A 115343-nucleotide genomic window follows, 5' to 3' on the forward strand; every position below is an offset into this window, starting at 1 on the left:
ATAATTCAATCTAACTATAATAAAGCTAGTATGACAAATCAAACTGCTATAGAGAATATTGTGCAAGTACAAAAAATGCAGTTTGAAGTATTGAAAAGTAAATTAGTGAAAAATGCAAAGGATTCTACAACAAAATTAAATAATAGTATGCTTGTTATTGAAAATAAATTGGATGGAATAAAGAGTGATGTGATTTCAGATTTTAAACGTAATGTACGAAATAAAATTTATAATAAAATAGATAAAAATATTGACAATGATGATGTAAAATCTTATCTCAAAAAAATTATTGAAAACGAGCAGGTAAACTTACAAAATATTCTGACCGTACGACTTGAAAAAGAGATAACTTTATTTCAAAATGATATAAAAGCTATTCTAGAAACAAATAAAGAGAATATAGAGGCTATTATGGAGCTTCAATTAGCTATTCGTTCTACAGACTCATTAAATTTAAATATGGATATTGATAACGGGGTGAAATGGGGTATGTTTTTATCATCATTAGGAGGACTAGCTGTTGCAATATTAACAGGAAATCCAATCGTAGCTATTACGAGTTTTGTGGGCTTTTTAGTTAATACATGGAGTTCTGTTCGGTCATGGTTCAGCTCAAGTTACAAACAAAGCCAGCAACGGAAAGCAGCTGATCAGAATATAAGAGAGGTTGCAGATGATATCGATAAGGTAATTGAAAAAGAGATAAAGAAAATGAAACGAGACTTAAGAAAGAATCTTGATGAGGTAACTTCCATTATAGAGGATCCAGTAAAAACTGTGGGAAATATAAATAAAAACCTCGAATGGGCAATTAAAGAGCTTACTAAGTTAAATAAAGAAATTAAAGGAGTCATATAAAATGGGTAATCAGAACACGTTGAAGAATTTTAATGAACAACAAAAGAAAGCAACAAGTCTTTTAAATAAATTAAACAGTATTGTAAAGGAAGGTTTGGATTTAGGCGTTGAATTTAGTCTAGGGGTTCAAAATAAGTTAGAGAGTGTAGTTGGTATGATTCAGAATGGAAACCGTCTGAAAGTTGCTTTAATAGGTGGTTTTTCTGAGGGTAAGACTACTATTGCAGCAGCTTGGATGGAAAAATATGATACATCATCTATGAAAATTAGTCAGCAAGAATCTTCAGATGAAGTATGTGTGTATGTTGTAGATGATGAAATAGAGCTAATAGATACACCTGGGCTATTTGGTTTAAAAGAGAAATATAATATAGATCTTGGTTCAGTAGAAAAATATAAAGATATTACTAAGAAGTATGTTAGTGAAGCTCATTTAGTACTGTACGTAATGGATTCAGCAAATCCAATTAAGGAAAGCCATCAAGAGGATTTACTATGGCTTTTTAGAACATTAGGATTATTGCCAAGAACTATTTTTGTATTAAGCAGATTTGATGAGGTTGCGGATATTGGCGATGATGAGGATTATCGTGAAAACCTAATCATAAAAAAAGCTAATGTACTAGGTAGATTAACAAATATATTATCTTTATCTGAAGAGGAAGTAGCAGATATTCAGATTGTAGGAGTGGCGGCGAACCCATTTGGTATGGGGCTAGACTATTGGTTAGAGAATAGGGATGAGTTTAAACGCATATCTAGAATTGAGACTTTGCAAATGGCTACGGCTGAAGCAATAAATCATAATGGAGGTTATTTCCCTATTGTGTATGAAATGCAAAAAAGTGTGATTCGAGACATTTTAGAAACACATATGGAAAATGTAATGGAACAGTGTGATACTTTAAGTGAAGTATTAGAAAAATATCGAGAGAATTGTGAATCTTTTGAGAAGGATCTTAGTGAAATAGGAAAGAAAATTCAAAATGCACAATCAAGTTTAACTGATTTTATAATTGCTTATTTTGGTGATTTAATGCTGCAAGTTCGCGGAAGTAGTCTTGAAACAATTCAAGAGTTTATCGACGTTGAAATTGGTAAAGATGGCTGTGTTATGTATGCCAAAATAGAGAATAAATTTAGAAGAGAAATTCAAATAGTCAATGGTGAGATTGAACGTGCACAGGTCAATTTTTCTGCGGACATGAATCAGTTTGATTCGACTATTCTATCCATGGGGAAAACAGGTTTTAATATGTTTCTGAAAGGATCTGTTTTTACAAATAATGATATCCTTAACATGCGAAATGGTGTTGTGTCGGTGGCAAATAAATATTTGAGGGTGGATTTAGGGAAATATCTTAAATTCCAACCTTGGGGGGCAGTTAAATTAGCAAATACATTAACTACTGTTACATCGCTGTTAGGAACAGCACTTGACTTATGGAAATTATATAAGCAACATGAAGCAGAAGAAACATTTAGAAATGCGAAGGAAGATCTTGGTGAAACTTTAGATAGTATAAGACAAGGTTTGCTTGAAATGGTAAAGAGTTCAACATTTATAAAAGATTTTTTTTCGGATTATATCAAGATAAAAGATCTCTATATACATGAAATGGAAAAAATTAAGGAGTGTGACGAAAAAATGTTAAAATTCAAAAATGGTGTGAAAAAGTAGAGTGCTTTGCTGTGGAATCAAATAAACTAATATAAAAGAAGTATAAAAATGGGAGGGATTTGATTCCCCCTATCATAGGGATTGAGATTGCAGCGATATCCTTTTCTTTGGAAAAGTAAATAATTGAATAGAAAAAGTAAAAAAACATAAGTTTTGATTATATGTGCTATTGATTGTAATAGTATAAGTAATCTTGCTTATGTTTTTTTTATGAGGAGACTACAAAATTGCGTCGTATGACAAAATTTTAAAATTTATATATAATAGGGATATATCTATGAGAAGAGATATTAAATTGTTTGTTAGTATAGTGTGTCAAGGAGGGCTTATGTATTTAAAGCATGAACAATACGGCGAGAGTCTTTGCTATGAGGGGGAACATGTAGAAAAAGTATGCTACGAGGAAAAGCATATACAAGCTGTTGTAAAAGAGATTAATAAGAATTTTGAACTATACTTTGACCAGTTTTTAAATGAGAACCCTAGTTTGAAAGAAAAAGTGAAGACTGCTATTGATGAATTTGAATGTGATAGAGATGATTATATAAATATTTTTGATCTTGAATTGCTAGAAGAGTATGAAGATGATTTAGCGACATTTAAACAAAAAGTGCTTAAAAATGAATGTCCAATTATACGTAAAACCCTAAATAGTCGGGAATCAAAGGCTCTAGATAAATATAGAAGTGATTTTTCTAAAGCTGATGCAAAATATCTTAATGATATAGTCTATAATCTATGCCTGTTTGGGGAAACTTATGCCGAACAATATGATCCAAATACATATGATAGTATTACGGACTATAAGGCGTTAGGCATGGAAGACTTGGATACAGGTGAGTATACAGCGTATAAAGTCATCGGTGGTGGTATTAAAACGCATATGCTATTTAAGGTGCATCCAGGGTTATTTTCTAATAAAAGTCGATCAGCTGTATGGGCGTTATGGTACTTAAGTGGTAAAAAAACATTTGGATGTGTCACAGATTCTGAATTTTTAATGATAGATGCAGAGAATGTAACTACGCAACAAAACTATTATTATCCATACAAGCTTTTTCACTATTATGCATTTGAAATTTATAAATTGTTAAAAGAAAAAGCAGAAACATTAGATGCCTATATTGATCCAAACTACAGATATGTAATTGTAGATGCTTTCTTACAGTTTGTAGCAGATACTCATAAAGATGATATAGCAGTCTTACAAAGTGCAAGCGAACAAGGAGGATACTACTATGTATAATGTAGAGGAAGACTTTCAACAACGCTTTCCCAACATGCAATTTCAGTTAAAAGACTTTCAAAAGAAGGTTATTTCTAATGTTGTAGAAAAAGGAAGTACCCTTTGTATTATGCCAACTGGAGGTGGAAAATCTGTCATCTACTGGATGGCAGGCCTCGCTTGTGGAGGAACAACGATTGTTGTATCACCTTTGATTGCCTTAATGGAAGAACAGTCACAAAAAATAAAGGAACATGGGTACAAGGTATTGACATTGCATGGAGGGGTTCAGTCGAATCAACAAGTACAATTGTTAACCGACTATGCTAATGGCCAATTCACACCAGATTTTATCTTTGTAAGTCCAGAAAAGATTGGCACAGATGGATACTTTGAATATTGCTTGCGAAAGAGACGTGATTCTATTACATTAATGGTAGTTGATGAGGTTCACTGCGTTAGTCAATGGGGATTAAGCTTTAGACCTTTCTACCAACGGATTCCTGAGTTTATGAATGAATTGTTTGGAGCTGGTTCGTGGTGTAAAGTGTTATCTCTGACAGCAACGATTAATCCTAAGGAATTACAAGATGTATGTGAAAGTTTCAAAATTGATAAAGAACATATCTTAAAAGATGATATCTTGATGCGAACCGAAGTGCAACTACATGTGAAGAAGTTCAGCGATGAAAATCAAAAGGAAGAAGCATTTTGGGAATTACTGGAGCGTCATAAATCTGAGAAAGTATTAGTGTATTTATATCGCAAAAGAAATACTAGAGGTGTAACGGATTTAGCTCAAAAAGCGGAAGAACGGGGATATCGGGCAGGTTCTTTTCATGGTGATATGAATGCAAAAGAACGTATGGAAATCATTGAAAAGTTTAAGTCCAATAAAATTAATGTTGTGATAGCTACGAATGCATTTGGCATGGGTATTGATATCCCAGATATACGAGTAGTCATTCACTTTATGATTCCAGAATCCGTGGAACAGTATTACCAAGAAATTGGTAGAGCGTCTCGGGATAGCAAGGGAGCTAATGCGTATTTACTGTACTCGGACAAAAATATTTCTTTCAAAAAAGAGTATTTTATCGATGGGTCATTTCCTCAGGAAAAGCAGCTTAGAGACGTATATCAAAAGATAGTAAGTAATCAACAGACAGGCTATAAGACATTTGATTATTTTGAAGATGAGGAAAAGCAACTTTGCTTGCCCTATTATATACGGGCTGGATTAATTGAAATTGTGGCAAAAGGCTTTTCAGGCTTAAAAGAAATGTATGATATTAACTGTGATACATTACAACAGGTATACGATAGCACTAATACGAAAGGATTTAACAGAATCTGCAAGAAAAATGATATGCATCCTAAGGAATTATCGGATATGGTGTATGAAGGATTATTGTCTGGCAAGTTTCGGTTAAAAAAACAGTTAGAACGATGGCTTGTTCTAAAAGTGAATGAGGTAGAAATTTCTGAAGAAATAATGACAGAGATCCTTGAAGATATTGAACGCAAAAAACAATATAAAGAAACTATGCTAGATTATTTTGCAAATATGATTGAGGGAACACAAGATTCGAGACATTTACATCAGGAGATTGCTAAGTATCTTGGGATGGATACATTTCAGTTAGGTCGAATTTATACCACTGCAGACGGTAATCGTGTACGTAGTAAATCAGAAGTGATTATTTGTAATTTATTGGCATCAGCTGGTATTACTTATAAGTATGAAGAACCTTTGTTATATGGAGACGGTGAACGGATAAGTCCTGACTTTACCATATACTTGCCAGATGGAAGCATCAGATATTGGGAACATCTTGGTATGCTTGGTAATGAAGAATATGATGCGAGATGGGCAGATAAATTACAGATTTACGAACGATATTTTCCAGGGCAGCTGATAAAAACTTATGAAAGTGGTACACTTTCAAAAGATGTAGAAAAACTCATCCAAGAACTACAGTCTGGGGAGAGGTGAAAATATCCCGTCTAAACTTTCACGGCAATCCGTAAATAATTTAGCGCATAATCCATTAATGCCTTCGACTACCCCATAAACAGAGCTAGAATCAAAGTCTGTTGAATCTGTTTAAATTGAAATGAGTGAAAATTGTGTTTCTACTAAATTAGGTAAATGGATAGTGATGAAATAGAATAAATAATACACAGAAAAAAGGTGATTAGAATAAAATCTAACCACCTTTTTATTTTGCTTAATTGTATAATAAAATTGAATAATTGAATATAAAAAATCCATAGAAGAAAGAATTGAGTTGGCAAAGAAAGGTAAATCTCTATTTTTGTTCTGCACTAAGTGTGTCTAATAATGTAACTTGTAATTGTGCGTTCTTTAGTCTAAAATAAAGCACAAAAGAAAGTGATGTAAGAGAGTAAAAGAATTAAAGTTGAATACTAGAAGGAGATACGACTATGTCGAACTTGGTTGCATGTGGTACTGAAGTACAACGAATTAGACCATCAAAAACAGTTAAGACAGGAAAAATATTTAGAAATGTGCGTAAATGGGCCATGCTGGATACATTACTAACAGTCGATACGATTTCTGAGGCAGCTAAGATTTCAGAACGAAGAATGAAGGAAGAATAAGAAGTTTGATTTGCAGTTTAAGAGAAAAAGGTTAAAAAATAGCTCACAAATAAAAAAGTTTGCTTTCTCAAATGAAATCCAGTAGAATGCAATTAAGATATTAAATATCTACAGAAACTGCTAGGTTATGGGTTTCAACATAAATGCATAAATTTCATGTAAAGGAGTGATACGATGATTTGGTCATGTATTATTGGTGGATTGATTGGATTTATTGCAGGTAAAATTACTAAAAAAGCTGGATCTATGGGTATTATTGCTAGAATTATTGCGGGCTTAATAGGTTCTTCTGTGGGACAAGCAATTTTTGGCACTTGGGGACCAAGCTTAGCTGGAATGGCGTTGATTCCTTCAGTCATTGGTGCAGTGATTGTCATTGCTGTAGTATCTTTTTTCTTTGGAAAGAAAAAGTAGTAATATGTCAATTAAGTAGAGAAGAAACATAAGTTAGTATATGGATGCGTGTATATATATTTATAGATGGTCTTTTATACTACTTATGTTTCTTTTAGTTTGAGAATATATTTATTTCTCACATATAACCAAAAGTCATTTGACGAATGACGATCGTGTATTGTAAGATTAAAGATAATTACATATAGGTGAAAGAACTGATAAGATATTAGAAAGTTTTAATTCATAAAGTCTTTTAGAATATATCTAAAGTTGTTTTATGATGTTTGTAATCAATAGTGGTTACCTAATTTATATAAGAAGAGGGTATCTTTTTTATACGATAGGTGCACTATGGATTTTTTATAAAGATGATTAATTATATATCCGTTTAATCATTATGTTTTATTCGAAAGGAGGATATAGGTTTTAAGTTTAGGGTATAAATATTTTATTTTTGAAAGGGCGTACGTTATGTTAAAAAGATTATTTATGCTTGTAACCACGATTATGGCATTTTTAATGATTGCTGGTTGCGGTGGCAATACAGATCAGGCGAGAGCTGATCGTGCAGCCAAGGGAGAAATTGTTATTTCCATGGGGAAATATATGATTAATGGTGGTTATGACCCTACTAGTGGATGGGGTATGTGGGCTGCGGATCCATTCCACTCTGCGTTATATACAAGAAATGATAAAAAAGAACTGGAAATGGATTTAGCGAAAGATGTAACCATATCTCCAGATGGCTTGCATTATACATTTAAAATTCGTGATGATGTTAAGTTCTCTGATGGTCAACCACTAACAGCTAAAGATATTGTATTTACTTATGAAACAGCACAAAAGGCAGGTGGCTATGTAGATCTTACTTTCATGGAATCAGTCGTGGCAAAAGATGACTATACGGTAGAATTTACATTGAAAAAACCTTGGTCTCTATTTCTTGAAATAACTTCTACATTGGGGATTGTACCAGCCCATGCGTATAATAAAGAAACTTACGGTTCACAACCAATTGGTTCTGGTCCATGGAAAGTAGTGGCATTCCAAAAAGAGCAACAGTTAATTATGGAACCGAATGAATATTATTATGGTGAAAAACCAAAATTAAAAAAAGTGACAGTTTTAAATATTGCTGAAGATGCTGCAGTAGCAGCGGCTAAATCTGGTCAAGTGGATGTGTTATTCTTGAACTCTGACTATGCGAATGCAAAAGTAGATAATATGAAAGTATTTACGATGCAAACTATAGCTTCTTTTACATTGAATCTTCCAACACAACCAGAACGTGAAGAAAATGGTATGAAAGTAGGTAATAATATTACGTCTGACCCAGCCATTCGTAAAGCTTTAAATATTGGTATTAATCGTGCAGAAATTATCAAAAATGCATTGAATGGATTTGGTGAACCAACATACATGTATTCCAAAGAGCTAGCATGGGTTAATCCAGAATTAAATATCACAGATAATCGTGTAGAAGAAGCGAAAAAAATTCTTGAAGATGCTGGATGGAAAGACACAGATGGTGATGGAATTCGTGAAAAAAATGGCGTAAAAGCTGAATTTAAAATTTCCGGTCGTTCCAACGATTTACAACGTTATAATACAGCAGTAGCGCTAGCAGCGGATGCAAAAAAATTGGGCATCAATATGATTGCGGAATCTATGGCATGGTCTGATGCTCGTAAAATTGCTCGTAATGTACCTACAATTTGGGCTTCTAGTGACTTTAATCCATTGTCTCTTTACATGTATTTCCATAGTTCCCAAATTGGTAAAAACGTAATTAATAACCCAGCTATGTATAGCAATCCAACAGTAGATGCTCATATTGATGCGGCATTGGCAGCTAACAGCTGGGATGAAGCGATTAAAGAATTTAAGTTGGCTCAATGGGATGGAAAAACAGGTATAAAAGAAGATGTACCATATTTATGGATTGCCAATGTATCCGTTCCATATTTAGTTCGTGATGGTCTAGACCTAGGTAATGTAGGCGTTAATCAACGTGGACAAGGCATGGGTATTATAGCAAATCTTTCTCAATGGCAATGGAAATAGTATAGTAAGGATCACATATGAATCAGCAAATTTGGTCTTTTATTAGACAACAACTTATTCGTGTGGTACTTTTGATATTTGCTGTCAGCGTAGTTAGCTTTTTGCTCTTAGTTATTTCTCCGATTGATCCAATTGATGCGTACTTTTCGGGATTATCTGTGACGGAGGAGCAAAAAGCGGCTATGGCTGCTTTCTGGCAATTTGATAAGCCACCAGTAGAACGATACTGTATTTGGGCAGCAGACTTGTTACAAGGTAATTGGGGAGTTTCCTTCCTTTACAATGAACCTGTTATTAATGTCATTGCTGAGAAGTTCCAAGAAACTCTTTTGTTAATGATGCTTTCATGGGTACTAGCTGGATTGGTAGGGTTTTTCTTTGGTATCGTCAGTGGCGTATACGAGGGAACATGGATTGATAAAATCATCAATGGGTTTTCCTTGTTGTGCGTATCTATACCAACCTTTTGGTTAGGCATTGTGGTGCTATTTATTTTTGCAGTGGAATTACAATGGTTTCCCTTTGCCTTATCCACTCCCATTGGTAAAATCGGGGCAGATGTCACATGGGCAGAGCGATTATACCATGTGGTCTTACCCGCATTAACTTTAGCGGTTACGGGTGTATCTGCTATCACTCTACATACGAGACAAAAGATGATCGATTGCTTAGGCAGTAACTATATGTTATTTGCAGAAGCTAGAGGGGAAACGCTGTGGCAACGTGTGTTACGACATGGGTTGAGGAATGTGATGATTCCAGCGATTACATTACATTTTGCATCTTTTGCTGAACTATTCGGAGGTGCCATTTTAACAGAAGTTGTATTCTCCTATCCTGGTTTAGGTAGTGCAGTGACATTGGCAGGTCTGCGAGGCGATGTTCCTTTATTATTAGGTATTTCATTTTTTAGTGCCATCTTTGTATTTGTAGGCAATTTAATTGCTAATATATTGTATGCAGTGGTGAATCCAGAAATTAAGAAAGGGGGACATGAGATATGAATGACGATGTAATAGAAGTATCGACTGTTCATTCTTGGACAAGACGTAAAAAAATGTTACTGTTAGCATCTTTTGTATCTGTTGTCCTTGTATTGATTACCATTGCAGGGGCACTTATGCCAGAAGAAAGTTATGCAATCAATTATGGTAATAAATATGCAGAGCCTTCCTTGCAATATATATTTGGTACTGACCATATGGGAAGAGATATGCTATATCGTTGTATCAAAGGTCTATCGATTAGTATTCAAGTAGGCTTATTGGCTGCTTTTGTTAGTTCTTGTATAGCATTGGTGTTAGGAACTTTATCTGCCACCTTTGGGGGAAAAGTAGATGCCTTTATCTTGTGGCTCGTTGATTTATGTATGGGGGTGCCTCATATTTTGCTAATCCTCATGATTTCTGTGTCCTTAGGGGGCGGCATGAAAGGTGTTGTCATCGGCGTGGTGGCGACACATTGGACTCGCTTAACACGATTGATACGGGCAGAGGTCATGCAACTTCGTAAAGAACCATATGTGTTGGCAGCGCGTAATTATGGTCATTCCTATTTCCGTATTGCCAAAGAGCATTTTGTGCCACATGTTTTACCACAATATATCATTGGTCTTGTGTTATTGTTTCCTCATGCTATCTTGCATGAAGCCGGCATTACCTTTTTAGGCTATGGGTTACCATTAGACTTACCAGCTATTGGTATCATATTGTCTGAATCGATTCGTCATATCTCTTTAGGATTATGGTGGTTGGCCTTTTTCCCTGGCATGACATTAATGGTTGTGGTATTTTTCTTTGATCGATTGGGAGAAGCTTTAAAAGAGTTATTCGACCCTGCACATTCACAGCGATAGGAGGTTCTCATGAAAGAAGAATTATTGCGGGTAGAGAACCTTGCAGTCACGTTTGAAATGTACCAAGGGAAACTTTCAAAACGCCATGTACAGGGGATTAAGGATATTTCACTGAGTGTCTACACAGGAGAAATATTAGCCGTAGTTGGTGCCAGTGGGTCAGGAAAAACCTTGTTAGCACACGCTATTATGGGATTATTGCCTTATAACTCTACTGTGGAGGGGAAGATTTTCTATAAAGGAGAAGCGTTAACTCCGAAACAGCAAGAGCTCTATCGTGGTACAGAGCTGGCTTTAGTGCCACAGTCCATTACGTATCTAGATCCGACCATGAAAGTAGGAAAACAAGTTATTGGACTAACAGGAACTATGGCGGAACAAGAAGCCGTATTTGCTAAGTTAGCATTGCATGAAGGCGTGAGTCGTATGTATCCTTTTGAACTATCTGGTGGTATGGCACGGCGTGTGCTAGTATCGACAGCATTGATTAGTCATGCTCAGTTTATTGTAGCGGACGAACCAACTCCCGGTATGGAAATGAAAGATGCTGTGCAAGCCTTACAGATGTTCCGTGATATGGCGAATGAAGGAAAAAGCTGCATGCTCATCACCCATGACTTAGATTTGGCCATTCATGTGGCAGATCGGGTAGCTGTGTTTTATGATGGCCGATTAATTGATGTGACAGAGGCAAGAAACTTTCAAAGTACAGAGCTGTTAACACATCCGTATACACGGGCCTTATTTAATGCATTACCACAGAATGAGTTTAGGGACTATTCTAAAGCAGAAGTTGAACAATTTTTGATAACAAAGGAGGGATATGATGTTAGACATTAAAAATCTCACCTTTGGGTATCATGAGGATGAACTCGTGCTGAATGATGTGTCTTTACAAATTGAACAAGGTAAGCGTATTGCATTACTGGGACCTAGTGGATATGGTAAAAGTACATTAGCTAAAATTCTAGCTGGGTATATGCTACAACGAAGTGGTAGTGTCACCCTAGATGGGCAAGATATTCGAGAGATACAAGGATACAATCCGATTCAATTGATTTATCAACATCCTGAAAAAGCTTTAAACCCTAGATGGAAACTAAAAAAGAGTTTAGATGAAGCTTGGGATATTCCAGAGTCCTTATTGGATAGGATGGGCATTGAAAGAGAGTGGTTGACTCGTTGGCCCAATGAATTATCTGGTGGTCAATTACAACGGATTTCTATTTTACGTGCTCTTTCACCACAGACGAAAGTATTGATAGCAGACGAGATTACCGCTAGTTTAGATGCGATTACCCAAGCACAATTATGGTCTGTCATCTTAGAAGAAGTAGACAAGCACAATATGACATTGGTGCTGATTACCCATAATCGTCATTTAGCAAACCGAGTTTGTGAAGAATTAGTGGAAATGAATGTAATTAATAACTAACTTTCATGTAAAATATATCCTATAGAAGCGGTTTATCACTGTTTTTATTGCGTCACTTGCCGTATAATGTATACGGCAAGTGATTTTTTTATTAGAAAGGATTGAGTAATTTTATGATTATTTTATTCGGATTTATTCTATTGTTAGCTTGCTTAATTGTGGGTGTCAGACATGGTGGCTTAGGATTAGCCGCTGTATCTGGTATTGGTCTTGCTATTTACGTATTCGTAATTGGTCTTGTACCAGGTAAACCACCAATTGATGTAATGCTAACGATTATGGCAGTAGTAACATGTTCTGGTTTCTTACAAGCCTCCAAAGGTTTGGATGTTATGCTTGTATACGCAGAGAAATTTCTTCGTAGCAATCCAAAACAAATTACAATTTTAGCGCCAATCACAACATGGTTCTTAACTGTGTTATGCGGAACAGGTCACGTAGTATATACGATGTTCCCAATTATCTATGATATTTCTATCAAAGAAGGGATTCGTCCAGAACGACCAATGGCGGTGGCATCTGTGGCATCTCAAATGGGGATTTGTGCGTCTCCCGCATCTGTTGCGGTTGTTTCCGTAGTAGCTATGTTAGGGGCAGTCAACTTCCCAGCTAGCGTGGTAACCATTTTATCCATTACGATTCCAGCTACCTTTGTGGGTGTTATCGTAGCAGGTATTTGGAGTATGCGCCGTGGTAAGGAATTGGCTAATGACCCTGACTTCCAAGCTCGCATTCAAGATCCTGAACAACGTGCTTATATCTATGAAGAAAATAAAGAAGCTAGTGTTGTGAAAGAACTTCCTCGTACAGCATACTGGGCAACTATCATTTTCTTGCTAGGTATTTTGGTTATCGCCTTGTTCGGTAGTTTCCCGAACCAATTATTGCCATTAGTTCCTAATGCAAAAGGTCTATGGAAACCATTATCCATGACTCCTACTATTCAGATTGCAATGCTTGTGATGGCATCCTTGATTCTTCTTGTATGTAAGGTAAAAGTGAGTGATGTAACAAGTGGTTCTGTATTTAAATCTGGTATGATTGCCGTTGTATCTGTATACGGTGTAGCTTGGATGGCAGAAACCTATTTCGGTGCTTATATTCCACAATTCAAAACAACTCTATCGAGTGTGGTAGTAGAGCATCCGTGGACCTATGCACTTGTATTATTTATCATTTCTAAATTGGTTAACTCTCAAGCAGCAGCACTTGCTATCGTAGTACCAATGGGCTTGAGCGTAGGTGTAGATCCATTAATTGTATTATCTTTCATTCCTGCCTGTTATGCGTACTTTGTATTGCCAACGTACCCATCTGATTTAGCATGTATTGGTTTTGACCGCTCTGGTACAACACGAATTGGTAAATTTGTTATTAATCACAGCTTTATTATTCCTGGTATCATCGGGGTATTTACGAGCTGTGTAGTAGGTTACTTTATTGCCCATGCTATGTTCTAATGGGATATAGATTGAAGATAGAATATCTAACGGTCAATAGCTATTGGTAATGGTAATCTAGTAATGCTATACTTTTACGGGGATAACTAAGATGTATGAGCCTATATAGTTTAGTTATCCTTGCTAGTATATAGCATTTGTTTAGTATTAGTTGAGTAAGCACAAGGGTATAAGGAGAAGTACTATGTCAACTAACAAATTAGGCCTTTTGAGTATTATACTTTTAGGGGTCAATGCAATCATTGGAACCGGGATTTTCTTACTTCCTGGTAAAGCCGCTGCCTTGGTAGGGGTAAACAGTTTATGGGTTATCGTATTTGATGCTCTATTGGTTATGTCTATTGCATTATGCTTTGCAGAAATGGGCGGCATGTTCAATAAGAACGGTGGTCCTTATGTGTATGCCAAAGAAGCATTCGGTAACTTTGTAGGTTTTGAAGTTGGTTTTATGAAGTGGGCCATCGCTACGATTGCATGGTCTGCTATGGCAGTAGGCTTTGCTACCGCTCTTGGTGCCGTTTGGGAACCAGCAAGTACAGAAATGGGTAAAAATATTATCGCTACATTGATCATCGTTGTACTTGGTATCATGAATATCATGGGTGTTAAGATTTCTAAAATCATCAACAATATCGTAACTATCGGTAAATTGTTGCCGTTGATTTTCTTCATCCTTGTGGGTATTTTCTATGTGAAAGGTGTTAACTTTGCGCCAATGGAATCTGTACCAGATATGACTCAAGCAAGTTTTGGTGCGGCAGCATTGATCATTTTCTACGCTTTCACAGGATTTGAATCCATTGCGGTAGCGGCGGAAGATATGGAAAATCCTGAACGTAATGTACCAAAAGCAATTATTCTTGTGTTAACATTAGTATCTATCGTATACATCTTGATTCAAGCAATCTGTATCGGTATTATGGGGGATTCCCTTGTGACGTCTAAAACTCCAGTAGCGGATGCGGCATTCGTATTCATGGGACCATTGGCGAAAGCCATTGTTACAGCTGGTACATTGATTTCTATCGGTGGTATTAACGTAGCTTCTTCTTTCTTGGCACCACGTTCTGGCGTAGCCATGGCAGATGATGGATTGATTCCTAAAGTAGTGTCTAAACGTAATAAAAAAGATGCTCCATATGTAGCGATCATCGTAACTGTTGTGTTTGCAGTGGTATTATCTTGGACTGGAAGTTTTGAAAAATTGGCAGCTATCTCTGTAGTATCTCGTTTTGCTCAATACTTGCCTACATGCTTAGCAGTACTAGTATTCAGAAGTAAACGCCCAGATATGGCGAGAACATTCCGTGTTCCATTGGGCCCAGTTATTCCAGTATTAGCAGTTGTAGTTAGTATTTGGTTGATAACTCAATCTTCCTTGGAAAAAGTATTCTGGGGACTTGGTGGTTTAGTGGTGGGTGCTGTATTGTACTACATTATGAACCACAATGCAAAACAAACGGCTTAAGAATAGAATGGCAGATATTCTATTACGCTTACCTATTAGCAAGTAGAGGAAATATAATGGATAGTACCGCTATTTGTTAAGATAAAATGTCTATCAATTATAAATCAAATTAATATAAGAAACATAAGTGAGTATAGGTGTGTAGTCTATTTAGATAGCTCCAAATACGCTTGCTTATGTTTCTTTTTATTTCTAATAGGGGATACTTTTGTATTTTTTTCCCAATTTTTGTTCTAGTGTATAGTTTGCTCCATACAGCGTATGATAGTGAAAAAGGAGATTGTATTTTGAGTATGGGAGTGCCAATGCAGAACAGAAGAAAACGATTTTGGAAGGCTAACAAATACATGTAACAATTGCTATGTTAGATAATATTGGAAAAAAGAATAATTTTCACTGATTTTTCATGTATGGACTGGGTAAATGTGGTATAATTAGGGTACTGTCTAAAGGAAAACTATCCAGTGCAACATAGATTGGAGTGAGATATTTGCGTAAGTTATTTGCCCTATTGGGTATGTTAGTATTGGTGTTACCAGTCCTGTTTGGAGCCACGAAGGCGGCAAATGTGACAGATCTTCATTGGGTGACGAGAAATGATGCGCCAATTCCTTTTGTGAGAATGGTCTTTAGCCTGTCTAGTCCTGTTCAAGCGACGGCATCTATTAGTGCCAGTGGTACATCGACTACATTAGTGCTGAAAAATGCTACTCTAGCAGGAGCACCTACATCAATTATGATGGATGATGGTATTGCAAAGAGTGCCACACTTTCACAGTCAGGATCAGATGCGGTGGTGAAAATTGAAACACCAAAGGCCATTGATGTAGAAGATTTGAAAGTATTTACCCTAAAAAAAGATACAGTAAACAATAAACCGTACCGGATGGTGGTAGATATTCAGAAAAAAGGGGTAGCCCCACGGGAGAATTATTACGGTAAAAAGCCAGTAGCTCCAGTAGCTGAGAAAGCATCAGCTAAGGTAGTGGAGGCGAAAGCTCCCGCTAAGGAACCTCCAAAAGCAGATGTAAAACCTGCTGCAAAAGTGGCGGAAAAATCAGTAGCTAAACCGAAGTCGAATCCGCCAGCTAAACCGGAATCTAAAGCGGCACCCAATCATCCGATTGTGTTGCCTACAATGCCAGAAAAGCCGGTTCCAGAAGTGGTAAATTATCGTACCACAGGGGGCATTGGTGGTAAAACTATCGTATTGGATCCAGGCCACGGCGGAAGTGACCCAGGTGCCATTGGACCAACAGGTTTACAAGAAAAACAAGTGACTTTGCCTATTGCTGAGTATTTAAAATCCATCCTAGAGGCTAAGGGGGCGAAAGTTATCTTAACTCGTACTACTGATGTGGATGTGTATGGGCCACATGCGAGTGGTGTGGATGAATTGCAAGCACGGGTCAATGTAGCGAATGGTAATCGAGCTGATGCGTTTATCAGTATCCATATCAATTCCTTCTCGAATCCGAATGTAGGTGGGATTGCTACCTATTATTTCGATGGATCGGACCAGTCTAAAAAATTAGCATCTGCTGTACAAGGTCAGATTGCTGAACACAGTGGATTCAATGGTGACCGAGGGATTCAACCAGGAAATCTGTATGTATTACGTCATTCCTTGATGCCGTCAATTTTGGTAGAACTAGGATTTATTTCAAATCCTAAGGAAGAAGGACATTTGAAAGAAACGTCTACACGCCAAGAATTTGCTAATGAATTAGCAAAAGGTTTGGAACTATATTTTGGAGGTTAATTCATGAAACAATCATTACGCTATGGGTTAGTGGCTATGATGAGCGTATGTGTCATTGCGTTGGCGGGGTGTAATTCTCAAGATTTGAAAGTGGATCTAGGGAAACAAACAACAGGCCAATCTTCTGTGTCGCAAGATAAGAAGACGCTAGATAAAATGACAAAAATCGTGGTCTATGTACCGCGCCAAGATGGAAAAGGTGTTATGCCACAACCGCTTACGATCGACAAAGAACGTAAAACGGTAAAAGATGCCATAAATCTGATGATTGAACAAGATGGTCGGGCAGAGTATCCAGTCTTTGCAAAAGGCACAAAAGTAGTAGAAACGGCGAAACATGATGATATAGTTACCGTCGTATTAAATGATGACTTTTTGCAGGATGCAACAGGTTTAACAGCCACACTGCGCATCGCAGCTATCGTTAATACGGCTGTAGAATTTGATGGCGTACATAAGGTCTATGTGAAAGTAAAAGGTGTGACTTTGCCGACCTATGGTAATATAGATTTAACACATCCATTGAAACAAATGAAAGATAAGATTGTAAAAGATTAAGCAGTATGTTGGGGGACTCTTAGCAAAGAGCCTCCAACATTTTTATACCTTAAATTCATGGTAATTTAGTATGATAATTAATGAAGAAGTTCTAGAAAGGGAGGATTTGATGATACAAAATTTATTAGAAGAGTTAGGGAAGAACTGGCCATTTTATATGCATTTATTGCTAGAGCATATAGGCATTACTTTTACAGCAGTCATCATTGCCACGATTTTGGGTTTGGCTATAGGTGTATTTATCGCACAGAAACAGAAATTGGCTAATTCTGTTATTTCTGTGGTAAATATTGCTTATACTATACCCTCTATTGCATTGTTAGGCTTTTTGATTTCTTTCACTGGCGTAGGAAATACAACGGCTATTATTGCACTCACTATCTATGCACTGTTACCCATTGTACGTAGTACCTATGTAGGGATTACCACTATTGATCCAAAGATTATTGAGGCTAGCCGTGCCATGGGTAGTACAGATAGGCAAATTTTATGGAAAATACAGTTACCGCTAGCGTTTCCTGTTATCTTTGCAGCTATCATGAACATGGTGACTATGACCATTGCCTTAGCAGGGATTGCCTCCTTTGTAGGGGCAGGGGGTCTAGGTGTTGCCATTTACCGTGGGATAACTACTAATAATGAAATATTGATTTGGATTGGAGGCATTTTGATCGCTGTGTTAGCCTTGGTCATAGATGGCATACTAGGCTTCATTGGTAAACTAGTAGAACAGCACAAGGTGCACACCGTAGTAAATAAAAAGATAGGCTATGCACTGGGTGCGTTCTTAGTGATTATCTTGGGTATCGTGGGAATGCAACAGTATAGTAAAAATGATACCATTCACATTGCATCAAAACCTGTATCGGAAGGATACATTTTGGCGGAAATTGTAGGTACTCTCATTGAGGCTGATACTGACTTGAAGGTTAAGTACACCCATGGTGTGGGTGGTGGCACATCTAATATTCATCCTGGCATGGTACGAGGCGACTTTGATATGTATCCAGAGTATACAGGAACATCTTGGCAAATCGTACTGAAACATAAGGAAGAGTACAAAAATGACAAGTTCTCTATGTTGACTGGGGAATACAAGGATAAGTATCACTTTCTATGGAAAGGTATGTTTGGATTTAATGATACTTATAGCATTGGTATTCGTGCAGACTTAGCAAAGGAATATGGTATCCGCACATTTACTGATTTGGCGAAGTATGCAGGACAGCTAACATTTGGTGCAGAATATGATTTTTTTGAACGTGAAGATGGTTATAAAGCGTTAGCTAAAGCCTATAACTATCACTTCAAAAAAGAAGTAGATATGGACAATGGATTAAAATATCAAGCCTTGTTTGATAAGAAAATTGATGCGATGACTGTGTTTACTACAGATGGTCAACTGTCTGATCCACGGGTTGTAGTATTAGAGGACGATCGAAACTTTTACCCAAGTTACATGGCAGGCATGGTTGTACGTGAGGAAACGTTGCAGAAACATCCTGAGCTAGAAAAGGTATTACATCGTTTGGATGGTATCTTAGATGAAAGTACTATGGCACAGCTGAATAAAAGGGTAGAAATTGATAAGGAAGATCCGAAACAAGTGGCAAAGGAATTTTTGCAATCTAAAGGATTGGTGGTGAAATAAATGAATCAAATTATAGAATATAAAAATATTGGAAAATCCTATCAAGGAAAATGGGTCGTGAGAGATTACAATCTAAGAATCAATGAAGGTGACTTTCTTTGTATTGTAGGAACATCAGGGTCAGGGAAAACGACACTGTTAAAAATGATTAATGGATTAATTGTGCCAGACGAGGGAGATATTACCATTTTTGGAACTCGTGTCATTGATCAAGACATAATCTCTTTGCGCAGAAAGATTGGTTATGCCATTCAAGGGGATGGACTGTTCCCCCATATGACAGTAGCAGAGAATATTGGGTATGTGCCTAGATTAGAGGGTGCACCGAAAGAAGAGGTAGATGCTATTGTAGAACGCATGCTTTCATTAGTGGGCTTACCACTAGATAGTAAGGAAAAGTATCCTAAAGAATTATCTGGAGGTCAACAACAACGGGTTGGTATCGCCAGAGCCTATGCGAACTCGCCGAAGATATTGCTCATGGATGAACCATTTGGAGCAGTGGATTCCATTACAAGGTATCAACTACAAGAAGATTTGAAACAAATTCATAAGCAAACGGATTGTACTATTGTGTTTATCACCCATGATATGCACGAGGCGTTTAAGCTTGGCACACATATCCTTGTCATGCACGAAGGGAAGATACAACAATACGGGACTACCGAAGAAGTAAAGAATCATCCTAGCAATGACTATGTGAAACAATTGATTGAGATGACGAGGTAGTGATACTTACTTGGTGAAGTTGATGAGGTAGGGCACATACATTGTAACAACATAATAAAAGGGGACTCTTATAGGAGTCCCTTTATTATTTAGATAAATTTATCTTATCTTTACCTTCTAGTGTGGTACAATAAGAACAACATGTATAGAGTAAGTGATATGCAAATCAATAGTTCAATTGAAATAGTATATCGTTATTATCCGTAACGGCATAGATACATTAGTTTGTTATTACACAATGGAACGAGGTGGTACGATGCATAAGGATCCTTTTGAGGAATATATCCGTCAAGGTGAAGCTAGTCAATATGAAAAAGCCCAAGCCTGGAAGACAGCTATTGGTTTACAAGCTGTCGATGGGTTGACGCCGTCTGCGTATTTGGTAAACTTAGCAAAGAAGAATATTGAAGGGCAGATGTCCCTACAGGTTCTTCATACATTATTGGAAAATTATTATGAATCCTATCCGAATCAAGAAGATAGAACAGCAGAAGCGGATATAGTATCACTTCGTATATCGGAGTTGCTCTTAGAGAAAGCTTTCAGTTTTACGCCGAATGAGTACCTATCGATTCATAGACAATTGTTTACAGATATCTATGCCCATGCGGGCAGTATACGAGATTACAATATCACAAAAAAGGAATGGATCCTCGATGGAGATACGGTGACCTATGGTAGTGTGTCTGAACTAGGGGCGACCTTACTCTATGATATAGAGCAAGAAAAACAATTTCCCTATGCCAATTTGGATATGTCAGAGACGATTCGTCATTTGGCTATTTTTGTTGCCAGATTGTGGCAGATTCATGTATTTGGTGAAGGAAATACGAGAACGACCGCTGTATTTTTTATTAAATATCTCCGCACCCTAGGCTTTACAGTGACGAATGATATGTTCGCCAACCATGCGTGGTATTTTAGAAATGCCTTGGTACGAGCTAATTATCAAAATTTGAAACTAGGAGTATATAGAACAACGGAATATTTAGAACGTTTCTTGCAGAATTTGTTGTTAGACGAAAGCCATTTGTTATCGAATCGTTGTATGCATATTTATAGTACTAACGGGAACATACAGGAAGAAAGCATACAATATAATGATGATGGGTATACTATAAACATGGACACTATATCAGAGGATGCTATAGTAGGTTATGATACTACTTCGGGTAATAAAACTTCTTTAGGAAGTGAAACTGTAAAGGAAATGCACTGTCATGTAGAAAATAGTAGTAATACATACGAGGATAATATAACATCGACTGACGAGTTTGCCCTCATCGATAGGTTAACACAACACAGTATCTACAATTCTACGTACGTAAAGGTCGGTGTCGGTGATGACTGCGCTGTCTATGATACGCCTCGTGATGTGGATCAACTGGTCAGCACGGACATGATGGTGGAAGGTGTTCACTTTAGTGAAAGCACTACCGCCCCTTTTGATGTAGGATATCGATTGGGGGCAGCAAACATAAGCGACATAGCAGCGATGGGTGGCACCCCACGGCATATGGTGGTGTCTATTGCAGTGCCTAAAAAGCGACATACGTCCTATATAGAAGAAGTGTATCAAGGTTTGCATGACATATGTGCGGAGTATAGTGTAAATATCATCGGCGGCGATACGGTGTCAACCGAGGGAGCTTTTGTGATTTCTGCCACAGTCTTTGGAGATGTTCCAACAAATCAATCTGTTTTGCGCAGTGGTGCTCAAGATGGTGATGCAGTATTCATCACGAATTATCTAGGCTTATCCTATGTGGGGCTCCATAGTTTGTTAGAGGGCAGCGAGGACTATCCGGTGAGTAGGTCTGTCCATCAACGGCCCATTCCTCATGTAGAATGTGGTATAATAGCAAGAGACTTAGGTGCCACGTCTATGAACGATATCAGCGACGGCTTGTCTAGCGAGCTCAACGAGATTGCCAAAGCATCGCAGGTGACCATTTATATTGATGAATCGAAATTGCCTATCCATCCAGAGGTGCATGCTTACTGTGAAAGTCACCATATGAGCCCGTACTTTCCTATGTGGACAGGGGGCGAAGACTTTCAGCTAGTGGGAACTATTCCAGCTGATAAAGCAGAGGCGTTGCCGGCTGAGACTTTCACCATCATTGGATATGTTAAAGCAGGCAATGCACAGGTCGTGGTAGATTGCGATGGACAGTGGGTCAGAGTGGAGCCTAAGGGATATAATCATTTATCGCATGATTGAGTATTGAATAGAAAATCCTAGTCTTATCTAGTGGTCATGATGCGGTATAAGTATGCGATATAGGTAGCTTACTAATTAAAATTCAATGATAAAGGAATATTATGAACACCATACAATATACAACGTATTGCGTAGAGGAAACGTTGGCTCTAGGTCGCAGCCTAGGAAGATTTATGAAAACCTATGAAAGCCCAATTTGTATTGCTCTAGATGGCACGCTAGGGGCAGGAAAAACGCATTTTTCCCAAGGGATTGCAAAAGGTTTTGGAGTCACAGAAGAAGTGACAAGCCCTACCTTTGCCTTGATGAATACCTATGAAGTAGATGGTTCTAACCTGTACCATTTCGATTTGTATCGAATGGACTTAGTAGAAGAACTGGAAACCATCGGCTTTTACGAATATACAGAAGAAACAAAGTCTGTTGTGGAATGGGCAAGTAAATTTGAAGAGGAGTTACCAGATACAACGGTTTGGATTACTATCGACGTGAATGCAGATGGATCTCGTCAGTTTACAGTTCGTACGGACATACTTTCAGAGGAAACATTACAACGCATAGGAGAGAACCTATGATTTTAGGAATTGAAACGAGTAGTGCCATTGCCAGCGTGGCGGTGGGAAATGACAAAGAAATACGGAGTGAACTCATTGTACAGGCAGGCCTTACTCATTCTGAGCAATTGGTGCCACATATTGAAACGGTGCTGAAGACGGGAAAGGTTCAAAAATCCGAGATATCTGGTATTGCTGTTACCATCGGACCTGGTTCATTTACAGGCTTGCGCATTGGATTAGGGACGGCTAAGGCCTTGGCTTATGCTTGGAATGTACCTGTAGTAGGCGTGCTCACCACCGATGTGTTAGCTCAAAGTTTTATGTATTCTAACTATCGGGTATGCACTGTCATTGATGCACAAAAGAAACAGGTCTATGGCCGTCAGTATGAGTGGAATGGCGCGGACATGATTGCTTTAGATACAATAGAAGTACATCAAGTAACTGAATTGTTAGAAAAACTAGTACAACTATCTGAAGATAATCCAGTGGTTATCGTAGGGGATGGTCTGAAACGATTGGAAAAAGACTATGCTTTAGGCGTAGAAGAAGGCCGTATTGACCCTCTTAGACTTGTTATCGGTCATGAATCGAAACAACGCCCACGGGCATCTCATGTGATTCAAGTGGCATTGCCACAATTCGGGAGTGATAATATTCCTGATGCACAATCTATTGAGCCATTTTACATTCGTAAATCGGAAGCGGAAGTGGTCTGGGATGAGAAGCATAAAGACATCTTAGCTACTGGTAATTATGTGGAACCTACAGTAGTAGTCCGTGAAGCAGCAGGTGAACGATAATGGTCACATTACGAGAAGCCTTACGAAGTGATATTGAAGGTATCTACCAAATAGAGAGGGCCTGTTTTTCAACACCTTGGTCAAAGGAAGCCTTATTAGATGATTTAGAAGTAGAAGATAAGCTGTACCTTGTGGCAGAAGCAGAAGATGGCAAGATTATTGGTTATGCAGGATCTTGGCTAGTCTTGGATGAAGGACAGATTACGAATATTGCCATACATCCTGAACATCGTCGTGCAGGTTATGGATCTAAAATGACTCGTAAGTTAACGCAAATGCTCCGTAAACAAGGTATGAAACATATTTTTTTAGAAGTGCGTGTCTCCAATATTGCAGCTCAAGCCATGTATCGTAGATTGGGTTTTACTGCAGTAGGAGTACGCAAACAATTTTATTCAGATCCAGTAGAAGATGGGCTGATTATGAGGAAAGAAATGGAGGAACTGGCATGAGTATCTACACACTAGCTATTGAAACTAGTTGTGATGAAACATCGGCAGCAGTGTTGCAAGATGGCAGAACGGTCGTTTCTAATGTAATTTCCAGTCAAGTACCCATACATAGAAAGTTTGGTGGTGTCGTGCCAGAAGTGGCATCTCGGCATCATATAGAACAGATTATGCCAGTGATTGACCAAGCTTTGGCAGATGCGAATGTGACATTAGACGATATGGACCATATCGGTGTTACCTATGGGCCTGGTTTAGTTGGGGCTCTTTTGGTAGGGGTGTCAGCGGCGAAGGCTTTATCCTTTGCAAAAGATATTCCCTTGATTGGCGTTCATCATATGGAAGGTCACATCTTTGCAAATTTCTTGTTACACCCTGATTTAGAACCGCCTTTCTTGTGCTTAGTGGTATCTGGTGGGCACACCATGATTGTTCATGTGACAGATTATGAAAGCTTTCAGGTATTAGGACAAACACGTGATGATGCGGCAGGTGAAGCCTTTGATAAAATTGCTCGTGTACTAGGCTATCCTTACCCAGGAGGGCCACATATTGATGCATTGGCAAAAGAGGGAAATCCGGATGCCATAGAGTTTCCAAGACCCTTATTAGAAAAAGGAAATTTCGATTTTAGTTTCAGTGGCTTGAAGTCGGCTGTTCTTAATTATATCAATGGAAAACAACAAAAAGGTGAATCTATTTGTCATGAAGATGTAGCAGCCTCCTTTCAAAAGGCCATTACGGACGTATTGGTAGAAAAAATGAAAGAAGCGGCCCATACCTTGGGAGAAAATAAGGTTGCTCTAGCTGGTGGCGTGTCGGCTAACAGTGGATTGCAACGAGATTTACAAGCTATGTGTGAGGCAGAAGGTTTGATATACCTCACAGCAGGATCTATGTTGGCCACAGACAATGCCGCTATGATTGGATGCCGAGCTTACTATATGGCACAAGCTGGTAAATTCAGCAATTATACATTGAATGCAAAACCGTCCATTCCATTGGGCAGCGATTTGTGGAAAGGAAACCAACATGGCTAGTTGGAAAGATATCCTAGACAAAGAAACAGATTTATATCCTACACAACAGGCGTTACTATTACAGTTTTCTCAGCGATTAAGCTTTGGAAAAGCCATCAGTGAACAAGGGGTGTCCCTCTTAGTGCAAGCTAAGGACGGACACCTTTTACTTAGTGGCGCACTGGACAGTGGTCATACAGGAATGGTACAGAAATACGAAGTGCCTATGAACCATCCTATCCAGGAGATGTTACGTAGTGGCAAACCTTATACAGGTCTCATGGACTGGGAGGAACGGACTGATACCGATATCACAAAGGAATCGTACCATGCTTACGTGTATCCTATCGTAGATAATGGGGGCAAGTGCATTGGGGCTTGTGCTTTCACGAATCCGGTATCTGAGGTGTATTCCAGTCGCTATGACGAGTTTATGTCCATCGTGTCACAAACCGCCTTTCAAGGTATGTTGGTACCACAACTACAGCAACCAGAGTTGTATGAAGGTATTTCCATCCTAGATGGGATTCTCTTTTTTGAACAAGACGGAACCATACTCTATGCAAACCGAGCGGCGAAAAAACTAGGAGATATTTTGGGTATCGATCGACGATTACAGGGAACATCTATTTACAGTAGTACCTTGAAAGTAGGTCGTATCAAAAAAGCGTTGGAAGATAGAGTAGGTACTATTGATGAAGAGTTATATGGTGATATTGCTCTGCGACAAGTGATGATTCCCGTCGTACTTGGAGTGAAGTGGAAACGTGGCATTTTAGTGTTACAAGATAAAACAGAATTGCGCAAACGAGATCAGGAACTCCTGGTGAAAAACTCTGTTATTAAAGAAGTGCATCATCGCGTGAAAAATAACTTGCAGTCTGTGGCAGGATTACTGCGCATGCAAAGCCGTCGCAGTAGCTCCGATGATGTGAAACAAGCTTTACAAGACAGTATTCATCGTATTGAAAGTATGGCTCTCGTCCATGAAATTGTGTCGAACTTTGATGAAGATTATGTAGCGTTGCGCAGTATTATCGAAGAATTGTGGCGCTTGTTAAGACAAGGGCTAGGGGCTTCTGATCAACGCATCGATATGGAATGTATAGGGGAAGACATGATTATGTCATCTCATAAGGCAAGCTATGTGTCCTTAGTGCTGAATGAACTGTTCTCCAATCTTTTTAAACATGCTTTCAAAGATAGAACAGAAGGACAAGTACAGGTAGAGGTGCGAGAGGTGATGTCTCAAGAAAACCGAGATATGTTGCATATTATTATTCGAGATACTGGCTGTGGTTTGCCAGAAGATTTTGAAGACACTAGACAACGTCGCTTAGGGTTGCAAATTATTGACAACTTAGTGCGGAATGAATTAGATGGAACGATTGCTTGGGCATCCCAAGGAACGGGCACTGTGGTAGATATATGGATACATAAAGGAGAAGAGTATGCGCGTCTTAGTAGTAGATGATGAGTCGCTGATTCGCATGGATTTGCGAGATATATTAGAAAGCCAAGGCCACACCGTTGTAGGAGAAGGGGCCAATGGGGTGGAAGCCATCCAACTATGCCAAGAACTTGCGCCAGATATAGTGCTCATGGATGTGAAAATGCCGACATTAGATGGCATTGAGGCAGCGCGACAAATTCGTCATAAGCGACTAGCGCCGGTGGTGCTCTTAACAGCGTACAGCCAAGATGATTTAATCCAAAAGGCATCTCAATCGGGCGTATATGGTTATTTAATTAAGCCTTTGCGGGAACCGGACTTAGGTCCAGCTCTACAGATGGCGATGTGTCGCTTTCAAGAAGAACGGGATTTACTAGAACAGGTGAAAGGTTTAGAAAGTTCCTTAGAAGAACGAAAATATGTGACGAAAGCGACGGGCATATTGATGGAGTTGCACGGATTTTCTGAGGAAAAAGCGTACGAGAAAATACGAGCTTTCAGTATGGATAAACGTATTAGCCTCGTGGAAACTTGTAAGAAGATTATCGCAGCCCATGAAGCAAAATCATAAAAAAATCATGGCTGCCATGAAGCAAAGTTTTAACTATGAAAAAGTATTTGGTCAAAAAGTCAAAAAAGACTTGCAAAAATTTAAAAATGATTTATAATAATACTTGTGATTAGCACTCACCACTCTTGAGTGCTAACATCGATATTATAGTGTATAAGAGAAGAGGTATAACAATGAAACCATTAGGCGATCGTGTCATTATTCGTGTATTAGAAGTAGAAACAAAAACGGAAAGTGGTATCTTTTTAGCATCTTCCACAAAGGAACGTCCATCTGAAGGTACAGTTATCGCTGTGGGTCCTGGTAAATTATGTGACAATGGCGAACGTGTAAAACCAGAAGTAGAAGTGGGCAATACAGTTATGTTCTCCAAATATGCTGGTACTGAGTTCAAAATTGATGGTGTTGACCATTTAATTATCAGTGAAAAAGATATTTTAGCAGTATTATAATCTGACCAAAGAAGGGGACGACCCCATAGAGGAGGCTATACAATGGCAAAAGAAATTTTATTTAATGAAGAAGCACGCCGTGCATTAGGTCGTGGCGTTGATCAATTAGCAAATGCTGTAAAAGTAACATTAGGACCTAAAGGTCGCAATGTAGTGTTAGAGAAAAAATTTGGCGCTCCAACAATCACTAACGATGGCGTGACTATCGCTCGTGATATTGAACTTCCAGATCCATTTGAAAATATGGGTGCACAATTAGTGAAAGAAGTAGCTACAAAAACTAACGATGTAGCTGGAGACGGTACAACTACTGCTACAGTATTAGCGCAAGCCATGATTCAAGAAGGTATGCGCAACGTAGCGGCTGGTGCGAACCCAATGATCCTTAAAAAAGGTATCGAATTAGCAGTTAAAAAATTAGTAGCTGAAATTCAATCCAAAGCGATCGATGTAAACGGTAAACAAGACATCGCTCAAGTAGCGTCCGTATCCGCAGCTGATGAAGAAATCGGCGCATTGATTGCAGAAGCAATGGACCGTGTAGGCAATGACGGTGTTATCACTGTAGAAGAATCTAAAACATTACAAACTGAATTGAACGTAGTAGAAGGTATGCAATTCGACCGCGGTTATCTATCTCCTTACATGGTAACTGACCCAGATAAAATGGAAGCAGTTGTGAACGAACCATTGATCTTGATCACTGACCGCAAAATCTCCGTGATTGCTGATTTATTACCAGCTCTTGAAAAAGTTGTAAAACTTGGTAAAGAACTTGTGATCATCGCTGAAGACGTAGACGGCGAAGCATTGGCTACATTGGTAGTGAACCGCCTTCGTGGTACATTAAAAGCAGTAGCTGTGAAAGCTCCTGGATTCGGCGACCGTCGTAAAGCTATGTTAGAAGATATTGCTATCTTAACTGGTGGTGTTGTGATCAGTGAAGAAGTGGGCTTGAAATTAGAAAACGTAGACTTAGAGCACTTGGGTACAGCTCGTCAAGTTCGCATCACAAAAGACGAAACTATTATCGTTGATGGCAATGGCAACAAAGACGTAATTGCTCGTCGTGTTGCACAAGTTCGTGCACAAGCTGAAGAAGCGACTTCTGAATTCGATAAAGAAAAATTACAAGAACGTTTGGCTAAACTGTCTGGCGGTGTAGCTGTTATCGAAGTAGGTGCAGCAACAGAAGTAGAATTGAAAGATAAAAAACTTCGCATCGAAGACGCATTGAACGCAACTCGTGCAGCAGTAGAAGAAGGTATCGTTGCAGGTGGTGGTACGACATTGATCGACATCATCCCGGCATTAGATGGTATCGAAGCTACTGGTGACGTATTGACAGGTGTGAACCTTGTGCGCCGTGCTGTGGAAGAACCACTTCGCCAAATCGCTTATAATGCAGGTTTAGAAGGTTCCGTTGTAGTAGAACGCGTAAAATCTACTGAAAGCGGCATCGGCTTCAACGCATTAACAGAAGAATATGTAGACATGGTAAAAGCTGGTATCGTGGACCCTGCAAAAGTAACACGCTCTGCCTTGCAAAATGCAGCATCCATCGCAGCATTAGTATTAACTACTGAATCCATCGTAGCTGATAAAGTAGAAGAAAATGCACCAATGATGCCTCCAATGCCTCCAATGGGTGGTATGGGCGGTATGATGTAATCTAAGATTGCATCCGTGGATCGCAGTATTGACTAAATAAATACTATGGGGACTATGAAAGAATAGATGACTATTCTTTCATAGTCCCTTTTTGTTATAAGGGACATATAGAAACGCCCTTGAATGCCTTGGGTATCCTTCTGGGGTATAGTTTCATACATATATGGATGATATATAATTAATAACTTGATAATGTTATAGTTTATAATATGAAGAATAATAAAAATTAATGGAAAATCATTATTGACAATGTATAGAAAAAGTTCTATAATGAATTCATAAGTTAACGGATAATAATTATCCGTTATAAAAATATAGGTTTTAATTTTATTTATATATGTATAAGTTTACAAAGGAGAAAGTTATGAAAGAAGAAAAATTGACAACAGCCTTTGGTGCTCCGGTGCCAGATAACAACAACAGTGCTACAGCTGGAAAACGTGGCCCTGTATTGATGCAAGACGTGTGGTTGATGGAAAAATTAGGTCACTTTGCTCGTGAAGTAATTCCTGAACGCCGTATGCATGCGAAAGGATCTGGCGCATTTGGTACTTTCACAGTAACAAATGACATTACAAAATATACAAAAGCGAAAGTATTCTCTGAAGTAGGTAAACAAACTGATTTATTCGTTCGTTTCTCCACAGTAGCTGGCGAACGTGGTGCGGCTGATGCAGAACGAGATATTCGTGGTTTTGCGGTGAAAATGTACACAGAAGAAGGTAACTGGGATTTAGTTGGTAACAATACACCAGTATTCTTCATCCGTGATCCATTGCAATTCCCTGACTTGAACCGTGCGGTAAAACGTAATCCTGAAACTAACTTGCGTGACGCTACTGCTAACTGGGATTTCTGGACTAGCTTGCCAGAAGCAATGCACCAAATCACAATCGTCATGAGTGATCGTGGTATTCCTGATGGTTATCGTCATATGCATGGTTTCGGTTCTCACACATATAGCTTAATCAATGCGAACGATGAACGTGTATGGGTGAAATTTCACTGGGTTTGCCAACAACCGATTAAAAACTTAACAGAAGAAGAAGCATCTGCTATCATTGCGAATGACCGTGAAAGTGCACAACGTGACTTATTTGATGCTATCGCAAAAGGTGATTTCCCTCGTTGGAAATTGTACATCCAAGTGATGACCGAAGAACAAGCAGAAGCGCTTCCATACAATCCATTCGACCTTACAAAAGTATGGTACAAAAAAGACTTCCCATTGATTGAAGTAGGGGTAATGGAATTGAACCGTAACCCAGAAAACTACTTCCAAGATGTAGAACAAGCAGCATTTGCTCCATCTACAATTATTCCAGGTATCGGCTTCAGCCCTGACCGTATGTTACAAGGTCGTTTGTTCTCCTATGCAGATGCGCAACGTTACCGTTTAGGAACAAACTATCCATCCATTCCTGTGAATGCGCCTAAGTGCCCATTCAATTCTTACCATCGTGATGGACAAGGCCGTGTAGATGGCAACCATGGTGCTACTATTGGATATGCTCCAAATAGCTTTGGACAATGGGCTAACCAACCACAATACAAAGATCCAGGATATGACGTGTCTGGTAAAGCATACCAATACGACTTCCGTGAAGATGATTCCGATTACTACACACAACCTGGTAAATTGTTCCGTCTCATGACTCCAGAACAACAAGAAGTATTGTTCAAAAACACAGCGAACAACATGGCAGGAGTTCCATTGTTTATCCAAGAACGCCATGCAAAACATTGCTATGCATGTGACCCTGCATATGGTGAAGGCGTAGCGAAAGCATTGGGTATTACAGTAGATTTCTCTACACCTGCTGACATCGGGTAACACTTGTAGCGCTATTCAGTCTATGGCGTTCCCTGCATAATAGTATAAAGACAGACCGCAACATATTTCCTCGCAAACTGCATTTCATGATGTTTGCTGCGGAACATGTTGCGGTCTTTTTGTATTACCATCAGAGGGAACAACATAGACTTTTACGCGCAACTGCATTCAAAGATAGATTTAGGAATATGTCGCACTCCTTTTGCGTCGGCATTATTTTGGCAAAGGAAACGCCATAGATTTCTACGCACAACTGCATTCAAAGGGATAGGGGAACATGGGGCAATCGTATTAAGCAATTCTTGCTAGGATATAAGGTATAGGGGTATGTATAGAATTGCATTTAGGAGAGTGGTAAGGTGTTATGGTATACTTATGTATATTAGTTAATTAATTGCAAGAAAATTTGTTGAGGAAAGGATATATTTATGGTTCATTTTTTATTGCGTGGTAAACCTACGTATGTTAACTTTGGTATATTAGTGTTGAGATTAGCTCTAGGAATCTCTATGGCCTATCATGGATATTTGAAGTTTTTAGGCGGTGCATCTGGGTTATATAAGGTAGGTGCTATGTTGGCAGCCTTAGGAGTACCTGGATATTTCGAATTTTTTGGTGCGATGGCTGCAATTTGCGAGTTCTTAGGTGGTATTTTGGTTGCATTTGGATTATTTACTCGACTAGGCTCCTTATTGTTGGCTGGAGTTTTATTTACGGCTACTCTTCTTCATGTAGACGCAGGATTTTTCTCATGGGATTATCCATCGCAAATGGGATTTGCTGCATTAGCTATATTTTTTATGGGTGGTGGGCGATATAGCGTGGATTGTTCCTTATTTGGGAAGTAACTTGTTGTGCTATGTAGTATGTGGCGTTCTAAACTGTATATGGCAAAGGGAAGCCCATGGCATACTCCTTCTCAAACGGTATTTCATAATGTTTGTTCAGGAGCACGCCATGGGCTTCTTATCTTTGTGTAATATAGGTAGTAAGGAACGCCATAAGTCTACTACTCGTAACTACGTTCCTTGGGGAGTTTATACTGGTTGTTCGAGGGCACGCCGTGCTCTTTTTATGTTTGCTATTTCAGTGCAATATATCTTGCTATGAGATTATTACACGAAATAGCGTTTCTGAAGGGGCGTGGTACTAGGTATAAGATTTCATGTTTAGTGGTAATAGGAGATACAAGTGCTTGAAATAGCTAAATTGTATATGGTATATAGAATACGGTTCTTTTTACATGGAATATTCTATAGAATCTTTACAGTTCTATAGAATGTATGTTACAATACGTTACGGTATTCACAGATTACCATTGATTGATGGCATAGTGTTATAGTATGTTTTTGACGGCATGTCCTGTTAAGGGTTGGGATGAAGTAGCCATATTTTAAGAAACTACTTATAGAATGCCTATTGTTTTATAAATTGCTATGTTACAGAAAGAGGATGTTACATAGTGCATTACAAATAGATTGAGGAGTTATGATGAACGCAAAGACAACACCATTTACAAAAGAACAATTAGAAACGATTATCGCCCAACATCCAACGCCATTCCATATTTATGATGCGAAGGGCATTATGGATAATATGCGCGCATTTTTAGATGCGTTCAGCTGGGCCCCTGGCTTCAAACAATATTTTGCTGTGAAAGCAACGCCAAATCCATATATTATGAAAATGATGAAAGAAATCGGTATTGGTGCAGACTGCTCCTCTATGGCAGAACTAATTTTGAGTGAAAAAGTAGGCATTACTGGAGATAATATTATGTTCTCCTCCAATGATACGCCATATGAAGAATACAAAAAAGCGATGGATTTGGGTGCGATTATTAACCTAGATGATATTACGCATATTGCCTATTTGGAACAACATGGTGAGTTACCAAATCGTTTCTGTTTCCGTTACAACCCAGGCTCTTTAAAAGAAGGCGGTAATACAATTATCGGTCTTCCAGAAGAAGCAAAATATGGCATGACGGAAGTACAAATCATGGAAGCTATTAACTACTTAAAAGGTAAAGGTATTACTAACTTCGGTTTGCATACAATGGTAGTGTCTAATGAATTAGACATCGATGGTTTAGTAGGTACAGCTGAATTAATGTTTAACCTAGCATTACGCGTAAAAGAACAAACTGGTGTAGAAGTATCTTTCATTGACCTTGGTGGCGGCATTGGTGTTGCCTATAAACCTGAACAAACACCAGTAGATTACAAAGTGTTGAGTGCAGGCGTGAAAGAGGCTTACGATCGTTTAATCGTGGGTACTGGACATAGTCCAATTCAATTGGCTTATGAATGTGGTCGTATGGTTACTGGACCGTATGGTTACCTAGTAGCTACTGCCATCCATAAAAAAGATATTTATAAACATTACATTGGTTTAGATGCATGTATGGCTAACTTGATGCGTCCAGCTTTGTATGGCTCATATCATCATATTACTGTGATGGGCAAAGAGAATGAACCAGCGACTATGACCTATGATGTAACTGGATCTTTATGTGAAAATAACGATAAATTTGCCGTCGATCGTCAATTACCAAAAATTGACATGGGCGATCGTATTGTGATTCATGATGCTGGTGCACATGGTCATGCTATGGGTTTCAACTACAATGGTAAATTGCGCTCTGCTGAACTGTTGTTGCATGAAGATGGCAGTGTCACACAAATTCGTCGAGCAGAAACATTAGACGATTATTTTGCTACATTAGATTTTTCTAATTTATAAGTAGAAATGTATAGGGCCGTCCTTTACGATAGTTATTTAGGCTAATATAGACATATGCTTTAGTTACTTCTGAGATATTGTTATACATCTCAGAGAAATAGAGTATATGTCTATTTATATATAATTAGCATCCAATCGTGAGGGACAATCTGTTAGAGTTGGTATACAATCGTGTAGGATAAATTGCAAGTCTATATTTATAGAAATTGAGTGTAGTTATATGAAGAGAGTAAAATGCTTTATATCCCTAAAAAAATATGGGAATAGCATTTACAATATTGAGAAAATTCGGTATAATAAACATTGTTGAGTCTCTTGGTGGAGAATTTAAATTTCAATATGCTATAAATGAATAGATGATATGTTAATATATCATTAAAATCATAGTAAAATAGTAGAAATTACCTTGCGGTTCGAGTCTATACACAGTATAATATAAATAGTATATTTACTAAATTAGATTTAAGCCAAAGTGGCGTTCTCATGCTATGAATATAACAGCGGATTACACTTTGGTGGAATCCGTTTTTTTACGGTATTCAACATATGCTAAGACCTAACGAGTCTTCTTTTGTATATAGTAACTTATTTGATAAGGAGTGACATACGTGGCAGAATTACTTCGCGTAGAAAATGTGCGTGCCTCTATTGAAGAGAAAGAAATCTTAAAGGGCATCAATTTAACAATTAATAAAGGTGAAATCCATGTAGTAATGGGCACAAACGGTGCTGGTAAATCTACATTGGCCAATGTAATCATGGGCAACCCTGCTTATGAAGTAACAGAAGGCTCCATCATATTTGATGGTGAGAATATCACTGAAGAAGCTGTAAACGATCGTGCGAAAAAAGGTATTTTCATGTCTTTCCAACATCCAATTTCCGTACCAGGTATTACAGTAGAAAACTTCATCCGCACGGCTAAAAATACAATTACTGGTGAAAACGTACGTGCTTTAGCTTTCAAAAAAGAATTGAAAGCAAAAATGGAAGAATTATCTTTCGATACTTCTTACGCTAACCGTTATGTGAACGAAGGTTTCTCCGGTGGTGAAAGAAAGAAAAATGAAATTCTTCAAATGTCTATTTTGAATCCTAAATTGGCTATCCTTGATGAAACTGATTCTGGTCTTGATGTAGATGCTGTTCGTATCGTATCTGAAGGTGTAAACCGTTTCCATAATGAAGAGAATGCGGTGCTAATCATCACTCACCATAATCAAATTCTTCAAAAATTAAATCCAAACTATGTACACATCTTAATCGATGGCCGTATTGTAAAAACTGGTGGCCCTGAACTCGTTCGTGAAATCGAAGAAAAAGGCTACGACGCATATAAAAATTTAGTATAGGAGGATTTCATGGAAGCGAGAAAGAAAACTCAAATTGAGGAGATGGATCGCGGCGTCTATGACATTCGTAATGAATTTGATTTCTCCTATAAATCAGAAGCTGGTTTAACAGAAGATATCATTCGTGAAATATGGGCTAACAAAAATGAGCCACAATGGATGTTAGATTTCCGTTTAAAATCTCTTGAAATTTACAATCAATTAGATGTTCCTAATTGGGTACCTGATATTAGTGCCTTAAATATGGCAGATATCGTGACCTATGTAAAACCTAAAATTGATATGAAAGAAGACTGGAACGAAGTTCCAGACGATATTAAAGAGACATTTGACCGTCTTGGTATCCAAGAAGCTGAAAAAACATCTTTGGCTGGTGTAGGCGCTCAATATGACTCTGAAGTTGTATATCACAGTATTCAAGAAGACTTGATTCGTCAAGGCGTTGTGTATACTGATATGCAGACAGCGCTACACGAACATGAGGATATTGTAAAACAATATTTCATGACATTAGTGCCACCTACAGATCATAAATTTGCAGCTTTACATGGTGCAGTATGGTCTGGCGGTTCCTTCGTGTATGTACCAAAAGGTGTGACTGTAGATATTCCATTGCAGTCCTACTTCCGTTTAAATGCACCAGGCGCAGGTCAGTTTGAACATACTTTGATTATTGTAGAAGAAGGCGCGAAAGCACACTTTATTGAAGGTTGTTCCGCTCCAAAATACAATGTAGCTAACTTACATGCTGGTTGTGTTGAGTTATTCGTAAAAGATAATGCGACTTTGCGGTATTCTACTATCGAAAACTGGTCTAAAAATATGTATAACTTGAATACAAAACGTAGTCGAGTTGGTAAAAATGGTACAATCGAGTGGGTATCTGGATCCTTCGGATCTGCTGTATCTTGCTTATATCCAATGAGTATCTTGGCTGGTGAAGGAGCGCATTGTGAATTCACAGGCGTTACATTTGCTGGGGAAGGACAATATTTGGATACAGGAGCAAAAGTTATTCATGCAGCACCACATACAACAAGTAATGTTAACTCTAAATCTATTTCTAAGAGTGGTGGTACAGCGATTTACCGTGGTGTCTTGAATATCGGCAAAAATGCAGATCATTCCAAAGCGACAGTATCTTGTGAGTCCTTAATGTTAGACCAAGAGTCTCAATCCGATACCATTCCATCTATTACAATTGAAAATGACAATGTTGATTTAGGGCACGAAGCAAAAATCGGCCGTATTTCCGATGAAGCGATTTTCTACTTAATGACTCGTGGTATTAGTGAAGAAGAAGCAAGAGCAATGCTTGTACGTGGTTTTGTAGAACCAATTTCTAAAGAATTACCATTAGAATATGCCGTAGAAATGAATAATTTGATTACCTTAGAACTTGAAGGTTCTATCGGATAGGAGGTTAGGATGAGCAACACATTACATTTTAATGAATTGCCTAGACCGACTTTCCGTTGGTTAAAGGTAAATCATACAGAAGGCAATGTATGGGCTGGTACAGAACGTGCTACAGTGACAGTTGAAGGGTCCAAGCACATTGTAACAGACATTACAAATAAAGAACTATTAGAGTCTTCTTATGAAGGCGTCCATGCAGGTGCTTTGCGTGATGCATCGCATCATTTTACACATGGCTATCACATTCAAGTGCCAGCTGGTGCAAAGGAAGCATTGACCATAGTTCTTGATGTACAAGGTGCTGTCAGTGAAAGAACACGCTTACAAATCGAAGCTGAAAAAGACTCTACTTTAGAGTTAACGCTTTGCTTGAAAGGCGAAGCTACTGATGGTCATGTGGGATTACTTTCAGAAATCGTGTCCCACACAGGAGCATCTGTGGTGTTCAAAAAAGTGCAATTGCTAACTGGTAAGGTACAACAATTTGAACATCGTTATACACGAGTAGAAGAGTCTGGTCATGTAGAGTTCATCAATATTGAGTTGGGTGGTTCTGAAAACTTCTTGAATTATCAAGAAGATTTAGTAGGAGACTACGCAGAAGTGGAACATGATTTAGGCTACTGCGGTACAGGTACGCAAGTATTTGATATCGCCATGTTAATGAAACATATCGGTAGAAAAACAATCAGTAATATTAATAACTTAGGTGCATTGAATGGTTCTTCTAAAAAATCATTCCGTGGTACCTTAGATTTCTTGCGTGGTAGCTTGGCATCTGAAGGTGCAGAAGAAGATACATGTTTACTATTAACGCCACAAGTAAAGTCCATTTCTTTACCATTGTTATTATGTAAAGAAGATAATGTATCGGGTAATCACGCATCCAGTGCTGGTCAATTGGACCAAGCTAAATTATTCTATTTAATGAGCCGTGGTTTTAACGAAGAGGAAGCAAAACATATCATCGTAGAATCCATGTTACGACCATTGATTGATCGTATTGGCAATGAAGAAATGGAAGAAACTGCCTTAGCAGTACTACGACAAAAAATATAGTTGAGAGGGATAGTATGAAACCAATAGCAGAGGCATATAAAGATTTTCCAATTTTAACAAGAACTCATCGTGGTAAACGCATTGCTTACTTAGATAGTGGTGCCACTACACAAATTCCAGTACAAGTGATGAAAGCATTAGAAACACATATGGCAAATCACAATGGGAATCCCCATCGTGGGGCCCATGTGCTTGCTATGGAAGCATCCGAGGCTTATGAAGGAACTCGTGATGTGGTGCAGCGTTTTATCAATGCTCGTAAACGAGAAGAAATTATCTTCACTCGCAATACGACAGAAAGCTTGAATTTAATTGCTCACTCCTATGGATTGAAGCATGTGAAAGCGGGAGATAAAATCGTCATCACTGTAGCGGAGCATCATGCGAATCTTGTGACTTGGCAATATGTATGCCGAATGACAGGGGCTACTTTGGAATATATGTACTTAGATGAAACTGGACACATTAAAGATGGTGAAATGGATAAAATCGATGCATCTACAAAAATTGTATCCTTTGCCCATGTGAGTAATGTGTTAGGTATGGAATTTCCAGTTAAAGAGCTGGTGGAACGTGCTCATGCTGTTGGTGCTATTGCTATCCTAGACGGAGCACAATCGGCTCCTCATCAAGCGATTGATGTGCAAGCCTTAGATTGTGATTTCTTCGTATTCTCAGGTCATAAAATGTGTGCCTCTCAAGGTATTGGTGTGGTGTATGGTAAATATCACTTATTAGAAGACATGGATCCATTCTTATTTGGTGGGGACATGATTGAATATGTGAAAGAACAAACTACAACATTCAATGAAGTACCTTATAAATTTGAGGCTGGCACACCCAATGCACATGGTGCTGTTACATTAAAAGCTGCCATTGAGTATTTGGAACAGTTTGGTATGGATGCTATTCATGAATATGAACAAGAATTAGTGCGCTATGTATTACCTAAACTAGCGGCTATGCCACATATTCATGTATTAGGTAGTGCCAATCCAGAAGAAAAGCATGGAGTTATTGCTTTCACTGTGGATGATGTACATCCTCACGATGTAGCAACGATCATGGATAGCCATGGGGTATGCTTACGTTCTGGTCATCATTGTGCGCAACCACTAGGTGCGTATTATGGAGTACCTGCATCCAGTCGAATTAGTATGTATATCTATACTAAAAAAGAAGATTTAGATCAATTTTTGGAAGCCCTAAAAACAGTTAGACCAACCATGGGCTTGTCAGAGTAAGGAGAACAATACCATGGAAATGGATCAAGTGTATACGGAACTGATTTTGGAGCATAACCAAGATAAGCGTAATAAGCGTTTGTTAGAGGTCTTTACTGCTAGTGAACATGGTCATAATCCAAGTTGCGGTGATGATTTAACATTGCAAGTGAATGTGGTAGACGGTATTGTAAAAGATGCTGCTTATACAGGTTCCGGCTGTGCTATCAGCCAAGCATCGGCATCTATGATGATTGATGTCATTACTGGTAAATCCTTAGAAGAAGCTTTCCAACTAGTGGACCTTTTCTTAGGAATGATCAAAAAAGAAGTGACTGATGAAGACGAATTAGAAGCCTTAGAAGATGCGATTGCTTTGCAAAATATTTCTAACATGCCTGCCCGTGTTAAATGTGCAGTGCTTGCTTGGCATACATTGCGTGAAGCATTAAAGAAATAAAAAAAAGGCTGCTACAGAATGATGTACATTCTTGAGCAGCCTTTTTTGTGTATATAAAAAAGATAGGTGATGTATATCACCTATCTTATGGTTCTTATGTTGGTCACGCTTACCATTGTCCTTCTTGGTGTTCTTTTAAGAGTTTCACCACTCGTGGGCCACAGCCTTTGCCACCGCATGCACCAGTACCAGCACTAGTGCGCTCTCTAATTTTAGGAAATGTATCGCAACCATCTAAGATTGCTTCTTTGATTGCTTTTCTTGTAATACTACGGCAAGTACAAACTTTTGTTAATTTATCTAAAATGGCCGTAGGAATTTGATTATCTTCCATACTGTCCTCCTACTATATAGAAACTTTTCTATATACAGTATACTCTTTACTGTATGAGTTGTAAAGGTATTTTCTATCATCAAGAAATGTATCTTGTACCTAAGAAGATATATACTTAGTATATTTTTAAAGTGGAATTGACATAGGGAAATAATTAACTTTTATTTATTATATGTATTAGAACATATATAACAACGCATTTATTTTTGATAGGAGTCATTATGATTTGTGTTATTTTTGATTTAGATGGAACATTAACAGATTCTCATGAAGGAATTTTAAAGTCTATACGTCATGCCTTAACGAGTATGAATCATCCTATTCCTGATGAGGACACATTACAATTATTCATTGGTCCACCGTTGGCGGATTCTTTTAAAGAACATTGCCATATGACAGATGAAGAGGTGGAGCAGGCCTACAACTTTTTCAAAGAACGGTATGATTCCGTAGGAAAATATGAAAATGCAGTGTATCCCCAAATTGAAGAAGCCTTAAAAGCGCTTCGTAAGACAGGTGCTTATGTTGGGATTGCTACAGCAAAACCTGAAGAACAAGCAAAGGATATTATTAAGCATTTTAAACTAGATCCATACTTTGAAGTAATTCGTGGGGCCAATCGAGAAATTGGGTTAGTACATAAAAAAGATATCTTGCAAGAAGCATTACAAGATATGAATAAGGTGACTGAACTAAAATATAAAATCTCTCGTTGGTATATGGTGGGAGATCGTAAATACGATATGGAAGCTGCCAAAGAGTTGAACTGTGTGGCTATGGGGGTATCCTACGGTTATGGTTCAGTGGAAGAATTAGAATCTGCTGGTGCTGATTATATCTGTGAAAGCCCATCGGATGTGCTAGTGAATATTGCCGTAGATACATTGCTGTAAGGCCTATGTATTATAGTGCCATAGGTTAATATCTAAGGGGCTATAAGGTCGTCATACAATAGATGACTAGTATATAAAATACAATAAACTAGATACAATGAAAAGAGGCACCTTGCTTGATGCAAGGTGCCTCTTTTTTTATTACTATATGCTAGTTTTAGAGACTCCAATAACTTTGGAAGTTTTGACGATTTTATGAAGATGATAGGAGTATATTAGATGACCCTACACTTGTAATCGTCCTTCAATCATAATAGGAACTTCTTTGCCGTCTTTAGTGGTGCCCATGATATTCATTTTTTCATGACCAATCATAAAGTCTGTATGTGCTAAGGAAGTATTCAGTCCACGAGCATGTAGTTCTTCTTGAGATAATCCATCGCTATGGGCTAAGCAAGTTGGATATGCAGCCCCTAATGCTAAATGACAAGATGCATTTTCATCGTACAAGGTTTCAAAGAAAATCATATTGGATTGGCTAATAGGGGAGTAATGGTCTACAAGGGCTACTTCTCCAAGGTAGCAAGAGTTTTCATCCGTCTCAATGAGGTTTGTTAAATACTCACGACCTTGTTTGGCATCGTAGTCAACGACCTTACCATCTTTGAATGTCATATGGAAGTCTTCAATACGGTTTCCATCATAGATCAATGGTTTCGTAGAGTACACAATGCCATTGGCACCTGCATAATGAGGTGCAGAAAATACTTCTTCTGTTGGAATATTGGCATCAAAGATAATTCCTTTTTTAGATGATTCTTTACCACCTAACCATAAGTGCCCTTCTGGCATTTGTAAAGTTAAGTCTGTACCGTTTGGACAGGTATAATGTAAGGATACCAATTGTAAATCATTCAGTGTTTTGGTGCGCTTAGCAAGGCGATCTAAATGGTTGGCGAAGGATTCTTCTTCTGGTACGTGTTTCATACGACATAAGGTAAAGATAGTATTCCATAAGCGGTTGATTTTTTCTTCTTCTGTGCCCTCATAACCAAGCAAATCAGCCCATGTGAGAGTGGCTACTGAGGCTACACACCAAGTAAGGGTGGAATCCATAATGGCCTCGTGGTAAAATTTAGTTAACTTGCCCATGCTACGAGAGGCGAGGGCGATTTTTTCAGAAGGCACGCCTTCATAGGCAAATGGATTCGCACTGATTAAGGATAAAATACAGGCATTGGAATCAAGGATATGATGATACATATCTTGAATCCAAGGAGCAGGGTTAGATAAGACTTCATCTTTCACATTGGATAGACGAGACTTAGCTGTGATAGTGCTACGCCAATTAATGTGCACATCTTTAGCACCCAGTGCATAGGCCTCTTCCACAACGATGTATACAAAATCTTTATTTTCTACATCCCCATTGATGACCAATAGTTGGTCTTGTTGTAAATTGACACCTTCTTGTAGTAAAAGACGGGCATATTGTTGTAAATCTTCTTTCATAATACCTCCAAATATATACTGGTAGTGAATTTTAAAAGGATGCTACTCATCTATGACGAACCTTTTGTTTGAAAGGATGTGATAGAATGAATGTAACAAATCGAAAACGAATTGGCATCATCGTATGCCTATTCCTACTGTGTGTATGTGGATACTATCTTATTATAGCAGATACACCAATGAAAGGCGATGGATCACCATCTGATACCCCAAAGACTGTGAAGCAGTCAGACAAAGGAAATCGTGGTGGTCCAGTGGAGAAGGAAACGAAAGCAGATACGATTTTGGTGTATGTCACAGGAGCTGTAGAAGAACCAGGCTTGTATGAGCTACCAAGTCCTGCGACGGTGAAGTCAGCTATTGAGGCCAGTAAAGGACTATTGCCCTATGCAGATGTGAATCATCTACATTTAGAAGATACCTTAGAGGAAAGCGCACATATTCATGTAGATTTCAACTTTCACGGCAGTCCTGAGGAGTTACTACGAAAACAAAATATCTCTATTAATGATGGAACCGAAGCAGATTTACAAAAAATATCGGGGATTGGCCCTAAGATGGCAAAAAAGATTGTGGACTATCGTCAAGAGCATGGACTATTCAAGAGTTTGGAAGAATTACGACAGGTGAAGGGCATCGGACCTGCATTGTATAAAAAAATTGTGGAGAAAGTACGATTATGAAAAGGTTACCCAAGCCAATAGATCTAGGTATCACCAGTGTGCTAGGAATGCTATTGGGAATTTGTATGAGTCTATACGAAAACGAATTACACACCTATCTTATGTATTGGTTAAGTATCATTACGATATTTGGTATCCTTGGGATAATAGGATTACGTGGATACGAACAACGTAATGAACATATGTATAAAATGATGCGATATGTGATGGGCTTAGTGGGTATTATGTCTGTATTTACTGCTATAGGATATGTGCATACAGATCGAGTCATCACACACTATTTTGAAGATAGACCGTTTTATTATGGTGCCGATGGTGCCTATTATGTGCAATTCACTTCTAATCCACAACCTACTGTGACGCTAGATGGCATTATGACCATGGTAGATGCTGATGTAGAAGGTATGGATATAGAAAAGAATGGCGCTACTGAACATGTACCAGCGAAGGGCAGTATTCGTGTTTATGTGCCAGGAGAACCAACTATTCATATGGGAGACCGATACGTCATTCGTGGTACTGTGAAAGGCTTTACCTATTATGAGCAAAGTGGTGCCTTATCTATGAAAACGAGACATATCAATGATGGATTGCAAGGAAATTTGTATCAAGGTACCATAGAGGGGAACTATACAGTGGAGAGAACCCTAGGCATATGGCTAGCTGATACGGGGTATGCACTGGGTGCTTACCTAGATAGAGCCCATCATTGGGTGGCACAACAATTTGAAGAAAATCTAGATCCATCCATTGCTACCTTGGGTACCTCCTTGGTTCTAGGTGGTCAATACGCGATGCTGCCAGAAACGATGGTAAAGTTATTCAGTGAAACAGGGCTTATCCATATTTTGTCGGTGTCAGGGTCCCATATTGCTCTCTTATTTCTCATTATTTCTACCGTATTACAACGGTTGCAGTTACGTAAAGGTGTAGAATTTTTCATCACTTGTGCATTGATTGTACTGTACTGTACGATTGTGGGCTGGAGTCCGCCCGTATTACGCTCTGCCATGATGGGACTATTAAGCGGATATGTCGTTATGCATGGCGGTACGTATCGGGCGTTACATGCGCTCCTACTATCTGCCTTATGTTTACTGTTATGGAAGCCATTATTCGCGGTAGATATTAGCTTTGTCTTATCCTTTGGGTCTACCCTGGGCATCATCGGATTGTATCCCTATGTGTATCGGCTATTTCCACCGAACCCTATCTCTAAAGGCATTGCTCTATGTATATCCGCACAAGTTCTTATATTTCCTGTAGAATTGTATTATTTTCATATCCTTAGCTTTCTTAGTATTTTGTCCAACCTGATTGTAGGTCCTTTGTTAGATATAGCTATCATTGCAGGTCTGTGTCTATCTTTGCTCAATATGGTATTTACTTTTACATTAGGTTGGTCCCTCTTAGGTTTCATTCTGAAAGCCAGCATGTCTCTTTTATTTGCTATTCGTAATCTAGGGCTATTGTGGTCTCCTCCCATGCCTTTGTGGTTAGTGGCAGTATGGTATATGTGCGTAGGGTATGTGTATTGGCTATTAGCACTGAAAGAGCCTATTCGTGTAGCATGGAATAGGATGGCTAGCATTGCACTCTTGGTAGTAGGGATGTTGCCCTTAGGACTGTCTTATGTAAAACCAACGGTGCAAGTAGTGCCTATTGCTATCTCCTCAGGTCCAGCTTTCATGGTCTGTAAGACAGGCTTTTATAGGGAGGCATACCTATATATAGATGCTAAGAATGGCGATATTTCACCACGAGCGATGAAACAATGTGTAGATGCCTTGCATCATCGTGGGTTTAGTCATTGGAATGGTGTGTTTGTAGAAGGATATCAGAAGGGATACACTCATGTGGATACCTTAGAACATCTTTATAGTAAAGGGCAAGCTGGTAAAGAGCTAACACTAGATTGGTTATCTGTACAACTTCATACCAAAGCAGGCTATGAAATTATCGTAACAGGACATAGAAAGTTTCACTTTCATCCTAGAAAAGAAGGAGAAAAAGTTCAAGAAATAGTGTATAATACTAAGAGAGAAACAAATACAATATATGGCTTGACCGCTAGCAATCAATTATTGCATTATCAAGAACGAGGAGCAATGCATTTTATCGTGTGGAATACCCTGCACAGTCAATTTGATGTGGAGGAAGGAGTGTATATTGTAGGCAGTGATGAAAACAATGTAGTAACATTATAAGAGGTGACAGATGGTTACATTACTCTATGGAGATGAACCACAATTATTAGAAGAAAAAAAACAGAATCTCTTACATCAATATACAGATCGGACCTTGCTTACCTTGCGTGAGGAGCAAGGTCCCGGTTCTATTTTAGGGCAATTACAAGAAGTATCGCTCTTTGGTGAGCCACGAGTATTTTTGCTTGTCCATTTGCCTATCTTTGATAAACCGAAGAAAAAGCTGGCTCCAGAGTGGCAAGGATTGCGAGACTATTTGCAAAGCTATACTGGAGAGGATCCTATTATTGTAGTGTATCCAGAAACTATTGATGGACGGTTGCAAGGAAATAAAGCATTTTTGGGAGCTGTAGAATCCTTTAAGTTTGAAAAAGTAGAGGGAGAAGCTCTCTTTCAGTGGATACAACAACATTGCAAGGCTCATAAGCAAAAGATAGATCCCGATGGTATGGCATATCTACGTGATTTGGTAGATTTGTGGAAAGATGTGCCTTTAGCATTTTTGCGCACAGAATTTGATCGATTGTTCCTACTACTAAAAAAAGGGGAATCGATGACAGGGCTATTTTTAAAAGAGCATATGACAGACTTTGGAGAGAAAAATATTTTTCGCTTTAAAGATGCTTTATTAGCAAAAGATGCACGAACATTACTAGATTTATTCCCCTCTATGCTTAAGAATAAAAGTGTAGATATGGCGATGGCTTATGTACATAATCAAATGCATTTGCAACTTATGGTCAGTGAATGTGCCTATTATGGGATGACATTACCTGAGATTCAAAGCTTATTTAAGGAAAAAGGGATGAAAGCCAATCCCTATACAATTAAATTAGCCTTTGAAGCGCGTCGAAAAATTCAAATCCCAGCGGTGGCAACATTGATTAGCCAGCTGTATCATTTAATTTTGCAAAGCCGTCAAGGTATAGCAGATATGAGCCAATTTCAAGATATTTGTTTAGCCTATTGCGCAAATTAGGAGAAGTATGAAACGAAAGTATATTGCCACTGTGGCGGCTCTCATAGCTCTCGTTGGGGGAGCTGTAACAGGGATTGTATGGCCTACTGGAAATACGATTTATGGATTAACTATAGATGGTCATAGTATCTCTCATCAAAGTATGGATGAAGTAGACACCTATTTACAAGAGCGGAACACACAGTCACAAAGGATTCGCATAGTAGATCCTAAGGGAAAAGAAACGACCATGAATTTAGCAGATTTAGGGATTACCATAGATAGGGTGGGAACCTTAACCGATGTAATGGATTATGGCTATGAAAGTGATGTCATGACCTATGTCATGCACCGAGTAGATGCGTTACTTCATGGAAAAGAGATGAACATTCGATATAAAGTAGATGGACCAGTGGCTGAGTCCTACTTTATGAATTATGCAAAGGCCATGGGACAAGTAGGAACTAATGCAACTATTACCCTTGAGGGTGATAAAGTCGTACATCAGCCCGCTAAGGTAGGCCGTAAATTGGATGTGACGGCTACTATGAAGCGATTGCAAGAACAACTGCAAGAAGGTAAGGTAGAGACTTTAGAACTTGTTATCAATGAGTCTGCACAGCCTACGATAACGGATAAAGATTTAGTGTCTATCACTTCCATATTGGGGTCCTTTACGACTTATTTTGATGGCTCTAATACAAGCCGAGCCCATAATATTCATTTAGCATCTCAAAAAATTCATCAAACTTTTATTCCGGCAGGGGGGATTTTCTCCTTTAATCAAGTAGTAGGAGAACGGACTGCTGAAGCGGGTTATGACGATGCACCTGTATTTATGGGAGGACGCCTAGTGCCAGGCATTGGTGGTGGCATATGCCAAGTGAGTTCTACCTTGTTTAATGCGGCATTATTATCTGGTATGGATATTGTAGAACGTGATACGCATTTTGCGCCTGTTTCCTATATACCAGTAGGCTTAGATGCTACTGTGGCGTGGGGATATATTGACTTTCAGTTTAAAAACCCTTATTCCCATCCCATCTATGTGATTGCCGAAGAGGGTGCTGGTTATGTGACGATTACCATCTTAGGGGCTAAGGAGGATGTACCGCAGTCTGTGACAATTACAAAAGGTACAGAGCAGAAAATCCCTAATAAAAAGATAGAAAAAATTGATGACACTATGAAAGAAGAAGTTGTAGAAGAGACAGGTCATGAGGGGATTTCTGTAGATACGACGAGGACCATAGTATATGGAGATGGGCGACCTTCTACATATACCTTTAATTCATATTATGAACCAGTAGATACGGTTATTATAACGGGGCCTAATGTTGTGAAGCGTATCAACAAAGATGCAGTGAAGTCAAATCCGTAAGGGAGAAGGATATGAAATACTACCATATGGTACAAAAAGGAGAGTCTAAGATTGACTTTTACTTTTACTTAAAAGATGGAAAATTACATATTTTTGGACCAGGTGCAAAAGGTGACATCGATCCGGTTGTGCAAAGACGAATCGAAGCGATTTGCAATGAAATTGGTTGTACCTATGAATTCATAGATACGGGATATTTCATGAAACAGCTCGTACTTAGCAAAGCTCCAGAAAGCAGTCATGTATATACGATGGGATATGACCTGAATATGGTTGAGCTAGATGAACAAGAGTATGCCTTTCTTCAAAAGGCTAATGAAGTATCTGATTACGATAGTTTTGTAGATTTCTATAATGATAGTCGTTTTGATGAGACGGAATATTATGTGGGCCGTGATGGTAAGATAAAAACCGTTTCGGATTATGATGATTTGTACGATGCACCAGTGGTCATAGATCGTCCTAATACGCCAGCTCCAACGGCGACAGGTAGTTCTCCATATTCTATGCGAAGACGGAAGCTAACTACTGAAGATGGGATGTTATTAGGTCCTGCTTTTGATGAGGCAGATACGCATCGCACAGATGATTTCTTTGTGAGAACAGGAGAGAATGTTGTTATCTCTGGGTACTTTCACGGTTTAGATATACGAGAAATCAAGCCTAAGGAAGATAGCAAGGCTGTACAAAAAGCACGTGAAAAAGGTGAAGAGCCTAAAAAGCGGTATATTATTACAGGTCATATTGTGGATGATTACAATAGTTTGGCCATAAAGCGATTTACCAGCCCTTCTGAAGACGGACCAAAGCTATTAAAAATTTTAAAATCTGTTGGGAAGGTACAAATTAAAGGGGAAGTCATCTATGATGAGCAATTTGTACGAGACTATGTGTTAAATATGGACTCGGTCCGGCCTGTAGAAGATAAGGACAATACGAAACGCACTGATACTCATGAGGAAACTAGAGTAGAACTTCACTTACATACGAAAATGTCTGAGAAAAATGCCCTAGTAGCAGTGAAAGACATTGTGAATCGTGTGAAAGATTGGGGACACCCAGCGGTAGCCATTACTGACCATGGGGTGGTGCAAGCATTTCCAGAGGCTCAAGCCTATTCCTTAGAAAAAGGCGTGAAGATTCTCTATGGTGTAGAGGCCTATTTAATTGAAAAAGAGGACCAATCGATACCACATCATATTATTATGTTTGCAAAAAATATGGTAGGTTTGCGGAATCTGTACAAGATGATTTCTATTAGCCATTTGAATTATTTTGATGAGTACCCAAGATTGCCGAGAGCTGTCATTGAAGACCATCGTGAAGGGATTCTTATAGGAACGGCTTGTAAATCTGGAGAACTGATTCAAGCTATGGTTCATGGTGCTACCGATGAAGAATTGCAGAAAATTGCTACATTTTATGATTATTTAGAAATTCAACCTCATGATAATTACAAGAGTTTTATAAAAGAAGGCTTGTTAAAAAATGAGGAAGATTTAAAAGAGATTAATCGTCGTATCGTCGGTTTAGGGGATACCTTGCAAATGCCTGTAGTAGCTACAGGTAATGTACATTATATGGATCCTAAAGACAAAATGTACCGTGAAATCATGCTTACCGCTAGCGGTGTGAAAGATGCAAAAGACAAAGCAGATCAGCATATGCGTACCACTGATGAAATGTTGGAAGAGTTTGCTTACTTAGGAGAAGACAATGCCTACAAGGTGGTAGTGACCAATACGAGAGCTATAGAGCAAAGTATTGATTATATTGTACCTATTCCTAATGGCACCTATTCACCAAAAATCGAAGGGGCTGATAAAGCCTTGGAAGATATGTGCTATGCGAAAGCAAAGTCTATCTATGGAGATCCCTTGCCGAAGACGGTGCAAGATCGATTGGACTATGAACTTAAGAGTATTATCGGCAATGGTTTCGGTGTATTGTACTACATTGCCCATAAACTAGTAAAAAAATCTTTAGATGATGGATACTTAGTAGGTTCTCGTGGTTCCGTAGGATCCTCCTTTGTAGCCACCATGGCGGATATTACGGAGGTAAATCCATTAGAGCCACATTATGTGTGTCCACAGTGTAAGTGGAGTGAGTTCTATTTAAAAGGGGAATATGCGGGGGGCTTTGACTTACCACGTCGAAATTGCCCTGAGTGCGGTACACCACTTATCGCCAATGGACACGATATTCCGTTTGCTATTTTTATGGGATTCCATGGGGATAAGGTACCAGATATTGACTTGAACTTCTCTGGCGATTACCAAGGTCGTGCCCATAAATATACGGAAGAATTGTTCGGACGAGACAATGTATTTAGAGCGGGAACAATAGGTACCATTGCGGATAAAACGGCGATTGGCTATGCCTACAAATATGCAGATGTGAATGACTTACAAAAACGACGAGGCTTTATTGAAAAGTTATCTACTGGCTTTACAAAAGTAAAGAATACTACTGGTCAGCATCCGGGAGGTATTATGGTTTGCCCACGAGATATGGATGTACATCATTTCACACCAGTTCAATATCCAGCTAATAAAAAAGAAAGTGGTATTATTACCACACACTTTGACTATCACTCTATTGAAGGTCGTATGACCAAGCTAGATATACTGGGTCATGATGATCCTACCATCATTCGTATGTTGGAAGACATGACGGGTATTCCGTCTACTACTATTCCTTTTGATGATCCTGCTACATTAAGCCTATTCTCTTCAACAAAAGCATTAGGATTGACACCAGCCCAATTGCAAGGGGATAAAGTGGCGACCTTGGCAGTCCCTGAATCAGGTACTGGGTTCGTACGGGCTATGTTGGAAGATTCTAAACCACAAACTTTTTCAGACTTAGTGCGGATTTCTGGTTTCTCCCATGGTACCAATGTATGGGTAGATAATGCACAAACTTTGATAAAAACGGGAACATGTAAATTGAATGAAGCTATTTCTACGCGTGACGACATCATGAACTTTTTGCGCAATCATGGGGTAGCAGATAATGTAGCCTTTTCCGTCATGGAAAATGTGCGTAAAGGGAAAGGTATCGAAAAACGGAATAAAGAGGGGATTGCTCAAACAGATTATGAAGACCAAATGCGAGCAGCCCAAGTACCAGAGTGGTTTATCGCTTCTTGTAAAAAGATTTCTTATTTATTCCCACGGGCCCATGCCGTAGCTTATGTTATGATGGCATTTCGCATTGCTTGGTACAAGATTAATTATCCATTAGCATTCTATGCATCGTATTTTTCTATTCGGGCAAAAGCCTTTGACTTGAAAATTATGATGGGTTCCTTAGAAGAGCAGCAACAAGAATTTAAACGGTTGAAAGCCTTAGCTGCGAAGTATGAAGCATCACCAAAGGAAAAAGATTTAATGTCTGCCTTAGAGGTATCCTTGGAAATGAAACAGCGAGGGTACTCCTTCGGCAATGTAGAATTATATAAATCACAAGCTAGACGGTTTATGATTAAAGATGAAACCTCTTTATTACCGCCATTTGTAGCTGTTACTAGTTTAGGCGAAAAGGTAGCAGATGCCATCGTAGAAGAACGAGAGCAAGCAGAGTTCTTATCGATTAAAGATTTGCGGAGACGTACAAAAATGTCTCAAACCATTGCTAACCGAATGGTTGAGTTAGGTTGTTTAGGCGACTTACCAGAAGATGAGCAAATGAGTTTATTTGGATGATAGGAGGTATATATGTCAGAAGTTAGAGAAGCAGTATGGATAGGCGTTGATGTGGGAACTACAGGCGTGCGTGCTATGGCATATACAGCACAAGGTAAATCTGTAGCTGTACGAGATGCTTTTTATCCATTAGAAACACCACAATATGATCGAGCAGAGCAGAATCCTCAACAAATATATGATGCTGCAGAAGCAGTCATTGCTGGAGTGGTAAAAGATTTACAATATAAACTAGTCACTATATCCGGGATTGCCTTGAGCTCAGTGATGCATAGTTTTATTCCTCAAGATGAACATTTTGATTTATTAGGCAATATGATTACTTGGGCAGATAGCAGAAGTTCCAATATTGTACACCGTATGGAACAAGACGAAGCGTGCAAACAATTCTACTTTAGAACAGGCTGCCCTTTACATGCATCTTATCCATTGGCTAAAATCATATGGGTCAAAGAAAATCAACCTGAAATCTTTGCTCGTATGGCACACATTGGGTCTATTAAAGATTATATGTTCCGGTTGATGACAGGGGAATGGGTAACAGACAAATCTGTGGCATCTAGTTCTGGTTTATTTAATGCCTTTACAGAAACTTGGGATTCTGAGATTTTAAACTATGTAGGGATTCAAGAGGAACAACTACCTAAAGTAGTATCTACTACGTATAGTGGTAAGTTAGTAGCAGGTGTAGCAGAGCGTTTAGGTTTACCTGTGAATACACCAGTTGTCATCGGTGCTACTGATGGAGTACTGGTGAATGTTGGTATTGGCGCTGTATCTAAAGGGCAGTTAAGTGCTACTATAGGTACATCTGGTGCTATACGCATGCTCACAGAAAATCCGCAAATGGATCCTAAAGGTCGCACTTGGTGCTATAATTTAACAGATACCATGTGGGTAGCTGGTGGAGCTATCAACAATGGGGGTATGATTTTGCGTTGGATGCGAGATCGTATCCTGCATTATCATGGCTCCCAAATGGAACAATTATCGGTGGATCCTTATGATTTAATGACCATGAAAGCAAGACATGTACCGGCTGGATCTGGTGGCTTGTTATTAATGCCATACTTTACTGGTGAACGAGCTCCCTATTGGAACTCTGATCTGCGTGGAGCTTTCGTAGGTTTATCTTTAAATCATAGTCGCTCTTACATGATTCGCGCCACAATGGAAGGGATTTGTTATAGCTTACGGTTTGTTCTTGATGCATTACGTGAGTTTGAAGATGTGAAAGATATCCGTATTAGTGGTTCTTTCACTAAATCTGAATTGTGGGTACAAATTATGAGTGATATATTCGGTGAACATATCACATTACCAAATAATAGTGAAGGCGCCTCCTTTGGCGCCGCTGTGTTAGGGTTTATTTCTGATGGAACTTTGTCAGATATTAAGGATACAGCAGAGCTAGTACAGCCTGAATGTATCTATCACCCTAAGGAGCAACATCAAGCCGTATATGACGAACTTTTCTCTATTTATGAAAGTTTGTATATTCATATGAAAGACGATTTGGCACGTCTTGTTCAGTTCCAAAAGGAACATCCATTTAGTCGTTTATAATTAGAAAGGAGACTAGAAATGCCATTAGTTATTCTTGCATTAGGAATTATTCTACTATTTTTCCTAATCGTAAAAGTAAAGATGAATAGCTTTTTATCATTGCTATTGGTCTGTGTATTATTAGCCTTTGGAGAAGGATTGCCACTTGACAAAATTTTCCCAACTATTCAAAAAGGCTTAGGAGCTACCTTAGGTGGTTTAACAATCGTTGTAGGTTTTGGTGCTATTTTAGGTAAATTGATGGCCGATAGTGGTGGAGCACAACGTATTGCAACTACATTGATCAACATGTTTGGTCGTAATAATGTAAGATGGGCTGTATGTTTAACTGGATTTATTGTAGGGATTGCTTTATTCTATGAAATCGGTTTCGTCTTATTAATTCCTTTGATCTTTACCATTGCTAAATCTGCGGATATTCCATTGTTAGAAGTAGGCATGCCAATGGTAGCAGCTTTATCTGTGACACATGGTTTCTTGCCTCCACATCCAGGTCCTACAGCGATTTCTGTATTATTTAATGCAGACATTGGATTAACGTTGGTATATGGTATCTTAATCGGTATTCCTACAGTTATTCTGGCAGGTCCAGTATTGTATAATACTGTGAAAGATATCAAAACAGATATCCCAGAAGGTCTTCACAATGATAAAGAATTTACAGAAGAGGAAATGCCATCCTTTGGAGTATCCATCTTTACAGCTTTAGTACCAGTTATCTTGATGGCAGCTACAGCTATCGGTAAAATGATTAACTTGCCAAAAGCATCCCCAGTGATGGTTATCCTTAACTTCATTGGTGATCCATCTGTGGCATTAACAATTTCCTTGATCATTGCCTTCTATACATTTGGCTTCGCTCGTGGCAAATCTATGAAAGAGATTATGGCTACTTCTGAAAAAGCAATTTTAACAGTAGCTATGATCCTATTCGTTGTAGGTGCTGGTGGAGCCTTAAAACAAGTATTGATCGATAGTGGTGTGGGTACCTATATCGGCGAACTAGTGATGCAAGTGAATGTATCTCCATTAGTATTAGCTTGGTTAATTGCTGTGGTGATTCGTATTGCTGTTGGCTCTGCTACAGTGGCAGCTATGACAGCTGGCGGTATTGTGGCGCCGTTAATTCCATTAACAGGTGTAAGCCCTGAGTTAATGGTAATTGCAGTAGGTGCTGGTTCTGTATTCTTTAGCCCGCCAAATGACCCAGGATTCTGGTTATTCAAAGAGTTTTTCGGGTTATCTGTCAAACAAACATTACGCTCTTGGTGTATGGTAGAAACAGTGATTGCCGTATGTGGATTAATTGGTGTAGAAATCATTAATTTATTCTTATAATTACAATCATGAGATGACAAGTAAATAGATAACAAAAATAGAGGAACATTGATAGTCATATATCAATGCCCTCTATTTTTATATATGTATTAGCAGTGTTCGTATACGCAGATAGTAAAAATACCCCAGCCTGACACAGTAGGTTGGGGTATATGTAATGTATAATCGTAAATCCAATGAGAAAATACTTAGATTACCAATAGAACTGCATGATCCAATGTAAAATAGGTATACCGAACACATTGATTAATACAGTAGCTGTAATAGGAACAACTAGGAAAGCTTTCACAGATTTTCTGTAGCGACCACCGAGGGTAGCGATGGTTGCTACCGTGTTTGGTGTGATACCCAAGCCGTGACCAAGTAAGGCAGCACCGATGACAACGCCGTCGTAATCTTTACATAGCACAGGGAACACGATGAATCGTGTAAACAGAATAATCGCAATGACTTGTACCACAAGAATCACAAGCATTGGCCCTGTAAGAGATCGTAATGCGATTACAGGGATGCTCATAAATACAGTAGTTAAGAAAATAGTAATGCTAATTTGGCTGAATAAGGCAATAGCTTTGGAATTGATGAAAGTTTGCCCCATTGCATCACCACCATTACGAATGAGGATGGCCAATACCATAGATACGATGAACGTAGGAATATGTAATCCGAAGGTATCTAATAAGTAGTGAGAACCGCCGATGCCGATGCTTACACAGATAAGGACCAACAATAAGTTGATGATAATCCCAATCGGTGTGGGTGCTGGTGAGTCTGGTGGAGGAGGGGCAGTTTCATAGCGATTGAACTTTTCGATTAAATATTGTCCCATAGGACCGCCGATGAATACACCAATAATGGTAGTGAAAGCAATGATACCATGTGCTACAGTCTCACCATTTAAAGCATTCCCTAAATCATGACCTAAGGCGGACACAAAGTTGTAGCTGCTTTCAAGAGATAGAGAGCCTAATAAAATAGCGTAGTGTTTGTCTAATCCGAATAAACTCGCTAGTCCTAAGCCAATGCTAATTTGCATAATCACAAGCAAAGTACTCATGCCCCAGTAGCGAGGGATGGCTTTTAACGAAGATGTACAAATCTGCACTGGTGCCACTAGCCCCATAGTGGCGAAGAATGCCACCATAGCAGGAACAAGAACAGCCTTGTCCAGAGTAATGATTATAAGACCAGAAATTTGTAATAGAAATACAATCATTGCTACAGTTAAACCACCAATAGCAGGGACTGGGATAGCCCAGCGATGCAAGATGTTAATGTGCTTGTGCATAAAGGCTCCCAGTAAAAAGGAAAACAGTGAGAGTATGACCGTTTCTACGGCGCCAAGATGTAATTGTAGCATGTACGACGATGCCATGAAATGCCTCCTAACTTTAGATACAAAAGACTATGATGGTGCAGTAGTGCACATAGGATTCACTTGAACCAAAATCATAGTGAGATAGTCTGAAATAATACCCTCCTATTATACAACTAAATATCTAATATGTAAAAGTTATCCATTAGAAATACATATCAATATTTCAACAGAAGAGGCTAGTGTGCTAGATATATACGCATATACAGATACAGACAGATACATATACAAATACATATATGTATACAGATATACAGAGGTATACAGATATGCCGATAGAAGCATAGAGAAAAGCGCACCGTCCACGAAGGATAGTGCGCTTTTATGAAAGATCAGGAAAGTATTCTTATGAGTTTAACTTTCTGGTGTTTTAAGAGGACACCATAAACCTCGGCGGTAGTCGCGTATTCCAGAAAGGACAACGCGGAGTGCACGCTGTGCGTCAGCTTTTGAGAGGGGCGGTATTCCATCTAAGCGATAGGAAATGCCAAGACTTTCATATTTATTAACCCCCATGACGTGGTAAGGTAAGCAATCTACAGCTTTCAAATGTTTGAAGGCACCTAGAAAGAAACCAAGCCGATACCAGCGATCGCGATTATCTGTGATGGTTGGGACTACCACGTGGCGTACCCAAAAATCGGTGCCATGATCGTCTACAAATTGAGCGAACTCTAGGACCGCATCATTAGGTTTGCCGGTTAGTGTTTCGTGTATAGAGGAATCGATCTCTTTCACATCAAGAATGACTAAATCCGTTACATCAAGAAGCAGTTTGTACTCTCTAGCCTGTTCCTGTGTGTAGCAAATCCCGCTTGTATCTAGACAAGTATGAATTCCCTTTCCGTGAAAGAAAGTAAAGAGTTCGATAATAAAAGGGAGTTGCAACAATGCTTCGCCACCAGTGACGGTAATGCCTCCGGTGATATAAAAGTCTCGATTCCTTTCAAATTGTGTCCACACATCTGCCACCGTCATTTCTTGGGCATACGTAGAGGGATCCCAAGTATCTGGGTTATGGCAATAGGCACATCGCAATGGGCAACCTTGAAGGAAGAGGACAAATCGCATGCCCGGACCATCTACAGTACCCATGGTCTCAATGGAATGAATGCGACCTACCATAGTGTATTACATGGATTGATGGAATGTACGGGAGATCACTTCGTCTTGTTGTGCTTTTGTCAACTTGTTGAAATGAACAGCGTAACCAGATACACGGATAGTCAATTGTGGATACAATTCAGGATGTTTTTGAGCATCTAATAATGTTTCACGATTGAATACGTTTACGTTTAAATGGTGGCCGCCTTTTTTGCTGTACCCATCTAATAACTGTACTAAATTATCGACTTGTTGTTCGTTAGTCATATTTACTCCTTTTCTTCTGGGAAAGTAACATTTGGCTCACGGCAAGCTAGATTTTCACAACCATCAGCTAAGGCATGTTCAATATTGCCTAGGTCTAAGTCTAAATCTAAGTCGCCTAGTGTCACCATAGACTCTCCGGACTTACCAAGAGAATCTGGAATAATAGAGAATGTATTAGAAATACCATCGCAACAATCACGCCATGGCATTTTAGCAACAGATGCTAGGGAAGAGATAGCACCGTGTTCGTCACGACCATGCATAGGGTTGGCTCCTGGGGCAAATGGAATACCTGCTTTACGTCCGTCAGGAGTAGCACCAGTAGCATTACCGTATACCACATTCGATGTAATGGTTAATAGTGACATGGTTGGCACGGATTGACGATACGTAGGGTGTTTACGAATTTTATTCATAAAACCAGATACGACTGTAGCTGCTAATTCATCTACACGATCATCATCATTACCATATTTAGGGAATTCGCCTTCAATTTCAAAATCAATAGCAATACCATTTTCATCGCGAATTGGTTTTACTTTTGCATATTTAATAGCAGATAGAGAATCGGCTACAACGGAAAGTCCAGCGATACCTGTGGCAAACCAACGTGTCACCTTACGGTCATGCAATGCCATTTCCAATTTTTCATAGGCGTATTTGTCATGCATGTAATGAATGATATTTAAAGCATTCACATATACACCTGCTAACCATTCCGTCATATCTTCAAAGCGTTCCATGACTTCGTCGAAGTCAAGGTATTCTGAAGTAATAGGGCGGAATTTTGGACCTACTTGTTTTTTCAGCTTTTCATCTACGCCACCATTGATTGCGTATAATAAGGCTTTCGCTAAGTTACAGCGAGCGCCAAAGAATTGCATTTCTTTACCAATACGCATAGGGGATACGCAGCAGGCGATAGCGTAATCATCGCCAGAATTTGGGCGCATGATTTCGTCGTTCTCATATTGAATGGAAGATGTTGCAATAGAGAGCTTCGCACAGAACTTTTTGAAACCTTCAGGAAGGGAAGGAGACCAAAGTACTGTTAAGTTTGGTTCAGGAGCTGGACCAAGGTTTTGCAATGTATGTAGAACACGGAATGCCGTTTTAGACACTAGTGTACGTCCATCAGTGCCCATACCACCGATAGACTCAGTTGTCCATACAGGATCACCAGTAAATAAATTGTTGTATTCATGGATACGTGCGAAACGAACCATGCGCAATTTCATAATGAAGTGATCCACCATTTCTTGGATTTGTTCTTCTGTATATTTACCAGATTTCAAATCACGTTCTGCATAGATGTCCAAGAAAGTGGAGTTACGTCCGATGGACATAGCTGCACCGTTTTGTTCTTTGATAGCACCCAAATAGCCAAAGTATAACCATTGGATCGCTTCTTTTACATCGGTAGCAGGTTTGGAGATATCAAATCCGTAGGACGCAGCCATTTCTTTTAACTCTTTCAAAGAACGGATTTGATCTCGAATTTCTTCGCGGTCACGAATGACATCTGGCATCATATCGCCCATGGTAATATTAAATTGATCTTCTTTGTCTTTGATCAAATAGTCTATACCATATAAGGCTACACGGCGATAATCACCGATAATTCGGCCACGACTATACGCGTCAGGTAGGCCCGTAATAATGTGAGCAGAGCGAGCAGCTCTCATCTCAGGTGTATATACATCAAATACACCATCATTGTGTGTCTTACGATGAGTTTTAAAGAAGCTTTCAAGAGTTGGATCCATTTTGTAACCATACTCTTCGATAGCACTTTTAGCAGTTCGTAAACCACCATAAGGGAACATGGCACGTTTCAAAGGATAATCAGTTTGAAGACCAACAATTTGTTCATCCTCTTTAATAATATATCCAGGGGCATGCGCCGTAATATGAGTTGCTACATCAGTATCTGCATCGATGACAGAACCTTTTTGTCGTTCTTCCTCATATAAATCTAATACCCGTTGCCAAAGTCTAGTAGTTCGTTCTGTAGGACCTACTAGAAAAGAATCATCGCCTACATAAGGCACATAGTTTCGTTGGATAAAATCGCGTACGTCCACGGATTTATCCCATACACCTGTATTGAAGTCTTTCCATGCTTGTTGCATAATATACCTCCAAATACACATTAAAACGCAACCCATAGGGTTAACTTTATTGTAATCTATAACGATTATCATTACAATATAATTTTTGGCATGAGTTATATCGTTTTTGAAAGTACTGTATGAGTAAATGGTCAAGCATTTGAAAGTAGTATATGGGTAAACGATTAAACATAGTGTAAATGCTATGATGGAAGTATGCAATTTCAGCATAAGCTATGAGCATTATCCTATTGATTTACTAGTATAGATTGGGTAGAATTATGAGTATGTTTTACATAAAAACAATTGAGTATATGATGCGTGTGACAATGAAGGAAAAAGGAAGAGTTATGCAACACAAACGATCGACAGTATTGACAGCTTTAGTATTGGCAAGTATTTCTACGATGGGATTGGCCGCAGATACAGATAACTTAGTAGTTGGGGGAGCGCAGACAGGTGCGGATACAAGTACGAATACCAATAACCTTACCGTAGGGGATGGTGTCTGGTTCTATGCAAATGCGAAGAATAATATAATGAATACCACGGGGAGAGGTAGTTTTGGTGCATCTTACAGTTTGGTCTTAGGAGAACGTGCTGGCTATGATGCAGGTAATGGTACAGGTACATCTAAGTATCTTATACTAATGGGTGACTCAGCAGGGGAAGCTATGTGGGGCACCAATACTCATAAATTTATTCTTGGTGATGGAGCCGGCTGGGCTGGTAGTGGTACATATGCCTATATATTCGGTAAGAAAGCTGGACGTCGTGCAGCTGGTAACTATAACTTTAGTTTTGGTGAAAATGCCTATTCCCAAGACTCTAAATCTGAAGGCAACTATAATTTTAGCTTTGGTGAAAACGCTGCCTACAACAACAAAGGTAATCGAAATGTAAGTTTTGGATTCCATGCTGGTGAAAATATGACGGGTTCCGATAACTTTGCATTAGGTCATACTGCTGGTAAGGGTGTGACTGGTGACCATAACTTTATCTATGGTCAAGATGCTGGTGCCAACATGTCTGGTAGCCGCAACATCGCCATTGGACAAAACTCTGGGGTTAATGTAAAAGGTGTGTATAACATTGCCTTAGGTCTGAACGCAGGTCAAGATGTAGATGGACATGTTGTGGATGCAGCAGCCACTGAAGCAGCCGTTCGATACGGTCAATCCAAAGGCTCCAATAACATGGCATTTGGTAAAGCGGCAGGCTCTCATGTAGCTGGTAATTTCAATATTGCCTTTGCGGAAAATGCTGGTAACTATGTAGGCCATCGATGGACAAATACCTATAATGCAAATGGTGGTGTGGAAAGTACGACTGATGTCGGTACTGTAGATGGTGCGGAGCACAACATTGCATTGGGCTTTAGTGCAGGTCGATGGATTGCAGGACAAGATAACTTGGCAGCAGGTGTCAATTCAGGTAGCTGGGTAGATGGTGAAAGTAACGTAGTATTAGGTAAAGAATCAGGTAAAGAAATAACTGGTAACTTTAATACGGCATTAGGTTACTACAGTGGTAATAAAGTTAGTGGTAATAGTAACTATGTAGCAGGTGCGGAGGCAGGTACTAAAGTAACAGGTAATAATAACTACGCAGCCGGTTACAAAGCAGGTAACTCGATTACAGGTGATGACAACATTACTATGGGTCATGAAGCGGGGAACTCTATTACTGGTAATGACAATATTGCTATCGGTAAAAAAGCTAATACGATTGATGGTGGGTTAACAGCTACTGAAACCATTGCCATCGGTAAAAGTACAAAAGCATTGAAAACAAATGCCGCTGCCTTTGGCAATGAAAGTGAAGCAAAAGAAGAATCCAGTCTTGCTTTAGGCTATAAAGCCATTGCCAATGTGGCAAAAAGCGTGGCTCTCGGCAGTGAAGCAGAGACAGTTGCAACAGCTGGTGATAGTACAAAAGGTACTGATAATGCCTATACGACTGATACATTGAACCTAGGTACAGGAACATCTGCTAAGACATATACATTGAACTTTGCTGGTGGCAACACCGTAACAGGTGTAATCAGCGTTGGTAAATCCGACCAAACACGCCGTATCCAACACGTAGCACCAGGTTTAATTAGTGCGACAAGTACAGATGCCATCAATGGTAGCCAATTATATAGCGTAGCAAGTGAAATCAACAATAAATTGGCTAATATCACTGGCGGAAATAGCTGGAATATCTACACAGGTGGATCTGGAGATACTCCTGCATTTACACCAGGAAATAAAGTAAACGCAGGAACGATTGAAGGATTAGATTTTAAATCTAGCGACTTCAAAGTTGTAGAAAAAACAACAGCAGATAATAAAAAATACGTAACGATCGAATTGAACCGTGAGGCTTTAAAGCAAGATCCAGACTTTAAAGGACCGAAAGGTGACAAAGGGGAGCAAGGTGACCAAGGAGTAGCCGGTCCAGCGGGTCCACAAGGAGCAACAGGAGCCCAAGGTGAAAAAGGAGAAAAAGGTGACCAAGGAGTAGCCGGCCCAGTAGGTCCACAAGGCCCAGCAGGCCCTAAAGGAGCAGACGGAGCACCAGGAGCACAAGGACCAGCAGGCCCACAAGGTGCCCCAGGAGCTCAAGGTGAACGAGGTGAAGCTGGTCCAGCCGGTCCAGCAGGCCCAGCGGGTCCACAAGGTGCCCCAGGAGCCCAAGGTGAACGAGGTGAAACTGGCCCAGCGGGTCCAGCAGGTGCCCCAGGAGCCCAAGGTGAACGAGGTGAAACCGGCCCAGCAGGTCCAGCAGGTCCAACAGGCCCACAAGGTGCGCCAGGAGCCCAAGGTGAACGAGGTGAAACCGGCCCAGCAGGTCCAACGGGTCCAACAGGCCCACAAGGTGCGCCAGGAGCCCAAGGTGAACAAGGTGAAGCCGGCCCAGCAGGTCCGCAAGGAGCAACAGGAGCCCAAGGTGAAAAGGGTGAAAAAGGTGACCCAGGAGTAGCCGGCCCAGCAGGCCCACAAGGTTCAACTGGTGCTCAAGGTGAAAAAGGCGAAAAGGGTGACCCAGGAGTAGCGGGTCCAGCAGGCCCACAAGGTTCAACTGGTGCTCAAGGTGAAAAAGGCGAAAAAGGTGACCCAGGAGTAGCGGGACCAAAAGGAGATCAAGGCCCAAAAGGTGCTCAAGGTGAAAAGGGTGACAAAGGCGACAAAGGTGAGCAAGGAGTACCTGGCCCACAAGGTCCGCAAGGTGAAGCAGGTCCGCAAGGTCCTAAAGGCGGTGTAGACGAAGCATTAGTAAAAGAAGTTCATACACGTATGAACTCTGTAGAAACTAAGTTAGATCAACTAGGCCACAGAGTCAACACATCTGGTGCTTTAAACGCTGCTCTATCTGCCTTGAAACCATTATCCTTTGATGCAGATGACAAATTCCAAATCATGGCTGGTGTAGGACATTTCAAAGGGGCCACAGGAACAGCACTAGGTGTTGGATATTATCCAAATGAAGATGTACTACTTCATGGCGGTATGGCAGTAGGAAACTCTGAAAAAATGTACAATGTGGGTATGAGCCTTAAAGTTGGATCTCGCTCCAAATCAGATGCATACCAATCCACCTTGTATAACCAAGACACAGATACATTCAATGTCAATGTGGATACACTTTCAGAACAAGAACAAAAAGCATTGAAACATACACATTATGGACCAATTTCTATCGTGCCAGTGATGAAAACTGAAATCAAAGCTTTGGTACAAGAAAACGGTACATTGAAAGGTCAAGTAGAAGCATTGGTTGAACAAGTGAAAGTGCAGAATGAACAAATTCAAGCATTGCAACAAATCACAGCGCAGTTGTTGAACCGTAAATAATTGCATACCTATCGATAGTTAAGAATATTTCTATAGCATTGGATTGTGGAATAAAGCCGTTCTATATATGTTATATTAAATAGTATTTAACATTTTATCTCGATATACAAAAGAGCTATCTACCGATGATATACCATCGGACAGATAGCTCTTTTACATGTATATGTTATTGTTTTTCTAACAATCTAGATTTACAAGCCTCATAACCTCGTGAGAAATACGGTTTTAATTGACTTTCACTTAGGTCAGCCCCAAAGGCACGTTCACTGACAAGGAACAGTGGAGGAGACTGGATACGTTTTGCCACTGCTAAGCCATTGAATGATTTCCACCACCGTTCAAGGTCATTGATAAACTGTTCTGTAGATGTGAAATAGTGAGAAATAGGGTTTTGCAAGCCTAATAGGTGTTCCAATGTACCGTTCTCATAGGCGCATAAGATATCCTCAGGGGTCAAACGCTGATGAGGAAGTGTACGTGGAGTACCCTCGACGAAGGCACGGAATAAGCAGTCGTGGTATTCGTACTGTAACGGATCGCCTAGGCCTTGCGTTATATCCTGTGCATAGGAAAGCTCTGCACTGGGGACCACATCGATGGATCCTTGAGGGATTACTTCACGCTTAAAAATATGCTCATTCATGTAACGAGCCAAAGCATACACATCCGTTTTCCACACATCTCCTGTTACGGCAAGGAAGCCAGCTAAATCACCGTACATCGTAGCATAACCGACAGTGAATTCCGTTTTATTGCCATTGCATGTGAAAGCTCCATTTACAGCGGATGCAATACCAGCTAAAATGCGAGACGAACGATCACGAGCTTGGATGTTTTCTTTACCTAACGTAGACAACTGCAAGAATGATGTAGTGTTGGAGTCACCATGTAATTCTGGGATGACAGGGGTGTTATACTTTGTAAAGTTAGTATTCTCTAATTGCTCAATGGTGGCATTGACACCTTCTTCAATGGGAAATACCCCGTAATGGCAACCAATATTTCGTGCTAATTGGTAAGCCAAATCTTTCGTCATATCCGAGTTATAACGGCTTGGCATATTGACTAAGTATAAGTTCTTTGGCGGCAATACAGTGCTGTATAAAGCAGCATTAAGGGCAGAGTCGATACCGCCTGATGCACCAATGACGATGTTCTTAATACCAGTTTGAGCTAAAAATTGACGAATGCCGTATTGCAAGGCTTTGAATAGAGTAGGGATGTAAGTAGGAGTGCTTTTTGGTTGCAGTGAGACAGTAGGCTGTGGTTGCCATACTGTATCTTTCAACAAGGTAGGTCGTACAGTGTTTTCAAAAGCAGGTACTTCTTCCACAATAGAACCGTTCACGTCATATAGCGTGGAGCAACCGTCATAGATGCAGATATTTTTACCGTTGTTTTGAATGCCCACATGGTTTGTATAGGCAATAGGAGTATGGTATTGTTTGGCTTGTGCGCTAAATAGGGCGTGGCGCTGTTCTTGCTTATGAATTGTGAAAGGGGATGAGGAACAATTCACAATCAGATCAATGTGCTGACCTTTCGCTTTTGCAGATTCTACCATAAGACTTGTGGGACAATCTGAGTAATACGTATCCCAGCTGTCTTCACAAATAACAGGAGCAATAGTGAAAGCTCCGTGACGCGTGAAAATCGTGAGAGGCTGATTGATATCCGACAAGGATAGATTACGCTCTTTCGCCACTACATTGGCACTAGTGAAATACCGAGGTTCATTAAAGTACCGATAACAGGGCAACAAAGTTTTAATGGTAAATGGATAAGGCTGAGATGGATTAGATACCAGCTGTCCTTTGGATGCTACATATAGGGCATTATATTTGCGAAGACTGCCGTCTAGATTACGGAGACTTTCATCCACACCGACATTACCAAAGATAATAGTGAGGTTTGTGTTAGTGGTAGCTTTCACAATTTCGTCACCATAGTAGAGACAATCGTTTATAAAAGGCACTTGGTCCCACATATCACCTACCATGTATCCGCTGAGACACAATTCGGGGAAGATCAGGATGTCCGTACTCACTGCCTTCGCATAGTCGATGGCTTGTATCATAGATTGAAAGTTTGTAGCAGGCTCACCAGGGTGGACCTGAATTTGACCAAAAGCAATACGAATCATGGGGAACTCCTTTATTGTATAGATTACAGTGTTGATAGTTATTGAGTATATTATAGCATTTTATGAGGGACTTGTAGTGGGGAGCGGAAAATAAAGAAAAATTGGAGTATCTCATGTGTGAGGCCTTGTTATTGAGGAGATGGTGTGTATAAGCTGTATTTGAATGAAAGATTGTGTACTGGCATGACGTAAAAATATGAGATGCATACTAGTTTTTAATTGAAAGATTAAGTATAATGAACTCATATAGTTTTTGCTTGAGAGAGGACGTATGTATATGAATAAATTAATAAAAGCGACAATATGCGTAGGGTTAGGCGTAGCTTTTCTAGGGGGATTTTCTTCTGAAGCAAAGTTTAGCAATGTGGATTCAGCAACAATTGATTTTAAAAACTATGATAACGATTATAAGATATGGTTTAATAACGATGCAGATGAAGTGTATATGTACCCAAATGATGGTAAGCTTGAATTGCGAGCTAAAGGAAAGAAAACACAGGTACCAACTACTTTAGGGGAAGATACTTTTCGGATTAGATCCTATTATGATGTTAATCGTGATATTACTTTATATGTGATTGATGCAGGCCAAAAAAATGGTAATAGAGGTACATCGACCCGTACTTTTATATATCGATATAATCGACAAGCAAAAATATGGGAAAAATTAGTAGACTCTGCTAACTATTATAGTCCGTATACAGTGCAAAATATCTATACAAGATTCGCTGAAGATTTAGGGTTTAAACACGCTGACTTTATGTTAATATTCTCGGATATGGAGCATCATAAAGAAGAGTTTTGGTATCCATTGGATTGGAATAATAGTACAGGAAAAATAGAATATCAAGCACCTCGTCAAGTTATGATTGATTATGAATAAAAGATAATACGTATATAACAACATCCCCACATGGAATCTATTCTTATGTGGGGATGTTTTTTTAAAATTTTATTAGAAATAGCTCATTCCATGCTATAATAAATTCATACAGATATTTTTCTATCTTTCACAAGGAGGAACGATATGTCATCCATTGCTATTATTGGTGGTACTGGTGTGTACGACCCAAATATGTTTGAAACTATGACGGAATCTTCGCTTATGACACCCTATGGTGAGATTCACTATGTATGCGGTACCTATGAGGGCAAGACGGTGTATTTCTTAGCTCGTCATGGCCGTGATCATTCGATTCCACCGCACAAGATTAATTATCGTGCCAATATTTGGGGCTTGAAAAAATTAGGTGTTAAGTTCATCGTATCTACCACAGCAGTAGGTTCTTTGGATGAGAACTTTGGACCTGGTCATTTTGTGTTGACGGACCAATTCCTAGACTTTACGAAAAACCGTGTAAATACCTTCTATGAAGGTGGAGACCGTCCAGTGGCGCATGTGGACGTTACAGATCCATATAGTCCTGAGTTGCGCGGTATTGTTGAAAGTGCCGCAAAATCCTTAGGTTTAACGGTTCACAATGGTGGCACCTACGTATGTACGGAAGGTCCTCGTTTTGAATCTCCTGCTGAAATTCGTATGTATGCTATGTTAGGTGGCCAAACGGTGGGTATGACAAATGTACCGGAAGTGACATTAGCCAATGAAGCAGAAATGGCATATATGACAATTTCCATGGTCACAAATTACGCTGCAGGCATTTCTGAATCTGCTTTAACCCATGGCGAAGTGGTGGACATGATGCAACAAATGGCAGAGCAATTACAATCGCTGGTGAAAGAAGTCATCAAGGGCATCGATGTGAATGCAGACTATCCAGCTCATCATCGTATGTCTGAATATGGTAGCTTTCAATTATAATCTGTAGTGAAGAATCTAAAAGGAGAACGCCAATGCAATCTTTAATTCGAGATATTTCCTTAGCTGCTGAAGGTCGTAAAAAAATCGACTGGGTAGCTAATTTCATGCCTACTTTGAACACATTAGGTGATCGTTTTGAAAAGGAACAAACTTTCAAAGGTCAAACCATCGTTGTGTCCGTTCACTTAGAAGCAAAAACTGCATATTTGTCTACTGTGTTAAAACGTGGTGGTGCGGATGTGATCGTCACAGGTTCCAATCCATTATCTACCCAAGATGATGTGGCAGCAGGATTGGTAGATATGGGCTTAACTGTATATGCTTGGTATAACTGTACAGATGAAGAATATACGATGTTCCTAAACAAAGCACTGGATCATAAACCACATATTATTATCGATGACGGTGGCGATCTAGTAAGTTTACTACACACAACTCGTCAAGATGCGAAAGAACGTCTATTGGGCGGTAGTGAAGAAACAACCACAGGTGTACATCGTTTGAAAGCATTAGCTGAAGCGGAACAGTTGACATTCCCAATGATCGCTGTGAACGATTCTAACTGTAAATACTTATTTGATAACCGTTATGGCACAGGTCAATCTGTTTGGGATGGTATCATGCGTACTACGAACCTAACAGTAACAGGCAAAAATGTAGTAGTTGCTGGTTACGGTTGGTGTGGTAAAGGCGTGGCACTTCGTGCCAAAGGTCTAGGTGCTCACGTGTATGTCACAGAAGTGGATCCAATTAAAGCAATCGAGGCTGTATTCGATGGTTTCAAAGTATTGCCAATGTTGGAAGCAGCTAAAATTGGCGATATTTTCTGTACAGTCACAGGCTGTAAGGATGTTATTACAGAAGAACATTATGCAGTGATGAAAGACCGCGCTGTGCTTTGTAATGCGGGACATTTCGATTGCGAAGTGAATGTGAAAGATTTAGAAGCAATGGCTGTATCTCATGAACGAGTGCGCCAAAATATCGAAGCCTACCATATGCAAGATGGTCGTCAATTGTATGTACTAGCAGAAGGTCGCCTTGTAAACCTAGCAGCAGGTGATGGACATCCAGCAGAAATTATGGACTTGTCCTTTGCTATGCAAGCCTTAGCAGCAGAATATATCTTGCATCATGGGGCAGATATGGAAGATGATGTACATGTATTACCATATGAAGTAGATGCAGAAATTGCGAAACTAAAATTACAATCCATGGGCTATGACTTAGATACATTGACACAAGAACAGTATGACTATTTATATACTGTGAATTAATAGTGATGAAAATTTATTGATACAAAGTAAATAAAAGTTCAACTGTGTTAAACTGGCGATGAGGGTGCTAACTTTCGTCGCCAGTTTTAATATGGCTAAGTCGTAGATTGAATCATATTTCTAAAAGGATATAATTGCTATTAGAACTTATCTATTCCTATAGTTACTATTCAAAAAAGATATTTGTCCTCTACATGAATACAAAAATAAAGAAAATATACGTGACTAGTTTACTAAATAAACTCATATATAAATTCTTATAATTATATTTGACAAACTACTCATGTTACATTCATAATAGATAAGAATAGGGTTTCTATAGAATTGTCATTTGTGTTTTAATCTGATAAAGAGAAAAAGATTGAGGTGGCTTTCAGAAACAGAAAATCCGTAAGATAGAGTTTTAAGAAGGAAGGGTGTAACATGAAAAAATCCATGTTCAAACGTGCACTAGCATTGGGTGCTACGGCTATTTTAGCTGCGGCGATCGCTGGTTGCGGTGGCAATAGTTCATCAACAAACAATGCAAATGAAGCAAAAGTAGCTTTATTGACTACGACGTCTGGCGCAGCAGCTGCCTATGGCGAGTCTATTAAGAATGGGGCAGAGTTAGCAGTAGCGCAAATTAATGGCGATGCTAACAATGTAAAAATCAATTTGTTAGTGGAAGATACAAAAGGCGACAAAAATGAAGCAATCAATGCGATGAACAAAGTGATTGCAAAAGATAAAGTCGTAGCTGTCATTGGACCTATGTTATCTGGCGAAATGATGGCAGCAGGACCGATTGCTAATAAAAATAAAGTGGTAGCATTGGGTACTTCTACAACAGCAGAAGGCATCACTGATATTGGAGATTATATTTTCCGTAATGCTGTACCAGAATCTTTGGCAGTAGACGCAGCGATTCGTCAATCTCATAAAGTATTAGGTTTCAAAACAGCAGCCATTATGTACTCTAACAACAATGACCAAATGGTATCTGTAAACAATACTGCTAAAAAAGCATTGGAATCTGAAGGAGTTCAAATTGTAGCAACAGAAACATTTGCTGATAAAGATACAGATTTCTCTGCACAATTGACTAAAATTCAACAAGCAAAACCTGATATCATCATCGTTGCATCCTTGTACCAAGAAGGGGCATTGATTATGAAAAAAATGCGTGAACTTGGTATGAACCAACCAGTGGTAGGTTCCAATGGTTTCAACAGTCCAGCGTTCATTAAAAATGCGGGTGCTGCTGCTGATGGTGCGATCGTAGGTACACCTTGGTTCCCTAACAAAGATGACCAAAAAGTTCGCGACTTCCGCAAAGCTTATGTAGAAAAATATGGCCATGAACCAGACCAATTCGCAGCACAAGCATATGATGCTGTATTCTTGTATGAAGCAGCTTTAAAAGCAGCAGGTTCTACAACAGATCGCGAAAAATTCCGTAACGCATTAAAAGGCATTACAGACTTCGTAGGGGTAACTGGTAAATTCCAATTCAACGAAAAACGTGACCCATCTATGGAAGTTCAAGTTTTACAAATTAAAAACGGTCAGTTCGACGCATTACAAAAATAGGAGTTACACGATGTTTTTACAGCAATTAGTGAATGGCCTTACTTTAGGCAGTCTCTATGCAGTATTGGCGATCGGATTGACACTTGTGTTTGGTGTATTGAACATCATCAACATGGCTCACGGAGGCATCTTTATGATAGGTGCCTTCGTGGGTTTATTTATGGTGACAGTCTTTGAAGCTAATATCTTCGTAGCCATCCTTGTGGCTATGTTCGTAGGGGCAATTCTTGGATATTTGTTAGAGTTTGTGGCACTTCGTCCACTTCGCAAAAAAAATGTATCCCATTTGGCGCCATTGATTTCTACAATTGGCGTATCTATTTTTATTGAAAGTGTAGCCTTACTTGTGTGGGGCCCACAAACACGTTCTTTCCCACCAGATTTCATTGGTGGACTTATCGACTTTGGTATGTTCAAAATTTCCATGGTTCAAATCATTGGACTTGGCGTATCCATTGTGTTAATGTTGATTTTAAATGTACTTATTAAAAAGACTAAAATTGGTAAAGCTATCCGTGCCGTATCCTTAAGCACAGAAACGGCATCCTTATTGGGGATCAACCCGACACTAGTTATTTCTGTAACAGTGATGCTCGCTTCTGCATTAGGATCTGCCGCTGGTGTGCTGGTTGGTTTATCCTTCGATGCCGTAGAGCCTATGATGGGTGTTGTTATCGGATTTAAAGGATTAGCAGTGTTAATTCTTGGCGGGCTTGGAAACATCACTGGTGCTATGGTTGGTGGATTCATTTTAGGTGTATCTGAAGTATTCTCCGTAGCCTATGGAGCATCTTCTTACCGTGATGCTGTAGCCTTTGGGTTAATCATTCTCTTATTATTCTGGAGACCACAAGGGTTATTCGGATCCAAAGATAAGGGGGGACGACCATGAGTGAAATTTTAAATCCATATTATCTACAAATTGTGATGTTCTTCATCATCAATGCTATTATGGGTATTTCCATTTTCTTCACCCTTTCTACAGGACAGTTGACATTGGGTGCGGCTGGTTTTATGAGTGTGGGTGCCTACGTGGGTGCTTTGCTCACTCTGAAAGCTGAGTTACCGATTCCGATTGCTATCTTCATTGGTGGTATCGTAGCGGCCTTAGTAGCTGTTGTGATTGGTTTACCAACTACACGCTTGAAAGGTTTATACCTTGCTATTGCTACCTTGGGTTTTGGTGAAGTAGTACGTGTTATCTTTTTGAACTTAGAAGTGACACATGGTGCCTTGGGTCTTTCAGGGATTCCAGCGATTGCTCAAGAATTGACGAACTATGTCTATGAATTCGATATGGACGGTTTGTTAGATATCGACGCATTAACATGGGGTAACTTGTTGACCATCATTATTTTGTTGGTTATTTTAGTGGTGATTATTTTGTTCTGTTTACGCATCCACAATAGTCGTGTAGGTCGTGCATTCCAAGCTATTAAAGCAGATGACCATGCAGCAGAGTTGATGGGTATCAATGTGGTGTATTACAAAATGCTAGCCTTTGTCATCGGTGCTTTCATTGCTGGTATTGGCGGTGGTTTGTATGCACATATTACAAACTTCATTAACCCTACAGATTTTAGCTACCACAAAGTAGTGCAAATTTTATTGTTCCCTGTGTTTGGTGGTTCAAATGTAGTATGGGGGTCTGTACTAGGCTCTTTCATTTTGACATTGTTACCAGAAGTATTGCGTTTCTTAGCAGATTACCGGGATATTATTTATGGCGCATTACTAGTCATCTTGATGGCTGTTCGCCCAGATGGTATTTTGACAGAAGATTTGATGGACAAAATCTATCGTAAACTAGGTGTAAAAAAGAAACCATACATTCCAGAATCACAAGTATTAACAGAACGCTTTGAAGCTTATAAAGCACAGAGCAAGTCTGGTCAAGAATAGGAGGTAACCCATGCTATTACAATTAGATGATGTAAGTAAAAGCTTTGGCGGTGTGGCTGCTTTGACAGGTGTTACCTTCCAAGTGAATCAAGGCGAAGTCTTTGGTGTTATCGGACCAAATGGTGCTGGCAAAACAACATTGTTCAACTTAATTACTGGCGTATTCCCTGTAAGTACGGGTAATATTGTCTTCGATGGTATGAATGTAGTGGGTATTAAACCACATCGTACAGTGGAGATGGGGATTGCGAGAACGTTCCAAAATATTCGCCTTTTTGGTAATATGACGGCGTTGGAGACTGTGTTGACTGGAATGCATTGCCGCACAGGTTCTGGTGTATTGTCTAGTTTCTTCCGTACAAAACGCCAACGCATTGAAGAAGAACGTTGCCGTGGTATTGCCTATGAGTTTTTAAAACTGGTTGGCTTAGAAGAAGATGCAGAAGAAGTAGCAACGTCTTTACCATATGGTAAGCAACGTCGCTTGGAAATTGCCCGTGCCTTGGCAACGCATCCACAGTTAATCTTGTTAGATGAACCTGCGGCAGGTATGAACGATAGTGAGACAGAAGTATTGCGTCAATTGATCGGCAAAATCCGTGATTTAGGTATCACTGTTGTTGTCATAGAACATGATATGGCGTTGATGATGAATATTTGTGATCGCTTAGCAGTGTTGAACTTCGGCAAAAAGATTGCAGAAGGCACACCACAAGAGATTCAAAATAATCCAGATGTAATCGAAGCGTACTTAGGAAAGGAGGAATAATATGTTAAAAATTGAAAATGTAGTAGCTGGTTATGGTCATATAACAGCCTTAAAATTTATTAACTTAGAAGTTCCTCAAGGTTCTATTGTGTCTTTGATTGGTGCCAATGGTGCTGGTAAATCGACAACCATGCGTTCTATCATGGGTTTAGTAAAACCTACAGAAGGTCGCATTACCTTTGAAGGTAAAGATATTACATCTATGAAAACTCATGATATTGTGAAATCTGGTATTTCTCTCGTTCCAGAAGGTCGCCAAATATTACAAGATATGAGTGTTTACGAAAATCTTGAAATGGGAGCCTATATTCGTAAGGATGCTGAAATCAACGATGATATTAAAAAAGTATTCAAGCGATTCCCTATTCTTGATGAACGTAGTTACCAATTAGGTGGTACTTTATCTGGTGGACAACAGCAGATGCTTGCCATCGGTCGTGCTTTGATGGCTCGTCCTAAATTGTTGTTACTAGATGAACCATCCATGGGTTTGGCACCGTTGGTTGTGAATGAAATCTTTGAAGTCATCAAAGAGATTAGCGCCGAAGGAACGACAGTATTGTTAGTAGAGCAAAACGTACGTCAAGCTTTGAAAATCGCTGATTATGCATATGTATTAGAAACAGGTAAAATCGTTCTTTCAGGACCAGCTGAAGAAATTCGTCACGACCCTAGAGTGATGGAAGCATACTTAGGTGGTAAAGTAGAATAATTAGATGGACTTCTGCAGAATTTCCTTGAGGTAAAATGCAGAAGATAGTTAAACTAGAGGTGTAACAACGTACTCCTTACTAGAAAAGTATATAAATATAGAAGGCAGATATATAATCCAAGTTGGTTATGTATCTGCTTTTTACTTACCTGTGTTGAATGCATTCTTTTAGCATAGAGAAATACTGAACATAGAAATTTATGTGCAAAAAATGATAATGTAAGACAGTGTAACTTTTATTAAATACCTAATAGTATGAGTAAGTGGCAATCTTATGATATAAGGTATATTATCTAATGTTGAACTTTCAAAATATTAAAAACTTTTGCTAGATAAATACTATTGTGTATACATGAGCTCATCATCTTGTAGGAGAATGATTTTTCTTGTAAACTAGTATTATAAATATAAAATATATATAACTAATATAGGAAGGTGTTTACTATGAGTATGGCAGCAAAACAAGCACGTGGGAAAAAAGCAAACGATGTCATCTTCGCGACAAACTCACAAGCTCAAGAGGCAGCGAAACAATATGGCAAAGAAAATGTATTAATTGGAACTGTCGGATCTATCCTAGATGAAAATGGCGACATTGTTTTCTTGAAAGTGGTAGAAGATGAGTTTCGTAATTTGCCACGTAATGAATATGTTGCATATGCACCGATTGAAGGGTTAAAAGAATTTGTAGAAGCATGTAAACAAGAATGCTTTGGACAATCTCGGCCAGATGCCTATATTGAAGGGATAGCCACAGCGGGTGGTACAGGTGGTATTCATCACTTAGTTCACAATTATACAGAACTAGGTGATAAGGTAATTACCGCTGATTGGTACTGGGGGGCATACAAGCAAATATGCCAAGATAATAGACGCGAATTAATTACATATCCTTTATTTGATGAGAATTATGGTTTCAATTTTGAAGCTTTACAATCTTTGATGTTGGAAATTGCTGAGAAGCAAGAAAATGTGCTGGTTATTTTTAATACACCTGGCAATAACCCAACAGGGTTTTCCTTATGTGACAGTGATTGGGATAAGGTATTAGATTTGGTGAAACGCATCGTCAATACTGGTAAGAATAAAGTTATTATTGGTGTGGATGCTGCGTATATTGATTTCTCTGGACCTAAAGAAGATGTACGTCGATTCTTTAAAAAGTTTGAACATTTATCAAAAGATATTTTAACAGTCGTATGCTATAGTATTTCCAAAGGGTTTACTATGTACGGTCAACGTGTTGGTTGTATGTTAGGGATTACCTCTGATAAAGAAGTGGCACAGGAGTTTTTTGATATTAACCAAATGACATCTCGTGGTACTTGGTCTAATATTAATAGACCTGCTATGCGTACGGTCGCTAATATCGTGCTTGATTCTGAAAAATTAAAACGTTATGAAGAGGAACGTAATTGCTACTCTCGTCTCGTAGAAGAACGGGCAGGTATCTTGGAATGTGAAGGAAAAGCGATAGGCTTACCAATGTTGCCATACATGGGTGGTTTCTTTGCAACAATTCCAAGTGATAATCCAAAGGCCTTGGCAGATGAATTGAAAAAAGAAAATGTATTTTTAATTCCTGTAGCAGGTGGTGTTCGCATTGCCGTATGTTCCATTCCTAAAAGACAAATCATTGGATTGGCACAACGAATTTATGATGCTATGAAACGTGTAGGGCAGTTATAATACGATAGAATAGAGACAATAGAATATGACATATAACTGTTAGGAAAAGACAGGTGAATCTAGATTCACCTGTCTTTTTTCTGTTTTATGGGATTGATATGTCTTGTCATATTATGAAAATTCTTTAATTACCTTTATATTTACATAAATATAGGATAAAAATAGCCTATTCTATAGTTAGTAAATATTAAAATTGAAGAAAAATGGAAAAAATCCTCCACTTTTTCCCACTCTATTATTTAGTTAAAAATGTTCGATTTTATTTCTTATGCACGAACATATACATAAATATTTGTAAATTTGTTCGCTATTAACGGATTGTAGGAAAAAAATGTATAAATATCTATAAATTGGGTGGTTATTTTGTTGTGAAAAGTGGGGATTTGTGGTAAAATTTACCATATAGTGGTAAATAGGGCGAATGGGTGAGAGAAAAGGAGGTGTCCTTGCTATGTTTAAAGGTGAATTTTCACATACAATTGATAGTAAAGGGCGCATGATCATTCCCGCTAAAATGCGTGAACAACTAGGAGAAACTTGTGTTGTGACACGATATTTTGACAATACCTTAGCCATTTATACCCAAGAAAAATTTGATGAAATTGCAAAAAAATTAAGTTCTCAAAGCTCAAATAAAGCCAATCAGCGTGGGCTAGTTCGTTTTTTTGTAGGTGGTGCTGCTGACCTTGAGTTTGATAAACAAGGTCGAGTGTTGATACCTAGTAATCTACGTGCCCATGGTGAGCTAAAAAAAGATGTAGTTGTGGTTGGTAATGGTGAACGCATCGAGATTTGGAGTAAAACTCGTTGGGAAGCATATAACAACGAAATTTATGGAAATATTGAGGCGATGGCAGAAGAACTTGATTTGGATGATATTGGATTTTAAGTGAGGAATTATGGACTTTCATCATGTGAGTGTATTACTCAATGAAACGCTAGAAGGATTGGCGATTAAACCAAATGGAACCTATGTGGACTGTACATTAGGTGGTGGGGGGCATTCCCATGCTATCGGTGAACGGTTATCTTCAGAAGGTATGATTGTTGGTTTAGATCAAGACGTAGCGGCATTAGAGGCAGCCTCTCAGAGATTATCTGATTTAGCTTGCCGGGTGAAAATCATTAAAACTAATTTCTCTAACTTAAAGCAAGCATTACAAGAGGCAGGAATTAATAAAGTCGATGGATTTGTCTTTGACTTAGGTGTATCGAGTCATCAACTAGATACAGCAGAACGAGGGTTTTCTTACATGCAAGATGGTCCCTTGGATATGCGTATGAATCAAACTAGTACGTTGACCGCAGAAACGATAGTAAATACCTATTCGAGTGATGACTTGTATCGCATTATCTGGGACTATGGTGAAGAACGTTGGGCGAAACGGATTGTTCAATTTATCGTAGAATCTAGAGAAGAAATGCCTATAGTGACTACCTTTCAGTTGGTGGATATCATTAAACGTGCGATTCCAGCAAAGGCTAGACAAGATGGCCCTCATCCAGCAAAGAGAACATTCCAGGCGCTTCGCATAGAAGTGAATCAGGAACTTCAGATTTTGCATGATGCTTTCGTAGATGCTGTATCTATGTTGCAACCAGGTGGAAGAATTGCAGTGATTACATTTCATTCTTTAGAGGATAGAATTACAAAGCAAACTTTTAAAGAGTTAGCACAGGGGTGCACCTGTCCACCGAACTTACCAGTCTGTGTGTGTCACCACATACCCACAGTAAAAGCAAAAAATAAGGCCATAGAGCCAAGCGATAAAGAAGTAGAAGAGAATCCACGGTCCCGGAGTGCCAAGTTAAGGGTAGCCGTAAAATTATAGTTAGGAGGAATATATATGTTAGTACGAAAGGCTGCGTACTGGGAGCAATCAGCGCCTTATGTAGAGCCCGTCAGAAAGAAGAAAGTAAAAACACAAGCGTTCATTTGGGATCTAACCCCAGATATGCGTCAGTGTTTGTTAACTGTACTACTGGCGATGGTATTAGGCTTGACTTGCTTGCTCTTAACAGGTGTCACTGAAAATGCACGTAAAGAAACAGTCAATTTACAGGAACAGATTGTATTAGAAAATCGTACTAATTATGAATATAATTTGGGCTTAGCAGAACTAAGATCTCCTACGCGTATTCAAAAAATAGCGCAACAAAAACTTGGCATGGTGTTACCAGATAATTTCGTTTACACTAGTAAGAATACAGTGGAAGAACGAAATGTGACGATGAAAAAGGATATTATAGAATGATGAAGGCAGTCCTTTTGGGCTGCTTTCTCTATGATTGGAGGAATCAATATGAAACGAGTGGAAGAAATTGTAAAGGTTGTATCTCCTACGAAAGTAGAAGGTCCTTTGACATCCGTTGTTAGCCATATTACGGCTGACTCTAGAACAGTACAAGAAGGTAGCTTATTTATCTGTTTAGTGGGCGCTACAGTGGATGCTCACAATTTTGTAGATAAAGCTGTAGAAGATGGCGCAGTAGCGATTATTGCCTCTAAACCAGTGACAGTGCCAGAACATGTAGCTGTACTATATGTTGAGGATACAAGACAAGCCTTGCAAGATGCTGTTCCATTTTTTTATGATTATCCAGCATCTAAAATGCGTATGATTGGTGTAACTGGTACGAATGGTAAAACTACGACGACGCATATCATTGGTCATATGTTGCGGTCTCAAGGCTATACAGTGGGAATTATTGGAACAGTACACATCTTAATTGATGATCAATCCTATCCAATTCATAATACGACTCCAGATGTAGCGGATTTACAGCAAATATTACAACAAATGGTGGATGCTGGTGTCACACATTGTATCATGGAAGTCTCTTCTCATGCCTTAGCATTAGGACGTACAGCAGGAGTAGAATATGATACAGCCGTATTCACTAATTTGACACAAGACCATTTGGATTTCCACAAAACATTTGATAATTATTTAGCGGCAAAAGCTAAGCTATTTAAACAAGTTAGTGCCTCCTATCAGGTGAAAGAAGGTAAGGGCGCTGTTATTAATGTAGATGATGCCTATGGTCAAGCGATTGTAGATGTGACTACAGCACCTATGATTACTTACAGTACAGAAGGCAAAGGTACAATGAATGCTTCTGATTTGGCGATTACTGCTAAATCTTCCCAATTCACCTTATCCTATGAAGGAAAAACCTATCCGATTTCTACGAAAATTGCAGGTATGTTCAATGTGTATAATACCTTAGCAGCTGTAGGGGCTGCCTTATATGAAGGGTTGACGATGAAACAGATTGTGAAAGCATTGTCTACTTTTACAGCTGTACCAGGTCGATTTGAGCTCATTGAAGAAGGACAAGATTTTGCAGTCGTTGTAGATTATGCTCATACACCAGATGGATTAGAAAATATTTTACAAACTGCGAAGAAGATTGTAGAGAATCGTATTTTAGTTGTCTTTGGTTGTGGTGGTGACAGAGATGCTACAAAACGCCCTATTATGGGACGTATTGCATCACAATTTGGAGATCGCGTATTTGTGACATCGGATAACCCTCGAACAGAAGATCCAGTACAAATCGTAAAAGATGTCGAGGTAGGTGTGAAAGAAGGTTTACATGATGGTGTAACCTACGAAGTCATTGTAGACCGTCGTGAGGCGATTCATAAGGCGATCAAAGAGGCCACTACAGGAGATGTAGTTATCATTGCAGGTAAAGGCCATGAAGATTATCAAATTTTAAAAGATGAAACTATCCATTTTGATGATCGTGAAGTGGCAAGAGAAGCCTTGAAGGAGAGATAATATGGCACAATTTACAGTGCAAGAAGTACTAGAGGCAACACAAGGGTTCTATGTAGGAACAAGTACTTGTTCCTTTGCTGATGTATCAACTGATACCCGTACAATTGGGAAAAATGGATTATTTGTTGCTTTGGAAGGAATGACATTTGATGGTCATGATTTCCTTGCAGTGGCAAAAGAACGTGGTGCTACTGGTGCTGTGGTGAAACGAGGTAAAACGATCGATGGCTTAGTTTGTATTGAAGTAGAAGATACATTACAAGCATATCAACAATTAGCAACCTATCATCGTAGACGTTTCCCAATCCCTGTCATTGGTATTACTGGTTCCTCTGGGAAAACAACCACAAAGGAAATGATTAGCGCTGTATTAGAAAAAGCCTTTACAGTGCTCAAAACAGAAAAGAATTATAATAATGAAATTGGCGTTCCAAAGATGTTATTGCAATTGACGGAAGACCATGATGTATGTGTTCTTGAAATGGGGATGCGTGGGCTTGGTCAAATTGCTGAACTAGCAGAGATTGCAGAGCCTACAATAGGGGTTATTACTAATGTAGGTACTAGCCACATTGAACTATTAGGGTCTCAAGAAAATATTGGAAAAGCGAAACAAGAATTGATTGAAGCCTTACCAAGTACAGGAGCAGCTGTATTGAATCATGATGATCCTTTTGTATTGCCTATGTCTAACGTAACGGAGGCAAGGGTGATGACCTACGGTATGCAAGAGAGTTCTCAGGTACAAGGGACTCAATTAGAATATACAGCGAAAGGTATTAACTTTATTGTTCATGATACATCAGGTGATTGGAATGTATTTTTACCTATGATTGGGATTCACAATGTGTATGATGCATTATCGGCGATTGCAGTAGGGACGATTTTAGGTGTACCGAAAGCAGAAATTGTGGAGGCTTTTAAAGAGTTTCCAGGCATACCTATGCGTCAAGAGATTGTAGCTTTTCCAACTTTCACAGTATTAAATGATGCGTACAATGCAAATCCAAATAGTATGGCAGAGTCCATTCGAGCTATGGGACAGTTGCAAGGGACACGTAAAATTGCTATGCTAGGAGATATGTTAGAGTTAGGTGAGCATTCCAAAATAGCTCATGAAGAGATTGGCAGGATTCTCGGAGAAGAGCACTATGATATGGTGTTTACCTTCGGCGATATGATGAAAATAACAGCCTCCGTAGCAAAAGAAGCAGGGGTTCCTTATGTCTATGTAGGAAAGAGTCATCTTGATATTGCCAATGCCTATTATGATGTAAGACAAGAAGGTGATGTGATTCTAGTAAAAGGGTCCCGTGGCCTAAAAATGGAACGTATTATTGAAGATTTTAAAGAACGACATGAATAAGTAAGGAGACATGTGACATGAATATGGACTATGCATTAGCCTTTGGCTTAGCCCTAGTAAGTACATTAGTATTCGGTAAAATAGGGATTCCTCTATTACAGCGATTGAAAGCACAACAGTCGATTCGTGAAGATGGACCTCAGGCACATTTAGCTAAAGCTGGAACACCAACAATGGGTGGATTATTTATGATGCTAGCTTTAGTCATCACAGTTTGCATAGTACCACCCTATTCTGTAACATTGTGGATGCTATTATTTTTAACCTTAGGCCATGGTGCATTAGGATTTAGTGATGATTTTATCAAAGCTGTGAAACGCCGTAATTTAGGTTTAACAGCAAAACAAAAATTATTAGGTCAAGCGGTGTTAGCCGTTATATTTTGCTATATTTCTATTGCTTATGCAGCATTGCCCACTACTTTATGGATTCCATTAGTAGATATCACTATAGATCTTGGTTATGCGTATTATATATTGGCATTTATCATTATTTTAGGAACAACGAATGCTGTTAACTTAACTGATGGCTTAGATGGATTGGCAACTGGTATTTCTGCTATTGCAGGGGCTGCCTTCGCAGTGGTAGGATTATTAGTAGGCTCCTTAAGTGTTACCTTCTTTGGTATTGTCGTGAGTGCGGTTTGCTTAGGATTCTTATATTTTAATGCGAATCCAGCGAAAGTATTTATGGGAGATACAGGTTCATTAGCATTAGGTGGTGCTTTTGCAGGGATGGCCATTGCTACAAAAACAGAACTTTTATTAATTGTCATAGGCTTTGTATTTGTAGTAGAAGCCTTATCTGTTATTTTGCAGGTAGCATCTTTTAAAACTCGAGGTGTTCGTATTTTCCGTATGAGCCCAATTCACCATCACTTTGAATTAGGTGGCTGGAGTGAGCGAAAAGTGGTATATGTATTCTGGGCTGTTTCTTTGGTAATGGCATTATTGGGTATTGCACTTCTTAGCATGAAATAATATAGATTACGGCTCTACTAGTAAGAGCCGTTATTCTTGCATATAGGGTTAGGTGGTTATAATGGATTATTCAGATTCTCATGTATTGGTATTAGGTGCGGGTCTTAGTGGTATTGGTGTAGCCCACACATTGGCTAAATTAGGCGCAACAGTGACGCTTAATGATTATAAACAAATTGATTTTGATACTACTGAAAGTCAGCGTTTGGCAGACAATCATATCGAAGTGATTACAGGGCAACAAGATTTTGTGCTGCTTGATACGGCTACAAGAGTAGTTGTATCACCTGGTATTTCGTTAGAGATACCCATCATTCAAGAGGCAAAAAAAAGAAATATTCCTGTAGTAGGGGAAGTAGAAATTGCCTATGAAGTATCAAAAGCTCCTATTTTAGGTGTGACAGGTACAAATGGTAAAACCACAACGACTTCTTTATTGGCAGAAGTATTGAAAGAAGCAAAATGGGATGTCTATGTAGGTGGTAATATTGGCTACTCTCTTAGTGAACAAGCCTTGGCAGTACCTGAAACAGGTGTACTAGTAGCTGAACTGTCATCGTATCAATTGGAGAGTATTGATAAGTTCCGCACCAAAGGGGCTATCTTGTTAAATGTGACTCCAGACCATTTGTTACGTCATAAAACGATGGAACGATACCAAGAGGCTAAGGAAAATATTTTTCGTAATCAAGAATTAGGGGATTGGACAGTATTAAACTTTGATTCTCCTATTGTAGCTGATATGGCAAAACGAGTAAAAGGCCATGTGTTAGGAATTAGTCAAGAAAGACCTGTCACAGATGGAGCGTATTTTGAAAATAATACATGCTATGCAGTGATGCATGGTAAATCAGTGCCAGTGATTACGACAAAAGATATCCATATTCCAGGGGCCCACAATATTGAAAATATTTTGAGTGTGATTGCCCTAACCTACGCATTGGGTGTGCCAGTAGAAGATATTTATCAGGCTATAGCAAAATTTCATGGTGTGGCTCATCGTTTAGAACGGATTCGTACTCTAAATGGAGTTACGTACTATAACGATTCTAAAGCAACCAATACGGACTCTACCATTAAAGCCTTAGAGTCTTTTACGTTCCCTCTTGTATTGATTGCAGGTGGGAAGGATAAAATGACAGATCTTGAAGAAATGATGGAGTTAGTGAAAACCAATGTAAAAGAACTAATTCTTATTGGTGAAGCAGCACAGCGTTTTGCTGAAGCTGCAGTTAAAGTGGGCGTACCTCATATTCATCGTTGTGAATCTATGGAAGATGCAGTATCCTTAAGTGCTCGTATAGCGGAAGATGGGGATGTAGTATTATTATCTCCAGCCTGTGCAAGTTTTGACTGGTATGCACGATTTGAAGATAGAGGCGATCATTTCCGAAGATTAGTAGAACGATTGTAAGGGGGCATACATGAATATCATGATTTCAGGTGGAGGTACTGGTGGTCATATTTATCCAGCCCTCACGATTTATAAAACATTAGAAACACTGGTAGATGCCAACTTTCTTTATGTAGGAACTGAAAGGGGACTTGAGTCGCGGATTGTTCCTAAAGAAGGGATTCCATTTACTACATTACCTGTACAAGGATTGCAACGTAAATTGTCCTTAGATACTTTGGTAACAGCAGGTAAAACACTGTCCTCCTTGTGGAAAGCCAATCAATTAATATCTGATTTTAAGCCAGATATTGTTATAGGTACTGGTGGCTATGTATGTGGTCCTCTACTATTAGCAGCTGCTTTACGTGGGATTCCTACATTAATTCAAGAACAAAATGTAGTACCAGGCATAACGAATAAAATTTTAAGTCGCTTTGTAGATGTAGTAGCTGTAGGATATGAAGAAGCGACTCCACATTTTCCAAGTGCAAAGAAAGTTGTATATACGGGCAATCCAGTACGTCCTAGTGTAGTGACTGCAAATCGGGAAGAGGCTAGAGTGTACTTTGGTTTACAAGATGATCAAACAGCTATCTTAGTAGCTGGAGGATCTCGTGGTGCACGGAGTATTAATACAGCGATGCAAGCCGTTCATGAACACTACAAAGGTAGAGAGGATATTAAAATTATTCATGCTACAGGTACTGATGAATACAGGCGTGTTTGTGAGGGATTAGGCATACAAGAAGGTGATGTATATAGCTCAACATCACATATTGTTCCTTATTTAGATAATATGGATACGGCTATGGCTGCATCAGATATGGCGATATTTAGATCAGGAGCCATAGGGCTAGCAGAATTAGCGGTGCGTGGTATACCATCTATTTTAATCCCTTATCCTTATGCAGCTGCTGACCATCAAACATTTAATGCGAAAGCATTTGTAGACGCTGGTGCGTCTACGATGATAGTAGATAAAGAATTAAACGGTACCAGGTTATTGCAAGCGGTAGATGCAATGTTAGCAGATCAGAGATGTCGCAAACGTATGGCACAAGCTACATTACAATTAGGAAAGCCTGAGGCAGCTATAGAAATTGCTAAGTTGGCTCTATCTATTAAGAAATCATAGGAGGGAGTATCTCTATGTTAGATACCTATCAACGTATACATTTAATCGGCATCGCCGGTTCTGGCATGCGTGCCATTGCGCATGTATTGATTGAAAAAGGATTTATTGTATCTGGTTCCGATATTCAAGAATCTGCCATTACAGAAAAATTTAGAAATGCAGGGGCTACTATTTTTATGGGCCATGATGCTACTCATGTAGAAGGAGTGGATGTGGTTATTCGCTCTACTGCGATCCATGATGATAACCCTGAAATTGTAGGGGCTAGAGAGCGAAATATTCCAATTTTACACCGTTCCGACGTGGTAAAAGCAGTGTTAGATGAAACCTATGGTATTGCCGTGGCTGGTGCACATGGTAAGACGACAACTACGTCTATGATTGGGCAAATTTTTATGGAAGCAAACCAAGATCCAACCATCATCATTGGTGGAGAAGTAGATTATTTAAATGGTAGTAGCCATGTAGGTAAAGGTAAATATAGTATCGCTGAAGCTGATGAAAGTGATGGTTCTTTCTTGCATTTAAATCCTAAGCGCATCGTGATTACAAACATTGAAAATGACCACATGGACCATTATCGAACGGTGGAAAACTTATTGCGTGCCTTTACTGAGTTTTCCATGAAATTACCAGAAGATGGGATAGCTGTGGTATGTGGTGATAATCCATCGATTCGTCGTATTATGCCGGATATTAAGCGCCAATGCATTACCTATGGCATGGGGGCAGGCAACGATTATCGCATTGAGAACTTGCGCATTGAACAAGGGATTACTACTTTCGAAGTAATTCATAAAGATACTGTGTTAGGCACGTTACGACTAGCTGTACCAGGTCAACATAATGCGTTGAATGCATTAGGAGCACTTGTAGTAGCCTTAGGAGAAGGAATCTCTTTTGAAGTAGTTGCTCAAGCTTTGCGTAAATTTATCGGTGCGAAACGTCGTTTTGAGACAAAAGGACATGTAAAAGACGTTTGGGTGGTAGATGATTATGCCCATCATCCTACAGAAATTGCGGCTACAATTAAGGCAGCAAAATCTTTGGAAGACCATCGAGTAGTAATTTTATTCCAGCCACATCGGTATAGTCGTACAAAATTATTGTTGCGTGAGTTTGGTACGGCTTTCAAAGAAGCTGATCTAGTGTTCATTACAGATATTTATAGTGCTGGCGAAAATCCTGAGGCGGGGATTGATGGTATGTCCATTCCATTGATGATTAAAGAATTAACAGGTAAAGAGGTTCATTATGTGGCGGATGTGAATACACTGCCAGAAACTGTATTAGAGTTCATTCAACCTAATGATTTAGTCATCACTATGGGGGCAGGTAATATTAATCAATTTGGACCTAAACTTTTAGCTTTATTGGAGGAAAAATAAAGTGAAGGATAAACGTATTATTGTCCTCATGGGAGGACCATCAAAAGAAGCTGATGTATCGAGAAGAACGGCTGCAGCTATTGCGGAAGCATTACAAAGTAAAGGGTATGCAGCTACAACATTAGAATGTAATCCAAGTACAGTAGTACAAGATTTACAAGATTTAAACTGTGATGTTGTATTTAATGCGATTCATGGCAAATATGGGGAAGATGGAGCCTTACAAGGGGCCCTTGAAATGGCAGGTATTCCTTATACGGGATCTGGTGTAATGGCGCATGCGGTGGGAATGAATAAAAAAATGAGCAAACATGTATTTTTAGGGGCTCAGATTCCTACAGCTAATTCAAAATCCTATGATAGTCAATTACAACCTGTGGATACGATTTTAGAAGATATTCATACAAATTTCAAAGTTCCTTTTGTCGTAAAAGCAGCAAGTCAAGGGTCTAGTATTGGTGTAGCGATTATTAAGGATGAAGCTACTGTTGATGCAGAAGTAAAACAAGTATTAGACATAGACCATGTCATCGTAGTAGAAGAATTTGTAGATGGTAGAGAATTTACTGTATCTGTATTAGATGGTAAAGCTTTACCAGTGATTGAAATTCGACCACATTCTGGGGAATATGATTATGCCTCTAAATATACAACGGGTGCTACTGATTATTTAGTTCCAGCACCAATTACAGAAGCACAAGCTGCTACCATGCAACGTATTGGTGAGTCTGTATATCAGCAAATGCAATGCGCTGGTGTAATCCGTGTAGATATCATGATGAACAGCACAGATGACATGTTTGTACTGGAATATAATACAGTACCAGGTATGACAGCTACATCTTTAGTACCTAAAGCAGCAAAAGCTATAGGAATTGAATTTCCTGAATTGTGCGAACAAATTCTTCATTCAGCTGGATTGCATAAATTTTAGGAGTCACTATGAATGTAAATGGGTTTCAAACGCAAGAGGAGCAGCGTGTTCCTCTATTTGAGGAACAACCAACGAATGAAAGACAGAGGCATCCTATAGAAGATGGTTGGGAAGTTGTGACCATAGATACACCAGAAGGACCTAAGCGTGTACGGCGTAGACGGAAGTCAAAACCACGTAAACAATCTAAGCCAGCGGTCTGGAAAGTAGTTGTTGGTGCCTGCATATTAATCGGTCTCTTTACATTACCGTTGCCAATTGGTCAAATTCAGGTGACAGGAAATAGTCAATTAACGTCAGAAGATGTGGTACACATAGGTGATTTAGGGTATCCTGTCAATATTTTGCGGGTTAGAACGGGCGCTTTAGAAGAGCGTTTACAAAAGGATATACGTGTGGATACGGCACATGTATCTTATGCATTACCACTTACTTTGCAGGTAGATGTGAAAGAACGAAAAGCGTTGGTTGTAGTTCCTTCTCAATTTGGATTTGTTTCTTTAGATCGAAACGGTATGGTTATTGCTAGTAGTGCTACTATTCCTGACACAACGGTGCCTATTATTTCTGGAGTGCGATTAGGGAATGCATTATTAGGCGATACTATTGAAGCTGAGGGAATCCGTGGAGCCATTGCGTATATGGAGGCTTTCACTGAAGAGGGACGAAAGAAAATTGGTGAAATCAATGTAGGTGATGCTGATAAAATGATTGCCTATACGGTAGAAGGCTTGCCAATTCATATTGGTGATCGTAATAATTTAGAAGAAAAGGCAAAAATAACTGCAGATATGCTTGTGGATATTGCACAACGTCATGTATCTGCTGAGTTTATCGATGTAAATATTAAATCCCCTTTTATTAAAACACAATAAAGGAGTACAAAGTTGAAACAAGGGCGTATCGCCATAGCTGTAGTAAGTATGATTGTAGGGGTCATGCTTGTTACGCAGTACAGAATGACGCAGACTATTGCAGATGGCAATATAAACTTACAAAGAAGTGGAGAGTTGGCACTAAAGATTCACTCTCTTCAAGAAGAACGGGCGGGCCTTAAAAAACAAATTGCTACTATGAAAGAAGAAGGAAGTCTAGAGGGTATGAAAGAAGAAAATCAACTGTTATCCCTTAGGGCTTCCTTAGTCGACGTAGAAGGTCCTGGTGTGGTGCTAACCATAACAGATAGCAAAACGCCTGTGAAAGATGGGGAAAACCCAAATTTATATCTAATTCATGATGAGGATATGCTTCGCATTGTGAATGAACTAAGAGCAGCTGGGGCGGAAGCCATCTCTATCAATGATCAGCGGCTCATAGGAACTTCAGAGATTCGATGCTCTGGACCTACGGTAACAGTGAATGGAAAGATTTTTGCACCTCCATTTATTATCAAGGCCATTGGAGATACAAAAACATTACATTCTGCTTTGACCATGCGAGGTGGTGTAGTAGAGTCTCTCAAATATTGGGGGATTGAAGTGAAAATTCAAGATGAAGAGCATGTGACGGTCCCTGCTTATGATGGAACGATAAAACAAAATTACATCAAAGTGAAGGGAGGTCAATGATGGTATACGTGTGGATTATAGGAGGATTACTACTAGGCATTGTCATTGGTATTATTACACCCTTTGATGTACCAGTATCCTATGCTAAATATACATCTGTGGCACTCTTAGCTGCTTTGGATTCTGTTTTTGGCGGCACAAGAGCGGCTATAGAAAGAACATTTGGACTGTCTATTTTTATTACAGGGTTCTTTTCTAATTCCTTATTAGCAGCAGTATTGGTATTTTTAGGAAATGTGGTAGGCATAGATTTATATTATGTAGCATTGATCTCATTTGGGTTGCGTTTATTTCAAAATACAGCGGCTATCCGTAGATTATTATTAACAAAACGACTACATACATAGAAAATTTAAAGTCAATTTTTGACTTTCATTGAAAAAATATAGAATATATTGTAAAATAAAAGCAAATTATAAATGATAAGATAGACTAGTAGTATAATGTCATTGTAATAGCATATGAAATATATCTCTAGTAAAGAGGAGGAGCATTCGATGTCAGAGTTTGCAAAAATTAAAGTTATTGGTGTTGGTGGCGGCGGCGGAAATGCCGTATCTCGTATGATTGGTAGCGACTTGGAAAATGTTGATTTCCTAGTAGCTAATACAGAGACACAAGCATTAGATGGTACTAATGTACCTGTTCGCATCCAAATTGGTGAGAAGGCTACTAAAGGCTTAGGCGCTGGTGCGAATCCAGAAGTAGGCCGTGAAGCAGCAGAAGAAAGTCGCGAAGATATTTTGAAAGCATTACAAGGTGCTGACATGGTTTTCGTTACTGCTGGTATGGGAGGTGGTACTGGTACTGGTGCAGCTCCTGTAGTGGCAGAATGTGCTCGTGAAGCTGGCGCATTAACTGTGGGTGTTGTGACAAAACCATTTGGCTTTGAAGGTAAAAAACGTAAAGAACAAGCTGAACGTGGTATTGAAGCATTAACTGGTAAAGTGGATACTATCATCACAATTCCAAATGACCGTTTGTTGGGTATCATTGATCGTAAAACTTCCTTGAAAGATGCGTTCTTAACAGCTGACGAAGTATTGCGTCAAGGTATCAAAGGTATTTCTGACTTAATTACAAAGCCAGGTTTAATCAACCTTGACTTTGCCGATGTAAAAACTATCATGACAAACCAAGGTGAAGCATTGATGGGTATCGGCGTAGGTGAAGGTGAAAACCGCGCTGTAGATGCTGCGAAACAAGCAATCAATAGCCCACTATTGGAAACTTCCATTGACGGTGCAAAAGGCATCTTGTTAAACATTACTGGTAGCGAAGAATTAAGCTTATTTGAAATTAATGAAGCAGCAGAAATTATTTCTGAAGCAGCAGATCCAGAGGCAAATATTATCTTCGGTTCTGTTATCGATGAAAATGTAGGCGACAAAGTGTACATCACTGTGGTAGCTACTGGTTTTGGTGACCAAGGTTCTTCCAATAGTTTTGCTCGTAAAAGTCCATTCGGTGCTACAGGAAACTCTCCAGACGTACCAGCTTTCATGAAACGATAAGATACTCATAGTAGGAGGATATTATGAAGAAAATCATAGTAGCCACAGCTGTATTAGCTGCCTTTAGTGCTTCTGCATTCGCAGCTGCTGTTCCTGTCACAAATATTAATGCAGGCGAAACAAAAGTAGCCGCTGAATATTCTTTATCTAAAAAAACAGCCCAAGATATAAAACGTAAAGATGGCTTTGGCGTATCTGCACAGAAAGGTGTATCCGATAATTTAGCGGCACAATATTCTTTTAATAAAGTACATCGTACAGGTGCTGATATTAAAGATCATCAATTGGCGGGTGCTTATGCGGTGCATCCTAATATCAATGTATACGGTGCTGGTACATACGTAGATATGGGTCCCAAACAAAGTGGCTTTGGTTACCAAGCAGGTGTAATTGGTCATACGCAATTAGCTGATAAAATTGAAGGCTTTGCTAAAGTAGGTTTCGGTAATGATATTAAAGGAACTTACCAAGTGGGAGCTTCCTATGGATTACGTCCAGATATTGATTTAAATGTGTACTATCAATATGATCAATACAATATGAATCAAAATAAAACGGATGTGAAAGGTTTGCATGCAGGAGTAGGATACTCTTTCTAAGTAAACAAGTCGCATCGTCGAGATGTAGAAAAGAATAGATAAGGACTGTCATAGAAGGGGAGAATCCCTCTATGACAGTCCTTTTGCTTTGCTTGTACAGTGTATGTGAACAGGCAAGTAGCATATGTTAACGAATAATTTGAAAAATAAGTTGACTATATGACGTTGGATTTCTTATAATAAAGGTGTAACAGAATGTAAGAATCATGTAAGCTTGTCAGATCCAGTATACCCATGTTATGGGGAGGAGGTAGTACTATGCATACACTTTGTAAAGGTTTAGCAAGTGTAAGAGAAGTACCGAATGCCGTTATTGTACGAAATGTGCAATACAAACGAACTACAAGATCACCGCAGTTACAAATTAACTATACCCCAAGAAAGCAAGAACATATAGTGACGGTTTGTAATTCAAAAGGAACCTTAGTGTCCACGATGTTAGAACGGTTCGATTCCGAATGGAATCACCATGATGAAGTTTCATTGGGGGAAATGCCAAAGGTTTGGCCAGGTGAGTTGAAAGACAGAACAAGAACGAAATTTGTGTTTACACCAGAATCAATTCTTGAGTTTGTCGATGCCATTCAAGATGATAATCCCATCTATCGGGAAGAAGTTCCTGTTGTACCAGAATTAATGGTGTTATCACACATGGCCCATCACGTGTTAGATGAAACAATGTTACTTCAATTAGATATTACGTTTTCTGCGCCATTTTATGGTGGAGATGTTATTTATGTAGAAAAACTTACAATCCATTCAGAAAAGCATACACAAATTGGTGAGTGCGAATTAGTCGGTACTCATGGAGGGCGTGCTCGTTGTAAATGGATTTATGAAGAGGAGTTAGTAAATGTTAAAGACTAGAGAGTTGACAAAAATGGCATTACTCGTGGCATTAGTTTGTGTAATGGCTCAATTATCGATTCCCAACCCAATGGGAGTAGGAATGATTTCCTTAATTACCGTTGCACTTTGTTTGATTGGTCTATTATTGCCACCAAAACAAGCATTTTTGACATTATTAGTCTATGTATTGTTAGGAGCAGTTGGATTACCTGTATTTACTGGATTTACTGGTGGGATGGGGAAAATACTGGGCCCTACAGGCGGATTTATTTTGATTTGGCCTATCGCTTATACGGCAGTTAGTTGTTTAAAGGGAACAGAAAAAAGTTTTCTTAGATATGCTGTAGTAGCTACGGTAGTGAGTATTGCCATTACCTATGTAGCGGCGGTGCCGTATTTCATGTCTGTTGCAAATATACCATTTACTGCTGATGGATTACAAAAAGCCTTGGGAATTTTGTTCTATCCATTTATCATTGGTGATATTGTAAAAGCAATTCTATCCGCATGGATTGCTACAAAAATTAAATTATAATATGTAGGTTATGAAAAGCGACTAGATCCTGTTGGATGTAGTCGCTTTTTTGTGTTCGGTGTCATGTTATCTATTGCTGTACAGTGTGAAATGAATTTAAAAATAATAGGAATGTCAACGTATCTTCTATATCAATTAGTCATTCGCTGAAAGTCCTTTTTTCATGCAACTTAGTGAATCATAATATGTGGTAATTCTTCAAAATTATATAGTTCTATGATTTTTTATAAGTTTACTATATCTAATTGATATACATGATATAGTGTTTTAGATTGAAATTAGCTACAAGATGTTGTAAACTAAAGTCAATGATACCCGTGCAGGGTAGTTTCTAGTGAAACATCTAATACCATACTAGATGATTAGACACATGAGTAAGTTCTTGAAATAATTGTTCTAGAACTTATAGAATGCCTAGGCACTAAAGGTTAAGTAAGAATAAGCTACAAGTGTAGACAAACCATAGACAGGAGCAGAGACTGCTCTTTTTATATGTCTACATTTTGATTTAATTATGCAATGTAAAGGCAGTCAGTGTATCTGTTATATATTGCGTATAGTTCATACTGAATCGAATGTCCATCATGCTTATACTGGCATAAGTGACATGAGTCAATAGGAGGTTATATTATGATACAGGTAATAAAACGGGATGGCAAAGTGGTTGCCTTTGATAAAGAAAAGATCATTGTGGCTATCGAAAAGGCTATGCATAGTAGTACGGGGATGTATACGCCAGGATTGGCATTGCAAATCGCTAATGAAATCGAAGCATATGCTGAAAAAATGGGACGTAATATTACCATCTATGCCATTGAAGATCAAGTGTATTATAAGCTCCTAGAAAATAATAATCCAGCTACGGCTCGTGCCTATGAAAATTATAAAGCAGTACAAGCTTTCAAGCGGGTGGAAAATACGACGGATAAAGATGTATTTGGCTTGCTCAATCGGTCTAATGTAGCGGTCCTAGATGAAAATTCCAATAAAGATGCGTCCATTGTGTCCACACAACGCGATTTGATTGCAGGGGAAGTGAGCAAGGATATTGCTCGTAGAAAATTAATCCCTACAGATATTGTACAAGCTCATGACAGCGGTGCTATCCATTTCCATGATATGGACTATATCATCCAACCTATGTTTAATTGCTGTTTAGTGAACTTAGAAGATATGTTGACGAACGGTACTGTTATCAATGGGAAACGCATTGATACGCCTAAATCCTTTCAGGTGGCATGTACGGTGACAACGCAGATTATTGCGCAGGTTGCGTCTGGTCAATATGGCGGGCAAAGTATTAATGGCATTGATCGTATATTAGCTCCTTACGTACGGAAATCATATGATAAATATTTTGAGTTAACACTACAAGAACAAGTTGAAGTGTATGGCATGACTCCAGATGTGACAAAAGCAGAAGAAATTGCTTGGAACCGTACGAAAAAAGAGGTAAAAGACGGTATACAAACTATACAGTACCAAATCAATACATTGATGACCACCAATGGACAGGCCCCATTTGTAACTTTGTTCATGCACTTTGATCCAACAAGTGAATTGGCAAAAGAAGCTGCGTTAATCGATGAAGAAATTTTAAAACAGCGCATCCAAGGTATTAAAAATGAAGCTGATGTGTACATTACACCAGCTTTCCCTAAGTTGATTTATGTACTAGATGAACACAATGTACATCCTACCAGTGAATACTACTATTTAACAGAATTGGCAGCGCAATGTACGGCGAAACGCATGTACCCAGACTATATTTCTGCGAAAAAAATGAAAGAAATCTATGAGGGCAATGTATTTGCTCCTATGGGATGCCGCTCCTTCTTGTCTCCTTGGAAAAATGACAAGGGCGAGTATGTATTCAATGGTCGCTTTAATATGGGCGTAGTGAGCTTGAATTTACCGCAAATTGGAATTTTAGCACAAGGTAAGGAAGATGTGTTTTTTGAAATTCTTGAAAAACGGTTAGAATTAGCAGAAAAAGCCTTGTTATTCCGCTATGATCTATTGAAAGATGTGACCAGTGATGTGTCACCGATTCATTGGCAATATGGAGCCATTGCTCGCTTGCCTAAAGGGGCACCAATTCATCCCTTACTAGAAGGTGGGTATGCAACGATTTCCTTGGGCTATATCGGCTTATATGAGGCGACCAAGCTAATTGTGGGAGATTCCAATACGTCGGACACAGGCCATGAGTTTGCTAAAAAAGTGATGGAACGTTTGCATAATGCTACGGAAACATGGCGCAGCAAACACAATATCGGCTTTGCCCTCTATGGTACGCCAGCTGAAAGTCTTACAAATCGTTTTTCCTCCATTGATAGAGCACGGTTTGGGGAAATTCCAGATATTACGGACAAAGGGTACTATACCAATAGTTACCATGTGAACGTACGAGAAGAAATCAATGTATTCGACAAATTTGCTTTCGAATCGGAGTTCCAAAAATTATCCACAGGAGGATGTATTTCCTATGCGGAAATTCCAAATATGAACAACAATATTCCTGCTTTGTTGACCATGATGCAGTATATTTACGATACCATTTCCTATGCGGAGTTTAACACAAAATCTGACTACTGTCATGAATGTGGCTTTGATGGTGAGATCATCGTCAATGATCAAGTGCAATGGGAATGTCCTCGGTGTCATAATACCAATCGTGATACCTTAACGGTCATTCGTAGAACTTGCGGATATTTAGGAGAAAACTTCTGGAACGAAGGTCGTACGAAGGAGATAAAAGATCGTGTAATGCATATTTAATACACTGATGAAAGAAGGTTGTACTATGCGGTATGGACAGCTTAGACAATATGATATTGCTAATGGTGAGGGCATCCGTACATCCTTATTCGTTACTGGGTGTACCCATTGTTGCTATAATTGCTTTAACGAAGAATATCAAGATTTTTCCGCTGGCAAAGAATGGACTGAAGATGATACGGAACGATTGCTTTCTTATGTCGTATCTCCTGCATGTAGTGGATTGACCTTATTAGGAGGAGAACCATTTCAAAATATTGATGGATTGGTGCCCTTAGTGGATAGAGTATTAAAAATAGTACCTAAAAAGCCAATTTGGGTCTATTCGGGATATACCTATGAAGAAATATTAGCATGCCCTAATAAACGCCAATTGTTAGAGCGATGCCATATCTTAGTAGATGGTAAATTCGTGGATGAGTTACGAGATCCTGGATTAGCCTTTAGAGGCAGTAGTAACCAGCGGATTATTGATATACAAGCGTCCTTGAAGCAGGAGGATGTAGTGTTGTATATGGAATAACATGAGCTAGTTAAATTAATATTATAAAATAGCGGATATTTGAACTGTAATGTCAAATATCCGTTTTATATTGGCTGATATTCACATTAAATATATATGAGAGTCAAATGATTATAATAGATTTTTTAGAAAAGATAAGGATACGTCGAGCAACTTATTTTCTGCTATAAGACAATAGGTATGCACGATTACGAGATAAAGAGTGAACTAAAAGAGCTGTATAGGGAATACTATACAGCTCTTTTTATAAAAAATCATTGTGTTGTTTTATACAATAGTTTGGCTAGGATCCCATACTTCGCCATCTGCATCTGGCAAGAATCCGTATTCTTTTGTCCACAATGTTTTGTATTTTACAGCTTGGTTGTGGATTTTTTCAATCATTTTTTCATCTGTGCGGATGACTTTGGCAGGGCTACCTACCACAAGGGAGTAGGGTGGGATTTCTGTGTCTTCTAGAACGAGTGCGCCTGCGCCGATGATGGAGCCACGGCCGATGTGACAACGGCTAAGAACGATAGCCCCCATGCCCACCAATACATGGTCCTCTAGGGTAGAGGCGTGGATGATGGCACTGTGACCGATGGTGACAAAGTCACCAAGGATGCAAGCGTGATCATCGTCCACGTGAAGTACAGAATTATCTTGTACGTTGGAGTAGCGACCTACAACGATTTTATTGACGTCTCCACGGGCAGATACATTTTGCCATACAGAGGCATATTCTTTTAATTCTACATCGCCAGCAAGCTCAGCCCCTGGCATAGCGTGACTTTTTGGATCTAATTTTGGATACTTTCCTTTAAATGGTAGCATAGTAACCTCCTAGATGTAGCTGTAAATAACTACAATATATGTAACGTATCTTCAGCAATAACAGGATATTAGTTCAAGAAATAATTTGTACTTATTAGCATAGAAAAACAGGAATGCTATAGAAATATATTGGAACTTATGATATCTAATGATATCTAATGAACTATATTCGTTTACTGATTAATTTATAAATTTGTAGATATATTTGGTTTAGATAAATTGTTGCGCTTTTTTTATTGCCTTTTTAGCCTCAGCTACAACGGATTCTACGATAGTTTTCGCTGGTTCTACTTGTGTTAAGCGGTTCAGACCTTGACCAACTTGAACAACGCCGTTCACAATGTCGCCGTCCACGGCAGCTTTTTTGTTGGTGCCGATAGCCATGGCTGTTAATTCACTCTTAGGAGCACAGCTGTATTCAGCTTCTAAATAACGAGCCGTAAATTCACTTTTTAGACCACGTACGCCATGGTTGAAAGTAAGACCTGTTACAGTGGAATCTGTGTCAGTAGCATTGATGATGGCATCTTTACAATTTTGATGCATTTTACATTCTTCTGCTAAAATGAAGCGAGATCCCATTTGCACACCAGAAGCGCCCATAGTCAAACCAGCAGCTAAACCACGTCCGTCAACGATACCACCGGCGATAACGACAGGAATATCTACTTCTGGTACTACGTTTTCAAGTAGAGCCATTGTTGTTTGTGTACCGATGTGACCGCCAGCTTCTTGGCCTTCAATGATGATGGCATCGGCTCCTGCGGCTGCCACGCGCTTAGCTAATTTCACATTCGGTACTACAGGAATAACTTTGATACCTGCTGCGTGTAATGGTTCAATGAAAGGAACAGGATTGCCAGCACCTAAAGTCACGAAAGCAGGTTTCTCTTCTACGATAACAGCTAAGATATCATCTAAGTTTGGTGCCATTAACATTAAGTTCACACCAAATGGTTTATCTGTTAAAGATTTACATTGACGGATTTCTTGGCGAACCCATTCTGTGTCACGACCGCCAGTAGCGATAACGCCAGTAGCTCCAGCGTTGGCAACGGCAGCTGCTAAGGTGTGCTCAGATGTCCAAGCCATAGCACCTTGAATGATAGGATACTGAATGCCTAATAATTCTGTTAATTTAGTTTTCATAATACCTCCTATATAGAGTAGTGATTCATCCTTCTGAATCGCTGGGACTTTCAACATGCTTTCATTATAGCCTAATAAAATGAAAAAATATAGTTGCTATAAAAGAAGTCTAAAACAATGTATAATATAAGTACTCCTATTATTAAATTATATCTGTGAAAGTTTCTGATAGGTTATTTTTGATAGGTGTAGAATTAATAGAAATGTAATTTTGTAAACACTCGGTATGAACCTAAGTATACACATAAGGATAGACATAAAATAGCGATATCTCTTATAGGGATACATCAATTAAATAACTTGTGGTGATGCAGGTACATACATTAGGAGTACAAGTTGTAAAGGAGGACTTATGAAAAAGTCATGGTTAATTGGTTTAGGTATTGTAGGTATTCTTTTAATTTGGATATTTAGTTCCTACAATGGATTAGTACAAACGGAAGAACAAGTGAATGGGCAATGGGCACAAGTGCAAACACAATTACAACGCCGCTCTGATTTAATTCCCAACTTAGTAAATACGGTGAAAGGCTATGCGACCCATGAAAAAGAAACTATCCAAGCGGTAGCAGATGCACGTGCTAAATTAGGCGGTGCCAAGACAGTAGAAGAAACAGCAAAAGCGAACCAAGAGTTGAGTAGCGCCTTAAGTCGGTTGCTAGTGGTAGTGGAAAATTATCCTAACTTAAAAGCTGATGCTAATTTTAGAGCTTTACAAGATGAATTAGCTGGTACTGAAAATCGTATTGCGGTGGCACGTAAAGATTATAACGGAAGTGTACAAGCCTATAACATGAAGATTCGTACCTTGCCTACATCCTTAATTGCTAGTCCTATGGGCTTTCAAGTAAAACCATATTTTGAAGCAGACCAAGGGGCGCAAAGTGCACCGAAAGTACAGTTCTAATGTTGCTATGGAATATAATAGGGGTGCAAGTTTCTACAAGAGCGGTATGTGCTGCGACTGATTGTGTTGGAATATAATAGGATGGCAAGTTTCTGTACTTAAGAATGTAATTATTTTTAAAGTACATAAGAGTCTTTGTACTGGTATATCGTAGTAAGATGCCGAGTGCCATTCCGATTATAGGATGATTCTTTTTATAATTTAATAGAATGAGGAATGCATGGATATAAGAAAGGTGGCAAGATGATGAAAAAATACGCATGGTCTGCTTGTATCAGCTGTGCAGTTGTCACCATATGGATGTGTCTGACGAGTCTATCTGTTTTCGCTTTAGATGTGCCTAATCCCCCCAAGAATGGATATGTCTTAGATCAAACGCAGACCCTGACAAAAGAAGAGATTCAATCAATGAATCGCATGGGCTTGGAACTGCAAAAGAAAACGAAAGCGCAGATAGCCGTCTTACTGGTTCCCACATTAGAGGGAGAGGATGTTACAGACTATGCGAATCGTGTGTTTCGTTCTTGGGGCGTGGGACAGAAGGACGCCAACAATGGCGTGTTGTTCTTGGTGGCAATGAAAGATAAGCAAATGCGCATCGAGGTTGGCTATGGTCTAGAAGGTGCTATTAATGATGCGAAAGCAGGTCAAATCTTGGATGACTATACAATCCCTCACTTTAAACAAGGTCATATAGGAACAGGAGTAGTCAATACCTATGCTGTATTAGTTGGTGAAACGGCTAAAGAATATGGGGTCACCATTGATGGTAGTCAAACATATACAGATAAGGATGTAGTGGAGCTAAGCCCTTTTGAAATGCTATTGATTGGCGGCGGTATATTGCTGTTGTTAATCCTTGATTTCACTTTGTTTGGCGGCGCCATTACGCAATCCTTGTTGTGGATCCTAGCGTCAGGACGAAGGGGCGGTGGCTCCGGTCGTTCCGGTGGTGGCGGATTCGGAGGATTTGGTGGCGGTTCCTCTGGTGGTGGCGGTGCCAGTCGACGTTGGTGATACATAGGCATTCGTTGATGGGATTCACCATGTTGTACCACTTATTTGCTATGCGTAGTTTGCAAACAGGTATACAAAAATAACATAGAAAATGATTGAGAATATATTGAAAGTTTTCGATTGTAGTGGTATACTGTTTACAGATAAAGTATCTGAGACAAAATCTTTTAGTACGAAAGGTGGTGCACATAATGGATAAAAAATACGTTTGCGTAGTATGCGGTTGGGTTTACGACGAAGCTGTTGAAGGCGTTAAATTCGAAGATCAACCAGCTGATTACCTTTGCCCAGTTTGTGGGGTTGGTAAAGACCAATTCGAAGAAATGTAATTAATTTTTCGATAAATTAATCCACATACATAAGGGCTCTCCATAAGGAGAGCTCTTTTTCACATGATAGTCGAGTGCTATGTCTTGTATGGGTTTTATGAAAACTTAACAACATATAGGGGCTAGCATTTGACAAAGATAGTATAGGTAGCTATAATAGTATAGTCGAGGTAAAATTATGAAACTGCAAGTAGAGCAAGCAAAAGAACAGATTGGACGTATTGTCCCTTTTCTATGTACGACATCAGGTAATGATCTTGGTGACGTATCTGCTTTTCCTTGGAGCCGTCATGATATAACCATTAGTGGTGAGCTTCGTTATGATGGTCAACATTATGTGGTGAATGGTACCATAACAACAAATGGACAATATGAGTGCTCAAGATGCTTAACCGATACTAATTATACCCATACTGTTCCATTTGAAGAGACTTTTGGTGTTACACATTCCAACAATGGAGACGATGATATAATTTCTTTCGATGGGGAAGAAATTGATCTAACGGAGACCATTCGGGAAACATTAATCATCAATGAGCCCTCTCAAGTGTTATGTCAGGATGATTGCAAAGGATTGTGTGTTCAGTGTGGAGCAGATCAAAATGTTTCGCCATGCTCTTGTGAATCCTTTGTGGTAGATCCTCGATTAGCAGTGCTAAGAACATTGCTGAAGGAAGAAAATGATGATTAATACCTAGTGATTATGTTAAGGAGGTGCAGATAATGGCAGTACCAAAGCGTAGACTTTCCAAATGCCGTCGCGATCGTCGTCGTGCTAACTGGAAATTAGAAGTACCTGGTTATGTAGCTTGTCCACAATGTCACGAACCAATGATGCCGCATCGCGTTTGCCCAACATGTGGTTCTTACAAAGGAGAACAAGTAGTTTCTAAAAATGCGTAATAGAAACGAATGAGAAGGCCTTGTAAACTGTTGTTTACGAGGTCTTTTTTGTATGCATTTTATGACTAATTATGGTATAATAAAGAAACATTGATATATAACTCAAGTGATGATTATAAGAGGTGACAGTATGTTAAGAGATACAATTTTAGTAACAGGACATAAGAGTCCAGATACAGATTCTATTTGTTCTGCAATTTCTTATGCAAATTTAAAAAATCAAATGGGCTTTCCAGCACAACCAATTTGTGCGGGTCAAGCTAATAAAGAAACATCTTTTGCGTTAAAGTATTTTGGTTTTGAACACCCAGAAATCGTAACTTCTTTTGCTGTAACAGTAGAAGATGTACTAGAAACAATTCCAGCAGTCGATGCAAAAGCAACGTTACAAGATGTGTTAGCATGGCGTAAACAATATGAAATGAACCGTATTCCAGTGGTAGAAAATGGTACTACGTATGTAGGTACGATTACGGCACAACGCTTAATTGATGCGTTAGAAGCTGCCATGGGTGGTAACTCTGGTGTAACAGCTGGTGAGATTTGTACAAAAACTTCTTGCCAAGTGATTAGCAAAGAAACAAAATTACGTGACTTCAAAGCTAATTCCCACATCGGTGGCTATCCAGTAGTAGACAATGGCGCATACTACGGCATCATTCGTTCTAATGTGGAAGCTCCAAAACAAAAAACTAAAGTAGTGTTGGTAGACCACAACGAAAAAGTACAAATTATCGATGATATTGAAGAAGCTGAATTAATCGAAAATATTGATCACCATCGTATTGGTGGGTTAGTAACAGACAATCCTATTTTCATTCATTATGAAACTGTAGGATGTACTTGTACAATTCTTGCTAATTTATACTGGCAATATGGCCAAGAGATTCCTAAAAATATTGCTGGTTTGATGCTGTCTGCTATCATTTCCGATACAGTATTATTCCGTTCTCCTACTTGCACTGAAAAAGATAAAGAAATAGCTAGAAAATTAGCAGACATTGCTGGTGTTAACTTAGAAGAATATGGTATGGATTTATTGAAAGCTGGTTCTGATGTATCTGATTATTCCGATGAAAAAATCGTGCGTACAGATTTAAAAGAATTTGAAGCAAATGGAAAGATCATCAGTATTGGACAAATCCAAGTAATGGATACTACAGATATTTTGGGTCGTAAAGCATGTTTGTTAAAAGCTATGGAAACATTGCGTAGTGCCAATAATTACAGCGCTTCTTACTTAATGATTACAAATATCTTAACAGAAGCAACAAACTTAATCTTTGTTGGAGATGCGAATGATGTGGTAGCAGCTGCATTTAATGCACAACCTGTGGACAATGAAGTATATTTAGAACATACATTATCCCGTAAAAAACAAGTAGTACCACCAATCGTGGGGGCTATGAAAGGCTAATTTATCATAGGGGGTGCGTTGTAGTGAAACACAGCGCACCCTTGTTATATGCAAGAGAGGTATTATGATATTTGACGGTTTAAATAAAGAGCAACAAGAGGCAGTATACGCAACTGAAGGGCCTCTTCTTATATTGGCTGGCGCTGGATCAGGTAAAACACGAGTGTTAACATATCGTATCGCCTATTTGTTGACACAAGGGGTGAGCCCCTATGAAATTTTAGCCATTACGTTTACCAATAAAGCGGCTAAAGAAATGAAAGAACGTGTGGAAACGTTGGTCGGTGATACGGCGCATCGTATTTGGCTTAGTACGTTCCATTCTTTTTGTGCGAAGTTTTTGCGTTTTGAACTAGATTCCTTTATGGGGTATAGTAAGAACTTTTCTATTTACGATTCTAGTGACTCTCAGGCTGTTATCAAACAGGCCATTAAAGCTTTAAACTTGGATGATAAATATTACCCTGTAGGAGCTATGCAATCACAGATTAGTGATGCAAAAAATAAGATGAAATTGGCAAAAGATTTTCGTAGTGAAGCTCGTGACTTTTATTCACAACAAGTGTCTAAGGTGTACGATTATTATGAAGCAGAATTGCGAAAAAATAATGCTTTAGATTTTGATGATTTATTGCTAGTAGCTGTTAAATTATTACAAGAAAATCCAGCCGTACTAGAAAAGTACAGTCATCGTTTCCGTTATATTATGATCGATGAGTATCAAGATACAAACCATGCACAGTATACATTGGCGTCTTTATTAGCTTCTAAATGGAATAATTTATGCGTTGTAGGTGATGTGGATCAAAGTATCTATGCTTGGCGTGGTGCTGATATTCAAAATATCTTGGATTTTGAAAAAGATTACCCTAACGCAAAATTGATCAAGCTAGAACAAAATTATCGATCTACAAAAACCATATTAGAAGCTGCGAATGCTGTTATTGATTATAATGAAGGTCGTCCTGAAAAAGTCTTGTGGACAGATAAAGGTGATGGAGCAAAAATCCGTCATTTTGAAGCCCAGTCGGAGCAAGAAGAAGGAGCTTTCATAGGAGATACCATCAAAAAACAAAAGGAAATTCACAATCGTAGTTATGGAGATATGGCTATTTTATATCGTACTAATGCACAGTCTCGTGTGCTAGAAGAATCCATGATTAAACGGGGTATTCCTTATACAATGGTAGGAGGCACCAAGTTCTACGATCGTAAAGAAATCAAAGATATTTTGGCGTACTTGCGTATTTTAATCAATCCATTTGATGATATTTGTTTACAACGTATTATTAATGTACCAAAACGTAGTATTGGATTAACTACAGTCGGTAAATTACAGGATTTTGCAAGAGAAACGAATAATTCACTATTTATGACATTGAGTCAATTGAACCAAATTCCTACGATAAAAGGTAAAACGAAAGAAAAATTAGAAGAGTTTATGGGTTTAATTTTTACCTTAGTCAACGAGGCTACAGAGCTTTCCGTACAAGGTATTATTGAGGCCGTACTAGATCGGACTGGATATGTAGTGGAACTAGAGAATAGTACAGACCCACAAGACCAAGCTCGGTTGGAAAATATTGGTGAGTTGGTATCGGTAGCCAAAGAGTTTATGGATACAAATCCACAAGGTACTTTACAAGACTTTCTTGAGCAGGTAGCATTGGTGAATGATGTAGATTCCTTTGAACAAGAAGAATCCAAAGTGACATTAATGACTTTGCATGCAGCAAAGGGACTAGAGTTCCCCGTGGTATTCTTAGCTGGTTTAGAAGAAGGATTATTCCCCCATAGCCGTACGTTGATGAATCCAGAAGAAGTGGAAGAAGAGCGTCGTATTGCTTATGTAGGGATTACTCGAGCTGAAGAAGAGTTATATGTATCGAACGCCACAACACGGACTGTATTTGGTAAAACTACAGGGTATTTACCATCTCGTTTCTTAAAAGAAATTCCGAGTGAGCTTGTAGAAGAAGTACGTCCAAAACGAACTGTGAAGGAAGAATTACAACGAAATGTACCATTCCATCAATCTGTAGCGAATCGACCTGTTACAAAACCTATGATTCGTAATCCACAGGTAGTAGATTGGACTGTGGGAGATACTGCTATCCATGCTAAATGGGGCGAAGGAACTGTAGTGGATGTAGTTGGTGAAGGTGCCAATGTAAAACTAAAAATTGAGTTCCCTACACAGGGATTACGACAAATTATGGCTAAGTTCGCTCCTATACGAAAAAAATAAGGAAATCATACAATGAGTATTCAAGAAGACATTCAACAATTACAAAAAGAATTAGCCCATCATGCGTATTTATATTATGTGAAAGATGCTCCCATTATTTCTGACTATGACTATGATGTATTATATCGAAAATTAGTAGAGTTAGAAACAGCACATCCAGAGTATATTGTGCCGACCTCTCCTACGCAACGGGTAGGTGCCAAGGTGGAAGGTAGCTTTGAAAAAGTAGTCCATGGACAACGAATGCTCAGCTTGGGCAATGTGTTTAATGATGCTGAAGTAGAACAATTTGGGGTGCGCTGTGAAAAAGAATTGGGTCATGCTCCGCAATATGTAGTGGAATTGAAGATTGATGGCTTAGCGGTTAACTTACATTATGAAAATGGTCTCTTTGTACGTGCTGTCACACGTGGTGATGGTCGTGTAGGGGAAGATGTAACAGCGAATGTAAAAACCATTCAGTCTATTCAATTAGTCATTGACAATGCGCCTCCTTTTATTGAAATTCGTGGAGAAGCCTATATGCCGCATAAGGAGTTCAAACGAATCAATGAAGAACGAGAAGAAGCAGGTTTGCAAACCTTTGTGAATCCTCGTAATGCGGCAGCAGGGTCGTTGCGCCAACAAGATCCAGCCATTACGGCGAGTCGAAATTTAGACTTTTTTGCCTATGCGATTGGTTCATCAGAAGGATCTAACATACATACACAACAGGAATTATTAGAGCAACTTGAAGCTTTTAAATTTCATGTCAATCCTCACTATAAAGTGTGTCAATCCATAGCAGAGGTTGTGGAGCATATTCATTACTGGGAGGTAGAGCGACATAACTTGCCTTATGATACAGATGGTATGGTCATCAAAGTGAATGATTTTGAAGACCAAGAAACCTTGGGCACGACAGCGAAGGATCCCAAATGGGCGACGGCCTTCAAATATCCACCAGAAGAAGTGGAAACTGTCGTTAAAGATATTACTATAAATGTAGGTCGCACAGGGGTATTAACGCCAACGGCAGAATTAGAATCTGTCTTCGTATCTGGTACGAATGTATCACGGGCAACTTTGCACAATGAAGACTTTATTAAAGAAAAAGACATTCGTATTGGTGATACAGTACGTATTCATAAAGCCGCAGAAATTATTCCAGAGGTAATTTCTGTGGTGGTAGATAAACGAAAATCGAATTCTGTACCTTACGAAATGCCCAATGCTTGCCCGGTTTGTGAATCTCCTACGGTGCGCCGTGAAGGGGAAGTGGCTATTTATTGTAGTAATGAACATTGCCCAGCGGTAGAGAAGGAAGGCATTATTCACTTTGCATCCCGTGATGCCATGAACATTGACGGATTAGGTCCTAGTATTGTAGAAGCCTTAGTGACGAACCATCGTATTATAACTGTGGTGGATCTATACCATTTGAAAGAGGAAGATATTACATCTTTGGAACGAATGGGCAAAAAGTCGGCTCAAAATTTATTACAAGCTATTGAAGAGTCTAAAGAACGTGGACTAGGTCGCTTGTTATTTGGCTTAGGGATTCGTCTTATTGGTGCAAAAGCAGGACAGACCATTGCGAAATACTTTACCTCCATCGATACTTTGATGCATGCGACCATGGACGAATTGACTAGCATTGATGAAATTGGCCCTACTATGGCGAAAAGCTTAGTGGAATATTTTGGAGATGAACGAAATCGTCAGTTAGTAGAAGGTCTGAGAAATGCTGGAGTACGATTAGAAGAGGACGTACAAAAAGCAGCTGGTAATGAACTAGAAGGACAGATTATTGTATTGACTGGTAAACTCACTTCCATGGGTCGTTCTGAAGCAGGGGCAATCCTAGAAGCTCATGGAGCGAAGGTAACAGGTTCTGTCAGTAAAAAAACTACTTTGGTCATTGCCGGTGATGATGCAGGTAGTAAACTAACGAAAGCAGAACAATTGGGTATCCCTGTGATGGATGAACAAGGGTTATTAGATTTAATCAAGGATTTCTAAGCTATCTATTGATAATGAGGTAGACTTTCCTCTATAATAAAAAGATAAGCTTAGAAAGGTTAGCTATATGGAACATAGAACATTATTAGAATACTTTCAAGAGCATACAAGTTCACATCCTTTTGAGGTGCTACATCATGTGACACTTAAGAATGTGTCACCAGGACATGTGGAACTAGATTTTCACAGTGAAGAACAATTACACAGTAATCCGCGAGGCGATGTGTATGGTGGGGTACATTTGAGTGTATCAGATTATCTCATGGGATTGGCTTGTATTACACTAGGAAAGCAAGTGACAACGGCACAAATTAATGGTAATTTTGTGAAATCATTGCCGAAAAATGCAAGAATCCGCGGTGTATCCAATGTGGAACACAAAGGTCAAAGTACGATGGTTACATCTTGTCGTTTGTATAATGATATGGGAGACCTTGTCTATATGGGAAGTGGAACTTTTATGGTTCTTGACGATTTGGTATTACCAGAATTGCCATGGTCGTTGTTAGATGAAGAATAGTTGGAGGATAGGAATCAATGAAAGAACAATTGCAAGCATTGCAAGAGAAAGCAATCGCCCAAATTCAAGGGGCTGCGAACTTGCAGGAATTACAAGATATTCGTGTTACCTATTTAGGTAAAAAGGGAGAAGTTACCTCCTTATTAAAAGGATTGGGTAAACTATCTCCAGAAGAGCGTCCTGCTATGGGTGCCTTGGTAAATACAGTGCGTGTAGCGTTGGAAGAAGCCTTGGATGAAGTACAACAACAAATGGAGGCTGCTGTATTGGCAGCTAAATTAGAACAAGAAACTATTGATATTACATTACCAGGTCGTCCTGTTCGTAAAGGCCATTTACATCCATTAACAAAAATCAACGAAGAAATTGAACAATTTTTTGTGTCTATGGGCTATGCTGTAGAAGAAGGTCCTGAAATTGAGTCAGACTATTTTAACTTTGAATGCCTGAATTTAGCGGCAGATCATCCAGCTCGTGATATGCAAGATTCTTTCTATATTACCGATTCCGTATTACTTCGTACCCATACATCTCCAGTGCAAGCGAGAACATTGCAAGGTAGCGAAAAAAATTCACCTATCCGTATGATCGCACCGGGAAAAGTATATCGTTGGGACTATGATGCTACACATTCTCCAGTATTCCATCAAGTAGAAGGTCTTGTTATTGATAAACATATTACCTTCTCTGACTTAAAAGGGACCTTGGAGTTGTTCTTGAAACACATGTTTGGTGAAGATACAGCCGTACGTTTCCGTACAAGTTTCTTCCCTTTCACAGAACCAAGTGCAGAAGTAGATATTTCTTGTTGCATGTGCCACGGTGAAGGATGCCGTGTATGCTCTCATACAGGGTGGTTAGAAATTCTTGGTTGTGGTATGGTCCATCCTAATGTATTGAAATTGAATGGCTATGATCCAAATGAAGTACAAGGCTTTGCCTTCGGCATGGGCGTAGAACGTATTGCAATGTTGAAATATGGTATTAATGATTTACGTTTATTCTATGAAAATGATAAACGTTTCTTAACGCAATTCTAGGAGGTTACCGTGAAAGCTAGTTTACAATGGATGAAAGACTATGTATCTGTGAATCTTGGCGAGAACCCTCAAGAATTTGCAGATGCCTTAACACAAGCTGGGATCCCAGTAGAAGAAGTGATTAACTGTGATACAGGTATTAAAAAAATCTATACAGGAAAAATTGTAGAAATTACAAAACATCCTGATGCAGATAAATTACAAGTGTGCCAAGTAGAATGCTTAACAGAAGAAGGTGAGCCGGTTACGAAACAAATCGTAACAGCAGCTACTAATGTGGCAGTGGGACAAATCGTTCCTGTAGCGTACCATAAATCTCGTTTAGCAGATGGTACAGAAATTAAAAAAGGCAAACTTCGTGGACAAACATCAGAAGGCATGTTCTGTTCTGTAGCAGAATTTGGCTTATCTACAGATGTAGTGTTACCAGAAGAAGCAACTGGTATTTATATCTTCCCTGAAGGTACAGCTATTGGACAAGATGTAAAAGAAGTGCTAGGTCTTAATGATGTAGTCTATGAATTTGAGTTGACGCCAAACCGTGCCGATTGTTTCTCCATGGTTGGTTTAAGCCGTGAATTTGCTGTATTAGATAAAACAGAAGCTACATTCCCAGAGGTAACAGTGCAAGAAGAGGGACCATCTATAGAAGGTCGTTTGAATATTTCTATTGCTGATACAGAGTTATGTTCTCGTTTCATGGGACGTTTGATTGAAAATGTAAAAGTTCAAAAATCTCCATTATGGTTACAAAATCGTTTGCGTAATTGCGGTATTCGTCCTATCAATAATGTGGTGGACGTAACGAATTATGTGATGTTAGAATTAGGTCAACCAATGCATGCTTACGACTATGATCATCTACATGGACATAGTTTAATAGCTCGTAAAGCTACAGAGGGAGAAGTGATTCAAACCTTGGATAGCAATGATCGTACATTAGCAAACACTATGCTTGTTATTGCTGATACTGACCGTCCTGTAGGGGTAGCTGGTGTCATGGGTGGTGCTGATAGTGAAGTGTTCAATGAAACAACAACGGTTGTATTGGAAGCTGCTGTATTTAATGGAGCATCTGTTCGCCGTACCTCTCGTGCATTAGGCTTGCGCTCTGAAGCATCTGGTCGTTTTGAACGTGGTGTGAATAGCGAAGTGACACCACTAGCGTTAGATCGGGCAGCACAATTGTTATTGGAAATCACACCAGGCGCTACCGTAGCAAAAGGTGTGATTGATGTGTATGCAACGCCAAAAGAAGTGCGTACAGTGTCTTTCACAAGTGAAGCTGTGAATTCGTATTTAGGTACTAATATTGCAGAAGAAGAGATGATCACTATCCTAACAACTTTATCCTTCGATGTGAAAGTTGATGGTGAGACATTAGTGGCTACTATTCCATCTTGGCGTGATGATGTAACAGGCATGCCAGATATTGCGGAAGAAGTAGCACGCATTCACAACTATGATAATATCGCACCTACTACGCCATTGGCACGAATCCAAACAGGAACAGTATCTCCTATGCATGCGTTAGTACATGATGTAAAACATGCTTTGGCTGAAGCTGGTTTAGATGAAATTATTACTTTTAGTTTCATGCATAAAGATAGTTTACAAGATTTGTTAATTCCTGAAACAGATAGCAGACATCAAGCGATTCCTATTCTAAACCCAATTTCCGAAGAATTCCCGGTGATGCGTACTACCTTAGTACCTAGCATCTTAGAAACCGCAAAACGCAATGTAGCCCAAAAGAATCTAGATTTAGCCATTTTTGAAGTAGCTGCTGTGTATGAGCCTAAGGCATTACCGCTTACAGAATTGCCAAACGAACGCATGATGGTAGCAGGGGTTATCCTAGGCAAATGGGATCGCCAAGAATGGAATATACCGGCTAGAAATGTAGATTTCTATGATCTAAAAGGTATTATTGAATCTGTACTCGCTAATCTTGGTGTTGAAAATTATGCAATCAGCCGTAGTAAAGAATATTACTTACATCCAGGTGTGAGTGCTAGTATCTCCGTAGAGGGTGTTGAAATTGTACGCTTTGGTGAACTACATCCACAAGTAGCAAGTCATTATGACATTAGTGGTAAAGCATATTTATTTGAAATGGATTTAGAAGCATTGTTACAAGTGAACCGCAAAGGAATTTCGTTTACAGCAATTTCTAAATTCCCTGGTACTAGTCGTGACTTAGCGATTGTAGCGCCAAAAGAAGTGCAAGCTATTGATGTATTAGAAGTGATGGAACAAGAAGGCGGCGAATATCTTGAAAGTGTTCGTATCTTTGACGTATACGAAGGGGAACATATCCAAGAAGGATATCGTAGCTTAGCCTATACTTTGTCTTTCCGTTCTCATGAAGGTACATTAGTAGATGCTGATATTGAAGATAGAATCCAAGCGATGTTAGCAACATTAGCAGATAAAGGTTGTACTTTACGATAATATGTAAATCCTACGGGATGTAACAATCGGTCATCTCTCTTATGGGATGACCGATTTATTATAAGGAGTTGTGATGGAATTATTAGCCCCAGCAGGGACAATGGAAAACTTTATGGCCGCCCTTGAAGCAGGGGCTGATGCCATTTATTTAGGCGGTAAGGTCTTTAATGCGCGCTCTCATGCAGGAAATTTTGACTATGATGAGTTGCGAGAGGCTTTGCGCCTAGCACATATATTACAAGTGGGTATCTATGTAACGGTGAATATCTTGGTAGGTGACCGTGAAAGTAAAGCCTTAGCAGAGCATCTACGTGAATTAAAACGCATTGGTGTAGACGGCATTATTGTGCAAGATCTTGGTGTTGCAAGAATAGCGCGTCAAGTAGCGCCTACCTTAGAGCTACATGGTAGTACACAAATGACGGCTACTAATTTGGAGACTGTACAATTTCTAGAACGCTTAGGATTTACACGAGTGGTTCTATCTAGGGAACTGAGCCTAGATGAGATCCGCCATATCTGTGCACATGCGAAGGCTGAAATTGAAGTGTTTATTCATGGAGCGCTTTGTATTTCCTACTCTGGACAATGTTTGATGAGTAGTTTCATTGGTGGACGTAGTGGCAACCGTGGGTCTTGTGCCCAACCATGTCGCTTGCCATACCAATTGGTTACTTTAGATGGTGAACAAATTACTCATGATAAAGAGACCTATATCATGAGCCCTAAGGACTTAAACTATAGTGCGTATATGAAAGAGCTCATCGAAGCAGGTGTAGCTTCATTCAAAGTAGAAGGACGCATGAAAAAGGTATCCTATGTGCATGAGGTTATCGGTACATATCGGACTATTATCGATAGATCTGGACAAGCCACAGAGGCAGATTTTACTCGCTTAGAAGAAGGATTTAATCGTGGGTTCTCTACGGCTTATTTAGAAAATAATGGTTCCAAGTCTATGATGACCATCAGTGCGCCTAACCATTTAGGGAAATACCTTGGGGAAGGACAGGTTAAAGGACGTATGCTGGTCTTGCGCACCAAGGAGGCTGTAGCAGAAAGCGACTTACTGAAAGTTATCGCCCATACGGGAGATGTGCACTACATTACGGTGACGGCGGATATGACTTTTGATCGTAATATATATCGCATTCCACTTACAGAAACTATTAGTGCAGGCAAGGTCTATCGTGCCAGTCAAGGTGGATATACAAAACAGCGGGGATTGAAAGATTTTACTCGTAAATACAAAACCTATATGTTCTTACATGGCGAAGAAGGTAGCACTGTTTCATTGACAATGATGTTAGAGGCTGGTCAAACGGTAACGGTTACTGATGAATATGTATTACAAATAGCTAATAACAAACCCACGTCAACGGATAAAATTATGGAACAATTAGGCCGTTTAGGAAATACATTATTTGAGTTAGACCATGTAACGGTTCCAGAAGGGACTTTCATGTGGCCTAGCAGTGTCTTAAATAACCTTCGTAGAAATGCTGTGGAGGCTATGGAAGAATTGTTGATACAACAATACGTGGCATCATGGGAAGCACGTAAAGTGAACCTGCCAACAGGGATGGGATTATTAGGGGACATGACTAAATCTGTAGGGCAGGTGTTAGGATTTACTCAAATTTCTACCTTAGAATCTGATACAAAACAATTAGAAATCCTAGTGGATTCTGTAGAAAGTGTTCAGCAGGCAGTCAAGACACCAGTGGACCGCATTGTATTTGGAGATCCATTACACAGAATCCCTGTGGCTCAGACCGCTTATGAGGAGATTGTACAGCTTTGTCGAGATGCTAAGAAAGATATTATCTTCAGTACCCCGAGGGTAATCAAGGATAATGAAAGCACAGCTTTCAGAGATATGCTATCCTATATGGTACAAGCAAAGCCCGATGGGATTCGAGTCCATTTCTTGGGCGCTTTAGAAGTATTACATCAACTGGGATATACAGGAATTGTGGAAGGTGATACAGGCTTACAAACGTTCAACTGGCACACCTTAAGTATCTTGAAAGATTTAGGATTTACTACTACCAATGTATCCTTAGAAGCTACCTTGCATCAAATGAATACAATGGCGAGTAAAAATATTATGCCTATTGGAGCTATTGTACAGGGTCGTGTAGAATTGATGATTTCTGAGTATTGTCCTATCAGTAGTTTTGCCGGTACAGGTTATAAACGAGGGTGTCCATTAGTATGCACGAAAAAAGACTATGCTTTACAGGATAGAAAAGGCGAATTATTCCCTATCTATACGGATCCATTCTGTCGTACTCATATTATGAATAGTCGAGAGTTAGATATGAAAAGCTATATCGATGATTTGCGTCGTTCTGGATTACAACGTCTAATCATTGATGGAAGACAACGAAGTCCTAAATGGATTGCTGACGAGGTGAGTATGTATCATCAGTTATTAGAAGGGTCTATGAAAGCACCAAGCAAAGAGGGAGCTACTCATATCACACGGGGGCACTTTTTTAAAGGAATTTTAGGGGAATCATAATGAATAGTGAACAAGTCTTAGACTTTCAACATATACGGCAAAAGCTGGCAGATGTGTGTTCCTCTGCCATAGCTAAAGAATATGCACTGAATTTGCAACCTATGCACAACCGTCAAAAAATTGAAGATGCCCTAGATGAAACTGTGGAAGCTATGCGCTCCTTAGAGCAAGAAGTGGAGCAACCCATCAGTGGCACGAAAGATATTCGTACAACTTGTACGAAAAGTCGTAAAGAAATTATTTTGACTCGTGAAGAGCTTTGGGACTTGCATACCACTATCTTGGCATATAATCGGATGCATCGGTTTTTTAAAGAAAAATATTTGCTCTATCCATTACTATCTTTATGGGTACAGGATTTGCCTAGTCACGATAAGCTGACCAAGCGCTTTGAACGAACTTTTGATGCCTACGGTATATTATTAGATAGTGCTACACCGAAACTACAACAGTTGCGTATGACCATGAGCCGCACCAAAAATGCTATCAAAAATGACCTACAAAGAATATTGCAGGACAAGGACAATCAAAAATACTTCCAAGAAGCTATCGTTACTATGCGTAATAATCGTTACGTGATTCCTGTTAAACAAGAATATCGAGGAGCATTTCCTGGTCTTATCCATGATAGATCAGCTACAGGTGCCACATTATATATTGAACCTATGCGATTGGTAGACTTAAATAATGAATTGCAGGAAGCTACCTTGGCAGAAGAACAAGAAGTACTTCGTATCTATAAAGAATTAACAGAACTCGTACGAGCTCATGCAGATACATTATTGGATGCTTGTAAAGGTGTATCCCATGTAGAATTTGTCTATGGAAAAGCAGAATTAGCCATACGGATGAAAGCTGTCCGTGCCACGATTAGTCAAGGTCGAGAGGTAAACCTACTACAAGCTCGTCACCCTATGCTCGCTCCTAATATAGTCGTGCCTACTACCATTACGTTGGGGACGAAATATCGTATTTTGCTGATTACCGGTTCTAACACTGGAGGTAAAACGGTATCGTTAAAGACTTTGGGGCTATTGGCATTGATGAACCAGAGTGGATTATGTATTCCAGCGGACAGTGGGTCTACGTTACCAATCTTTCACCATATCTATGCAGACATTGGAGATGAACAAAGCATTGAAGCTAGCTTGAGTACATTCTCTGCCCATATGTCGCAGGTAATTCGGATACTGAAAAAGGTAGGACCAAATGATTTAGTATTATTAGATGAATTAGGTTCTGGTACGGATCCAGAAGAAGGAAGTGCCTTAGGGATTGCTATTATTGAATACTTCCGCAAAAAGGGAGCACTCATGATGGTGAGCACCCACTATAATGAACTGAAAACCTATGCTTATCAAACGGAAGGTGTTGAAAATGGGCATGTGGAATTTGATGAAAGAACTTTACGTCCCACATACCGTTTACATATTGGCGTAGCAGGTAGTTCACATGCACTTAGTATTGCGGCTCGCTTAGGGTTACCGCAAGAGGTGGTGGATTTAGCTCGCAAACAATGGGAATTGAACGGACGTAGCGCTATGGAAGATATGCTCCGCGAGTTAAACCAAGAGCTTAGAAAGACCCAAGAGCGAGAGCGAGCTTTGAAAAAGGAACAAGAAGAAGTGCGTCGTATGCGTACCCAAGTGATACGAGATAAAAAAACATTACAGGATAAGAAAAAGGTCATCTTAGAAAAAGCTCGTGAAGAAGCACAAAATATGAAACGTTCTGTACGTATTGAAAGTGAACAAATCATCAAAGAGTTAAAAGGTTCTTTCAATGAGACGGATAAGCAAAAGCGTCAGGATGCTATTTCTAAAGCTAGAAAAGGCGTATCCAATGTAGCTGTCCCTAGTGGTGTTATAGAAAAACGAGAACATTTAGATGTGAGTAAGGTAAAAGTAGGAGATGTAGTGTTCCTAGATAATCTACAATCGTTAGGTACTATACTCGTTATTCAAGGGAAACGGATTCAAGTAGATATGAATGGACTTACGGTGACAGTGAAAGAAAAAGATCTATTAGCAGCCACTCGTGAGGAAGCTAGTGCTTTATTACGTAAAGAAAATCCTGTACCTATGTCCAATCGTCAACGCAAACGTTCTGGTATGGCTGTGATTCGTCAACAACAAGCATCGACAGAACTTAATATCATTGGAAAGACTGTGGATGAAGCCATTGTAGAAGTAGGACGTTTTATTGACCAAGCCATACTAGCCGGATTAAATTCAGTTCGTATCGTTCATGGCAAAGGAACGGGAGCATTACGTGCGGGGGTTCATGATTATTTACGAACCTTACCAGGAATTAAAAGTTATGACCTAGCTAGTTTAGACGAGGGTGGTGCAGGTGCTACAACGGTTATCCTATAGTAGGGTTTAGAGGAATTCGATTTGTACAAACATCAGCAAATAGAGTATAATTAAGGGTGTTCTATAGGAAATAAAGAGCTTTAGAGAGGTGACATATGAATCCTAGTTCATCAAGAGCAATTCCTCCGAGGAGACGAGTTGTCAAAAAGAAACCAGTGAAGAAAAAATCATCATGGAAACGTTCCTTTTGGTTATTCTTCATCTTATTTATATTAATTGTTGCAGGAGCAGGGTGTGGATTTTTAGGTGCCACCATGTCTTCTTTGCCTGATGTAGCGAATGTAAAACCTGCGGCATCATCTCAAATTTATGATGCCAATGGAGATTTGATCACTACTGTTCATTCAGAGGAAAATCGTGTACCAGTCAAGTTGGCTACGATTCCTAAGAAACTTCAAAATGCGTTTATTGCTACAGAAGATAATCGTTTTTATAGTCATCACGGTATCGACCCTATTGGTATCTTGCGTGCTATATGGGTTAATATTGTTCACGATGGTGTGACAGAAGGTGGTTCTACGATTACCCAACAATTAGCTAGAAATGCATTCCTAACCCAAGATCGTACTTTCAAACGAAAGATTATGGAAGCTTTATTGGCTTTACGTATTGAACAACGCTATACCAAAGATGAAATTCTAGAAATGTATATGAACCAAATTTACTTTGGTCAAGGTGCGTATGGAGTGCAAACTGCATCTCATGTTTATTTTGGTAAAGATGTACAAGATTTATCGCTAGCGCAAATGGCAATTCTAGCAGGCTTGCCACAAAGTCCTAATTATTATTCTCCATTTAATAATCTTAAGGCTGCAAAAGCACGTCAAGCTGTTGTATTAGGACAGATGGTAAAATATGAATATTTGTCACAGGGCGAAGCAGAAGAGGCAAAGAATGCTGATATACATTTGCTAGATAAACCGCAATCCTCTAATGGATATGGTAGTATGGGATACTTTATTAACTATGTAATCAATGAAGTGTCGGAACGATATGGTGATAATGCTATTTACAAAGAGGGCATGAAAATCTACACGACCATCGATATGAAGGCGCAACGTGCAGCAGAAAAAGCGATGGAAAACTTGCCGGATTATTATACTGATGCAAATGGTTTACGTCAGCCACAAGGGGCATTGATTTCGATTAATCCTCACAATGGTCATATCGTAGCTATGGTGGGTGGTCGCGGTACAGATTCTTTCAACCGTGCTACCATGGCGGTACGTCAACCAGGTTCGTCCTTTAAACCATTTGTATACTTGGCAGCTTTAAAGCATGGCGATAACCCAGGTACTGTGTATGTGGATAAACCATCGGAGTTCCATGGTTGGAAACCGCAAAACTATTCGCGTAAACACTATGGTGCCATGACGATGCGTAATGCGGTAGCACATTCTAATAACGTAGTAGCCGTATTGGCAGCTGATAAAGTGGGTATGTCCAACGTGCTAGACTTAGCAGAAAAAATGGGCATTACCACATTGGATAAAAAAGGCGATGACAACTTAGCCGTAGCCTTAGGTGGTTTAACAAAAGGTGTGACACCGATAGACATGGCTGTAGCGTACGGTGTTCTTGCTAATAATGGTGTGAAAGTTAAACCAGTGGCAATTACAAAAATTGTAGACCGCAATAACAATATTGTAGAAGAATCATCCATTGAAGAAACTCGTGTAGTAGAACCTAAATACGCCTACATAATGACGAATATGCTAGAATCTGTTATTAAATATGGTACAGGTGGTAATGCTTATTTTGGCCGTCCTGCAGCGGGTAAAACGGGAACTACAGACGAAGAAAAAGATGCTTGGTTTGCTGGATATACGCCTGATTTAGTCACAGTTGTTTGGATGGGTGACGATAGTGGTTCTGAAACATTACATGGTACCACAGGGAGTCAAACGCCAGCGATTATCTGGAGACAATATATGCAAGCAGCCTTGGCTGATACACCTGCATCAAACTTTACCGTGCCAGATGGGGTAGGCCCAGAGGCATATGCGGGTAATACAAACCCAGCTACAGATAAGAAAAAAGATGACAAAGATAAAAAAGATAAAGATAAGAAAGATGGAGACGGAGATTTAGATAACGATGATGGTACAACATCAAATGATGA

94 protein-coding genes (1 of these 94 running past the window's edge) are annotated in these 115343 nt (G+C 39.2%); 85 read left to right on the forward strand and 9 right to left on the reverse strand.

Going from position 1 to position 115343, the window contains the following annotated elements; translation table 11 throughout:
• From EO121_RS03125 to sufU, 34 genes are all read left to right on the forward strand, one after another.
• A partial coding sequence (locus EO121_RS03125) for a hypothetical protein (protein ID WP_206168541.1) occupies positions 1 to 858 on the forward strand: 858 nt, incomplete at its 5' end.
• Position 859: 1 nt separating this feature from the next.
• A complete protein-coding gene (locus EO121_RS03130) occupies positions 860 to 2539 on the forward strand; it encodes a LeoA/HP0731 family dynamin-like GTPase (protein ID WP_127165957.1) in 1680 nt (559 codons plus the stop codon).
• A 328-nt stretch (positions 2540 to 2867) separates the two neighbouring features.
• Positions 2868 to 3785, forward strand: a complete 918-nt coding sequence (locus EO121_RS03135; RefSeq protein ID WP_127165959.1) for a hypothetical protein — start codon at positions 2868 to 2870, stop codon at positions 3783 to 3785.
• Positions 3778 to 5760, forward strand: a complete 1983-nt coding sequence (locus tag EO121_RS03140) for a RecQ family ATP-dependent DNA helicase (protein ID WP_127165961.1) — start codon at positions 3778 to 3780, stop codon at positions 5758 to 5760. The genes EO121_RS03135 and EO121_RS03140 overlap by 8 nt, the downstream gene beginning before the upstream one ends.
• 452 nt (positions 5761 to 6212) lie before the next feature.
• On the forward strand, positions 6213 to 6389 hold the full coding sequence (locus EO121_RS08625; protein ID WP_164725845.1) for a hypothetical protein: 177 nt from the start codon (positions 6213 to 6215) through the stop codon (positions 6387 to 6389).
• A gap of 174 nt (positions 6390 to 6563) precedes the next feature.
• Positions 6564 to 6803 (forward strand): GlsB/YeaQ/YmgE family stress response membrane protein, encoded by a 240-nt coding sequence (locus EO121_RS03145; protein ID WP_009354058.1) that lies wholly within the window; start codon positions 6564 to 6566, stop codon positions 6801 to 6803.
• 453 nt (positions 6804 to 7256) lie between these two features.
• On the forward strand, positions 7257 to 8849 hold the full coding sequence (locus tag EO121_RS03150; RefSeq protein ID WP_164723928.1) for an ABC transporter substrate-binding protein: 1593 nt from the start codon (positions 7257 to 7259) through the stop codon (positions 8847 to 8849).
• A gap of 17 nt (positions 8850 to 8866) precedes the next feature.
• Positions 8867 to 9853, forward strand: a complete 987-nt coding sequence (locus tag EO121_RS03155) for an ABC transporter permease (protein WP_127011109.1) — start codon at positions 8867 to 8869, stop codon at positions 9851 to 9853.
• A complete protein-coding gene (locus tag EO121_RS03160; protein WP_127165963.1) occupies positions 9850 to 10704 on the forward strand; it encodes an ABC transporter permease in 855 nt (284 codons plus the stop codon). The genes EO121_RS03155 and EO121_RS03160 overlap by 4 nt, the downstream gene beginning before the upstream one ends.
• Positions 10705 to 10713: 9 nt before the next feature.
• On the forward strand, positions 10714 to 11544 hold the full coding sequence (locus tag EO121_RS03165) for an ATP-binding cassette domain-containing protein (protein ID WP_127165965.1): 831 nt from the start codon (positions 10714 to 10716) through the stop codon (positions 11542 to 11544).
• Positions 11531 to 12139: an ABC transporter ATP-binding protein gene (locus tag EO121_RS03170; protein ID WP_127165967.1), complete on the forward strand. Its 609-nt coding sequence runs from the start codon at positions 11531 to 11533 to the stop codon at positions 12137 to 12139. The genes EO121_RS03165 and EO121_RS03170 overlap by 14 nt, the downstream gene beginning before the upstream one ends.
• Positions 12140 to 12252: 113 nt before the next feature.
• A complete protein-coding gene (locus EO121_RS03175; RefSeq protein ID WP_127165969.1) occupies positions 12253 to 13599 on the forward strand; it encodes an anaerobic C4-dicarboxylate transporter in 1347 nt (448 codons plus the stop codon).
• 184 nt (positions 13600 to 13783) lie between these two features.
• On the forward strand, positions 13784 to 15067 hold the full coding sequence (locus tag EO121_RS03180; protein ID WP_127165971.1) for an APC family permease: 1284 nt from the start codon (positions 13784 to 13786) through the stop codon (positions 15065 to 15067).
• Positions 15068 to 15557: 490 nt separating this feature from the next.
• Complete coding sequence (locus EO121_RS03185) at positions 15558 to 16829, forward strand: N-acetylmuramoyl-L-alanine amidase (RefSeq protein WP_127165973.1); 1272 nt, start codon at positions 15558 to 15560, stop codon at positions 16827 to 16829.
• 3 nt (positions 16830 to 16832) lie between these two features.
• On the forward strand, positions 16833 to 17387 hold the full coding sequence (locus EO121_RS03190; RefSeq protein ID WP_127160262.1) for a GerMN domain-containing protein: 555 nt from the start codon (positions 16833 to 16835) through the stop codon (positions 17385 to 17387).
• Between the two features lie 109 nt (positions 17388 to 17496).
• Complete coding sequence (locus EO121_RS03195) at positions 17497 to 19038, forward strand: glycine betaine ABC transporter substrate-binding protein (protein WP_127165975.1); 1542 nt, start codon at positions 17497 to 17499, stop codon at positions 19036 to 19038.
• A complete protein-coding gene (locus EO121_RS03200; protein ID WP_127165977.1) occupies positions 19039 to 19767 on the forward strand; it encodes an ABC transporter ATP-binding protein in 729 nt (242 codons plus the stop codon).
• A gap of 256 nt (positions 19768 to 20023) precedes the next feature.
• Positions 20024 to 21991, forward strand: a complete 1968-nt coding sequence (gene thiL, locus EO121_RS08630) for a thiamine-phosphate kinase (protein ID WP_164725846.1) — start codon at positions 20024 to 20026, stop codon at positions 21989 to 21991.
• 101 nt (positions 21992 to 22092) lie between these two features.
• On the forward strand, positions 22093 to 22566 hold the full coding sequence (tsaE, locus tag EO121_RS03210) for a tRNA (adenosine(37)-N6)-threonylcarbamoyltransferase complex ATPase subunit type 1 TsaE (RefSeq protein ID WP_127165979.1): 474 nt from the start codon (positions 22093 to 22095) through the stop codon (positions 22564 to 22566).
• The gene (tsaB, locus tag EO121_RS03215) at positions 22563 to 23351 is read left to right on the forward strand and encodes a tRNA (adenosine(37)-N6)-threonylcarbamoyltransferase complex dimerization subunit type 1 TsaB (RefSeq protein ID WP_127165981.1); all 789 of its coding nucleotides are present in this window, start codon (positions 22563 to 22565) and stop codon (positions 23349 to 23351) included. The genes tsaE and tsaB overlap by 4 nt, the downstream gene beginning before the upstream one ends.
• Positions 23351 to 23803 carry a ribosomal protein S18-alanine N-acetyltransferase gene (gene rimI, locus EO121_RS03220; protein WP_009353597.1) on the forward strand — a complete coding sequence of 151 codons (453 nt, stop codon included), beginning with the start codon at positions 23351 to 23353 and terminating at the stop codon, positions 23801 to 23803. The genes tsaB and rimI overlap by 1 nt, the downstream gene beginning before the upstream one ends.
• Entirely contained in the window at positions 23800 to 24840 is a 1041-nt protein-coding gene (gene tsaD, locus EO121_RS03225; RefSeq protein WP_127165983.1) for a tRNA (adenosine(37)-N6)-threonylcarbamoyltransferase complex transferase subunit TsaD, read from the forward strand. Before rimI ends, tsaD begins: the two co-directional genes overlap by 4 nt.
• Positions 24833 to 26293: a sensor histidine kinase gene (locus EO121_RS03230; protein ID WP_164725847.1), complete on the forward strand. Its 1461-nt coding sequence runs from the start codon at positions 24833 to 24835 to the stop codon at positions 26291 to 26293. The genes tsaD and EO121_RS03230 overlap by 8 nt, the downstream gene beginning before the upstream one ends.
• A complete protein-coding gene (locus tag EO121_RS03235; protein ID WP_127165987.1) occupies positions 26271 to 26843 on the forward strand; it encodes an ANTAR domain-containing response regulator in 573 nt (190 codons plus the stop codon). The genes EO121_RS03230 and EO121_RS03235 overlap by 23 nt, the downstream gene beginning before the upstream one ends.
• Before the next feature lie 173 nt (positions 26844 to 27016).
• The gene (gene groES, locus EO121_RS03240) at positions 27017 to 27295 is read left to right on the forward strand and encodes a co-chaperone GroES (RefSeq protein ID WP_126938549.1); all 279 of its coding nucleotides are present in this window, start codon (positions 27017 to 27019) and stop codon (positions 27293 to 27295) included.
• Positions 27296 to 27337: 42 nt separating this feature from the next.
• Positions 27338 to 28966 carry a chaperonin GroEL gene (groL, locus tag EO121_RS03245; protein ID WP_127069181.1) on the forward strand — a complete coding sequence of 543 codons (1629 nt, stop codon included), beginning with the start codon at positions 27338 to 27340 and terminating at the stop codon, positions 28964 to 28966.
• A 364-nt stretch (positions 28967 to 29330) separates the two neighbouring features.
• Entirely contained in the window at positions 29331 to 30800 is a 1470-nt protein-coding gene (locus EO121_RS03250) for a catalase (protein ID WP_177428917.1), read from the forward strand.
• 428 nt (positions 30801 to 31228) lie between these two features.
• Positions 31229 to 31648, forward strand: a complete 420-nt coding sequence (locus EO121_RS03255; protein ID WP_127165989.1) for a DoxX family protein — start codon at positions 31229 to 31231, stop codon at positions 31646 to 31648.
• Positions 31649 to 32291: 643 nt separating this feature from the next.
• A complete protein-coding gene (locus tag EO121_RS03260; protein WP_127165991.1) occupies positions 32292 to 33545 on the forward strand; it encodes a diaminopimelate decarboxylase in 1254 nt (417 codons plus the stop codon).
• 608 nt (positions 33546 to 34153) lie between these two features.
• Positions 34154 to 34897 (forward strand): Fe-S cluster assembly ATPase SufC, encoded by a 744-nt coding sequence (gene sufC, locus EO121_RS03265; protein WP_127165993.1) that lies wholly within the window; start codon positions 34154 to 34156, stop codon positions 34895 to 34897.
• 9 nt (positions 34898 to 34906) lie between these two features.
• Positions 34907 to 36316 carry a Fe-S cluster assembly protein SufB gene (sufB, locus tag EO121_RS03270; RefSeq protein WP_127165995.1) on the forward strand — a complete coding sequence of 470 codons (1410 nt, stop codon included), beginning with the start codon at positions 34907 to 34909 and terminating at the stop codon, positions 36314 to 36316.
• A 9-nt stretch (positions 36317 to 36325) separates the two neighbouring features.
• Complete coding sequence (locus tag EO121_RS03275; protein ID WP_127165996.1) at positions 36326 to 37375, forward strand: SufD family Fe-S cluster assembly protein; 1050 nt, start codon at positions 36326 to 36328, stop codon at positions 37373 to 37375.
• Between the two features lie 14 nt (positions 37376 to 37389).
• Positions 37390 to 38619 carry an aminotransferase class V-fold PLP-dependent enzyme gene (locus tag EO121_RS03280; protein ID WP_127165998.1) on the forward strand — a complete coding sequence of 410 codons (1230 nt, stop codon included), beginning with the start codon at positions 37390 to 37392 and terminating at the stop codon, positions 38617 to 38619.
• A gap of 13 nt (positions 38620 to 38632) precedes the next feature.
• Positions 38633 to 39058 (forward strand): Fe-S cluster assembly sulfur transfer protein SufU, encoded by a 426-nt coding sequence (gene sufU, locus EO121_RS03285; RefSeq protein WP_009353628.1) that lies wholly within the window; start codon positions 38633 to 38635, stop codon positions 39056 to 39058.
• A 109-nt stretch (positions 39059 to 39167) separates the two neighbouring features.
• Here the strand turns inward: sufU and EO121_RS03290 are convergent, their stop codons facing one another.
• Complete coding sequence (locus EO121_RS03290; protein WP_009353629.1) at positions 39168 to 39392, reverse strand: (2Fe-2S)-binding protein; 225 nt, start codon at positions 39390 to 39392, stop codon at positions 39168 to 39170.
• A 221-nt stretch (positions 39393 to 39613) separates the two neighbouring features.
• Here EO121_RS03290 and EO121_RS03295 point away from each other — a divergent pair, with 221 nt between their 5' ends.
• Complete coding sequence (locus tag EO121_RS03295) at positions 39614 to 40285, forward strand: HAD hydrolase-like protein (RefSeq protein WP_127166000.1); 672 nt, start codon at positions 39614 to 39616, stop codon at positions 40283 to 40285.
• A 225-nt stretch (positions 40286 to 40510) separates the two neighbouring features.
• Here the strand turns inward: EO121_RS03295 and EO121_RS03300 are convergent, their stop codons facing one another.
• On the reverse strand, positions 40511 to 41737 hold the full coding sequence (locus tag EO121_RS03300) for an aminopeptidase (protein ID WP_127166002.1): 1227 nt from the start codon (positions 41735 to 41737) through the stop codon (positions 40511 to 40513).
• An 86-nt stretch (positions 41738 to 41823) separates the two neighbouring features.
• Between EO121_RS03300 and EO121_RS03305 the strand changes: the two genes are divergently transcribed.
• The 7 genes from EO121_RS03305 (at position 41824) to EO121_RS03335 (ending at position 53580) form a co-directional block, all read left to right on the forward strand.
• On the forward strand, positions 41824 to 42420 hold the full coding sequence (locus EO121_RS03305; RefSeq protein ID WP_127166004.1) for a helix-hairpin-helix domain-containing protein: 597 nt from the start codon (positions 41824 to 41826) through the stop codon (positions 42418 to 42420).
• Between the two features lie 101 nt (positions 42421 to 42521).
• Positions 42522 to 44627, forward strand: coding sequence for a ComEC/Rec2 family competence protein (locus EO121_RS03310; protein WP_164725848.1), 2106 nt, complete (start codon positions 42522 to 42524; stop codon positions 44625 to 44627).
• A gap of 10 nt (positions 44628 to 44637) precedes the next feature.
• Complete coding sequence (holA, locus tag EO121_RS03315) at positions 44638 to 45606, forward strand: DNA polymerase III subunit delta (RefSeq protein WP_127166008.1); 969 nt, start codon at positions 44638 to 44640, stop codon at positions 45604 to 45606.
• Between the two features lie 7 nt (positions 45607 to 45613).
• A complete protein-coding gene (locus tag EO121_RS03320; protein ID WP_127166010.1) occupies positions 45614 to 46966 on the forward strand; it encodes a VanW family protein in 1353 nt (450 codons plus the stop codon).
• A gap of 11 nt (positions 46967 to 46977) precedes the next feature.
• Positions 46978 to 50676, forward strand: coding sequence for a PolC-type DNA polymerase III (locus tag EO121_RS03325; RefSeq protein ID WP_127166012.1), 3699 nt, complete (start codon positions 46978 to 46980; stop codon positions 50674 to 50676).
• 12 nt (positions 50677 to 50688) lie between these two features.
• Positions 50689 to 52242: a gluconokinase gene (locus EO121_RS03330; protein WP_127166014.1), complete on the forward strand. Its 1554-nt coding sequence runs from the start codon at positions 50689 to 50691 to the stop codon at positions 52240 to 52242.
• An 18-nt stretch (positions 52243 to 52260) separates the two neighbouring features.
• Positions 52261 to 53580 (forward strand): gluconate:H+ symporter, encoded by a 1320-nt coding sequence (locus EO121_RS03335; RefSeq protein WP_127166016.1) that lies wholly within the window; start codon positions 52261 to 52263, stop codon positions 53578 to 53580.
• Between the two features lie 193 nt (positions 53581 to 53773).
• On the opposite strand, the gene EO121_RS03340 is transcribed toward EO121_RS03335, so the two are convergent.
• The 4 genes from EO121_RS03340 to pflB all read right to left on the reverse strand — a co-directional run bounded on the left by EO121_RS03340 (position 53774) and on the right by pflB (position 58458).
• Positions 53774 to 54955 carry a sodium/glutamate symporter gene (locus EO121_RS03340; protein WP_127166018.1) on the reverse strand — a complete coding sequence of 394 codons (1182 nt, stop codon included), beginning with the start codon at positions 54953 to 54955 and terminating at the stop codon, positions 53774 to 53776.
• A gap of 354 nt (positions 54956 to 55309) precedes the next feature.
• The gene (gene pflA, locus EO121_RS03345) at positions 55310 to 56080 is read right to left on the reverse strand and encodes a pyruvate formate-lyase-activating protein (RefSeq protein ID WP_127166020.1); all 771 of its coding nucleotides are present in this window, start codon (positions 56078 to 56080) and stop codon (positions 55310 to 55312) included.
• Between the two features lie 6 nt (positions 56081 to 56086).
• Positions 56087 to 56326, reverse strand: a complete 240-nt coding sequence (gene grcA3 / locus EO121_RS03350; protein WP_126938357.1) for an autonomous glycyl radical cofactor GrcA3 — start codon at positions 56324 to 56326, stop codon at positions 56087 to 56089.
• A 2-nt stretch (positions 56327 to 56328) separates the two neighbouring features.
• Positions 56329 to 58458 (reverse strand): formate C-acetyltransferase, encoded by a 2130-nt coding sequence (gene pflB / locus EO121_RS03355; protein WP_164725849.1) that lies wholly within the window; start codon positions 58456 to 58458, stop codon positions 56329 to 56331.
• A 329-nt stretch (positions 58459 to 58787) separates the two neighbouring features.
• Between pflB and EO121_RS03360 the strand changes: the two genes are divergently transcribed.
• Positions 58788 to 62276: a YadA-like family protein gene (locus EO121_RS03360; protein ID WP_164725850.1), complete on the forward strand. Its 3489-nt coding sequence runs from the start codon at positions 58788 to 58790 to the stop codon at positions 62274 to 62276.
• A 166-nt stretch (positions 62277 to 62442) separates the two neighbouring features.
• Here EO121_RS03360 and EO121_RS03365 read toward each other — a convergent pair whose 3' ends face one another.
• Positions 62443 to 64419, reverse strand: coding sequence for a nitrilase-related carbon-nitrogen hydrolase (locus EO121_RS03365; protein WP_127166024.1), 1977 nt, complete (start codon positions 64417 to 64419; stop codon positions 62443 to 62445).
• Positions 64420 to 64696: 277 nt separating this feature from the next.
• Between EO121_RS03365 and EO121_RS03370 the strand changes: the two genes are divergently transcribed.
• The 28 genes from EO121_RS03370 to nrdG all read left to right on the forward strand — a co-directional run bounded on the left by EO121_RS03370 (position 64697) and on the right by nrdG (position 93518).
• Positions 64697 to 65302: a hypothetical protein gene (locus EO121_RS03370; RefSeq protein ID WP_127166026.1), complete on the forward strand. Its 606-nt coding sequence runs from the start codon at positions 64697 to 64699 to the stop codon at positions 65300 to 65302.
• 144 nt (positions 65303 to 65446) lie between these two features.
• On the forward strand, positions 65447 to 66241 hold the full coding sequence (gene mtnP, locus EO121_RS03375) for an S-methyl-5'-thioadenosine phosphorylase (protein ID WP_127166028.1): 795 nt from the start codon (positions 65447 to 65449) through the stop codon (positions 66239 to 66241).
• A gap of 32 nt (positions 66242 to 66273) precedes the next feature.
• Complete coding sequence (locus tag EO121_RS03380) at positions 66274 to 67518, forward strand: adenosylhomocysteinase (RefSeq protein WP_127166030.1); 1245 nt, start codon at positions 66274 to 66276, stop codon at positions 67516 to 67518.
• Between the two features lie 423 nt (positions 67519 to 67941).
• A complete protein-coding gene (locus tag EO121_RS03385) occupies positions 67942 to 69090 on the forward strand; it encodes an ABC transporter substrate-binding protein (RefSeq protein ID WP_127009454.1) in 1149 nt (382 codons plus the stop codon).
• A 10-nt stretch (positions 69091 to 69100) separates the two neighbouring features.
• Positions 69101 to 69982, forward strand: coding sequence for a branched-chain amino acid ABC transporter permease (locus EO121_RS03390; RefSeq protein WP_127166032.1), 882 nt, complete (start codon positions 69101 to 69103; stop codon positions 69980 to 69982).
• A complete protein-coding gene (locus EO121_RS03395) occupies positions 69979 to 70992 on the forward strand; it encodes a branched-chain amino acid ABC transporter permease (RefSeq protein WP_127166034.1) in 1014 nt (337 codons plus the stop codon). Before EO121_RS03390 ends, EO121_RS03395 begins: the two co-directional genes overlap by 4 nt.
• 10 nt (positions 70993 to 71002) lie before the next feature.
• Positions 71003 to 71761, forward strand: a complete 759-nt coding sequence (locus EO121_RS03400) for an ABC transporter ATP-binding protein (protein WP_126937350.1) — start codon at positions 71003 to 71005, stop codon at positions 71759 to 71761.
• A gap of 1 nt (position 71762) precedes the next feature.
• Positions 71763 to 72473 carry an ABC transporter ATP-binding protein gene (locus EO121_RS03405; protein WP_127166036.1) on the forward strand — a complete coding sequence of 237 codons (711 nt, stop codon included), beginning with the start codon at positions 71763 to 71765 and terminating at the stop codon, positions 72471 to 72473.
• A 444-nt stretch (positions 72474 to 72917) separates the two neighbouring features.
• A complete protein-coding gene (locus EO121_RS03410; RefSeq protein WP_127166038.1) occupies positions 72918 to 74162 on the forward strand; it encodes an aminotransferase class I/II-fold pyridoxal phosphate-dependent enzyme in 1245 nt (414 codons plus the stop codon).
• Positions 74163 to 74613: 451 nt separating this feature from the next.
• Positions 74614 to 75051, forward strand: a complete 438-nt coding sequence (mraZ, locus tag EO121_RS03415) for a division/cell wall cluster transcriptional repressor MraZ (RefSeq protein ID WP_127147949.1) — start codon at positions 74614 to 74616, stop codon at positions 75049 to 75051.
• A 10-nt stretch (positions 75052 to 75061) separates the two neighbouring features.
• On the forward strand, positions 75062 to 75994 hold the full coding sequence (gene rsmH, locus EO121_RS03420; protein WP_127166040.1) for a 16S rRNA (cytosine(1402)-N(4))-methyltransferase RsmH: 933 nt from the start codon (positions 75062 to 75064) through the stop codon (positions 75992 to 75994).
• Positions 75995 to 76009: 15 nt separating this feature from the next.
• A complete protein-coding gene (locus EO121_RS03425; protein WP_127166042.1) occupies positions 76010 to 76417 on the forward strand; it encodes a cell division protein FtsL in 408 nt (135 codons plus the stop codon).
• A gap of 48 nt (positions 76418 to 76465) precedes the next feature.
• On the forward strand, positions 76466 to 77950 hold the full coding sequence (locus tag EO121_RS03430; protein WP_127166044.1) for a UDP-N-acetylmuramoyl-L-alanyl-D-glutamate--2,6-diaminopimelate ligase: 1485 nt from the start codon (positions 76466 to 76468) through the stop codon (positions 77948 to 77950).
• Position 77951: 1 nt separating this feature from the next.
• Positions 77952 to 79316: a UDP-N-acetylmuramoyl-tripeptide--D-alanyl-D-alanine ligase gene (gene murF / locus EO121_RS03435; protein ID WP_127166046.1), complete on the forward strand. Its 1365-nt coding sequence runs from the start codon at positions 77952 to 77954 to the stop codon at positions 79314 to 79316.
• 17 nt (positions 79317 to 79333) lie between these two features.
• Entirely contained in the window at positions 79334 to 80296 is a 963-nt protein-coding gene (gene mraY, locus EO121_RS03440) for a phospho-N-acetylmuramoyl-pentapeptide-transferase (protein WP_127166048.1), read from the forward strand.
• A gap of 61 nt (positions 80297 to 80357) precedes the next feature.
• The gene (gene murD / locus EO121_RS03445) at positions 80358 to 81710 is read left to right on the forward strand and encodes a UDP-N-acetylmuramoyl-L-alanine--D-glutamate ligase (protein ID WP_127166050.1); all 1353 of its coding nucleotides are present in this window, start codon (positions 80358 to 80360) and stop codon (positions 81708 to 81710) included.
• 10 nt (positions 81711 to 81720) lie between these two features.
• On the forward strand, positions 81721 to 82827 hold the full coding sequence (gene murG, locus EO121_RS03450) for an undecaprenyldiphospho-muramoylpentapeptide beta-N-acetylglucosaminyltransferase (protein WP_127166052.1): 1107 nt from the start codon (positions 81721 to 81723) through the stop codon (positions 82825 to 82827).
• A 14-nt stretch (positions 82828 to 82841) separates the two neighbouring features.
• Entirely contained in the window at positions 82842 to 84215 is a 1374-nt protein-coding gene (gene murC / locus EO121_RS03455; protein ID WP_127166054.1) for a UDP-N-acetylmuramate--L-alanine ligase, read from the forward strand.
• A gap of 1 nt (position 84216) precedes the next feature.
• Entirely contained in the window at positions 84217 to 85149 is a 933-nt protein-coding gene (locus EO121_RS03460) for a D-alanine--D-alanine ligase (RefSeq protein ID WP_127166056.1), read from the forward strand.
• 8 nt (positions 85150 to 85157) lie between these two features.
• The gene (locus tag EO121_RS03465) at positions 85158 to 86024 is read left to right on the forward strand and encodes a cell division protein FtsQ/DivIB (protein WP_127166058.1); all 867 of its coding nucleotides are present in this window, start codon (positions 85158 to 85160) and stop codon (positions 86022 to 86024) included.
• Between the two features lie 12 nt (positions 86025 to 86036).
• Positions 86037 to 86717 carry a DUF881 domain-containing protein gene (locus EO121_RS03470; RefSeq protein WP_127166060.1) on the forward strand — a complete coding sequence of 227 codons (681 nt, stop codon included), beginning with the start codon at positions 86037 to 86039 and terminating at the stop codon, positions 86715 to 86717.
• Positions 86714 to 87064, forward strand: coding sequence for a small basic family protein (locus EO121_RS03475; protein WP_127166062.1), 351 nt, complete (start codon positions 86714 to 86716; stop codon positions 87062 to 87064). Before EO121_RS03470 ends, EO121_RS03475 begins: the two co-directional genes overlap by 4 nt.
• Before the next feature lie 150 nt (positions 87065 to 87214).
• On the forward strand, positions 87215 to 88231 hold the full coding sequence (ftsZ, locus tag EO121_RS03480; protein ID WP_240629385.1) for a cell division protein FtsZ: 1017 nt from the start codon (positions 87215 to 87217) through the stop codon (positions 88229 to 88231).
• A gap of 23 nt (positions 88232 to 88254) precedes the next feature.
• Positions 88255 to 88830: an outer membrane beta-barrel protein gene (locus EO121_RS03485; protein ID WP_127166065.1), complete on the forward strand. Its 576-nt coding sequence runs from the start codon at positions 88255 to 88257 to the stop codon at positions 88828 to 88830.
• A gap of 258 nt (positions 88831 to 89088) precedes the next feature.
• Entirely contained in the window at positions 89089 to 89697 is a 609-nt protein-coding gene (locus EO121_RS03490) for a hypothetical protein (protein ID WP_127160214.1), read from the forward strand.
• Positions 89684 to 90214 (forward strand): biotin transporter BioY, encoded by a 531-nt coding sequence (locus tag EO121_RS03495; RefSeq protein WP_127166067.1) that lies wholly within the window; start codon positions 89684 to 89686, stop codon positions 90212 to 90214. Before EO121_RS03490 ends, EO121_RS03495 begins: the two co-directional genes overlap by 14 nt.
• A 630-nt stretch (positions 90215 to 90844) precedes the next feature.
• A complete protein-coding gene (nrdD, locus tag EO121_RS03500) occupies positions 90845 to 92995 on the forward strand; it encodes an anaerobic ribonucleoside-triphosphate reductase (RefSeq protein WP_127166068.1) in 2151 nt (716 codons plus the stop codon).
• A gap of 25 nt (positions 92996 to 93020) precedes the next feature.
• The gene (gene nrdG, locus EO121_RS03505) at positions 93021 to 93518 is read left to right on the forward strand and encodes an anaerobic ribonucleoside-triphosphate reductase activating protein (protein ID WP_127166070.1); all 498 of its coding nucleotides are present in this window, start codon (positions 93021 to 93023) and stop codon (positions 93516 to 93518) included.
• A 267-nt stretch (positions 93519 to 93785) separates the two neighbouring features.
• On the opposite strand, the gene EO121_RS03510 is transcribed toward nrdG, so the two are convergent.
• Together EO121_RS03510 and EO121_RS03515 are read right to left on the reverse strand one after the other, a co-directional pair.
• A complete protein-coding gene (locus EO121_RS03510) occupies positions 93786 to 94334 on the reverse strand; it encodes a gamma carbonic anhydrase family protein (protein WP_127166072.1) in 549 nt (182 codons plus the stop codon).
• Between the two features lie 210 nt (positions 94335 to 94544).
• Positions 94545 to 95483 carry a nitronate monooxygenase gene (locus EO121_RS03515; protein WP_127166074.1) on the reverse strand — a complete coding sequence of 313 codons (939 nt, stop codon included), beginning with the start codon at positions 95481 to 95483 and terminating at the stop codon, positions 94545 to 94547.
• 352 nt (positions 95484 to 95835) lie between these two features.
• On the opposite strand from EO121_RS03515, the gene EO121_RS03520 reads away from it, so the two are divergent.
• From EO121_RS03520 to EO121_RS03585, 14 genes are all read left to right on the forward strand, one after another.
• A complete protein-coding gene (locus EO121_RS03520; protein ID WP_127147929.1) occupies positions 95836 to 96390 on the forward strand; it encodes a LemA family protein in 555 nt (184 codons plus the stop codon).
• Positions 96391 to 96636: 246 nt separating this feature from the next.
• Positions 96637 to 97407, forward strand: a complete 771-nt coding sequence (locus tag EO121_RS03525; RefSeq protein ID WP_164725851.1) for a YgcG family protein — start codon at positions 96637 to 96639, stop codon at positions 97405 to 97407.
• A gap of 191 nt (positions 97408 to 97598) precedes the next feature.
• Complete coding sequence (locus EO121_RS03530) at positions 97599 to 97736, forward strand: rubredoxin (RefSeq protein WP_009354175.1); 138 nt, start codon at positions 97599 to 97601, stop codon at positions 97734 to 97736.
• 178 nt (positions 97737 to 97914) lie between these two features.
• The gene (locus EO121_RS03535) at positions 97915 to 98427 is read left to right on the forward strand and encodes a DUF177 domain-containing protein (RefSeq protein WP_127166078.1); all 513 of its coding nucleotides are present in this window, start codon (positions 97915 to 97917) and stop codon (positions 98425 to 98427) included.
• 32 nt (positions 98428 to 98459) lie between these two features.
• On the forward strand, positions 98460 to 98639 hold the full coding sequence (rpmF, locus tag EO121_RS03540) for a 50S ribosomal protein L32 (RefSeq protein WP_009354192.1): 180 nt from the start codon (positions 98460 to 98462) through the stop codon (positions 98637 to 98639).
• 130 nt (positions 98640 to 98769) lie between these two features.
• The gene (locus EO121_RS03545) at positions 98770 to 100056 is read left to right on the forward strand and encodes a manganese-dependent inorganic pyrophosphatase (protein ID WP_127166080.1); all 1287 of its coding nucleotides are present in this window, start codon (positions 98770 to 98772) and stop codon (positions 100054 to 100056) included.
• 64 nt (positions 100057 to 100120) lie between these two features.
• A complete protein-coding gene (pcrA, locus tag EO121_RS03550) occupies positions 100121 to 102304 on the forward strand; it encodes a DNA helicase PcrA (RefSeq protein ID WP_127166082.1) in 2184 nt (727 codons plus the stop codon).
• Between the two features lie 12 nt (positions 102305 to 102316).
• Positions 102317 to 104305 carry an NAD-dependent DNA ligase LigA gene (gene ligA / locus EO121_RS03555; protein ID WP_127166084.1) on the forward strand — a complete coding sequence of 663 codons (1989 nt, stop codon included), beginning with the start codon at positions 102317 to 102319 and terminating at the stop codon, positions 104303 to 104305.
• Between the two features lie 67 nt (positions 104306 to 104372).
• A complete protein-coding gene (locus EO121_RS03560; RefSeq protein ID WP_127166086.1) occupies positions 104373 to 104825 on the forward strand; it encodes a PaaI family thioesterase in 453 nt (150 codons plus the stop codon).
• Between the two features lie 17 nt (positions 104826 to 104842).
• Positions 104843 to 105865, forward strand: a complete 1023-nt coding sequence (pheS, locus tag EO121_RS03565; RefSeq protein ID WP_127166087.1) for a phenylalanine--tRNA ligase subunit alpha — start codon at positions 104843 to 104845, stop codon at positions 105863 to 105865.
• 9 nt (positions 105866 to 105874) lie between these two features.
• A complete protein-coding gene (gene pheT / locus EO121_RS03570; RefSeq protein WP_127166089.1) occupies positions 105875 to 108319 on the forward strand; it encodes a phenylalanine--tRNA ligase subunit beta in 2445 nt (814 codons plus the stop codon).
• 73 nt (positions 108320 to 108392) lie between these two features.
• Complete coding sequence (locus EO121_RS03575) at positions 108393 to 110846, forward strand: DUF3656 domain-containing protein (protein WP_127166091.1); 2454 nt, start codon at positions 108393 to 108395, stop codon at positions 110844 to 110846.
• Positions 110846 to 113221 carry an endonuclease MutS2 gene (locus tag EO121_RS03580; protein ID WP_127166093.1) on the forward strand — a complete coding sequence of 792 codons (2376 nt, stop codon included), beginning with the start codon at positions 110846 to 110848 and terminating at the stop codon, positions 113219 to 113221. Before EO121_RS03575 ends, EO121_RS03580 begins: the two co-directional genes overlap by 1 nt.
• A 95-nt stretch (positions 113222 to 113316) precedes the next feature.
• Positions 113317 to 115343 carry the 5' portion of a transglycosylase domain-containing protein gene (locus EO121_RS03585; protein WP_127166095.1) on the forward strand. Its footprint extends 76 nt past the window's final position, so only the first 2027 of its 2103 coding nucleotides appear in the window; its start codon is at positions 113317 to 113319; the stop codon falls past the right edge of the window.

It is taken from the genome of Veillonella sp. CHU732, from assembly GCF_003992085.1.
Classification (GTDB): domain Bacteria; phylum Bacillota; class Negativicutes; order Veillonellales; family Veillonellaceae; genus F0422.

Bases quoted from the DNA above. Each gene is read 5' to 3' on its own strand.
- EO121_RS03495 (WP_127166067.1), top strand. From the start codon at position 89,684: ATGTTAAAGACTAGAGAGTTGACAAAAATGGCATTACTCGTGGCATTA.
- EO121_RS03400 (WP_126937350.1), top strand. From the start codon at position 71,003: ATGCTATTACAATTAGATGATGTAAGTAAAAGCTTTGGCGGTGTGGCT.
- EO121_RS03560 (WP_127166086.1), top strand. From the start codon at position 104,373: ATGGAACATAGAACATTATTAGAATACTTTCAAGAGCATACAAGTTCA.
- rsmH (WP_127166040.1), top strand. From the start codon at position 75,062: ATGGACTTTCATCATGTGAGTGTATTACTCAATGAAACGCTAGAAGGA.
- thiL (WP_164725846.1), top strand. From the start codon at position 20,024: ATGCATAAGGATCCTTTTGAGGAATATATCCGTCAAGGTGAAGCTAGT.
- EO121_RS03395 (WP_127166034.1), top strand. From the start codon at position 69,979: ATGAGTGAAATTTTAAATCCATATTATCTACAAATTGTGATGTTCTTC.
- ligA (WP_127166084.1), top strand. From the start codon at position 102,317: ATGAGTATTCAAGAAGACATTCAACAATTACAAAAAGAATTAGCCCAT.
- tsaD (WP_127165983.1), top strand. From the start codon at position 23,800: ATGAGTATCTACACACTAGCTATTGAAACTAGTTGTGATGAAACATCG.
- groL (WP_127069181.1), top strand. From the start codon at position 27,338: ATGGCAAAAGAAATTTTATTTAATGAAGAAGCACGCCGTGCATTAGGT.
- murF (WP_127166046.1), top strand. From the start codon at position 77,952: ATGGCACAATTTACAGTGCAAGAAGTACTAGAGGCAACACAAGGGTTC.
- EO121_RS03235 (WP_127165987.1), top strand. From the start codon at position 26,271: ATGCGCGTCTTAGTAGTAGATGATGAGTCGCTGATTCGCATGGATTTG.
- EO121_RS03155 (WP_127011109.1), top strand. From the start codon at position 8,867: ATGAATCAGCAAATTTGGTCTTTTATTAGACAACAACTTATTCGTGTG.
- EO121_RS03280 (WP_127165998.1), top strand. From the start codon at position 37,390: ATGAAACCAATAGCAGAGGCATATAAAGATTTTCCAATTTTAACAAGA.
- EO121_RS08625 (WP_164725845.1), top strand. From the start codon at position 6,213: ATGTCGAACTTGGTTGCATGTGGTACTGAAGTACAACGAATTAGACCA.
- EO121_RS03320 (WP_127166010.1), top strand. From the start codon at position 45,614: ATGAAACGAAAGTATATTGCCACTGTGGCGGCTCTCATAGCTCTCGTT.
- EO121_RS03130 (WP_127165957.1), top strand. From the start codon at position 860: ATGGGTAATCAGAACACGTTGAAGAATTTTAATGAACAACAAAAGAAA.
- EO121_RS03360 (WP_164725850.1), top strand. From the start codon at position 58,788: ATGCAACACAAACGATCGACAGTATTGACAGCTTTAGTATTGGCAAGT.
- EO121_RS03575 (WP_127166091.1), top strand. From the start codon at position 108,393: ATGGAATTATTAGCCCCAGCAGGGACAATGGAAAACTTTATGGCCGCC.
- EO121_RS03135 (WP_127165959.1), top strand. From the start codon at position 2,868: ATGTATTTAAAGCATGAACAATACGGCGAGAGTCTTTGCTATGAGGGG.
- tsaB (WP_127165981.1), top strand. From the start codon at position 22,563: ATGATTTTAGGAATTGAAACGAGTAGTGCCATTGCCAGCGTGGCGGTG.
- EO121_RS03230 (WP_164725847.1), top strand. From the start codon at position 24,833: ATGGCTAGTTGGAAAGATATCCTAGACAAAGAAACAGATTTATATCCT.
- EO121_RS03175 (WP_127165969.1), top strand. From the start codon at position 12,253: ATGATTATTTTATTCGGATTTATTCTATTGTTAGCTTGCTTAATTGTG.
- EO121_RS03300 (WP_127166002.1), bottom strand. From the start codon at position 41,737: ATGAAAGAAGATTTACAACAATATGCCCGTCTTTTACTACAAGAAGGT.
- ftsZ (WP_240629385.1), top strand. From the start codon at position 87,215: ATGTCAGAGTTTGCAAAAATTAAAGTTATTGGTGTTGGTGGCGGCGGC.
- EO121_RS03465 (WP_127166058.1), top strand. From the start codon at position 85,158: ATGAATGTAAATGGGTTTCAAACGCAAGAGGAGCAGCGTGTTCCTCTA.
- EO121_RS03475 (WP_127166062.1), top strand. From the start codon at position 86,714: ATGATGGTATACGTGTGGATTATAGGAGGATTACTACTAGGCATTGTC.
- EO121_RS03520 (WP_127147929.1), top strand. From the start codon at position 95,836: ATGAAAAAGTCATGGTTAATTGGTTTAGGTATTGTAGGTATTCTTTTA.
- murD (WP_127166050.1), top strand. From the start codon at position 80,358: ATGGATTATTCAGATTCTCATGTATTGGTATTAGGTGCGGGTCTTAGT.
- EO121_RS03195 (WP_127165975.1), top strand. From the start codon at position 17,497: ATGATACAAAATTTATTAGAAGAGTTAGGGAAGAACTGGCCATTTTAT.
- mraZ (WP_127147949.1), top strand. From the start codon at position 74,614: ATGTTTAAAGGTGAATTTTCACATACAATTGATAGTAAAGGGCGCATG.
- EO121_RS03535 (WP_127166078.1), top strand. From the start codon at position 97,915: ATGAAACTGCAAGTAGAGCAAGCAAAAGAACAGATTGGACGTATTGTC.
- mraY (WP_127166048.1), top strand. From the start codon at position 79,334: ATGAATATGGACTATGCATTAGCCTTTGGCTTAGCCCTAGTAAGTACA.
- EO121_RS03165 (WP_127165965.1), top strand. From the start codon at position 10,714: ATGAAAGAAGAATTATTGCGGGTAGAGAACCTTGCAGTCACGTTTGAA.
- EO121_RS03410 (WP_127166038.1), top strand. From the start codon at position 72,918: ATGAGTATGGCAGCAAAACAAGCACGTGGGAAAAAAGCAAACGATGTC.
- EO121_RS03370 (WP_127166026.1), top strand. From the start codon at position 64,697: ATGAATAAATTAATAAAAGCGACAATATGCGTAGGGTTAGGCGTAGCT.
- nrdG (WP_127166070.1), top strand. From the start codon at position 93,021: ATGCGGTATGGACAGCTTAGACAATATGATATTGCTAATGGTGAGGGC.
- tsaE (WP_127165979.1), top strand. From the start codon at position 22,093: ATGAACACCATACAATATACAACGTATTGCGTAGAGGAAACGTTGGCT.
- mtnP (WP_127166028.1), top strand. From the start codon at position 65,447: ATGTCATCCATTGCTATTATTGGTGGTACTGGTGTGTACGACCCAAAT.
- grcA3 (WP_126938357.1), bottom strand. From the start codon at position 56,326: ATGACTAACGAACAACAAGTCGATAATTTAGTACAGTTATTAGATGGG.
- EO121_RS03290 (WP_009353629.1), bottom strand. From the start codon at position 39,392: ATGGAAGATAATCAAATTCCTACGGCCATTTTAGATAAATTAACAAAA.
- EO121_RS03330 (WP_127166014.1), top strand. From the start codon at position 50,689: ATGTCAGAAGTTAGAGAAGCAGTATGGATAGGCGTTGATGTGGGAACT.
- EO121_RS03260 (WP_127165991.1), top strand. From the start codon at position 32,292: ATGAACGCAAAGACAACACCATTTACAAAAGAACAATTAGAAACGATT.
- EO121_RS03145 (WP_009354058.1), top strand. From the start codon at position 6,564: ATGATTTGGTCATGTATTATTGGTGGATTGATTGGATTTATTGCAGGT.
- EO121_RS03425 (WP_127166042.1), top strand. From the start codon at position 76,010: ATGTTAGTACGAAAGGCTGCGTACTGGGAGCAATCAGCGCCTTATGTA.
- EO121_RS03405 (WP_127166036.1), top strand. From the start codon at position 71,763: ATGTTAAAAATTGAAAATGTAGTAGCTGGTTATGGTCATATAACAGCC.
- EO121_RS03380 (WP_127166030.1), top strand. From the start codon at position 66,274: ATGCAATCTTTAATTCGAGATATTTCCTTAGCTGCTGAAGGTCGTAAA.
- EO121_RS03580 (WP_127166093.1), top strand. From the start codon at position 110,846: ATGAATAGTGAACAAGTCTTAGACTTTCAACATATACGGCAAAAGCTG.
- EO121_RS03515 (WP_127166074.1), bottom strand. From the start codon at position 95,483: ATGAAAACTAAATTAACAGAATTATTAGGCATTCAGTATCCTATCATT.
- EO121_RS03200 (WP_127165977.1), top strand. From the start codon at position 19,039: ATGAATCAAATTATAGAATATAAAAATATTGGAAAATCCTATCAAGGA.
- EO121_RS03510 (WP_127166072.1), bottom strand. From the start codon at position 94,334: ATGCTACCATTTAAAGGAAAGTATCCAAAATTAGATCCAAAAAGTCAC.
- EO121_RS03340 (WP_127166018.1), bottom strand. From the start codon at position 54,955: ATGGCATCGTCGTACATGCTACAATTACATCTTGGCGCCGTAGAAACG.
- EO121_RS03275 (WP_127165996.1), top strand. From the start codon at position 36,326: ATGAGCAACACATTACATTTTAATGAATTGCCTAGACCGACTTTCCGT.
- EO121_RS03305 (WP_127166004.1), top strand. From the start codon at position 41,824: ATGAATGTAACAAATCGAAAACGAATTGGCATCATCGTATGCCTATTC.
- EO121_RS03310 (WP_164725848.1), top strand. From the start codon at position 42,522: ATGTATTGGTTAAGTATCATTACGATATTTGGTATCCTTGGGATAATA.
- EO121_RS03335 (WP_127166016.1), top strand. From the start codon at position 52,261: ATGCCATTAGTTATTCTTGCATTAGGAATTATTCTACTATTTTTCCTA.
- EO121_RS03385 (WP_127009454.1), top strand. From the start codon at position 67,942: ATGAAAAAATCCATGTTCAAACGTGCACTAGCATTGGGTGCTACGGCT.
- nrdD (WP_127166068.1), top strand. From the start codon at position 90,845: ATGATACAGGTAATAAAACGGGATGGCAAAGTGGTTGCCTTTGATAAA.
- pcrA (WP_127166082.1), top strand. From the start codon at position 100,121: ATGATATTTGACGGTTTAAATAAAGAGCAACAAGAGGCAGTATACGCA.
- EO121_RS03525 (WP_164725851.1), top strand. From the start codon at position 96,637: ATGAAAAAATACGCATGGTCTGCTTGTATCAGCTGTGCAGTTGTCACC.
- pflB (WP_164725849.1), bottom strand. From the start codon at position 58,458: ATGCAACAAGCATGGAAAGACTTCAATACAGGTGTATGGGATAAATCC.
- EO121_RS03325 (WP_127166012.1), top strand. From the start codon at position 46,978: ATGAAATACTACCATATGGTACAAAAAGGAGAGTCTAAGATTGACTTT.
- EO121_RS03545 (WP_127166080.1), top strand. From the start codon at position 98,770: ATGTTAAGAGATACAATTTTAGTAACAGGACATAAGAGTCCAGATACA.
- pheS (WP_127166087.1), top strand. From the start codon at position 104,843: ATGAAAGAACAATTGCAAGCATTGCAAGAGAAAGCAATCGCCCAAATT.
- EO121_RS03170 (WP_127165967.1), top strand. From the start codon at position 11,531: ATGTTAGACATTAAAAATCTCACCTTTGGGTATCATGAGGATGAACTC.
- EO121_RS03390 (WP_127166032.1), top strand. From the start codon at position 69,101: ATGTTTTTACAGCAATTAGTGAATGGCCTTACTTTAGGCAGTCTCTAT.
- EO121_RS03485 (WP_127166065.1), top strand. From the start codon at position 88,255: ATGAAGAAAATCATAGTAGCCACAGCTGTATTAGCTGCCTTTAGTGCT.
- EO121_RS03190 (WP_127160262.1), top strand. From the start codon at position 16,833: ATGAAACAATCATTACGCTATGGGTTAGTGGCTATGATGAGCGTATGT.
- EO121_RS03250 (WP_177428917.1), top strand. From the start codon at position 29,331: ATGAAAGAAGAAAAATTGACAACAGCCTTTGGTGCTCCGGTGCCAGAT.
- sufB (WP_127165995.1), top strand. From the start codon at position 34,907: ATGGAAGCGAGAAAGAAAACTCAAATTGAGGAGATGGATCGCGGCGTC.
- groES (WP_126938549.1), top strand. From the start codon at position 27,017: ATGAAACCATTAGGCGATCGTGTCATTATTCGTGTATTAGAAGTAGAA.
- EO121_RS03430 (WP_127166044.1), top strand. From the start codon at position 76,466: ATGAAACGAGTGGAAGAAATTGTAAAGGTTGTATCTCCTACGAAAGTA.
- rpmF (WP_009354192.1), top strand. From the start codon at position 98,460: ATGGCAGTACCAAAGCGTAGACTTTCCAAATGCCGTCGCGATCGTCGT.
- EO121_RS03365 (WP_127166024.1), bottom strand. From the start codon at position 64,419: ATGATTCGTATTGCTTTTGGTCAAATTCAGGTCCACCCTGGTGAGCCT.
- EO121_RS03530 (WP_009354175.1), top strand. From the start codon at position 97,599: ATGGATAAAAAATACGTTTGCGTAGTATGCGGTTGGGTTTACGACGAA.
- murG (WP_127166052.1), top strand. From the start codon at position 81,721: ATGAATATCATGATTTCAGGTGGAGGTACTGGTGGTCATATTTATCCA.
- EO121_RS03180 (WP_127165971.1), top strand. From the start codon at position 13,784: ATGTCAACTAACAAATTAGGCCTTTTGAGTATTATACTTTTAGGGGTC.
- sufU (WP_009353628.1), top strand. From the start codon at position 38,633: ATGGAAATGGATCAAGTGTATACGGAACTGATTTTGGAGCATAACCAA.
- EO121_RS03490 (WP_127160214.1), top strand. From the start codon at position 89,089: ATGCATACACTTTGTAAAGGTTTAGCAAGTGTAAGAGAAGTACCGAAT.
- EO121_RS03140 (WP_127165961.1), top strand. From the start codon at position 3,778: ATGTATAATGTAGAGGAAGACTTTCAACAACGCTTTCCCAACATGCAA.
- murC (WP_127166054.1), top strand. From the start codon at position 82,842: ATGTTAGATACCTATCAACGTATACATTTAATCGGCATCGCCGGTTCT.
- EO121_RS03160 (WP_127165963.1), top strand. From the start codon at position 9,850: ATGAATGACGATGTAATAGAAGTATCGACTGTTCATTCTTGGACAAGA.
- rimI (WP_009353597.1), top strand. From the start codon at position 23,351: ATGGTCACATTACGAGAAGCCTTACGAAGTGATATTGAAGGTATCTAC.
- holA (WP_127166008.1), top strand. From the start codon at position 44,638: ATGGTTACATTACTCTATGGAGATGAACCACAATTATTAGAAGAAAAA.
- pflA (WP_127166020.1), bottom strand. From the start codon at position 56,080: ATGGTAGGTCGCATTCATTCCATTGAGACCATGGGTACTGTAGATGGT.
- EO121_RS03295 (WP_127166000.1), top strand. From the start codon at position 39,614: ATGATTTGTGTTATTTTTGATTTAGATGGAACATTAACAGATTCTCAT.
- EO121_RS03150 (WP_164723928.1), top strand. From the start codon at position 7,257: ATGTTAAAAAGATTATTTATGCTTGTAACCACGATTATGGCATTTTTA.
- EO121_RS03255 (WP_127165989.1), top strand. From the start codon at position 31,229: ATGGTTCATTTTTTATTGCGTGGTAAACCTACGTATGTTAACTTTGGT.